General features: G+C 41.1%; 119 protein-coding genes, 1 tRNA gene, 2 pseudogenes, 1 riboswitch and 1 other annotated feature (2 of these 124 cut by a window edge). Of the genes and pseudogenes, 100 read left to right on the forward strand and 22 right to left on the reverse strand.

Annotated features, from left to right (window positions below):
• The 3 genes in view from yqeK to MKY20_RS09630 are tightly spaced (at most 4 nt apart) and all read left to right on the forward strand, a layout consistent with a single transcriptional unit that may run on beyond the window.
• On the forward strand, nt 1-119 hold the end of the coding sequence (yqeK, locus tag MKY20_RS09620; protein WP_009333034.1) for a bis(5'-nucleosyl)-tetraphosphatase (symmetrical) YqeK. The gene continues 448 nt to the left of window position 1, outside the view; only the last 119 of its 567 coding nucleotides appear in the window; its start codon lies off the left edge, out of view; it ends in the stop codon at nt 117-119.
• A 4-nt stretch (nt 120-123) separates the two neighbouring features.
• Complete coding sequence (rsfS, locus tag MKY20_RS09625) at nt 124-480, forward strand: ribosome silencing factor (protein ID WP_009333033.1); 357 nt, start codon at nt 124-126, stop codon at nt 478-480.
• Complete coding sequence (locus MKY20_RS09630; RefSeq protein ID WP_251266924.1) at nt 477-1,226, forward strand: class I SAM-dependent DNA methyltransferase; 750 nt, start codon at nt 477-479, stop codon at nt 1,224-1,226. Before rsfS ends, MKY20_RS09630 begins: the two co-directional genes overlap by 4 nt.
• An 82-nt stretch (nt 1,227-1,308) precedes the next feature.
• Here MKY20_RS09630 and comER read toward each other — a convergent pair whose 3' ends face one another.
• Nucleotides 1,309-2,133: a late competence protein ComER gene (gene comER / locus MKY20_RS09635; RefSeq protein ID WP_019382874.1), complete on the reverse strand. Its 825-nt coding sequence runs from the start codon at nt 2,131-2,133 to the stop codon at nt 1,309-1,311.
• Nucleotides 2,134-2,222: 89 nt separating this feature from the next.
• Here comER and MKY20_RS09640 point away from each other — a divergent pair, with 89 nt between their 5' ends.
• The 3 genes from MKY20_RS09640 (at nt 2,223) to MKY20_RS09650 (ending at nt 5,939) form a co-directional block, all read left to right on the forward strand.
• On the forward strand, nt 2,223-2,861 hold the full coding sequence (locus MKY20_RS09640) for a helix-hairpin-helix domain-containing protein (RefSeq protein WP_251266923.1): 639 nt from the start codon (nt 2,223-2,225) through the stop codon (nt 2,859-2,861).
• 116 nt (nt 2,862-2,977) lie between these two features.
• Nucleotides 2,978-3,541 carry a ComE operon protein 2 gene (locus tag MKY20_RS09645; protein ID WP_009333029.1) on the forward strand — a complete coding sequence of 188 codons (564 nt, stop codon included), beginning with the start codon at nt 2,978-2,980 and terminating at the stop codon, nt 3,539-3,541.
• A 67-nt stretch (nt 3,542-3,608) separates the two neighbouring features.
• A complete protein-coding gene (locus tag MKY20_RS09650) occupies nt 3,609-5,939 on the forward strand; it encodes a DNA internalization-related competence protein ComEC/Rec2 (protein ID WP_251266922.1) in 2,331 nt (776 codons plus the stop codon).
• 136 nt (nt 5,940-6,075) lie between these two features.
• Here the strand turns inward: MKY20_RS09650 and MKY20_RS09655 are convergent, their stop codons facing one another.
• The gene (locus MKY20_RS09655; protein WP_019382872.1) at nt 6,076-6,210 is read right to left on the reverse strand and encodes a YqzM family protein; all 135 of its coding nucleotides are present in this window, start codon (nt 6,208-6,210) and stop codon (nt 6,076-6,078) included.
• A gap of 357 nt (nt 6,211-6,567) precedes the next feature.
• Here MKY20_RS09655 and holA point away from each other — a divergent pair, with 357 nt between their 5' ends.
• Nucleotides 6,568-7,605 carry a DNA polymerase III subunit delta gene (holA, locus tag MKY20_RS09660; RefSeq protein ID WP_217025891.1) on the forward strand — a complete coding sequence of 346 codons (1,038 nt, stop codon included), beginning with the start codon at nt 6,568-6,570 and terminating at the stop codon, nt 7,603-7,605.
• Between the two features lie 141 nt (nt 7,606-7,746).
• Here holA and rpsT read toward each other — a convergent pair whose 3' ends face one another.
• Nucleotides 7,747-8,013, reverse strand: a complete 267-nt coding sequence (rpsT, locus tag MKY20_RS09665; RefSeq protein ID WP_341000880.1) for a 30S ribosomal protein S20 — start codon at nt 8,011-8,013, stop codon at nt 7,747-7,749.
• A gap of 236 nt (nt 8,014-8,249) precedes the next feature.
• Between rpsT and gpr the strand changes: the two genes are divergently transcribed.
• From gpr to deoC, 13 genes are all read left to right on the forward strand, one after another.
• Nucleotides 8,250-9,377 carry a GPR endopeptidase gene (gene gpr, locus MKY20_RS09670; RefSeq protein ID WP_019382870.1) on the forward strand — a complete coding sequence of 376 codons (1,128 nt, stop codon included), beginning with the start codon at nt 8,250-8,252 and terminating at the stop codon, nt 9,375-9,377.
• 69 nt (nt 9,378-9,446) lie between these two features.
• Complete coding sequence (gene spoIIP, locus MKY20_RS09675) at nt 9,447-10,652, forward strand: stage II sporulation protein P (protein WP_009333024.1); 1,206 nt, start codon at nt 9,447-9,449, stop codon at nt 10,650-10,652.
• A gap of 17 nt (nt 10,653-10,669) precedes the next feature.
• Nucleotides 10,670-11,014, forward strand: a complete 345-nt coding sequence (locus tag MKY20_RS09680) for a YqxA family protein (protein WP_009333023.1) — start codon at nt 10,670-10,672, stop codon at nt 11,012-11,014.
• 197 nt (nt 11,015-11,211) lie between these two features.
• Entirely contained in the window at nt 11,212-13,047 is a 1,836-nt protein-coding gene (gene lepA / locus MKY20_RS09685) for a translation elongation factor 4 (RefSeq protein WP_071156928.1), read from the forward strand.
• Nucleotides 13,048-13,423: 376 nt separating this feature from the next.
• A complete protein-coding gene (gene hemW / locus MKY20_RS09690) occupies nt 13,424-14,557 on the forward strand; it encodes a radical SAM family heme chaperone HemW (RefSeq protein ID WP_217025890.1) in 1,134 nt (377 codons plus the stop codon).
• A 122-nt stretch (nt 14,558-14,679) separates the two neighbouring features.
• Complete coding sequence (gene hrcA / locus MKY20_RS09695) at nt 14,680-15,711, forward strand: heat-inducible transcriptional repressor HrcA (RefSeq protein ID WP_071156932.1); 1,032 nt, start codon at nt 14,680-14,682, stop codon at nt 15,709-15,711.
• Between the two features lie 95 nt (nt 15,712-15,806).
• Nucleotides 15,807-16,418 (forward strand): nucleotide exchange factor GrpE, encoded by a 612-nt coding sequence (gene grpE, locus MKY20_RS09700; protein ID WP_251266920.1) that lies wholly within the window; start codon nt 15,807-15,809, stop codon nt 16,416-16,418.
• Nucleotides 16,419-16,443: 25 nt separating this feature from the next.
• Nucleotides 16,444-18,273: a molecular chaperone DnaK gene (gene dnaK, locus MKY20_RS09705; RefSeq protein ID WP_217025889.1), complete on the forward strand. Its 1,830-nt coding sequence runs from the start codon at nt 16,444-16,446 to the stop codon at nt 18,271-18,273.
• Nucleotides 18,274-18,564: 291 nt separating this feature from the next.
• A complete protein-coding gene (dnaJ, locus tag MKY20_RS09710) occupies nt 18,565-19,683 on the forward strand; it encodes a molecular chaperone DnaJ (protein ID WP_009333016.1) in 1,119 nt (372 codons plus the stop codon).
• Between the two features lie 19 nt (nt 19,684-19,702).
• Nucleotides 19,703-20,644 carry a 50S ribosomal protein L11 methyltransferase gene (prmA, locus tag MKY20_RS09715; RefSeq protein WP_009333015.1) on the forward strand — a complete coding sequence of 314 codons (942 nt, stop codon included), beginning with the start codon at nt 19,703-19,705 and terminating at the stop codon, nt 20,642-20,644.
• Nucleotides 20,645-20,723: 79 nt separating this feature from the next.
• Nucleotides 20,724-21,473, forward strand: a complete 750-nt coding sequence (locus tag MKY20_RS09720) for a 16S rRNA (uracil(1498)-N(3))-methyltransferase (RefSeq protein ID WP_071156940.1) — start codon at nt 20,724-20,726, stop codon at nt 21,471-21,473.
• Nucleotides 21,474-21,479: 6 nt separating this feature from the next.
• A complete protein-coding gene (gene mtaB, locus MKY20_RS09725) occupies nt 21,480-22,832 on the forward strand; it encodes a tRNA (N(6)-L-threonylcarbamoyladenosine(37)-C(2))-methylthiotransferase MtaB (protein ID WP_217025888.1) in 1,353 nt (450 codons plus the stop codon).
• A 421-nt stretch (nt 22,833-23,253) separates the two neighbouring features.
• The gene (gene deoC / locus MKY20_RS09730; RefSeq protein WP_009333011.1) at nt 23,254-23,925 is read left to right on the forward strand and encodes a deoxyribose-phosphate aldolase; all 672 of its coding nucleotides are present in this window, start codon (nt 23,254-23,256) and stop codon (nt 23,923-23,925) included.
• 129 nt (nt 23,926-24,054) lie between these two features.
• On the opposite strand, the gene MKY20_RS09735 is transcribed toward deoC, so the two are convergent.
• Complete coding sequence (locus MKY20_RS09735) at nt 24,055-24,975, reverse strand: Na/Pi symporter (protein WP_019382862.1); 921 nt, start codon at nt 24,973-24,975, stop codon at nt 24,055-24,057.
• 236 nt (nt 24,976-25,211) lie between these two features.
• Here MKY20_RS09735 and rpsU point away from each other — a divergent pair, with 236 nt between their 5' ends.
• The 27 genes from rpsU to MKY20_RS09870 all read left to right on the forward strand — a co-directional run bounded on the left by rpsU (nt 25,212) and on the right by MKY20_RS09870 (nt 51,180).
• Nucleotides 25,212-25,385, forward strand: coding sequence for a 30S ribosomal protein S21 (gene rpsU / locus MKY20_RS09740; protein ID WP_009333009.1), 174 nt, complete (start codon nt 25,212-25,214; stop codon nt 25,383-25,385).
• A 15-nt stretch (nt 25,386-25,400) separates the two neighbouring features.
• A complete protein-coding gene (locus MKY20_RS09745) occupies nt 25,401-25,844 on the forward strand; it encodes a GatB/YqeY domain-containing protein (protein ID WP_019382861.1) in 444 nt (147 codons plus the stop codon).
• A gap of 250 nt (nt 25,845-26,094) precedes the next feature.
• The gene (locus tag MKY20_RS09750; protein WP_217025886.1) at nt 26,095-27,426 is read left to right on the forward strand and encodes an NfeD family protein; all 1,332 of its coding nucleotides are present in this window, start codon (nt 26,095-26,097) and stop codon (nt 27,424-27,426) included.
• A gap of 20 nt (nt 27,427-27,446) precedes the next feature.
• Complete coding sequence (gene floA / locus MKY20_RS09755) at nt 27,447-28,445, forward strand: flotillin-like protein FloA (RefSeq protein WP_009333006.1); 999 nt, start codon at nt 27,447-27,449, stop codon at nt 28,443-28,445.
• 34 nt (nt 28,446-28,479) lie between these two features.
• Nucleotides 28,480-28,959 (forward strand): hypothetical protein, encoded by a 480-nt coding sequence (locus MKY20_RS09760; protein WP_009333005.1) that lies wholly within the window; start codon nt 28,480-28,482, stop codon nt 28,957-28,959.
• Nucleotides 28,960-29,244: 285 nt separating this feature from the next.
• On the forward strand, nt 29,245-29,535 hold the full coding sequence (gene yqfC, locus MKY20_RS09765; protein ID WP_009333004.1) for a sporulation protein YqfC: 291 nt from the start codon (nt 29,245-29,247) through the stop codon (nt 29,533-29,535).
• A gap of 18 nt (nt 29,536-29,553) precedes the next feature.
• Nucleotides 29,554-30,747, forward strand: a complete 1,194-nt coding sequence (yqfD, locus tag MKY20_RS09770) for a sporulation protein YqfD (RefSeq protein WP_009333003.1) — start codon at nt 29,554-29,556, stop codon at nt 30,745-30,747.
• A complete protein-coding gene (locus tag MKY20_RS09775) occupies nt 30,744-31,706 on the forward strand; it encodes a PhoH family protein (RefSeq protein ID WP_009333002.1) in 963 nt (320 codons plus the stop codon). Before yqfD ends, MKY20_RS09775 begins: the two co-directional genes overlap by 4 nt.
• 245 nt (nt 31,707-31,951) lie before the next feature.
• Nucleotides 31,952-34,144 carry an HD family phosphohydrolase gene (locus MKY20_RS09780; RefSeq protein WP_019382858.1) on the forward strand — a complete coding sequence of 731 codons (2,193 nt, stop codon included), beginning with the start codon at nt 31,952-31,954 and terminating at the stop codon, nt 34,142-34,144.
• A complete protein-coding gene (gene ybeY, locus MKY20_RS09785; protein WP_009333000.1) occupies nt 34,141-34,611 on the forward strand; it encodes an rRNA maturation RNase YbeY in 471 nt (156 codons plus the stop codon). The genes MKY20_RS09780 and ybeY overlap by 4 nt, the downstream gene beginning before the upstream one ends.
• The gene (locus tag MKY20_RS09790) at nt 34,589-34,981 is read left to right on the forward strand and encodes a diacylglycerol kinase family protein (protein ID WP_019382857.1); all 393 of its coding nucleotides are present in this window, start codon (nt 34,589-34,591) and stop codon (nt 34,979-34,981) included. Before ybeY ends, MKY20_RS09790 begins: the two co-directional genes overlap by 23 nt.
• A gap of 422 nt (nt 34,982-35,403) precedes the next feature.
• Nucleotides 35,404-35,802, forward strand: coding sequence for a cytidine deaminase (locus MKY20_RS09795; RefSeq protein WP_009332998.1), 399 nt, complete (start codon nt 35,404-35,406; stop codon nt 35,800-35,802).
• Nucleotides 35,795-36,715, forward strand: a complete 921-nt coding sequence (gene era, locus MKY20_RS09800; protein WP_009332997.1) for a GTPase Era — start codon at nt 35,795-35,797, stop codon at nt 36,713-36,715. The genes MKY20_RS09795 and era overlap by 8 nt, the downstream gene beginning before the upstream one ends.
• A 159-nt stretch (nt 36,716-36,874) precedes the next feature.
• Complete coding sequence (locus MKY20_RS09805) at nt 36,875-37,018, forward strand: YqzL family protein (protein WP_009332996.1); 144 nt, start codon at nt 36,875-36,877, stop codon at nt 37,016-37,018.
• 30 nt (nt 37,019-37,048) lie between these two features.
• Nucleotides 37,049-37,801, forward strand: coding sequence for a DNA repair protein RecO (gene recO / locus MKY20_RS09810; RefSeq protein WP_009332995.1), 753 nt, complete (start codon nt 37,049-37,051; stop codon nt 37,799-37,801).
• An 85-nt stretch (nt 37,802-37,886) separates the two neighbouring features.
• Nucleotides 37,887-38,072 (forward strand) — a binding site (T-box leader).
• A 106-nt stretch (nt 38,073-38,178) separates the two neighbouring features.
• The gene (gene glyQ / locus MKY20_RS09815; protein ID WP_019382855.1) at nt 38,179-39,069 is read left to right on the forward strand and encodes a glycine--tRNA ligase subunit alpha; all 891 of its coding nucleotides are present in this window, start codon (nt 38,179-38,181) and stop codon (nt 39,067-39,069) included.
• Entirely contained in the window at nt 39,062-41,134 is a 2,073-nt protein-coding gene (glyS, locus tag MKY20_RS09820; RefSeq protein ID WP_251175139.1) for a glycine--tRNA ligase subunit beta, read from the forward strand. The genes glyQ and glyS overlap by 8 nt, the downstream gene beginning before the upstream one ends.
• 255 nt (nt 41,135-41,389) lie before the next feature.
• Nucleotides 41,390-42,025, forward strand: a complete 636-nt coding sequence (locus tag MKY20_RS09825; protein WP_009332992.1) for a helix-turn-helix transcriptional regulator — start codon at nt 41,390-41,392, stop codon at nt 42,023-42,025.
• Between the two features lie 28 nt (nt 42,026-42,053).
• The gene (locus MKY20_RS09830) at nt 42,054-42,872 is read left to right on the forward strand and encodes a pyruvate, water dikinase regulatory protein (protein WP_009332991.1); all 819 of its coding nucleotides are present in this window, start codon (nt 42,054-42,056) and stop codon (nt 42,870-42,872) included.
• Between the two features lie 369 nt (nt 42,873-43,241).
• Nucleotides 43,242-43,709, forward strand: a complete 468-nt coding sequence (locus MKY20_RS09835) for a YaiI/YqxD family protein (protein ID WP_026041796.1) — start codon at nt 43,242-43,244, stop codon at nt 43,707-43,709.
• 39 nt (nt 43,710-43,748) lie between these two features.
• Nucleotides 43,749-45,566, forward strand: coding sequence for a DNA primase (dnaG, locus tag MKY20_RS09840; RefSeq protein ID WP_009332989.1), 1,818 nt, complete (start codon nt 43,749-43,751; stop codon nt 45,564-45,566).
• Nucleotides 45,567-45,678: 112 nt separating this feature from the next.
• On the forward strand, nt 45,679-46,803 hold the full coding sequence (rpoD, locus tag MKY20_RS09845) for an RNA polymerase sigma factor RpoD (RefSeq protein ID WP_009332988.1): 1,125 nt from the start codon (nt 45,679-45,681) through the stop codon (nt 46,801-46,803).
• A 65-nt stretch (nt 46,804-46,868) separates the two neighbouring features.
• Nucleotides 46,869-47,405, forward strand: a complete 537-nt coding sequence (locus tag MKY20_RS09850; RefSeq protein WP_251175140.1) for a hypothetical protein — start codon at nt 46,869-46,871, stop codon at nt 47,403-47,405.
• 104 nt (nt 47,406-47,509) lie between these two features.
• Nucleotides 47,510-48,649, forward strand: a complete 1,140-nt coding sequence (locus tag MKY20_RS09855; protein WP_251175141.1) for an acyl-CoA dehydrogenase — start codon at nt 47,510-47,512, stop codon at nt 48,647-48,649.
• Nucleotides 48,650-48,836: 187 nt separating this feature from the next.
• The gene (gene cccA / locus MKY20_RS09860; RefSeq protein WP_009332985.1) at nt 48,837-49,202 is read left to right on the forward strand and encodes a cytochrome c550; all 366 of its coding nucleotides are present in this window, start codon (nt 48,837-48,839) and stop codon (nt 49,200-49,202) included.
• Nucleotides 49,203-49,360: 158 nt separating this feature from the next.
• Nucleotides 49,361-50,068 carry a tRNA (adenine(22)-N(1))-methyltransferase gene (locus tag MKY20_RS09865; protein WP_217025882.1) on the forward strand — a complete coding sequence of 236 codons (708 nt, stop codon included), beginning with the start codon at nt 49,361-49,363 and terminating at the stop codon, nt 50,066-50,068.
• The gene (locus MKY20_RS09870; protein ID WP_019382854.1) at nt 50,065-51,180 is read left to right on the forward strand and encodes a Nif3-like dinuclear metal center hexameric protein; all 1,116 of its coding nucleotides are present in this window, start codon (nt 50,065-50,067) and stop codon (nt 51,178-51,180) included. Before MKY20_RS09865 ends, MKY20_RS09870 begins: the two co-directional genes overlap by 4 nt.
• A 42-nt stretch (nt 51,181-51,222) precedes the next feature.
• On the opposite strand, the gene MKY20_RS09875 is transcribed toward MKY20_RS09870, so the two are convergent.
• Together MKY20_RS09875 and vrrA are read right to left on the reverse strand one after the other, a co-directional pair.
• A complete protein-coding gene (locus MKY20_RS09875; protein ID WP_019382853.1) occupies nt 51,223-52,173 on the reverse strand; it encodes a 4-hydroxy-3-methylbut-2-enyl diphosphate reductase in 951 nt (316 codons plus the stop codon).
• Between the two features lie 169 nt (nt 52,174-52,342).
• The gene (vrrA, locus tag MKY20_RS09880; protein ID WP_019382852.1) at nt 52,343-52,912 is read right to left on the reverse strand and encodes a VrrA/YqfQ family protein; all 570 of its coding nucleotides are present in this window, start codon (nt 52,910-52,912) and stop codon (nt 52,343-52,345) included.
• A 318-nt stretch (nt 52,913-53,230) separates the two neighbouring features.
• Between vrrA and MKY20_RS09885 the strand changes: the two genes are divergently transcribed.
• Both MKY20_RS09885 and MKY20_RS09890 read left to right on the forward strand, forming a co-directional pair.
• Entirely contained in the window at nt 53,231-54,541 is a 1,311-nt protein-coding gene (locus MKY20_RS09885; protein ID WP_019382851.1) for a DEAD/DEAH box helicase, read from the forward strand.
• Nucleotides 54,542-54,801: 260 nt separating this feature from the next.
• Nucleotides 54,802-55,695 carry a deoxyribonuclease IV gene (locus tag MKY20_RS09890; protein WP_009332979.1) on the forward strand — a complete coding sequence of 298 codons (894 nt, stop codon included), beginning with the start codon at nt 54,802-54,804 and terminating at the stop codon, nt 55,693-55,695.
• A 70-nt stretch (nt 55,696-55,765) separates the two neighbouring features.
• Here the strand turns inward: MKY20_RS09890 and MKY20_RS09895 are convergent, their stop codons facing one another.
• The gene (locus tag MKY20_RS09895) at nt 55,766-56,020 is read right to left on the reverse strand and encodes a DUF2624 domain-containing protein (protein ID WP_019382849.1); all 255 of its coding nucleotides are present in this window, start codon (nt 56,018-56,020) and stop codon (nt 55,766-55,768) included.
• Between the two features lie 159 nt (nt 56,021-56,179).
• On the opposite strand from MKY20_RS09895, the gene MKY20_RS09900 reads away from it, so the two are divergent.
• The 3 genes from MKY20_RS09900 to MKY20_RS09910 are packed head-to-tail and all read left to right on the forward strand — an operon-like array spanning nt 56,180 to nt 58,285.
• Nucleotides 56,180-56,980 carry a metal ABC transporter ATP-binding protein gene (locus MKY20_RS09900; protein ID WP_019382848.1) on the forward strand — a complete coding sequence of 267 codons (801 nt, stop codon included), beginning with the start codon at nt 56,180-56,182 and terminating at the stop codon, nt 56,978-56,980.
• Nucleotides 56,977-57,819: a metal ABC transporter permease gene (locus MKY20_RS09905; protein WP_009332976.1), complete on the forward strand. Its 843-nt coding sequence runs from the start codon at nt 56,977-56,979 to the stop codon at nt 57,817-57,819. Before MKY20_RS09900 ends, MKY20_RS09905 begins: the two co-directional genes overlap by 4 nt.
• A gap of 52 nt (nt 57,820-57,871) precedes the next feature.
• Complete coding sequence (locus tag MKY20_RS09910) at nt 57,872-58,285, forward strand: Fur family transcriptional regulator (protein WP_019382847.1); 414 nt, start codon at nt 57,872-57,874, stop codon at nt 58,283-58,285.
• A 331-nt stretch (nt 58,286-58,616) separates the two neighbouring features.
• Here MKY20_RS09910 and MKY20_RS09915 read toward each other — a convergent pair whose 3' ends face one another.
• Nucleotides 58,617-59,192, reverse strand: coding sequence for a 5' nucleotidase, NT5C type (locus tag MKY20_RS09915; protein WP_019382846.1), 576 nt, complete (start codon nt 59,190-59,192; stop codon nt 58,617-58,619).
• Between the two features lie 386 nt (nt 59,193-59,578).
• On the opposite strand from MKY20_RS09915, the gene MKY20_RS09920 reads away from it, so the two are divergent.
• Nucleotides 59,579-59,938 (forward strand): hypothetical protein, encoded by a 360-nt coding sequence (locus tag MKY20_RS09920; protein WP_157380206.1) that lies wholly within the window; start codon nt 59,579-59,581, stop codon nt 59,936-59,938.
• Between the two features lie 75 nt (nt 59,939-60,013).
• Here the strand turns inward: MKY20_RS09920 and ispG are convergent, their stop codons facing one another.
• The 3 genes from ispG to MKY20_RS09935 form a co-directional block, all read right to left on the reverse strand.
• Nucleotides 60,014-61,126 carry a flavodoxin-dependent (E)-4-hydroxy-3-methylbut-2-enyl-diphosphate synthase gene (ispG, locus tag MKY20_RS09925; protein ID WP_251175152.1) on the reverse strand — a complete coding sequence of 371 codons (1,113 nt, stop codon included), beginning with the start codon at nt 61,124-61,126 and terminating at the stop codon, nt 60,014-60,016.
• Between the two features lie 118 nt (nt 61,127-61,244).
• A complete protein-coding gene (locus MKY20_RS09930; protein WP_217026192.1) occupies nt 61,245-61,571 on the reverse strand; it encodes a hypothetical protein in 327 nt (108 codons plus the stop codon).
• A 161-nt stretch (nt 61,572-61,732) separates the two neighbouring features.
• The gene (locus MKY20_RS09935; RefSeq protein WP_251175143.1) at nt 61,733-62,503 is read right to left on the reverse strand and encodes a DUF1189 domain-containing protein; all 771 of its coding nucleotides are present in this window, start codon (nt 62,501-62,503) and stop codon (nt 61,733-61,735) included.
• A 233-nt stretch (nt 62,504-62,736) separates the two neighbouring features.
• On the opposite strand from MKY20_RS09935, the gene MKY20_RS09940 reads away from it, so the two are divergent.
• The 10 genes and pseudogenes from MKY20_RS09940 to phoU all read left to right on the forward strand — a co-directional run bounded on the left by MKY20_RS09940 (nt 62,737) and on the right by phoU (nt 74,249).
• Entirely contained in the window at nt 62,737-64,368 is a 1,632-nt protein-coding gene (locus MKY20_RS09940; RefSeq protein WP_009332969.1) for a Na/Pi cotransporter family protein, read from the forward strand.
• 152 nt (nt 64,369-64,520) lie between these two features.
• Nucleotides 64,521-65,002: pseudogene (locus MKY20_RS09945) on the forward strand (DUF456 domain-containing protein).
• 210 nt (nt 65,003-65,212) lie between these two features.
• Entirely contained in the window at nt 65,213-65,821 is a 609-nt protein-coding gene (locus MKY20_RS09950; RefSeq protein WP_009332967.1) for a superoxide dismutase, read from the forward strand.
• A 141-nt stretch (nt 65,822-65,962) separates the two neighbouring features.
• Nucleotides 65,963-67,180 carry an MFS transporter gene (locus tag MKY20_RS09955; RefSeq protein WP_009332966.1) on the forward strand — a complete coding sequence of 406 codons (1,218 nt, stop codon included), beginning with the start codon at nt 65,963-65,965 and terminating at the stop codon, nt 67,178-67,180.
• A gap of 133 nt (nt 67,181-67,313) precedes the next feature.
• The gene (locus MKY20_RS09960) at nt 67,314-69,494 is read left to right on the forward strand and encodes a peptidoglycan D,D-transpeptidase FtsI family protein (RefSeq protein ID WP_019380399.1); all 2,181 of its coding nucleotides are present in this window, start codon (nt 67,314-67,316) and stop codon (nt 69,492-69,494) included.
• A 238-nt stretch (nt 69,495-69,732) separates the two neighbouring features.
• Complete coding sequence (locus tag MKY20_RS09965; RefSeq protein WP_009332964.1) at nt 69,733-70,701, forward strand: PstS family phosphate ABC transporter substrate-binding protein; 969 nt, start codon at nt 69,733-69,735, stop codon at nt 70,699-70,701.
• 133 nt (nt 70,702-70,834) lie between these two features.
• On the forward strand, nt 70,835-71,791 hold the full coding sequence (gene pstC, locus MKY20_RS09970; protein ID WP_009332963.1) for a phosphate ABC transporter permease subunit PstC: 957 nt from the start codon (nt 70,835-70,837) through the stop codon (nt 71,789-71,791).
• 1 nt (nt 71,792) lies between these two features.
• A complete protein-coding gene (gene pstA / locus MKY20_RS09975; protein WP_009332962.1) occupies nt 71,793-72,677 on the forward strand; it encodes a phosphate ABC transporter permease PstA in 885 nt (294 codons plus the stop codon).
• Between the two features lie 18 nt (nt 72,678-72,695).
• Complete coding sequence (pstB, locus tag MKY20_RS09980) at nt 72,696-73,523, forward strand: phosphate ABC transporter ATP-binding protein PstB (protein ID WP_009332961.1); 828 nt, start codon at nt 72,696-72,698, stop codon at nt 73,521-73,523.
• Nucleotides 73,524-73,589: 66 nt separating this feature from the next.
• A complete protein-coding gene (phoU, locus tag MKY20_RS09985; RefSeq protein ID WP_026041601.1) occupies nt 73,590-74,249 on the forward strand; it encodes a phosphate signaling complex protein PhoU in 660 nt (219 codons plus the stop codon).
• 69 nt (nt 74,250-74,318) lie between these two features.
• On the opposite strand, the gene MKY20_RS09990 is transcribed toward phoU, so the two are convergent.
• On the reverse strand, nt 74,319-74,804 hold the full coding sequence (locus tag MKY20_RS09990) for an endolytic transglycosylase MltG (protein WP_251175146.1): 486 nt from the start codon (nt 74,802-74,804) through the stop codon (nt 74,319-74,321).
• Nucleotides 74,797-75,189: a hypothetical protein gene (locus tag MKY20_RS09995; RefSeq protein WP_226280633.1), complete on the reverse strand. Its 393-nt coding sequence runs from the start codon at nt 75,187-75,189 to the stop codon at nt 74,797-74,799. The genes MKY20_RS09990 and MKY20_RS09995 overlap by 8 nt, the downstream gene beginning before the upstream one ends.
• A gap of 324 nt (nt 75,190-75,513) precedes the next feature.
• Between MKY20_RS09995 and MKY20_RS10000 the strand changes: the two genes are divergently transcribed.
• From MKY20_RS10000 to MKY20_RS10070, 15 genes and pseudogenes are all read left to right on the forward strand, one after another.
• Nucleotides 75,514-76,173, forward strand: coding sequence for a DUF4912 domain-containing protein (locus MKY20_RS10000; protein ID WP_251175147.1), 660 nt, complete (start codon nt 75,514-75,516; stop codon nt 76,171-76,173).
• Entirely contained in the window at nt 76,151-77,386 is a 1,236-nt protein-coding gene (locus tag MKY20_RS10005; protein WP_251175148.1) for a glycosyltransferase family 4 protein, read from the forward strand. The genes MKY20_RS10000 and MKY20_RS10005 overlap by 23 nt, the downstream gene beginning before the upstream one ends.
• A gap of 230 nt (nt 77,387-77,616) precedes the next feature.
• Nucleotides 77,617-78,258 (forward strand): hypothetical protein, encoded by a 642-nt coding sequence (locus tag MKY20_RS10010; RefSeq protein WP_009332955.1) that lies wholly within the window; start codon nt 77,617-77,619, stop codon nt 78,256-78,258.
• A 77-nt stretch (nt 78,259-78,335) separates the two neighbouring features.
• Nucleotides 78,336-78,485: a 50S ribosomal protein L33 gene (rpmG, locus tag MKY20_RS10015; RefSeq protein ID WP_009332954.1), complete on the forward strand. Its 150-nt coding sequence runs from the start codon at nt 78,336-78,338 to the stop codon at nt 78,483-78,485.
• Nucleotides 78,486-78,603: 118 nt separating this feature from the next.
• Nucleotides 78,604-79,179: a 5-formyltetrahydrofolate cyclo-ligase gene (locus MKY20_RS10020; protein WP_217026195.1), complete on the forward strand. Its 576-nt coding sequence runs from the start codon at nt 78,604-78,606 to the stop codon at nt 79,177-79,179.
• Entirely contained in the window at nt 79,172-79,960 is a 789-nt protein-coding gene (locus MKY20_RS10025; protein ID WP_251266919.1) for a DUF92 domain-containing protein, read from the forward strand. The genes MKY20_RS10020 and MKY20_RS10025 overlap by 8 nt, the downstream gene beginning before the upstream one ends.
• 50 nt (nt 79,961-80,010) lie before the next feature.
• Nucleotides 80,011-80,954: pseudogene (locus MKY20_RS10030) on the forward strand (L-lactate dehydrogenase).
• Between the two features lie 92 nt (nt 80,955-81,046).
• Nucleotides 81,047-81,247, forward strand: a complete 201-nt coding sequence (locus MKY20_RS10035) for a hypothetical protein (protein ID WP_009332950.1) — start codon at nt 81,047-81,049, stop codon at nt 81,245-81,247.
• Between the two features lie 226 nt (nt 81,248-81,473).
• Nucleotides 81,474-82,994, forward strand: a complete 1,521-nt coding sequence (locus MKY20_RS10040) for a rhomboid family protein (RefSeq protein WP_251175150.1) — start codon at nt 81,474-81,476, stop codon at nt 82,992-82,994.
• A gap of 173 nt (nt 82,995-83,167) precedes the next feature.
• Nucleotides 83,168-84,628 (forward strand): spore germination protein, encoded by a 1,461-nt coding sequence (locus MKY20_RS10045; protein WP_009332948.1) that lies wholly within the window; start codon nt 83,168-83,170, stop codon nt 84,626-84,628.
• A 160-nt stretch (nt 84,629-84,788) separates the two neighbouring features.
• Nucleotides 84,789-84,989, forward strand: coding sequence for a YqgQ family protein (locus MKY20_RS10050; RefSeq protein ID WP_009332947.1), 201 nt, complete (start codon nt 84,789-84,791; stop codon nt 84,987-84,989).
• A gap of 19 nt (nt 84,990-85,008) precedes the next feature.
• A complete protein-coding gene (locus MKY20_RS10055; RefSeq protein WP_019380408.1) occupies nt 85,009-85,971 on the forward strand; it encodes an ROK family glucokinase in 963 nt (320 codons plus the stop codon).
• A 143-nt stretch (nt 85,972-86,114) separates the two neighbouring features.
• Nucleotides 86,115-87,302, forward strand: coding sequence for a M14 family metallopeptidase (locus tag MKY20_RS10060; protein ID WP_019380409.1), 1,188 nt, complete (start codon nt 86,115-86,117; stop codon nt 87,300-87,302).
• A 224-nt stretch (nt 87,303-87,526) separates the two neighbouring features.
• Nucleotides 87,527-88,690 carry a YqgU-like beta propeller domain-containing protein gene (locus MKY20_RS10065; protein WP_251266918.1) on the forward strand — a complete coding sequence of 388 codons (1,164 nt, stop codon included), beginning with the start codon at nt 87,527-87,529 and terminating at the stop codon, nt 88,688-88,690.
• Nucleotides 88,691-88,706: 16 nt separating this feature from the next.
• Entirely contained in the window at nt 88,707-89,021 is a 315-nt protein-coding gene (locus tag MKY20_RS10070) for an MTH1187 family thiamine-binding protein (RefSeq protein ID WP_009332943.1), read from the forward strand.
• 98 nt (nt 89,022-89,119) lie between these two features.
• Here MKY20_RS10070 and MKY20_RS10075 read toward each other — a convergent pair whose 3' ends face one another.
• Nucleotides 89,120-89,293: a DUF2759 domain-containing protein gene (locus MKY20_RS10075; RefSeq protein WP_009332942.1), complete on the reverse strand. Its 174-nt coding sequence runs from the start codon at nt 89,291-89,293 to the stop codon at nt 89,120-89,122.
• 124 nt (nt 89,294-89,417) lie between these two features.
• Nucleotides 89,418-89,897: a hypothetical protein gene (locus MKY20_RS10080; RefSeq protein WP_009332941.1), complete on the reverse strand. Its 480-nt coding sequence runs from the start codon at nt 89,895-89,897 to the stop codon at nt 89,418-89,420.
• A gap of 88 nt (nt 89,898-89,985) precedes the next feature.
• Between MKY20_RS10080 and MKY20_RS10085 the strand changes: the two genes are divergently transcribed.
• A complete protein-coding gene (locus MKY20_RS10085) occupies nt 89,986-90,621 on the forward strand; it encodes an MBL fold metallo-hydrolase (RefSeq protein ID WP_251175081.1) in 636 nt (211 codons plus the stop codon).
• Between the two features lie 206 nt (nt 90,622-90,827).
• Complete coding sequence (locus tag MKY20_RS10090; RefSeq protein ID WP_251175082.1) at nt 90,828-91,889, forward strand: class I SAM-dependent methyltransferase; 1,062 nt, start codon at nt 90,828-90,830, stop codon at nt 91,887-91,889.
• Nucleotides 91,890-91,934: 45 nt separating this feature from the next.
• On the opposite strand, the gene MKY20_RS10095 is transcribed toward MKY20_RS10090, so the two are convergent.
• Nucleotides 91,935-92,180, reverse strand: coding sequence for a DUF2626 domain-containing protein (locus MKY20_RS10095; RefSeq protein ID WP_009332938.1), 246 nt, complete (start codon nt 92,178-92,180; stop codon nt 91,935-91,937).
• Between the two features lie 150 nt (nt 92,181-92,330).
• Nucleotides 92,331-93,029, reverse strand: a complete 699-nt coding sequence (locus MKY20_RS10100) for a helix-turn-helix transcriptional regulator (RefSeq protein WP_019380413.1) — start codon at nt 93,027-93,029, stop codon at nt 92,331-92,333.
• A 246-nt stretch (nt 93,030-93,275) separates the two neighbouring features.
• Between MKY20_RS10100 and MKY20_RS10105 the strand changes: the two genes are divergently transcribed.
• Nucleotides 93,276-93,629: a Spx/MgsR family RNA polymerase-binding regulatory protein gene (locus tag MKY20_RS10105; protein ID WP_019380414.1), complete on the forward strand. Its 354-nt coding sequence runs from the start codon at nt 93,276-93,278 to the stop codon at nt 93,627-93,629.
• A gap of 243 nt (nt 93,630-93,872) precedes the next feature.
• On the opposite strand, the gene MKY20_RS10110 is transcribed toward MKY20_RS10105, so the two are convergent.
• A tRNA-Gln gene (locus tag MKY20_RS10110) sits at nt 93,873-93,944 on the reverse strand.
• Nucleotides 93,945-94,091: 147 nt separating this feature from the next.
• On the opposite strand from MKY20_RS10110, the gene comGA reads away from it, so the two are divergent.
• The 9 genes from comGA to MKY20_RS10155 all read left to right on the forward strand — a co-directional run bounded on the left by comGA (nt 94,092) and on the right by MKY20_RS10155 (nt 98,829).
• Nucleotides 94,092-95,162, forward strand: a complete 1,071-nt coding sequence (gene comGA / locus MKY20_RS10115; RefSeq protein ID WP_009332934.1) for a competence type IV pilus ATPase ComGA — start codon at nt 94,092-94,094, stop codon at nt 95,160-95,162.
• Nucleotides 95,149-96,180, forward strand: a complete 1,032-nt coding sequence (gene comGB, locus MKY20_RS10120) for a competence type IV pilus assembly protein ComGB (RefSeq protein WP_019380174.1) — start codon at nt 95,149-95,151, stop codon at nt 96,178-96,180. The genes comGA and comGB overlap by 14 nt, the downstream gene beginning before the upstream one ends.
• Entirely contained in the window at nt 96,180-96,503 is a 324-nt protein-coding gene (gene comGC, locus MKY20_RS10125; RefSeq protein WP_019380175.1) for a competence type IV pilus major pilin ComGC, read from the forward strand. Before comGB ends, comGC begins: the two co-directional genes overlap by 1 nt.
• On the forward strand, nt 96,500-96,940 hold the full coding sequence (comGD, locus tag MKY20_RS10130) for a competence type IV pilus minor pilin ComGD (protein WP_019380176.1): 441 nt from the start codon (nt 96,500-96,502) through the stop codon (nt 96,938-96,940). Before comGC ends, comGD begins: the two co-directional genes overlap by 4 nt.
• Entirely contained in the window at nt 96,924-97,253 is a 330-nt protein-coding gene (locus tag MKY20_RS10135; RefSeq protein WP_009332930.1) for a hypothetical protein, read from the forward strand. The genes comGD and MKY20_RS10135 overlap by 17 nt, the downstream gene beginning before the upstream one ends.
• Entirely contained in the window at nt 97,204-97,683 is a 480-nt protein-coding gene (gene comGF / locus MKY20_RS10140; RefSeq protein ID WP_226280632.1) for a competence type IV pilus minor pilin ComGF, read from the forward strand. Before MKY20_RS10135 ends, comGF begins: the two co-directional genes overlap by 50 nt.
• Nucleotides 97,673-98,056 carry a competence type IV pilus minor pilin ComGG gene (gene comGG / locus MKY20_RS10145; protein ID WP_019380177.1) on the forward strand — a complete coding sequence of 128 codons (384 nt, stop codon included), beginning with the start codon at nt 97,673-97,675 and terminating at the stop codon, nt 98,054-98,056. Before comGF ends, comGG begins: the two co-directional genes overlap by 11 nt.
• A 12-nt stretch (nt 98,057-98,068) precedes the next feature.
• The gene (locus tag MKY20_RS10150; protein ID WP_009332927.1) at nt 98,069-98,566 is read left to right on the forward strand and encodes a shikimate kinase; all 498 of its coding nucleotides are present in this window, start codon (nt 98,069-98,071) and stop codon (nt 98,564-98,566) included.
• A 77-nt stretch (nt 98,567-98,643) separates the two neighbouring features.
• Nucleotides 98,644-98,829, forward strand: coding sequence for a YqzE family protein (locus MKY20_RS10155; RefSeq protein WP_009332926.1), 186 nt, complete (start codon nt 98,644-98,646; stop codon nt 98,827-98,829).
• 46 nt (nt 98,830-98,875) lie between these two features.
• Here MKY20_RS10155 and MKY20_RS10160 read toward each other — a convergent pair whose 3' ends face one another.
• Both MKY20_RS10160 and MKY20_RS10165 read right to left on the reverse strand, forming a co-directional pair.
• On the reverse strand, nt 98,876-99,670 hold the full coding sequence (locus tag MKY20_RS10160; RefSeq protein ID WP_009332925.1) for a YqhG family protein: 795 nt from the start codon (nt 99,668-99,670) through the stop codon (nt 98,876-98,878).
• The gene (locus tag MKY20_RS10165) at nt 99,648-101,336 is read right to left on the reverse strand and encodes a DEAD/DEAH box helicase (RefSeq protein ID WP_019380179.1); all 1,689 of its coding nucleotides are present in this window, start codon (nt 101,334-101,336) and stop codon (nt 99,648-99,650) included. Before MKY20_RS10165 ends, MKY20_RS10160 begins: the two co-directional genes overlap by 23 nt.
• 180 nt (nt 101,337-101,516) lie before the next feature.
• A riboswitch (glycine riboswitch) is annotated at nt 101,517-101,604 on the forward strand.
• Nucleotides 101,605-102,104: 500 nt separating this feature from the next.
• Here MKY20_RS10165 and gcvT point away from each other — a divergent pair.
• From gcvT to gcvPB, 3 genes are read left to right on the forward strand one after another with little or no spacing between them, the layout of a single operon-like run.
• Nucleotides 102,105-103,208 carry a glycine cleavage system aminomethyltransferase GcvT gene (gcvT, locus tag MKY20_RS10170; RefSeq protein WP_019380181.1) on the forward strand — a complete coding sequence of 368 codons (1,104 nt, stop codon included), beginning with the start codon at nt 102,105-102,107 and terminating at the stop codon, nt 103,206-103,208.
• A 16-nt stretch (nt 103,209-103,224) separates the two neighbouring features.
• Nucleotides 103,225-104,571 (forward strand): aminomethyl-transferring glycine dehydrogenase subunit GcvPA, encoded by a 1,347-nt coding sequence (gene gcvPA, locus MKY20_RS10175; RefSeq protein WP_019380182.1) that lies wholly within the window; start codon nt 103,225-103,227, stop codon nt 104,569-104,571.
• On the forward strand, nt 104,564-106,024 hold the full coding sequence (gcvPB, locus tag MKY20_RS10180) for an aminomethyl-transferring glycine dehydrogenase subunit GcvPB (protein ID WP_009332921.1): 1,461 nt from the start codon (nt 104,564-104,566) through the stop codon (nt 106,022-106,024). The genes gcvPA and gcvPB overlap by 8 nt, the downstream gene beginning before the upstream one ends.
• Nucleotides 106,025-106,277: 253 nt before the next feature.
• On the opposite strand, the gene MKY20_RS10185 is transcribed toward gcvPB, so the two are convergent.
• Nucleotides 106,278-106,661, reverse strand: coding sequence for a rhodanese-like domain-containing protein (locus MKY20_RS10185; protein ID WP_009332920.1), 384 nt, complete (start codon nt 106,659-106,661; stop codon nt 106,278-106,280).
• A 182-nt stretch (nt 106,662-106,843) separates the two neighbouring features.
• On the opposite strand from MKY20_RS10185, the gene MKY20_RS10190 reads away from it, so the two are divergent.
• The 4 genes from MKY20_RS10190 to MKY20_RS10205 all read left to right on the forward strand — a co-directional run bounded on the left by MKY20_RS10190 (nt 106,844) and on the right by MKY20_RS10205 (nt 112,749).
• Nucleotides 106,844-107,680 carry a lipoate--protein ligase family protein gene (locus tag MKY20_RS10190; RefSeq protein ID WP_019380183.1) on the forward strand — a complete coding sequence of 279 codons (837 nt, stop codon included), beginning with the start codon at nt 106,844-106,846 and terminating at the stop codon, nt 107,678-107,680.
• Nucleotides 107,681-108,024: 344 nt separating this feature from the next.
• Nucleotides 108,025-110,586: a vitamin B12-dependent ribonucleotide reductase gene (locus MKY20_RS10195; protein WP_009332918.1), complete on the forward strand. Its 2,562-nt coding sequence runs from the start codon at nt 108,025-108,027 to the stop codon at nt 110,584-110,586.
• A 147-nt stretch (nt 110,587-110,733) separates the two neighbouring features.
• The gene (gene splB / locus MKY20_RS10200) at nt 110,734-111,759 is read left to right on the forward strand and encodes a spore photoproduct lyase (protein WP_009332917.1); all 1,026 of its coding nucleotides are present in this window, start codon (nt 110,734-110,736) and stop codon (nt 111,757-111,759) included.
• 105 nt (nt 111,760-111,864) lie between these two features.
• Nucleotides 111,865-112,749, forward strand: coding sequence for a patatin-like phospholipase family protein (locus tag MKY20_RS10205; protein ID WP_009332916.1), 885 nt, complete (start codon nt 111,865-111,867; stop codon nt 112,747-112,749).
• 80 nt (nt 112,750-112,829) lie between these two features.
• Here MKY20_RS10205 and MKY20_RS10210 read toward each other — a convergent pair whose 3' ends face one another.
• Nucleotides 112,830-113,216, reverse strand: coding sequence for an SA1362 family protein (locus MKY20_RS10210; protein WP_372675453.1), 387 nt, complete (start codon nt 113,214-113,216; stop codon nt 112,830-112,832).
• Nucleotides 113,217-113,633: 417 nt separating this feature from the next.
• Between MKY20_RS10210 and MKY20_RS10215 the strand changes: the two genes are divergently transcribed.
• From MKY20_RS10215 to MKY20_RS10225, 3 genes are all read left to right on the forward strand, one after another.
• Nucleotides 113,634-114,164 (forward strand): YqhR family membrane protein, encoded by a 531-nt coding sequence (locus MKY20_RS10215; RefSeq protein ID WP_009332914.1) that lies wholly within the window; start codon nt 113,634-113,636, stop codon nt 114,162-114,164.
• A 210-nt stretch (nt 114,165-114,374) separates the two neighbouring features.
• A complete protein-coding gene (gene aroQ / locus MKY20_RS10220; RefSeq protein ID WP_009332913.1) occupies nt 114,375-114,821 on the forward strand; it encodes a type II 3-dehydroquinate dehydratase in 447 nt (148 codons plus the stop codon).
• 1 nt (nt 114,822) lies between these two features.
• Nucleotides 114,823-115,343, forward strand: the 5' portion of a protein-coding gene (locus tag MKY20_RS10225; RefSeq protein WP_009332912.1) for a M24 family metallopeptidase. 541 nt of this gene lie beyond the right edge of the window; 521 of the gene's 1,062 nt are visible here — the first part of the coding sequence; its start codon is at nt 114,823-114,825; its stop codon lies beyond the right edge, outside the window.

Consider the following 115,343-nt stretch of genomic DNA (forward strand, 5'->3'; position numbering starts at 1 on the left):
ACAAAGCCTTAATCAAGGCCGTCCAAAATACCATCATGTTTTTAATGAAAAAAGGGCAGCCGGTTTTTCCAGCGTCCTTTCAAACCTATAATGACCTTGTAATGAATAAGGAGGACTGATTAGATGAATGAAAATACATTGCTGATGACAGCAGTTAAAGCAGCAGACGATAAACGGGCAGAAGATATAACAGTACTTAATATGAAAGGCATTTCTCTGATTTCGGACTACTTTGTAATTTGCCACGGCAACTCAGATAAACAAGTGCAGGCCATTGCTCGGGAAATGAAAGAAAAATCTGAAGAACACGGGTTTGCTGTTAAAAGGATGGAAGGTTTTGATGAAGCAAGGTGGATTCTAGTCGATATGGGTGATATAGTTGCTCATATTTTCCATAAGGATGAAAGAAGCTACTATAATCTGGAAAGACTTTGGGGCGATGCACCGGTCGAGAACGTTCAGGGCATGCTTAACCAATGAGCTACGGAAAGTTCGCTTATCTCTATGACAGGCTAATGGAAGATGTTCCTTATGACAGCTGGATTAAATTGATCAATGAAAAGCATGCGGAATTTAATGTGCCCGGAAAAAAACTGCTGGACCTTGCCTGCGGCACAGGCCAGCTTTCTATAAGGCTAAGTAAACAGGGGTATGATGTTACTGGTGTGGACTTATCAGAGGATATGCTGGCTGTTGCACAGGCAAAGGCAGAACAGAACGGTCTGCAAATCCCCTTTTACCTGCAAAACATGGCTGAACTTGAAGGATTCAGTGAATTTGACATTATTGGCATTTTTTGTGATTCTTTAAATTATCTGAAGACGGAATCAGAGGTGAAGGACACCTTCATGAGGGCCCACGCCCATTTGAAAAGGGATGGTCTTTTTATATTTGATGTTCACTCCATTTATAAAATCATGCAGATATTTATGAACCAGACATTTGCTGAAAATGATGAGGAAATTTCATATATCTGGCACAGCTATCAGGGTGAATATCCTAATTCTGTGGAGCATGATCTTTCATTTTTTGTCCTGGAAGAAGAAACCGGAAAGTATGACCGCTATGACGAACTTCACTTCCAGCGTACGTATCCTATTGATCAATATGAAAATTGGCTTAGAGAATGCGGATTTGAACTGCTAGACATTTCAGCAGATTTTGAAGAGGGCCCTCCAGGCAGTCAGGCTGAACGAATCATTTTTATTGCAAAGAAAAGGAACTAATATATATTACAGCCGGACTGTGAAGCAATCCGGCTGTTTTTTTTTAGAAAAAAGAAGGATTATTTCCATTAACATCGAATAGCTAATGGAGAGAATACTGTTTCTTTACCTCAATAAGATCTTCGTCATACTTGGAATGTGTTGCCTGGAATAAGTGCTCAAATACTGTGCCAAGCTCGCTTTCAAGAATCTTAATTCCCTCTCCTGTAATTCCTCCTTTGACGCATACCTTCTCCTGTAATGTCGGCAATGTATAAAATCCCTTTTTCAGTAAATCCCCAAGTCCGATCAGCATCTCTCCTGCAAGCTTTGTGGCTGTTTCTTTATCAATCTCCGTTTCTGCAACTGCCGCGTTGATGAAGCGCTGTGTCAAATAGCTGAAAAAGGCAGGTCCGCAGCTGACAATATCTGAAGAAACCCGTGTAATATTTTCCTCGATAAAGACAGGTGTGGAGATGCTTTCAAAAAGCTTATGAAGTATCCCTTTCCAATGCTCGCTGCACTGTTCACCGAATGATAAAAGCGAAACCCCCGATAAGGCCCGATTTGTTATGCTTGGAATCGCCCTGGCTGCTGAACAGGGCAGAATAGATTCAAGCTGTTTTACACTAATAGGGCTGGTTATTGAAACTACACATTTATCTTTTGACAGGGACGGCAAAATATCCTGAACGACATTATACACATCATGAGGCTTTACACAAATGAAGATAAGTGAAGAACGATGTGCGGCCTCTCTTGCGTTATTTACCACTGTAATATCCGGATGAGTTTCCTTTATATCCATCGCTTTTGCCGCTGTCCGATTGGTAATTGTCATGGAGGATGGGGAAACGGTTCCGCCATCGAGGAAAGCCTCGGTCAGTATTCTCCCCATGTTACCTGTGCCAATTATACCGATTTTCATTGCTTTATCCCTCCTTCAAAAGCAAGCTCTCTCATATAACGATATGTATCAAAAACACATTTATTCCAAAAAGAAAGGATTGATCCTTAATGGCTCAATGGATAAAAACACATAAAATTTACGCTGCAGGAGCCGCCATTGCACTGGCTGCCTTCCTCTATTATTTTTTCATGCCTGTTCAAGAGGCTGAATTATTGCCTGAGATTGAACAGACAGTTCAATTAAATGAAAAGGAAGATGATGATAAAGAAATGGAAACAGAAGGTGATGAACAGGCGGAACAGATGCCACAGCCAATGAAGGCAGATATTAAAGGAGCTGTACAAAAGCCGGGAGTATACGAAGCGGCAGAAGGTGACAGGGTGATAGACCTTCTGGAAAAAGCAGGCGGACTGACAGATAAAGCAGATGGAACTAAAATCAATTTTGCCCTCAATATTACGGATGAAATGGTCATATATGTTCCAGAAAAGGGTGAAATTCTCGAGGAGGCCACGGTCGAAGATGGAAAGGCGAGAGGCCAGCAGGATAATGGAAAGATAAATTTAAACCAAGCCAATGAATCAGAACTGCAGATGCTGCCGGGAATCGGCCCATCTAAGGCCGCAGCCATAATTGAACACCGCGAGACAAATGGACCCTTTAAGGATGTTGCAGACTTGAAATTAATATCAGGGATAGGAGAGAAAACCTTTGAAAAACTCAAAGAACATATTAGTGTAAAATAATTTCATTCCATTGACCTTAGCGAGCATGAGGCTTACACTTATTTAGAGAAAAAGCTATGTTTTTGAATTAAGGGCATATACGCCTGTGCAAAAGACGGAAGGGGAGAGACTGCAAGATGGATCGGATTTCCTGGAACCAATATTTTATGGCGCAAAGCCATTTGCTTGCTTTGAGGAGCACTTGTACAAGGCTTGCGGTAGGCGCAACCATTGTAAGGGATAAGAGGATCATTGCCGGAGGCTATAATGGATCGATTGCGGGCGGTGAACATTGTATTGATGAAGGCTGCTATGTTATTGATAACCATTGTGTCAGAACCATTCATGCGGAAATGAATGCGATTTTGCAGTGTGCAAAATTCGGGGTACCTACAACTGATGCGGAAATATATGTAACTCATTTTCCATGCCTCCAATGCTGCAAAGCGATCATACAGGCGGGAATTAAAACTGTTTATTACGCACAGGATTATAAAAATCACCCATATGGAATTGAGCTCTTTGAAAAGGCTGGAGTGAAAACAGTACAGGTAATAGCAGAAAAAGTGTCCTTTGATGACAGCAAACAAGAAAAACATGATTTTATAGAAGAATTAATAAATGAGCTTGAAAAAAGCGGAAAAGATAGGGACTTGGTGAAAAGCTATAAAGAAACAAAGGACAAGCTTTTCGAGAAATAAAACATTCAAGGAGTAACACCTGAAATGAAGGTCTTACTCCTTCTAAAAAAATAAAGGAGCAAATGATATGAAAGGCAGATGGATCTATGCGGCTGCTGCCTCATTGCTGGGAATTTTGACATCTTTTTTTCATCCGGCTATTGCTATCGTTATTTTTCTTCTGACATTTTTCCTCTTAAAAAGAAATATTTTATCATCCTATAACGCTGCCATTATGATAGTGATTTTCCTTGCCTTTATCATGCGCAGTGAATTTGCATCCGAACACAATAGGACAAGCCTTTCCGGAAATGAGAGCGAGTTCGAAGTAACAATGAAAGAATCTGCAAAAATAGATGGAGATCTTCTTACAGTCTTCATTGAATTAGCAGATAAACAAGAAAAGCTGGCAGCCAGGTATAAAATTAAATCCGAAGCAGAAAAAAAGACCCTTACAGACAACCTGGGAACAGGTATGACATGCCGGGTAAATGGCACCTTACAGCCCCCTCCAACATCCACCAATCCTAATTCCTTCAGCTATCAGGAATATCTAAACCACAACAGCATCTTTTGGATACTCGAAATGGAACAGTTAAACCTCTCTGATTGCAGTTACCGTAAAAGCAGCCTTGTATTAACCATTTTAAAAATAAGAGAAACGGGAATTAATTATCTCCTGGACCATTTTCCTGAACAATCAGCTCCACTGGCTATTGCCCTTATATTCGGCGAACGTAATTTTATTGATCAGGCTACTATTGCTTCTTATCAGAAAATCGGAATTATCCATTTGCTTGCGATATCCGGCCTTCATGTAGGTATGCTTGCTGGGATGTTCTTTCTTGCTGGTGTACGTGCCGGAATCACCAGAGAAAAAATGACCAGCATCTTATTATTGGTTTTGCCTTTATATGCCATCCTGACAGGGGCAGCACCATCTGTTCTGCGGGCTGTGTTTATGATGCTTGTGGTTTTGCTCGCAAAGAAGCTGAAGGCACCTATTCAATTAGCTGATGTTATCTCTATTGTGTTTATTGGCTACCTTTTTATCTCTCCTTATATCATCTATAATGCCGGGTTTCAGCTGTCGTTTGCTGTCGCCCTATCGCTTATTCTCTCAGCTCCCATCATCCTCAAAAGATTTTCTGAATCATACGCTGCTATCCTGGCAGTTTCTTTTGTTTGCCAGATGGCTGCCATTCCGATCCTTCTGTGGCATTTTTATGAGGTGTCGATTATTTCCATAATTGCCAATCTGATTTTTGTGCCTTTATATTCTTCCATAATCCTTCCGGTGGTGTTGATTCTCTTCATTTTTGATTTATTAACAGGGGGGAAAGCAGTTTTATTGCTCAATGTATTTGAAAGACTTATCAGTTTTCTAAATTGGATTGCTGAATTGCTTTCGGCTATTCCTAACTCGACCCTTGTTCTTGGCAGGCCATCCCTGATTATGCTGATCGTCTATCTGCTCCTGATTCCCGCATTCTTTGCAGGCTGGGAAAGGTCAAAAAATAAAAAGGCTCTTATCAGGAGCGGTGTGCTTCCAATCCTTGCCATGCTAATTCAGTACTGGTCGAATGTGTTTACTCCTGCAGGTGAAATTACATTTATAGATGTTGGACAGGGTGACAGCATTCTGATAAAGCTTCCATATGGAAGAGGGAATTATCTGATAGATGCAGGAGGCACGCTTATGTTTGACACTGAGGATTGGAGGATGAGAAGTGATCCTTATGAAACAGGAAAGGATACGGTAGTGCCTTTTCTGAAAAGCAAAGGGATCAGTAAAATAGATAAGTTTTTTTTGACTCACGGGGATATGGATCATATTGGAGGAGCATCAGCTGTGATTAGGGAAATGAGGGTAAAGTCTGTTGTGTTTTCACAGGAAGCGGAAATTTCAGAGGCTGAAAAGGATTTGATTGTTCAGGCTAAATTTAAAAAAAGCAATATTGTATTCACTAAAGCTGGAGATAACTGGTCAAAAGGAGATTCCGTATTTCAAGTTTTGTCTCCATTTGGAGATCGGATGGGGGACGTGTATACAGGGAAAAATGATAGCTCTATTGTCCTTTTTGCCAAAGTGGGTGGCCTTAACTGGCTGTTTACCGGAGATTTGGAGGAAACGGGGGAAAGTGAGTTTATAAAAGCTTATCCCAATTTGAAAATTGATGTTTTAAAGATTGCACATCATGGAAGCAAAACCTCCACAACAGAATCATTTCTGGCTGCTGTTAAGCCGAGAATTGCCGTTATTTCTGCAGGCAGAAACAACAGGTATGGGCATCCTCATAATGATGTAATGGGCAGGCTTAAAGACATTAATGTGCATGTTCTGAGAACCGATAAGCAAGGGGCGGTTAACTATGTTTTTAAAGGAAATTCAGGAACCTTTTCCGTTCAGCTTCCATAGTATATGTTAGAAATGCTTCAGCTCCCTTTCCATACTCTCAATGCCTATTATCACTTACAGCCACAAAAAAAAAGAGACTGCTGAGGCAGCCTCGATGTGTCAGAGGTATGACACAATTACTTACTTTATGTAGCCATTAAGCTCCTAAAAATTTAATGACTGTTGCAATAACAAATAACGTTGCGAAGAAACCGAATGATACGATGAATCCTACTCCAGAGTCGATGGCATCATTACGTTTGCTTTGGACGTTCTTTTCAAATTCGTTCACAGTCTACCCCTCCTATTTCCTTATATAGTATAAGTCATTCAAATAAAAAAATCTAGAGTTCCCCTGCCCTTTTCCTGCAATAGCAGGAGTTGTCACAAATATGCCGGCACATCAAGGGGAAAATAATAGAACAAAGGTGCACCGCAGCTTCCTGAGTATCCCGGGCCTCAGGAGGCAGCGTTCTATATAGATTGGAAATTGGCGTTCTTCTGGGCGCCAATTTCTTATGTCTTGTCAAATTGGCATTGGTTCTTTAGGATATATAGTGAACATGCAATCAGCGGGATAGGGGCTTTATCCCTGCCCGTTAGACTGCAATAAAGTGAATATAATGTAAGGCGAACGGAGAGAAAGAAATTGGTTTTTGATATTTGGAAGCAGATAAAAGCAAAAAGTTTTGCTCCTATTTACTTATTATATGGAACAGAACCTTATCTTATAAACGAAACGAAGCAGCTTCTGATCAACAATGTGCTAAGCGAAGATGAAGCTGATTTTAATTTATCCTCTTATGACCTTGAGGAAACCCCAATCGATACAGCCCTTGAAGATGCGGAGACATTTCCGTTTATGGGGGAAAGAAGACTGATCTTTTTACATAACCCAGTTTTTTTAACATCAGAAAAATCGAAGGCTAAACAGGAGCATAATCTGTCAAAGCTGGAAGCCTATATGAAAGAGCCTGCCCCGTATTCAGTGGTGGTATTTTCCTCAACTGCAGAAAAGCTGGATGACCGGAAAAAAATAACTAAACAATTGAAAAAAACGGCTGCAATCCTTGAAGCAAAGAAACTAAATGAAGGAGAATTGAAAGCCTGGATCAGGGAACGCGCAGCACTTAATGGCGTGCAGATTGATGAATCGGCAGTTGAGCTAATATTGACATTGGCAGGCACCAACCTATTTATCTTGACAAACGAGATCGATAAATTAGCTTTATATGCGAATGACACGAAGCGAATCGATGAACAAATGGCAGAGAAAATGGTATCAAGGTCATTGGAGCAAAACATTTTTTCCCTTGTAGACAAAGTTGTTCACCGCAAAATAGAAGAAGCCCTGAGAATTTATTATGATTTATTAAAGCAAAATGAAGAACCCATTAAGATTTTATCTGTTATTACAGGGCAGTTCAGATTGATTTATCAGGTGAAGGAGCTTGCGAGAAGAGGCTACGGCCAGCAGCAGATTGCCGGCTACTTAAAGATTCATCCTTTCCGGGTGAAACTTGCAGCTGGACAGGCGCAGATGTTTGCAGACGAAGAACTTGCAGCGATTATAAGCTTGCTTGCTGATGCAGATTACCAAATGAAAACTGGAGGCATGAATAAAACCATGCTGATTGAAATGTTCCTGTTTCGTCTGCAAAGTCAGGCTCTCAGAAAAAATCCATAAAGAAATAACGTTTCTGCCTCCGGCACCTTGAGTGTTGAGACAAAATTAGTAATTCTGATTACGTAAAAAAGCGGTCCAACTGGACCGCTTTTTTACGTAAAATAAAAGGCTATCCCTTAAGATAGCCGATATCTTCAAACATTAAGCGTTTAAAGAGTTCATTTTTTTCATTAAACGAGACTTTTTACGGCCAGCAGCATTTTTGTGGATAAGACCTTTTGCAGCAGCTTTGTCTAGTTTACGAGCAGCATCAGCGAAAGATTCAGTTGCAGCAGCAGCATCGTTGTTTACGACTGCAGCATCAACCTTCTTTACAGCTGTACGCATTGCTGATTTAACTGTAGCGTTATGAGCGTTGCGAGCTTCGCTAGTTTTAACACGCTTAATAGCAGATTTAATGTTTGGCATTCCATTCACCTCCTGAAAAAGCATCGAGATTCTATAACTCGACATTCACATTCATTAACAATAATTAAGAACAAGTGATATTTTATCAAACACGGGGGCATAATGCAATACTCTGTAATCAAAATTGCTGGAGGCGATTCTGCATGTTTTTGGACTTTAAAGGCAATGATAGTATATATCCGAATTTTAGTATAATGTGTGTTATTTTCCAATAGCTGAGAATGTGAGGGATAAATATGAAGGAATCAATAGATTTAAGCCAATACTCAGTCCGAACGGACCTTGCCATTGAAGCCAGGGAAATGGTTATTTCCGACAGGCAGAAAGACAATATTCATCAGCAGGAGAATCTCTCCCAAATAGAAGGCGTAATAATTAAAGAAAGAGAAGAAAATGATATAAAAATTTCTTTTGTTGAAGTAACAAAAGAAGGTGCAGAGGCATTGGGGAAAAAAGAGGGAAAATATCTGACCCTTGAAGTGACGGGCATACGCCAGCAGGATACGGAGCTGCAGCACAAAGTAGAGTCTGTATTTGCGAGTGAGTTCTCCCAATTTATTAAGCAGCTGGGAATCAATGAAGATGCATCCTGTTTAATTGTCGGTCTGGGCAATTGGAATGTCACTCCCGATGCACTGGGTCCGCAAGTATGTGAAAACTTGCTTATTACAAGGCATCTCTATCAGCTGCAGCCTGAAAGTGTAGAAGAAGGCTATCGGCCAGTAAGTGCTATTTCCCCGGGAGTGATGGGCCTGACCGGGATAGAAACAAGTGACATTATTTATGGCATTGTTGACAAAACAAAGCCCGATTTTGTCATTGCAATCGATGCTCTTGCTTCCCGATCAATTGAAAGAGTGAATTCTACCATTCAAATTTCGGATACAGGGATTCACCCTGGTTCTGGTGTCGGGAATAAGCGAAAAGAAATCAGCAAAGAAACTTTAGGGATACCTGTCATAGCGATTGGCATCCCAACCGTTGTTGATGCTGTGTCCATTACAAGCGATACAATTGATTACATCCTCAAGCATTTCGGTAAGGAAATGAAAGAAGGCGGACGTCCATCGCGTGCCCTGGCTCCTGCAGGAATGACTTTTGGAGAGAAGAAGAAGCTGACAGATGAAGACCTGCCGGAAGAACATCATAGAAAAACCTTCCTTGGCATGATTGGAACCTTGCCTGAAGAGGAGAAGCGGAAGCTTATTTATGAAGTCCTGTCTCCTTTGGGCCACAACCTTATGGTGACTCCAAAGGAAGTGGATGTATTTATTGAAGATATGTCAAATTTAATTGCTAACGGTTTGAACGCAGCACTCCATCAAAAAGTGAATCAGGATAATGCCGGTTTTTATACCAGATAGGAAATAACATGTTCTATCTTTTCTAGCAAAGTCATAACATTTACTAGACTAGCAAGGAGAGGTGGAACAATGAAACCTTTTAAATCGAACGGACTTGTAGTAACCATTCAAGGGACAAGCTTGCTGAAAGCCATAGGCGGATTTTTGCTTTTTCTTTTTATGATATTTTCAATAAGCGGAGCATTAACTTCATTAAAGCCGGAATACAGAATCAGCTCCTCCTCAGTTAATTCTGCCGCGAACAGCCTGACAGGAGAAATGCTTTATCATTTTCTTGGATGGGAAAACCACTCATTTCTCCAGGGGGTTTCTGAAACCAGTTCTCCCCCGGGCATTGCCAATTTGGTTTTTAAGCTATCCACAAATGTCAATTTGGATGATCCCAGAAGCCTTTTGGGAAGGGAGCTTCCATTCTTCTCTATTTATGACAGTAAGATTCTTGTTGCTGGTGAAGGAACGGATTATACAAACATGCCTGTGGAATCTTCTCCTCCTATCGAAGTGCTGATGGCAGAACAGGAAGCAGCCCTGCAAAACACCGAAGGACTTGAGCCTGACGGTGATTCGAAACAATCGAAAACACCGCCGATGTCAACAGGTGATAAAAAACCGGTCTATATTTACTTTTCGCACAATACTGAATCCTATCTTCCTTATTTAAAGGGTGTAACCAATCCTGATGCAGCCTATCATTCCAAAATTAACGTTACTAAGATTGGTGATAAGCTTAAAGAAGAGATGGAGAGCAAAGGAATAGGGACCTTTGTCGACAAAACGGATATCCAGGGGAATTTAAGCAAGAAAGGATTAACGTATGGACGCTCCTATCAGGAATCCAGAGAAGTTGTTCAGGCTGCAATTACGTCCAACCGGGATTTGTCTTACTTAATCGATATTCACCGTGATTCAAAAAGAAAAAAAGATACAACGAAAGAAATAAACGGAGAGTCTTATGCCAAATTAGCTTTCATTATTGGCGGAAATAACCCGAACTATGAAAAGAACTTAAAATTTGCGAAAGAGCTGCATGATAGATTGAACGTTAAGTACAAAGGGTTAAGCAGGGGAATCATGAAAAAAGAAGGTGCAGGGACAAATGGCAACTTCAATCAGGATTTATCGGGAAATGCCATTCTCATTGAATTTGGCGGAGTTGATAATACGTTTGAAGAATTAAACCGTTCGGCAGAAGCAATCGCAGAAGTGTTCAGTGAATATTATTGGCAGGCCGAGGAAGTAAATTCATCAGCTGGCGGTGAATCTGAAAAGAAATAGTATTAGGATGATGCGGAATGAAAATATTTATGCTAAAAGCTCTTTTTCTGGCAGCCCTTATGTTTGTCTCAGTATTATTTGGAATGCAGCAGGCAAATGAAGGAATCCACAGAATGAAGGGTTTCCATGACGAAGATTTCAAAAGTGCCCTAACCTTAAATGAAACCAATGAAGGTGAAGTGCAGGCATCTGTCCTGGGGAATGATCTGTCCAGCCATGATCTTCAGCAGAAAAAAGAAAAGCTTGAAGAGATGAAGGCATATAACTTTTTTTCATCTCTGGGAAAAAGTATATCCGAAGGTTTATCAGAGCTGACAGAAAAATCGGTCGCATTCATTACAGACTTAATAACCGGAAAATAGGCTGCTCAAGAGGGCAGCCTTATTTTTTTTGGACGGTTAAAGACGTAAAGCTTAGCATTGAATCTTCACAAACGTACTGATATAATCAAAAATAGTGTATAAACTAAAAGGACTATTTAAAATTGAACACACTTGGCTCCAGGCGCCTGTCTTAAGGCGCTTGCGCTTTTCTTATAGTAGGAGTTGAATTATTTATAATGAACAGAGAAGAGAGACTAAAAAGGCAAGAGAAAATAAGGAATTTTTCGATCATTGCCCATATTGACCATGGCAAGTCGACTTTGGCGGATAGGATCCTTGAAAAAACCAATGCGCTGACATCGCGCGAAATGAAGGATCAGCTCCTTGATTCCATGGACCTCGAAAGAGAGCGCGGCATCACGATCAAGCTTAATTCCGTCCAGCTAAAATATAAAGCTAAAGATGGAGAGATATACACTTTTCACTTAATTGATACCCCGGGACACGTCGATTTTACATATGAAGTATCCCGAAGTCTGGCAGCCTGTGAAGGTGCAATCCTGGTTGTGGATGCGGCTCAGGGTATTGAAGCGCAGACCCTTGCAAATGTATATCTGGCCTTGGATAACGATCTTGAGATTCTTCCAATCATCAATAAAATTGACCTTCCAAGTGCGGATCCGGAACGGGTGCGCAATGAGATCGAAGAAGTCATCGGCCTCGATGCTTCTGAAGCGGTACTTGCTTCAGCAAAAGCAGGAATCGGCATTGAAGAAATCCTTGAACAGGTCGTTGAAAAAGTGCCCGCTCCAGTAGGTGATCCGGATGCCCCTTTAAAGGCGCTTATATTTGACTCCCTTTATGATGCCTACCGTGGAGTAGTAGCCTACATCCGTGTGGTGGAAGGTACGGTTAAAGTAGGGGATAAAATTAAAATGATGGCAACTGGCAAAGAGTTTGAAGTTACTGAGGTTGGTGTGTTCACTCCTAAATCCACTCCATTGCCTGAATTGTCAGTTGGAGACGTCGGCTTTTTGACTGCTGCAATCAAAAATGTTGGCGATACACGTGTAGGTGATACCATCACAAGTGCGAAAAATGGTGCAGCCGAAGCTCTTCCTGGGTACAGAAAGATGAATCCGATGGTTTATTGCGGACTTTATCCAATAGACAGCGCCAAGTTCAATGATTTGCGTGAAGCACTTGAAAAACTGGAACTGAACGATTCTGCCCTGCAGTTTGAGCCTGAAACGTCACAAGCGCTTGGCTTTGGATTCCGCTGCGGTTTCCTTGGATTGCTTCACATGGAAATTATTCAGGAGCGCATTGAGCGCGAATTCAAAATTGATTTGATTACAACAGCACCAAGTGTTATTTATGATGTCATCCTGACTGATGGCACAGAGGTTAAAGTGGATAACCCATCCAATATGCCTGATCCGCAAAAGATTGACCGTGTCGAAGAGCCTTATGTAAAAGCTACAATGATGGCGCCGAATGATTATGTGGGAGCCATAATGGAACTTTGCCAGCAAAAACGCGGCATCTTTATTGATATGCAATACATGGATGAAACAAGAGTTAACATTATATATGAAATTCCTTTATCGGAAATTGTTTATGATTTCTTTGATCAGCTGAAATCCAATACAAAAGGATATGCTTCTTTTGATTATGAATTAATTGGGTACAAGCCATCAAAACTTGTTAAAATGGATATCTTGTTAAATGCAGAAAAAGTAGACGCATTAAGCTTCATCGTTCATAAGGATTTTGCTTATGAAAGAGGAAAAGTAATCGTTGAGAAGTTAAAAGAGCTAATTCCCCGTCAGCAGTTTGAGGTTCCTATTCAAGCGGCGATCGGCCAGAAAATTGTAGCCCGCTCAACCATTAAAGCCATCCGCAAAAATGTATTGGCGAAATGTTATGGCGGAGACATCTCCCGTAAGCGTAAATTATTGGAGAAGCAGAAAGAAGGTAAAAAGCGGATGAAACAGGTCGGTTCTGTTGAAGTTCCGCAGGAAGCCTTCATGGCAGTCTTGAAGATGGATGATAACAGCCCTAAAAAGTAAAATATTTGCTTTGTTTTAAGAGGTTAGATATGCTGTCATAATAATAACAGCACTAACCTCTTTTTTATTGAATGTGTTTTAAAACTTGTTGCTTTCCAGTGGCTAAATCATTAAAACATTAAGTTGATTGGAGCAAAAGGCCCGAGATTCTCGAAAATGCTGCCGCATTTTCTTCGTGCGGTGCTGATTCAAGGAAGCTTATTCATCGTCCTGCGGGAGCAGCGTGCCTGGGGAGACCCCAAAGACGCAGAGCGTCGAGGAGCTTCGGGAGCCCCGTGGGAAAGCTTGAGTGCCTGCAGCGGAAATCAACGGGTGAAATTCAAAAAGCTATATAAATTAAGTGGAAAGCGATTGAATGATGAAAGTAGTGAAATAAATGATTAAAGCAGCTTATATACACATCCCATTTTGTGAACATATCTGTCATTACTGTGATTTTAATAAAGTGTTCTTGAAGAACCAGCCAGTTGGAGAATATCTGGACTCTCTTGACAAAGAGATGAATCTTGCTTTGAAAGAAGTACCTGCATCCCGCCTTGATTCCATCTTTGTAGGAGGCGGTACGCCAACTGCGCTGAACGGGAAACAGCTTGAAAAGCTTTGCGGCACTATCAAAGGGCAGCTTCCCTATGACTCTTTCACGGAATATACATTCGAAGCTAACCCGGGAGATCTCACTGAGGAAAAACTTCAAATATTGCATGATGCAGGAGTCAACCGGCTCAGCTTTGGCGTTCAGACCTTTAATGATGAACTCTTAAAAAAAATTGGAAGGTCACACAGAGCAAGAGACGTTTTTCAGTCAATTGAAGCTGCAAAAAAAGTCGGGTTTGATAACATCAGTATCGATCTTATATATAGTCTTCCTGGCCAGACACTTCAGGATTTTAAGGATACACTCGAAACATCATTTACACTGGATATTGCCCACTATTCCGGCTATTCGCTGATCATTGAACCCAAGACGGTATTCTATAATCTGATGAGGAAGGGAAAACTGCCAACTCCTGGAGAAGATGTGGAAGCTGAGATGTATGAATTATTAATGGAACAAATGGGCAAACACGGCTTTGCGCAATATGAAATCAGCAATTTTGCAAAACCAGGCTATGAAAGCCGGCATAACATCACTTATTGGGATAATGAATGGTACTTTGGCTTTGGGGCTGGCGCACATGGCTATGTAAAAGGGCTTCGCCGTTCAAACCACGGACCCCTGAAAAAATATATGGAGCCTATTGAAAACGGCCGGCTTCCGATCCTGGAAGAGCATAAGGTACCCCTGGAAGAACAGATGGAAGAGGAAATGTTTCTTGGACTGAGAAAAACGGAAGGTGTCTCAATAAGTCGCTTTAAAGAGAAATTTGGCAAAGATCCGCTGGAGCTGTTTAAAGTACAAATTAAACAGCATGCTGAAAAAGAATTAATTATTGCAGAGGAAGAGCATATTAAATTGACAAGGCGAGGACGCTTCCTTGGAAATGAAGTATTTCAGTCCTTTATAGGGTAATCAGGCATGGGGATTGCGTCGGGAAAAAAGAAAGCCAAATTATTGACACTGCACGTTTGATTTGATAATTTATTAGTAGAATTAGCACTCAGGAACAAAGAGTGCTAACAGAGGTGATAACTGTGTTAACAGATCGTCAATTATTAATTTTTCAAGTAATTGTTGATGATTTTATTCAAACTGCACAGCCTGTCGGGTCGAGAACCTTGTCGAAAAAAGAAGAAATTTCTTTTAGTTCCGCGACGATCAGAAATGAGATGGCTGATTTAGAGGAACTTGGGTTTATTGAAAAAACACACACCTCATCGGGGAGGATTCCATCTGAAAAAGGGTACCGCTACTACGTGGATCACCTTTTATCCCCGCAAAAATTAAATCAGCATGATATCCACAAAGTGCAATCTATCTTTGCGGAAAGAATCTATGAGCTCGAGAAAATCGTTCAAAGATCGGCAAAAATTCTATCTGAGCTGACAAATTATACATCCATTGTCCTCGGGCCTGCAGTAAGGGATAACAAGCTGAAGAGAATTCAGATCGTTCCCTTGAATAAAGAAACAGCGATAGCAATTATTGTCACAGATACTGGCCATGTGGAGAACAGGATGTTCCACTTGCCGGAAAACATTGATGCCGGTGATTTGGAGAAGGTTGTCAATATCCTTAATGACCGGCTTGCCGGTGCACCATTGGAAAGTCTGAACAATAAGTTATATAAAGAAGTTGCCGTTCTTTTAAGGCATCATATCAATAATTACGATCTAATGCTGAATTCAATTGCCGATACAATCAAGATACCGGCCTATGATAAGCTTTTCTTCGGCGGTAAAACAAATATGCTCAGCCAGCCCGAGTTTCATGATATTGAAAAGGTTAAAAACCTCATGAATATGATCGAGCAGGAAGAAGGCATATATGATTTAATCCGTAAAAATAAGTCAGGGATCAATATAAAAATCGGCCGGGAAAATAATAATTCAGCAATGGAAAACTGCAGTCTGATAACAGCAAGCTATTCGATCGGCACCGAACAGCTCGGTACCATTGCCATTCTGGGGCCGACCAGAATGGAATATTCAAGAGTCATAAGCTTATTGAACTATATCAGTGCAGACCTATCAGCTGTTTTATCTAAACTGTATCAAAACAGGTGATGGTGGAGATATTGATTAAGGGTGGAAAAACCTTTCCACTCCTTTCCTTATGGTTTTTATTTCGAAGAAACACCCATTCTTTAAGGGAGGTGAACATGTTGGCAGAAGAGAAAGACACACTAAACCAAGAATTAAATGAACAAACCAACGAACCTGAAGGAACCGAAAATGAGGCTCTTATTGAAGAGGTATTTGCGGAGGCAGAAGCAGAAGCTGGTACTGATGAGGGAAGCACTGATGCAGAGCTTACAGCAGCGAAAGCGAAAATAGCTGAACTGGAAGGCAAGCTGGAAAAGGAAGAGAATCGCATCTACCGCCTTCAGGCTGATTTTGAAAATTCCCGGCGCCGTGCAAGGCTTGACCTTGAAGCGTCTGAAAAATATAGAGCACAGAGCTTAATCTCCGATTTGCTGCCTGCAATTGACAATTTTGAGAGGGCTCTTCAGATGGAAGCTGAAAATGAACAGGCTAAATCTATCCTTCAAGGGATGGAAATGGTTTACCGCAGCTTGCTGGAGGCTATTAAAAAAGAAGGCGCAGAACAGATTGAAGCAGTTGGGAAAGAATTCGATCCTCATTTACACCAGGCTGTGATGCAGGTGGAAGATGAGAATTTTGATTCCAATATCGTGGTCGAAGAATTTCAAAAAGGCTACAAGTTAAAGGATAGAGTCATTCGTCCATCAATGGTTAAAGTAAATCAATAACTACATATTTGGGGAGGTAAAGAACATGAGCAAAATTATCGGAATCGATTTAGGTACAACAAACTCATGTGTCGCTGTCCTTGAAGGCGGCGAACCAAAAGTAATTCCAAATCCGGAAGGCAACCGTACAACACCTTCAGTTGTTGCGTTTAAGAACGGCGAGCGCCAGGTCGGAGAGGTCGCAAAGCGCCAGTCTATTACAAACCCGAACACAATCATTTCCATTAAACGCCACATGGGAACTGATCATAAAACTGAAATCGAAGGAAAAGAATACTCGCCTCAAGAGGTTTCTGCTATTATTCTTCAATATTTGAAATCTTATGCAGAAGACTATCTTGGCGAGAATGTTACTAAAGCAGTAATCACAGTTCCTGCATATTTCAACGATGCTGAGCGTCAGGCTACAAAAGATGCAGGCAGAATTGCCGGCCTGGAAGTTGAACGAATCATCAACGAACCTACTGCTGCAGCGTTGGCTTATGGTCTTGATAAAATGGATGAAGACCAGACAATTCTTGTTTATGACCTTGGCGGCGGTACTTTTGACGTGTCTATCCTTGAACTTGGCGATGGAGTATTTGAGGTAAAATCCACTGCCGGAGATAACCGTCTTGGCGGAGACGATTTTGACCAAGTAATTATTGACTACCTGGTTGATCAATTCAAAAAAGAGAATGGCATTGACCTTGCCAAAGATAAGATGGCTCTTCAGCGTTTAAAAGATGCCGCTGAAAAAGCGAAAAAAGATCTTTCAGGTGTGACTTCAACGCAAATCTCGCTTCCGTTTATCACGGCTGGGGAAGCAGGACCTTTACACCTTGAAGTTACACTTTCAAGAGCTAAATTTGAAGAACTGTCTGCAGACCTTGTAGAACGCACAATGGGACCTACACGCCAGGCGTTAAAGGATGCTGGATTGACTCCTTCAGAACTTGATAAAGTTATCCTTGTCGGCGGTTCAACTCGTATTCCTGCCGTACAGGAAGCAATCAAGAAAGAAACAGGAAAAGAACCGCATAGAGGAGTTAACCCTGATGAAGTTGTTGCAATGGGTGCAGCCATTCAGGGCGGTGTAATAACAGGTGACGTCAAGGATGTTGTCCTATTGGACGTAACTCCTTTGTCACTTGGAATTGAAACAATGGGTGGAGTGTTCACTAAGCTGATTGAACGCAATACAACCATCCCAACATCAAAATCCCAAGTGTTCTCAACTGCTGCTGATAACCAGTCAGCTGTTGATATCCATGTGCTTCAAGGGGAACGTCCGATGGCTGCAGATAATAAAACACTGGGCCGCTTCCAGCTTGGCGATATTCCTCCTGCTCCTCGTGGAGTGCCTCAAATCGAAGTATCTTTCGATATCGACAAAAATGGTATCGTGAACGTACGCGCTAAAGACTTGGGCACAAATAAAGAGCAGGCCATTACGATTAAATCTTCAACAGGATTATCTGATGAAGAAATCGAAAAAATGGTAAGAGAAGCTGAAGAAAATGCTGAAGCAGATAAGAAGCGCAAAGAAGAAGTTGAACTTCGCAATGAAGCGGATCAGCTGGTATTCACTACCGAAAAGACTCTAAAAGATCTTGAAGGCAAAGTGGATGAAGCTGAAGTGAACAAAGCAAATGAAGCAAAAGATGCCCTAAAGGCTGCAATTGAAAAGAACGATTTGGATGAAATCCGTGAGAAGAAAGATGCCCTGCAGGAGGTTGTCCAGGCGTTAACAATGAAACTTTATGAGCAGGCTCAAGCTGCTCAGGGTGCACAGGATGCAGAAGGCACTGAAAGCAAAAGTGACGACGATAATGTCGTCGATGCTGAGTTCGAAGAAGTTAAAGACGATAAATAAATCATCAATTAAATGATGGTGTGATCTACACACCAGCTACAGGTTCACATCAAAAGTCAAAGTCAGGTTTTTCTTGGCTTTGGCTTTTATTTCTGTTTGAAGCAATCCATTAAATATGCATAAAAGTGTTTTTTGCCCCTTGCCCTATGAGTGGACCGGGGTCCTTTCTTTGGGGAAGCGGCAAATGCCAATGCATAATTCTCTGCATTAGAAGTGTGTATTGCGGTTGCGGAATATAATTAGAGAATGATACAATAACCTTTATGTGAAATGAATCGGGGAGTGGTAATCATGAGTAAAAGGGATTACTATGAAGTTCTTGGAATCAGCAAAGGTGCATCCAAGGATGAAATTAAGAAGGCTTATCGAAAGCTTTCAAAAAAATATCATCCTGATATTAATAAAGAGCCTGATGCAGACGAGAAGTTCAAGGAAGTTAAAGAAGCATATGAAGTCCTCAGCGACGACCAGAAAAAGGCCCACTATGATCAATTTGGGCATACGGACCCTAATCAGGGCTTTGGCGGAGGCGGATTTGAAGGGTTTGGCGGATTTGAAGACATCTTCAGCACCTTCTTCGGAGGAGGCTCCCGCCGGCGTGATCCAAATGCCCCAAGACAGGGTGCAGACTTGCAGTACACCATGTCCTTATCCTTTGAGGAAGCAGTATTTGGCAAAGAGACGGATATTGAAATTCCGCGTGAAGAAACGTGTGAGACATGCAGCGGATCAGGCGCGAAGCCAGGAACGAAGCCGGAAACATGCCGTCACTGTCATGGATCAGGTCAGCTGAATGTAGAACAAAATACGCCATTTGGCAAGATAGTAAATAGAAGGGTTTGCCACTATTGTAACGGCACCGGCAAAGAAATTAAAGAGAAGTGCACTACTTGCCGAGGAACTGGTAAAGTACAAAAACGCAGGAAGATACATGTGAAAATTCCTGCAGGCATTGATGATGGCCAGCAGCTTCGAGTGGCTGGTCAAGGGGAACCCGGTGTAAATGGAGGCCCTCCTGGCGATCTTTATGTCGTATTCCATGTTCGTTCACATGAATTCTTTGAGCGTGATGGCGATGATGTATATTGTGAGATGCCTATTACGTTTGTGCAGGCAGCCCTTGGCGATGAGATCGAAGTGCCTACACTGCATGGAAAAGTAAAGCTGAAAGTCCCATCAGGCACACAAACAGGAACAAAATTCCGTCTAAAAGGAAAAGGTGTCCCTAATGTCAGAGGATATGGAACAGGGGATCAGCATATTATTGTCCGTATTATTACTCCGACAAAGCTGACAGAAAAACAGAAGCAGCTTTTAAGCGAATTTGCTGAAATCAGCGGAACAGTTCCTCAGGGAGAACAGGAAGAAAGCTTTTTTTCGAAAGTAAAACGAGCCTTTAAAGGTGAATAAAGGAATGGAGTTGGTAGTAGTGAAATGGTCAGAAATCAGTATTCATACTGCAAATGAAGCTGTTGAACCGATTTCGAATATTTTGCATGAAGCCGGAGCAAGCGGAGTTGTAATTGAGGATCCTTTAGAACTTGTAAAAGAAAGAAAGGACCAATTCGGTGAAATCTACCAGCTCAATCCGCAGGATTATCCTGAAGAAGGCGTAATTGTAAAAGCGTATCTGCCAGTAAATAGTTTTCTCGGTGAAACTGTCGATGAAATAAAAGAAGCCATCAATAACCTGATATTATTTAACATTGACATCGGGGCAAATAAAGTCAGCATCAGTGAAGTAAATGAAGAAGAATGGGCTACTGCCTGGAAAAAATACTATAATCCTGTAAAAATTTCAGAACGTTTTACAATTGTCCCAACCTGGGAGGATTACACACCTGTCAGCAGTGATGAACTTATCATAGAGCTTGACCCTGGAATGGCCTTTGGAACGGGAACACACCCTACAACGGTGATGTGTATACAAGCACTTGAAAGAACAGTAAAACAGGGTGATAAAGTTGTAGATGTAGGAACAGGATCGGGAGTTTTAAGCATTGCAGCAGCTATGCTCGGTGCTGAGAAGGTGAAAGCACTTGATCTTGATGAAGTGGCAGTAAATTCAGCTAAATTAAATATTAAGCTGAATAAAGTGCAGGATATAGTTGAGGTTTCACAAGGAAACCTGCTCGACGGTGTCAGTCAGGGAGCTGATGTGGTCGTTGCAAACATCCTGGCAGAAGTGATTCTCAGATTTACTGATGATGTTGCATCTGTCGTAAAGGAAGGCGGGCACTTTATCGCTTCAGGCATTATCCAGCAGAAGAAACAGGAAGTAAGAGATGCTATTTCCGCAGCGGGATTTGAAGTTGAAGAAACCATTCAAATGGAAGATTGGGTTGCTATTGTGGCAAGGAGAAAGCAATAATGTAAAAAAGGGGGTAATGAACTTACCCCCCTTTTACAGTTGAAAGAATTCTGGACAGGCAAGAAAGAGGGTGCAGGTTGTGCAGCGGTATTTCACAGAGAGTGCTGTAAAGGAAAATGTCTTTCTAATTAAAGGGGAAGACCGCCATCATATTGTAAAAGTAATGCGCATGAAAGAAGGCGATCAGATTATCTGTGTTGATCAATCCCAAAATAGTGCACTTTGCGCAATTGCAGAAATTACCGATGAACATGTGGCTGCAGAAGTTGTACAATGGATTGAAGGGTCTTCTGAGCTGCCTGCCAATATTACGATTGTGAGCGGACTGCCTAAAGGGGATAAGCTTGAGTGGATCATTCAAAAAGGCACTGAGCTGGGAGCACACCGTTTTATCCCTTTTACTTCAGCCCGTTCAGTAGTAAAATGGGATGCGAAGAAATCTGTGAAAAAAGCAGAGAGATGGCAGAAGATTGCTAAAGAAGCTGCTGAACAGTCACACAGGACCATGGTGCCTGAAGTGTTTGCACCTCTTGATTTGAAGTCATTGCTGAAATTATCTGGAGATTATTCATATAAATTGATTGCCTTTGAGGAAGAAGCGAAGCAGGGAGAGGACTCTGTGCTCTATAAAACACTTACTTCTATGAATAAAGGACAATCGCTTATGGTTGTATTCGGGCCTGAAGGCGGTCTTTCTGACAATGAAGTTTCATTGCTGCAGGAAGCAGGCTTTGTTGCCTGCGGATTGGGGCCGCGTATTTTAAGAACAGAGACAGCACCTCTCTATTTGCTGTCAGCTGTTTCCTATCATTTTGAATTAATGGGGTGAAATTAGATGCCTGCAGTTGCATTTCATACACTTGGCTGCAAAGTCAATCATTACGAAACAGAAGCCATTTGGCAGCTGTTCAAAGAAGCTGGCTATGAACGGACAGACTTTGAATCCGTTTCAGATGTATATGTAATTAATACATGTACGGTTACAAATACTGGTGATAAGAAAAGCCGACAGGTAATCAGAAGGGCAATCAGGAAAAACCCTGATGCGGTTATCTGTGTAACGGGCTGTTATGCACAAACCTCACCGGCTGAAATTATGGCGATTCCTGGTGTGGATATCGTTGTTGGCACCCAGGATCGAGTAAAGATGCTTGAATATATCGAGCAGTATAAACAAGAACGGCAGCCGATTAATGGTGTTGGAAACATCATGAAGAATCGTGTCTACGAAGAGCTTGATGTTCCGGCATTTACCGATAGGACACGTGCTTCCCTTAAAATTCAGGAAGGCTGCAATAACTTCTGTACTTTCTGCATTATCCCCTGGGCGCGCGGTTTAATGAGATCCAGGGATCCGAAAGAAGTAATCCGCCAGGCGCAGCAGCTGGTTGATGCCGGCTATAAAGAAATTGTTCTGACTGGAATCCATACAGGCGGGTATGGCGAAGACATGAAAGATTATAATCTGGCTATGCTTCTTAGGGATCTGGAGGCTCAGGTAAAAGGTCTTAAACGTTTAAGAATTTCTTCAATTGAAGCCAGCCAGATTACCGATGAAGTTATTGAAGTTATGGATCAGTCCAAGGTTGTTGTAAGACACTTGCACATTCCTCTTCAGTCTGGCTCAAATACTGTCCTTAAGAGAATGCGCCGCAAGTATACCATGGAGTTCTTTGCTGAGCGTCTTGAGCGCTTGAAAGAAGCTCTCCCAGGTTTGGCTGTTACATCAGATGTTATCGTTGGCTTCCCGGGAGAAACAGAAGAAGAATTTATGGAAACCTACAACTTTATTAAAGAACATAAATTTTCCGAGCTTCATGTATTTCCTTATTCAAAGCGTACAGGAACACCTGCAGCGAGAATGGACGACCAGATTGATGAAGAAATTAAAAATGAGCGTGTCCATCGCCTGATTGCATTATCAGATCAGCTTGCAAAAGAATACGCATCTCAGTATGAAGGCGAAGTTCTTGAAGTGATTCCGGAGGAAAGCTTTAAGGAAAGCAGTGACAGCAGTTTATTTGTCGGCTACACTGACAATTACTTGAAAGTCGTCTTCCCGGCGGCAGAAGAAATGGTCGGCCAGATTGTAAAAGTTAAGATTACAAAAGCTGGCTACCCTTACAATGAAGGTCAATTTGTTAGAGTCCTTGATGAATTGAATGAAACAGAAGAGGCTGCAGTTTAGTGGAATTACCCAAGGGTAATTCCTTTTTTTATTAAGCTGTTATTGTTTAGTTTATTGCTCTTAAAATAACTAAGTTACGGAGTTGATTGGAGTGGAGGGCACTTGATCCTCGAAAATGCTGAAGCATTTCCTTCGTGCGGTGCTCATTCCGGGAAGCTTAATCAATGTCCTGGGTGAGGAGGCTCCCGTTGCTCCCCGCGTAAGGCAGGTGCCCCGTGCTGAAATCAAAGGGGATGAATTCCTAAGCAAAAACATCAATCTACGAGAAAAGTGATTTTGATTAATTTATTAATATCTTTTGGGAAAAACTACTTTCGAAAACGATTACAAAAAACATAAATAGTGCTCGATATTTTATTATCTAAGTGATATTATGTAAGAGGTACGTACAACTAACTGTTTTTTAAAAGGAGTAGTTACAATGACAAATAACGTAGCAAAAATGATCGATCATACATTACTTAAAGCCGATGCAACAAAAGACCAAATTGAGAAAATCTGTGCCGAGGCTAAAGAATACAATTTCGCATCAGTTTGTGTAAACCCGGCATGGGTCAAACTTTCAAGCGACTTGCTTAACGGGACTGAAGTGAAAGTCTGCACGGTAATCGGCTTCCCGCTGGGAGCTTCCACACCTGAAACAAAAGCATATGAAACAAAGAATGCCATCGAAAACGGTGCAACAGAAGTAGATATGGTCATTAACATTGGCGCTTTAAAAGGCGGAGACAATGAGCTAGTGGAGAGAGATATCCGTGCGGTTGTTGATGCTGCCAAAGGAAAGGCACTAACAAAGGTTATTATCGAAACCTGTCTTCTTACTGAAGAAGAAAAAGTTCGTGCATGTGAACTTTCTGTAAAAGCAGGGGCTGACTTTGTTAAAACATCTACAGGATTTTCAACAGGCGGAGCAACTGCAGAAGATATCGCCCTGATGAGAAAAACTGTCGGCCCGGAAATCGGTGTTAAAGCTTCAGGCGGTGTCAGAAGCGCTGAAGATGCACAGAAAATGATTGATGCAGGTGCAACGAGAATTGGGGCAAGCTCTGGGGCTGCTATTGTCAACGGTTTAACAAGCGATTCGGATTACTAAGAAAAGCGGAAGGTGCCCGTTTATCGGCTTAGACCTGTGAGCCGATGGCACCTGTAGACAGTTGTCGAAATTTAAAATTTTATATTTGTTGAAAAAAATGCCGGGATTTACCGGCATTTTTTTATTGTTCTATCGGTCATGAAGCCTGATGACAAACCTTCCAAACTGATTTGCAACTGGAAGAACAAGCAGTGAAGATATTACATTAAATAAAACACTGATGTGTGCAAGCTGCACATCCGGAGAACCTGCTGCACTTTGTCCAAAAACAGCAAGGGCATGAATAAAAGGATAAAAGGCTGCGACACCTAGGCAGTTGAGCCAGATATGGGCAAAGGCAGTCAGCTTTGCTTCTTTTCCAGAACCAATGGATGCCAAATAAGCGTCTACGCATGTTCCGATATTAGATCCAAGCATTATGGCAATGCCGGTATCCAAATCCATTGCTCCTGCAGTTAAAAACCCCATTATAATGCCAGTTGTTGCGGTGCTTGATTGGATAATCGCAGTAAGGACAATCCCAGCCGCTACTGCGAACATATAATTCCCATCCAAGGTAAGCAGCCAATGATTGACCATATCATTATTTTTAACTGAACTGGCAAGATATTCAAACCCGCGCATGGCTGCAAAAACCGCTGATAAACCCAGCAATGCCAGACCGGTGCTTCGCATGCTGTTTTTCTTCAATACAGCCAGGATGCTTCCGGCAGCAGCAAGCGGAATAATATAAGATTCTATATTAAAAGTGATTAATTCTGTCGTAAATGTTGTCCCGATGTTGGTTCCTAAAATGATGCCGATTGTCTGGGGAAAAGTAAGCATCCGTGCAGCTACCATTCCAATTGTAATGATCATTACCGCTGAGCTGCTCTGCAGGACAGCTGTGACGATTGTGCCAATAACAAGGCCTTTCCAGGGTGAATTTGTCATCACTGCCAGCCATTTTTTTAATGAATCGGCAGATAAATTAAATAGACCTGACCTTAAAAGTGTCATACCATAAATAAATAACCCGATTAGCAGAAAAAATAATAACAGCTGGACCAAGCATTCACCCCCTACAATTAATACTATGGGACAGTATGCTGGGACATGCTTAAGTGCGAAAATTTGTTTCGTTTGTGATGAACGGGGTATTAAACAATCACAATCAAATAAAAACTCATCTCATAGCAGGCTAATTACTGTTGACCTTGATAAGCTGTTATATTATAATTGCAAGGTACATGGAATAAACCATGTTGTTGATGTAAGTGTGTTGTGCTCGGAGGGAGGGAAAGAGAATGTCTAAAACCGTCGTTCGTAAAAACGAATCGCTTGAAGATGCTCTTCGTCGCTTCAAACGTTCAGTATCAAAAACTGGTACTTTGCAGGAAGCAAGAAAGCGCGAATTCTACGAAAAACCTAGTATTAAACGTAAGAAAAAGTCTGAGGCTGCTAGAAAGCGTAAGTGGTAAGAGAGGGTGTATGTAATGAGTCTTCTCGAGCGTTTAAATGAAGATATGAAACAAGCGATGAGGAATAAAGAAAAAGAAAAGCTTACTGTCATTCGTATGATTAAAGCTTCGCTTCAAAACGAAGCAATCAAGCTTGGTAAAGATCTTAACGAAGAACAGGAGCTGACTGTCCTTTCTCGCGAAGTTAAACAACGCAAGGATTCCCTCCATGAATTTGAAAAAGCAGGTCGTGAAGATCTTGTTGAAAAAATTCGTACTGAACTTCAGTATGTCGAATTATATATGCCAAAACAGCTCTCTGAAGATGAAGTTTCAAAAATTGTTGCAGAAACGGTTGCTGAAACTGGTGCTTCATCAAAAGCTGATATGGGAAAAGTGATGGCTGCTATTATGCCTAAGGTAAAAGGCAAAGCAGATGGTTCACTTGTAAATAAACTTGTACAACAACACCTTTCATAAAACTATGCAATAAAAGACCGAAAGCCATTGGCTGACGGTCTTTTTTATTTTGCGCTGACTTATTTTATGCATATCCTTAGGGCTATGTGACTAAATACTGCTGGCATGATTTACATTCATTTCTAGGTTATACTAATAATACAGCCGCTTTGTAAATACTAATCAAAGGGAAAAATAAAAAATGAAACTTTTTAATAATTGAATCGTAAATACAAATAGAATCAATTTTGCGGTTAAAGGGGGGAAAGATTTGATTGCCAGAAGAGCAATAACCGCCTTTTCATTGTTTTTTGCTCTGCTGCTTTTAGGAAGCCCTTTTCAAGGAAAAGCCGATAATGAAAAAATACTGATTGTTCCTATTGAAGAAACTGTGGAAAAAGGGCTTTATGCATTTTTAAACAGAGCGGTCCAAACAGCTGAAGAAGAAAATGCCTCAGCCATTATATTTGAAATAAATACACCCGGAGGCGCAGTGGATGCAGCCGGGCAAATCGGAAGGCTGTTAACCTCGACAAATATAAAAACAATATCTTTTGTCAATAAGCAGGCCTTATCTGCAGGTGCCTATATAGCTTTGAATACGGATGAAATATACATGGTCCCGGGTTCAACAATGGGTTCTGCAGCAATTATTGATCAGCAGGGAAATACGGCTGGCAAAAAAGCTGAATCATACTGGTTTGCGGCTATGCAGAGTGCTGCCGCACAAACGGACAGAGATCCTGTTTATGCCCTTGCTATGGCAGATGAGTCGGTTGATCTGCCAGATTTGGGGGCGCCGAAAGGGAAGCTTCTTACCCTTACAGCGGAACAGGCTAAAGAGGTAGGGTATTCGGAAGGCACAGTAGATTCAAGGGCGGAATTACTGAAAGTGCTCGGCTTTGAGGGAGCTGATATACAGACAATTGATGAAAGCTTTGCAGAAAAGGTGGCCCGTTTTATTACCCATCCTGTCGTTATACCAATTCTATTGTCCATCGGAAGCCTCGGACTTGTTCTTGAGCTGTATTCACCGGGCTTCGGCATCCCTGGCCTCATGGGGTTATCGGCTCTGCTCCTTTTCTTTTATGGCCATATGGTGGCCGGTCTGGCAGGATATGAAACTTTAATTCTGTTTGTAATTGGCATAGGTTTAATAATAGCTGAGTTTTTCCTTCCTGGAGGAATTGCAGGAATAGCTGGAATAGCAGCAGTATTGGGCAGCCTGTTCCTGGCTGCTGACAATGCAGCCCATATGGGGATGTCTATTTTAATTGCTATGGGAGTTTCAATATTGGCATCTATATTAATGATAAAGGTGTTTGGTAAAAAGATGAAATTCTTTAAAAAAATTATATTAACCGATAGCACAAATACAGAAAAAGGCTATATCTCAAATAAAAGCAGACTTGAATTGCTTGGCCTTGAGGGTTATGCACTTACAGCTCTAAGGCCATCTGGTACAGTCGTCATCGGGGATGAGCGGATTGACGTTGTCAGTGAGGGAGGCTTTATCCTTAAAGGGGCAAAAATAAAAGTTGTTAAAGCAGAAGGCTCACGTATTGTTGTAAGGGAAGTATCTAATCTTGATTTAGATAAATAAAATCATCAGGAGGTAGGAATATGTTAGAAGCAGGGACAGTATTTGTTCTGGTTGCCGTTGTACTTGGTGTCATTTTACTTGGGATATTATTCACCTTTGTACCGGTAATGCTATGGATTTCAGCATTGGCAGCAGGTGTCAGAGTCAGTATCTTTACATTAATTGGGATGAGGCTTCGCCGGGTTATCCCAAGCCGTGTTATTAACCCGCTTATTAAGGCACACAAAGCAGGGCTGAATGTATCAACAAACCAACTGGAAAGCCATTATTTGGCCGGAGGTAATGTTGACAGGGTTGTGAATGCATTGATTGCAGCCCATCGTGCAAATATCGATTTAAGTTTTGAGAGAAGTGCCGCTATTGATTTGGCAGGCCGAGATGTTTTGGAAGCAGTACAGATGAGCGTTAACCCTAAAGTAATTGAAACACCTTTTATTGCAGGGGTGGCGATGGATGGTATTGAGGTTAAAGCAAAGGCCAGAATTACTGTAAGAGCCAATATTGACCGCCTTGTCGGGGGAGCTGGAGAGGAAACAATCGTAGCACGTGTCGGGGAAGGGATCGTATCTACAATCGGTTCATCTGATAATCATAAAAAGGTCTTGGAGAATCCAGATATGATTTCTCAGACCGTTCTCTCAAAAGGTCTGGACGCAGGCACCGCTTTTGAAATCCTTTCGATTGATATTGCAGATGTCGATATCGGCAAAAACATTGGTGCGGAACTTCAGACTGAACAGGCTGAAGCAGATAAGAAGATTGCCCAAGCTAAAGCGGAAGAAAGACGTGCAATGGCAGTAGCGCAAGAACAGGAAATGAAAGCCCGCGTTGAGGAAATGCGAGCGAAGGTTGTGGAAGCAGAGGCTCAGGTGCCGCTTGCCATGTCAGAAGCGCTCCGTTCTGGAAATATTGGTGTAATGGACTATATGAATATCCAAAACATCTCGGCTGATACCGAAATGAGGGACTCAATCGGCAATATGAGTGATGATGGCAAAAATGGCCGCAAAAATGACTAAATGATCCCATATTGGGAGAAGGGAGGAAACTCTCTTGGAATTCTTATTGGAGAATCCTTTTATTCTTATTGCCTTAATAGCTTTCATTTCCTCCTTCTTCAAAAAAAAGAAGGAGGAAAAGCCTGTTAAACAGACTCCCCGTTCAGTACAGCAAGAGCAGAGGGCACAGGCAGAAAGAACTTCGGCAGATTCTGCATTGGCCGAAACGCTAAAAGAAGAATACAGGCAGCAGGAAGAGAAAGCCAAAAGAATAGAAGAAGAATACAGGCAGCGTAAACAGCAGGCTGAAGAAAGCATGAAGGCTCTTCAGAATCAGCGGAGAGCTGCAGAAAGAAAAGCAAGTAAAATAGCGAAAACAGCTTCCAATACAAACGCAGAGCATCGAAAAGAACCATCTGGAGCAGGAAGTTTTGAGTTTAGGAAACAATCGCTTGCTGACGGAATAATCTGGTCTGAAATCCTTGGGCCACCAAGATCAAAAAATCCTCACCGATCCCTGAACAGGAAGCAATAAGAAAAGTGGAAGCTCCTTGCCCGCGAAGGAACGCAGACTAAGATCGCTGCGTCCTGTGGCAGCGTCTGCATGACCCGCATCCTCCCAAAAGCTGTCGCTTCGTGCGATGTTTATGCTGACGAAGCCTTCCTTATCCTGCGGGCCCAAGCACAAGACGAGTCTCACCAAAAGGCGTTATTTGCCTTTTTGGGAGGGTTGGCATTGATACATTCTATTCTTATCAAAAATAAGTGCTAGAACCTCCGTTCATTTCATAAATATGAGATGAAAGGGGGTTCTTTTTTTATGGCAAAAAAGTGGGGACAATTCGTCCGCGGCTGGATGACTAAAAATATGGAGCTTCCTCAAGATGTCATGATGGATCTGCCCCGCATCACAATGATTGGACAAATCCATATCTATATAGAGAACCACAGGGGATTATTGGCTTTTTCAGATAAGGAATTAAGACTGCTTTTGAAGCAGGGGCAGCTTTTAATTAGAGGGAAAGCTTTCGTCATAAAAACGATACTGCCAGAAGAAATACTGCTGGAGGGGAAAATTGACTCAGTAACTTATATTTCAGACACTGATTAAGAATTCAGGGGGAAGGAAATGAAGAACCAGTGGATCGAATTTTACAGGGGGCTTGTAACAGTTAAAGCAAGCGGGAAGGGAATAGAAAGGTTTATTAATGCGCTTACCCGCAGCGGAATCAATATCTGGAATGTAAAAAACCATGGAACGCAATCAGTCACCTTCAAAATGAAATTGGAAGATGCCAAAAAAATAAGGAGCCACGCCAGGAACAGCGATTGCAGAATCGAGTTCCTGCAGCGGGCAGGAGCTCCATTCCTTGTGAAAAGGCTGCTGAAAAACAGCGGATTTGCTGCTGGTGCCCTCGCATTTTTTGCAGTCATTCTCCTTTTATCCAATATGGTTTGGGGAATAGAGATTAAGGGTGCAAATCCTGCTACTGAATATCAGATTATCAAAGAATTGGACAAGATGGGGGTTAAAAAAGGAAAGCTGCAGTTCTTTGTTGATAACGTGGAGTCTATTCAGCGTCAACTTTCAAACAACATTGAAGCCATTACTTGGGTAGGTGTGGAGTTAAAAGGGACAACCTACCATCTACAGGTCGTAGAGAAAAATGAGCCTAAGAAGCCTGAGTATTTAAGTCCGCGCCATTTGGTAGCGAAGAAAAAAGCCGTCATTGTAGATATGTTTGTCGAAGAAGGGCGTCCAGTCGTTGATATACACGATCATGTTCAGCCAGGACAGCTTTTGGTCTCAGGGATAATCGGGAAAGAAGGTCAAACAGAGACTGTTCCTTCGAAGGGGGAGATTTTCGGGGAAACATGGTATAAATCTGAGGTCATTCTTCCGCTTAAGAGCACTTTCAAAGTATTCAGCGGCAATGAAAAAGTCAAGCATGCACTTACGATCGGAAATCTTGAGATCCCAATATGGGGGTTTGGGAGCCCGGAGTTTGAAGAATATGAATTAGAGGAAAATGAAAAAAGCGTAAAATTCCTGAAATGGGAGCTTCCTATTTCATATGTGAATAAAACGTTCCGTGAAAGGGAGCAAGTCACAAGAATTTATTCGAATAAAGAGGCATTTGAAGCTGCGAAAGATTTGGCAAGAAAAAAAATAAAAAGCAGCTTAGATGAAAATGCTAAAGTTATGGGAGAAAAAGTTTTGCACCAATCAATTGACAATGGTAAAGTAACTATAGCAATACATTTCCAAATTATTGAGAATATTGCAGAAGGACAACCAATTATTCAAGGAGATTCGGAATGACAGAAGACTTGAAAACAATGAACCTGCAGCTAGAAGACCCAAACGAAGCAATTGCCCTATTGGGGAATTCGGATGCAAACCTAAAAGTTATTGAGCAAGAACTGAATGTTTCCATTGTAACCAGGGGAGAATCTGTTTATGTGTCTGGAGAAATGGACAAGGTAGAACTCGTTGGAAAGGTTCTGGATAAACTGCTTTATGTAATCCGGAAAGGAATAAATATAAGCCAGAGAGACGTTATGTATGCTCTTCAAATGGCTCATAAGGGTACACTTGAGTATTTCAGTGATTTATATGAAGAAGAAATCACAAAAAATGCAAAAGGCAAGTCCATTCGCGTTAAGACACTGGGCCAGCGTCAATATATTCATGCAATCCGCGGGAATGACCTGGTTTTTGGCATAGGTCCAGCAGGAACGGGAAAAACATATTTGGCTGTTGTCATGGCTGTAAATGCTTTGAAAAATGGGAATGTGAAAAGGATTATCCTTACCCGTCCTGCAGTCGAAGCAGGCGAGAGCCTTGGTTTTCTGCCGGGGGATCTGAAGGAAAAAGTCGATCCTTACTTAAGGCCATTGTATGATGCTTTGCATGATATATTAGGTGCAGAGCATACACAAAGAATGATTGAAAGAGGCACGATTGAAATTGCACCGCTTGCGTACATGCGCGGAAGAACTTTAGATGATGCCTTTGTCATTCTGGATGAAGCGCAAAATACAACTCAAGCCCAAATGAAGATGTTTCTAACCCGGCTTGGCTTCGGCTCAAAAATGATTATTACTGGAGACAGAACACAAGTTGACCTTCCAAAAGGAGTAAAATCGGGCCTCATAGTGGCTGAAGATATACTAAAGGGTGTAAGTGGGCTATCATTCGTTCATTTGGAACAAAGTGACGTTGTTCGGCATCCGCTTGTGGCCAGGATTATCCAGGCATACGAAAAGGAAGATAACTAGTGAACCGTTAAACCGCCGACTTTGGCGGTTTTTTCGTTAAGTAAAAAATCCCACCGGTATGAATGATAGCAGGATTTATCATGGAATTATTTGCTATTAATGAAATGTTTAGGTAACCTGTTAATAGATAGGCCATTTTTTCTTGGTGAAAACCATCAGAAAAGCTGTTATGATTTTACATAATTAATACTGAAATGCTTTTTAAAGTTATTGGAATTTTTTTACCCAGGACAGGAGGGGTAAATGTGCCAAACCTTCAGCAGAGTATGTCAACAATCAGAAATTTGCTTAATATGACCTTTTTTCGTGTTCTCTTATTTATTCTCTTGGGGATTGTTATGTATTTTTCCATGTATAGCAATGTTAAGCCTGAAAAACTGGATTTAAGTCTGTTCTCTGTTGCTGAACAGACTATAAGGTCTCCAATAACAATAGAGGATAAAGCTAGCACAGAAAGAAAGAGAAAAGAAGCAGAAAATAATGTTAAGGATATTTACGTTGTAAAAAAAGAGATTGCACAAAACAGAGTTGACCTGGTTACCTCCATTTTCGGATCTGTATCGGAAGTGAACGATGAAGTAAAAGAAGAGATGGAAGAGAAAAAGAAAGCTGCTCAAACTGAGGCCGATAATAATGTTGAGGCACCGGACCCAGAAGCCACCCGTCCTGAAGATAAATTGGCTATGGTTAAGGAAAAGCTCACTGATGACGTAACACGTGAGGTATCAGATGGCGTTTTCCTTTCTTTGCTGCAGGCAAAGGAGGGGGAGCTGAGCATTGCAAAAGACCTTACGGTAACGGCCATCAATAAAATTATGAATAATGAGATTCCGGCTGAACAGGTGGAGAACGCGAAAAAGCGGGTTGAAGAAGAATTGAAGTTCACCAGCTTGAATTCAGATTTAAAAAAAGCTGCAATAGAACTGGGACGTTATGCTATATATCAAAATCAATTTTATGATCCTGCTGCCACGGAAGAATTACGACAGCAGACTGTTGAGAGTGTCGAGCCGGTTAAGATCCTGCAGGGACAGATAATCGTAGAGGAAAATCAGCTTATCAGCCGGGACATATACAGGCAGCTGGAACTTGCAGGACTTCTTGACAGTGTTAATTCGATTCAGCCTTTTATAGGGCTATCGCTGATAATCGTCATTGTCTTATCAGCCCTATATTATTATTTCCATGAAATGAACGTGCAGCGGGAAACAAAGCAAAGTTATCTTTTGCTGTTTAGCCTAATTTTTATCTTATCCATATTGCTGATGAAGGTCATCAGTCTATTCCAATATGCTGATTATTCAGAGATAGGATACATTTACCCTGCAGCCATGGGAGCTATGCTAATCAAAATACTGATTGATGAAAAGCTTGCCATGTACTATACGATCATTATGGCTATTGCAGGAAGCGTAATTTTTAATGAAGGCGTTACTGGCACATTTCAGCTGACATCAGCCATTTATATCCTCTGCAGCGGCTTGGCTGCTATATTGTTTTTGAGCAAGCAGAATCGCCGCTCCAAAATCTTGCAGGCTGGTTTATTTGTATCCGCAGTAAACATACTTGTTATCTTTTCAATGCTTTTCTTAAGAAACGGCCACTATGATACGATTGAATATGGCTTTTACTTTGTTATTGCTCTGATTTCAGGTATTTCGTCTGCAGTGCTGGCAATTGGCCTGCTGCCGTATTTCGAGGCAGGTTTTGGAATTTTGTCTACTATGAGGCTGATAGAACTATCTAATCCTAATCATCCTCTGCTGAGAAAGATACTGACCGAGTCTCCCGGAACTTATCATCATAGTGTAATGGTTGCCAATCTTTCCGAGTCAGCGTGTGAAGCTATTGGGGCGAATGGCCTTCTGGCAAGGGTGGGATGCTATTATCACGATATCGGTAAAACAAAGCGGCCTCAGTTTTTTATCGAGAATCAGGTTAATATTGAGAATCCGCATGATCGCCTCCCTCCGCATACCAGCAAGAATATAATAATCGCCCATGCTGCCGATGGGGCTGAAATGCTGAGGAAGCATAAGATGCCGAAGGAGATAGTAGATATTGCCGAACAGCATCATGGAACAACATTGCTTAAATATTTTTACTACAAAGCAAAACAGAATGGGCTGGAAGTAAAGGAAGAGGACTATCGCTATCCGGGACCAAAACCGCAATCAAAAGAGTCGGCAGTAATTGGCATTGCTGATAGTGTGGAAGCTGCAGTCCGTTCCATGGCGCATCCTACAACAGAACAAATAGAGGAACTGGTCAAAAAGATAATCGCAGACAGACTTCAGGATGGACAGCTGAATGAATGTGATTTAACCTTAAAAGAACTGGAAACCGTTTCACACTCGTTCTGCGAAACGTTAAACGGGATTTTCCATTCACGTATCGAGTATCCTGAAATGACAAAACAGAAGGTGAAACAGGCATGAATTTAAATATTGATTTTTTGGACGAAACAAATGAGCTTCAGGAAAATGATATAGCCAAAATTGAAGAGCTAATTAATTTTGCTGCCTCTAAAGAATCTGTGGAGCCGGAAAGCGAAGTATCCATCACATTTGTGACCAATGAACGCATCCGGGAAATTAACAGGGAGTATCGGGATAAAGATCGGCCGACAGATGTTATTTCTTTTGCAATGGAAGAGCTGGGTGAAGGTGAAATCGAACTGATTGGTGCCGATATGCCCAGAGTCCTGGGGGATATCATTATCTCAGTTGCAAAGGCCAAGGAGCAGGCTGAGGAGTACGGTCACTCTTTTATAAGGGAGCTTGGTTTTTTGGCGGTCCATGGCTTCCTTCATCTTCTTGGATATGATCATGAAAATCCAGAAGATGAGAAAAAAATGTTTTCCCGCCAAAAGGATATATTAGATGAATTCGGGCTCACAAGATAGAAAGGTCCGAAAACACAGTGTCCTAAAATCCTTTTCGTTTGCTTTTTCCGGCATTAGGGCAGCATTATTGAATGAAAGGAATCTGCAAATACATTTGGCAGTGTCGATAGCTGTTATTATGTTTGGGGTATTCTTTGGCATTTCCAGCCTTGAATGGATAATCATTCTCCTGGCCATAGGGGGCATGCTCTCACTCGAACTGCTGAACACTGCCATTGAAAGGGTTGTGGATCTGGCGACAGAAGAGTATCATCCCCTTGCAAAGCAAGCAAAGGATATTGCTGCTGGAGCAGTATTGGTGTATGCAATTGTAAGTGTAATTATAGGCGGAGTTATATTCCTTCCTAAAATTCTCATATTTTTGCAGTAATGTGAAGCTGTCCGGATGGGCAGCTTTGCTTTTTGGTATTTCTATATAAACAGCAAAGTCTGAAGTATGGTGAAAAAATTTAGAGCATGGGTTTGAAAACGCTCACTGAATCCGCTAAAATGACAGAACAGCAGTAAATATTGCATGCTGGGGAGATGTTTGTGGAATCTCATTCAGAACAGGGACCTGGTTCAAAATTAAATCAGCCTATGTATTTTTAGAAAATTCAATTTTTTTGTTACGTTTTTGCTACAAACGATGAAAATCACAGTAAAATGTTGTAAAATAAAAGAGAAGCGGCTGCTTCTTACCGAAGAAGCTATTGAGCGCATTGCTTAATTTCACAAGGCCCATTGCAGGTCCAAACCTTGGGTTTATTGGCTTGGGGAGCAACTCGCTTTACAGGAAAGGAAGAATTATTTGTGAACAGCGATCAACTAATAAAAGAAGCAATGATTGCAAGAGATAGAGCATATGTGCCATATTCAAAATTTAAAGTAGGAGCGGCACTATTAAGCAGTGACGGGCAGGTCTTTCATGGCTGCAACATCGAAAATGCTGCATACAGCATGTGTAATTGTGCTGAGAGGACTGCGCTTTTTAAAGCGTATTCTGATGGCGTAAAAAGTTTTTCAGCCATAGCTGTAGTTGCTGACACAGACCGTCCAGTTCCCCCATGCGGTGCATGCAGACAGGTAATAGCCGAATTATGTCCGCCTGAAATGAAAGTGGTTTTAACCAACTTAAAAGGGGATATTAAGGAATTAACAGTTGAAGAATTACTGCCAGGAGCATTTTCACCGGAGGATTTACATGAATAACACTACTACACCAAAAGGACACAAATCAGGGTTTATTTCCATAATCGGCAGACCGAACGTAGGGAAGTCAACGTTCTTAAATCGCGTAATCGGGCAGAAGATTGCGATTATGAGTGATAAACCGCAAACAACGCGCAACAAAGTTCAAGGTGTCCTGACTACCAATGACGCACAATTTATATTTATTGATACGCCAGGAATCCATAAGCCAAAGCATAAACTGGGAGACTTTATGATGAAAGTTGCCCAAAATACACTTAAAGAAGTGGATGTCATCCTGTTTATGGTAAATGCCCAGGAAGGCTTTGGACGCGGTGAAGAATTCATACTTGAGAAATTTCAGTCAGTCCGTACACCGATTTTCCTTGTAATCAATAAGATTGACCAGGTACATCCTGATGAACTTCTTAAAATTATTGAGTCTTACAAGGAAAAGTACGAGTTCAGCGAAATTATCCCCATTTCTGCTTTAGAAGGCAATAATGTAGAGACGCTGTTAGGACAGATTAAAGAATATATTCCGGAAGGGCCGCAGTTTTATCCAGCTGATCAAGTAACGGACCACCCAGAGAGATTTATCGTTTCCGAACTGATCAGGGAAAAAGCACTGCATTTAACAAGAGAAGAAATACCGCACTCGCTTGCTGTAACCATTGATAAAATGGAACGCCGCGAAGATAAGGATGTCATTCATGTCATGGCTACAATCATTGTGGAGCGTGACTCCCAAAAAGGCATTGTGATTGGAAAGCAAGGGAAAATGCTCAAGGAAATCGGAAAAAGAGCAAGAGTTGATATTGAGAATCTTCTTGGATCAAAGGTTTTCCTGGAGCTATGGGTCAAAGTCCAAAAAGACTGGCGCAATAAAATGTCACAGCTCCGCGACTTTGGCTTCCGTGAAGATGAGTACTAAACCCAGCCCTAATTAAAGTATTATTCATTTCTGATTTATATGCATGCAGGTGATTGACAATATTTTCGTCTCATGATTTTACAAAGACAGGCTATGATATAGATAAATGTATTGGGATAAAGAAATTGCTAGTTGAATAACTGAAAGGTGGGGTTTTCGATGATGGATTTTACCTGGAGAGTGTTTTCCCAGACAGGAAATATTGACACATATCTTCTCTTCAAGGAGCTAGAAAAGGAAACTCAGGATATACCCGGCAGCAATGATGAAGAGCTAGCAGAAGCTGATTTTCCCATCTCATAGGTTTGTCGAAAGACAGGGATGGTGTCACGGTTGCTTGATAAATGTGAAGGCATCGTCATCAGGACAACTAATTATAGTGAAACAAATAAGATTGTTACTTTATATACCCGTGAATGGGGAAAAGTTGGTGTGATGGCACGAGGAGCGAAAAAGCCGAACAGCAGACTTGCTGCTGTCACCCAGCTTTTTACATACGGGAATTTCTTAGTTCAGCGTGGAAGCGGTTTGGGTACCCTGCAGCAGGGGGACATGATTTCATCTATGCGGTCCATTAAAGAAGATATTTTTCTGACTGCATATGCAAGCTATATTGTCGATTTGACTGATAAAAGCATTGAGGATAAGAAGCCCAACCCATTTTTGTTCGAATTGCTGTATCAAACCCTAAATTTAATAAACGAAGGATATGACCCGGAAATTCTTACAAACATTTATGAAATGAAAATGCTGAATGCTCTGGGTTTATATCCAGTACTTGATCAATGTTCTGTCTGCGGAAGCACTGACGGGCATTTTGCATTTTCTATCCGCGAAAACGGGCTTATTTGTCACCGCTGCCTTGATAAGGATCCTTATCATTATAAAGTGTCCCAGGCGACAATTAAGCTTCTTCGCCTGTTTTACTTTTTTGACTTGTCCCGGCTCGGCAATATCTCTGTCAAACCAGAAACCAAAGCTGAATTGAAAAAGATTATTTCTGCCTATTATGAAGAGTATTCAGGCTTAAACTTGAAGACAAAGAAGTTTCTGAATCAAATGGCTAAGTTTAATGATTTAATGTAATGCGTTTCTTTATAGGCGAAGCGCATTGGCTTTTGTTATTATTGACAATTTAAATCCATTCCGCTATGATTCAAAGTAATAAAATATAATTGCTGTGAAGGAGAAGAGTACTTAACCTTTTCTAATTAAAGCGAACCCGGGATAGTGGGAGCCGGGCATGGATGGTTAAGGAAGGGCGCTCCAGAGCAATATTGTCTATCGACAACTAAAGAGGCTGTGGTCAAAATCGCAGCAAATAGGGTGGAACCGCGGGTAAACTCTCGTCCCTATGCCATTGGGCATAGAGACGGGAGTTTTTTATGTTCACAGAAAAGCGGTGGGTAGACAGCTGTTAAGTTCATAAAGCTATAATTTATACAATAAGAAAGAGGTGTCCTATGAATATTCAAAGCATGATATTAACACTTCAAAAACATTGGTCTGAACAGGGTTGTATCTTGATGCAGGCATATGATACTGAAAAAGGGGCCGGAACAATGAGCCCGTATACTTTTTTAAGAGCGATTGGACCAGAGCCGTGGAATGTTGCTTATGTGGAGCCTTCACGCCGTCCTGCCGATGGGCGTTTTGGTGAGAATCCAAACCGGCTTTATCAGCATCATCAATTTCAGGTGATCATGAAGCCGTCGCCGGATAATATTCAGGAGCTGTATCTTGATTCATTAAAAGCATTGGGCATTGATCCGCTTGAACATGATATCCGGTTTGTAGAAGATAACTGGGAAAATCCTTCTCTGGGCTGTGCAGGCTTAGGATGGGAAGTTTGGCTTGATGGTATGGAAATAACGCAGTTCACATATTTCCAGCAGGTAGGCGGATTGGAATGTAAGCCTGTGTCAGTTGAGATTACCTACGGAATAGAAAGGCTTGCATCCTACATTCAGGACAAGGAAAATGTCTTTGACCTTGAATGGACTGACGGGTTTACGGTTAGAGATATCTTCCTGCAGCCTGAGTTCGAGCATTCGAAATACACATTTGAAACATCAGATCAGGAAATGCTCTTCAATTTGTTCAATATTTATGAAAAAGAAGCACATAGACAAATGGATGAAGGCCTAGTACACCCGGCATATGACTATGTATTAAAATGTTCTCATACCTTTAATTTGCTTGATGCAAGGGGAGCGATCTCTGTTACAGAAAGAACCGGCTATATCGCCCGATGCCGAAATCTGGCCAGAAAAGTAGCCAAAACTTTTTATGAAGAGAGAGAAAAACTCGGTTTCCCAATATTAAAGGATAAGGAGGAAGAATCTCATGAATAAGAAAGATCTTCTGCTGGAAATTGGACTTGAAGAAATGCCTGCCAGATTTGTCACTAATTCAATGAATCAGCTTTCAGATAAAGTGAACTCATGGCTTTTGGAAAAGAAAATATCTTTTGACGAGATCAGCGCTTTCTCTTCTCCACGCCGTTTGGCTGTTCTTGTAACGGGAGTAGATACCGCCCAGGAGGACATAAATGAGGAAGCGAAAGGACCTGCAAAAAAAATTGCCTTAACCGAGGATGGAGAATGGTCAAAAGCTGCGGTTGGATTCAGCCGGGGCCAGGGAGCTTCTGTTGAAGATATATTCTTTAAAGAAATTAATGGGGTTGAATATGCCCATGTCAGCAAATTTATAAAAGGAAAGGAAACAGCAGCACTGCTGCCGGAACTCCAGCAGATTGTCACCTCGTTATCATTCCCGAAAAATATGCGCTGGGCAAACCAGGAGCTGCGCTTTATCAGGCCGATCAAATGGCTTATGGCATTATTCGGAAATGAAGTCATTCCTTTTGCAATTACAAACGTTCATACTTCTAACCTTACAAGGGGCCACCGCTTTCTGGGCGAAGAGATTGAAATTAACAATCCTTCTGATTATGAAAAGTCCCTGCTGGCGCAATATGTGATAACTAATCCGCAGGAAAGAAAAAGTGCAATTCTATCACAATTGCAAAAAATAGAAGAAGAAAATGACTGGGTGATCCCTGTAGATGAAGATTTATTGGAAGAAGTAAATAACCTGGTTGAGTATCCAACAGCATTATATGGCCAGTTTGAAGAAGAATACCTGGAGCTTCCGGAAGAGGTTTTAATTACATCGATGAAGGAGCATCAGCGTTATTTTCCGGTAAAGTCCAAAGAGGGCAGGCTGCTTCCTTACTTTGTTACTGTCCGAAATGGATCCCATGAACATTTGGAGAAAGTGGCTAAAGGAAATGAGAAAGTATTGCGGGCAAGACTTTCTGATGCAGCTTTCTTCTACAGGGAGGACCAAAAAACGGATATCGCGGCATCACTGGAAAAACTTAAGAACATTGTTTATCATGAAGAAATTGGAACTCTTGCTGAAAAGGTGGAACGTGTTCGCCAGCTGGCAGCTAATTTGAGTGAAAATCTTCATTTCAGCGATGAGGCAAAGGCAGTGACAGACCGGGCTGCTGAAATCAGCAAGTTCGACCTTGTTTCGCACATGGTTTATGAATTTCCAGAGCTGCAAGGCTTTATGGGTGAAAAATATGCCCTGCAAAAAGGTGAAAAGGAAGCTGTGGCGCGTGCAATTAATGAACATTATATGCCGCGCAATTCAGAGGACCAGACGCCTGCAAGTGATGCTGGTGCAGTGCTGTCCATTGCTGAAAAGCTCGACACAATTGTGTCTTCCTTTGCAATAGGGATTATTCCAAGCGGCTCCCAGGATCCATATGCCTTAAGAAGACAGGCAACGGGTGTTATCCAGACTTTACTGGCAAAAAATTGGGATTTAAAACTCGAAGAATTAATTGCATTATCTTCTGAGACTGTTCTTAATTCGAAGATTGGAAAGAAATCAAAGGGTGAATTGATGCAGGAACTGGTTTCATTCTTTAAATTAAGAATCAAATATATGCTGCAGGAGAAGACAGTTCGTTATGACTTAATTGAAGCCGTTTTGGGCAGTGAAATCGGTTCAGTGCCTTCACTTGTAAAAAGAGCTGAAGTATTGGAGTCCCATAAGGATGCTGCAGGTTTCAAGGAAAGCATTGAAGCTCTTAGCCGAGTTATCAACATTGCTTCTAAAGCAGAGGATAAAGGGGATATAGACAGCAGCTTATTTGAAAATGTTTACGAAAAATCTCTTTTCAACAAATATTTATCAGTGAACGAGGAATTAAGAAAAGAGGTAGCAGAAGAAGTTGCCTTTAACCTGCTAATTAGCCTGAAACCAGAAATTGATCAATACTTCGAGCATACTATGGTTATGGATGAAAAGCAGGAAATTCGCAGCAATAGGCTGCACCAGATGGCAAATTTGGCTGATTTGATTAAGAAGTTTGCAAATATGAACGAAATTATTGTTAAATAACGAGCTTAAATTTTGCGTTTTTTGCTGGAATAGGATTAAATTTTAAGAAAGAAGACAGCAGCTTTAGCTGTCAGGAAAGAGCCTGTTATATTGCTGACGGGCTCTTTCATATTTTGGACATATTGGGCGAAGTAAAGAGAACTATATAGGAAACACATCTTTTCATTTATGACAAATAGTATATAATAATTATATAAAAGTATAACATTATTATAATGGGAAATGAGTGCCATTAGCATACCCTGTTCAGAATAGGTGGTGAGGAAGATCGAATTAAATAAAAGGCAGGAAAAGATCATAGAAATCGTAAAGGAAAACGGACCGATCACTGGTGAGAGTATAGCGGAACAGCTTAACTTAACCAGGGCAACACTAAGGCCGGATCTGGCTATATTAACGATGGCAGGCTATTTGGATGCCCGTCCGCGTGTAGGATATTTTTATACAGGAAAAACCGGGGCACAGCTGTTGACAGAAAACCTTCAGAAGCTTTATGTAAGAGATTATCAATCCATTCCTGTAGTCGTTAATGAGAATGTATCGGTATATGATGCAATTGTGACTATGTTTCTGGAAGATGTCGGCACGCTATTTGTAGTGGACCAGAGTTCACTGCTTGTAGGGGTTTTGTCAAGGAAGGATTTGCTTAGGGCTAGTATTGGCAAGCAGGAGCTTAATTCTATCCCTGTTAATATCATTATGACAAGAATGCCTAATATTACGATGTGTGAAAAAGATGATTTGCTCATAGAAGTTGCTAAAAAGCTGATTGAAAAGCAAATCGATGCCCTTCCTGTTGTAAAAAAGACAGAGAAAGGGTTCGAAGTAAACGGCCGGATAACCAAAACAAACCTGACAAAAGCATTCTTGGCCCTGGCCGGCGAAAAGTAGCAAAGTAAGAAGGAGATGGTGTTGAAGAATGGAAAAATTGCCGATCATCTACGTCGTTTCGGACTCAGTGGGAGAAACGGCCGAACTTGTAACAAAAGCTGCCACAAGCCAGTTTAATGGCAGTGATATATCTATTAAGCGCTTCCCATATGTTGAAGAAAAAATACATATTGATGAAGTCATTTCGCTGGCAAAACTGGATAATGGCATGATAGCCTATACAATGGTTAAGCCGGATATGAGGAAGTATATTAACCAGAGGTCTGCAGAAGAAGGAATATATGCTTTTGATATCGTTGGCCCTTTAATGGATCAAATCCAAAGAGCCTGCGGCATTACCCCTCTTTTTGAACCTGGACTGGTCAGAAAGCTTGATGAGGATTATTTTAAAAAGATTGAGGCTATCGAGTTCGCTGTTAAATATGATGATGGCCGAGACCCTCGTGGGATATTAAAAGCGGATATAGTGTTAATAGGCGTTTCAAGGACATCAAAAACACCTCTTTCTCAATATCTGGCACATAAGCGCCTTAAAGTGGCTAACGTTCCCCTTGTTCCTGAAGTCGATCCTCCAGAAGAGCTGTTTCTTGTCCCGCCTGATAAGTGCTTCGGCCTGAAAATCAGTCCTGAGAAATTAAACTTTATCCGGAGAGAACGTCTAATATCGCTAGGTTTAAGCGATAATGCCAGCTATGCTAATATAGAGAGAATCAAAGAAGAAATAGGTTACTTTGAAAAGATTGTATCTAAAATTAAATGCCCGGTTATAGATGTCACGAATAAGGCAGTAGAAGAAACAGCCAATATGATTCTAAATCAATACCGTAAAAGCTTTCCGAAAAGCTAGCACATAAATTTTTATGTGCCTTTTCTTTTTTATACTAGGCATTTAGGCTGTTTAGCTTAGGGTAGAATAGGGAGCGGGAGACTCCTCTGGAACCCCGAAATAAAGCTCCATTCTAAGGATGGCTTTTTTCAGGGGAAAACCTGTAAATTAAATTATATTCATCCCAGATAAATTAATGGCAAAATAGAGATTAATGTACTATAATAAAAAATTGTGATAAAAATGTCCCTGAATAGGTTTAGAGTTCATTGCGAAGGAATAAACTATTTATTGTGGCATGTCAAGTTTTCGACCAAGAAAAAATTCGACATATCTCACAATGCAAAAGTTATTCATGCAAAGAAGGATTATGCGGAGTGATGTAGAATTATTAGAACATCAGGCAAACCGAACATTATAGTAGATGCTGATTCCTGTCCCGTTAAAGAAGAAATTGTCGAAATAGCCAATTCCTTTACGTTGGACGCAGTATTTGTTGCTTCTTATGCCCATATGAAAAATGACCTAAATGGGGCTGTCTGGAAATTCGTTGACAGCAGTAAGGAAGCTGCTGATTTATTCATAATGAATTATGTGAAATCAGGAGATGTAGTTGTAACTCAAGATATTGGATTGGCATCAACTCTTTTGCTCAATGGTGTTTATGTCCTTTCTCCCAGGGGAATTTTATTTGAGGAAAATGAAATTCGGACCGCGCTTGAAATGAGGCACCTTTCAGCGAAAGCGCGAAGAAGAGGAGTTTATGGGAAAGGCCCAAAACCATACAGCCGAGAGGACAGATCCAGGTTTGTGCAGCAATTGACAAAAATTTTGTCGAATCTTGAAGGAATTCAGTAACGTTTATCGAATACCTGAGTAAGTAATGGAGTTGTTCATATGGCAGAACGGATCGCCGAGGAGAAAGTAAATGAGATTCGGCAAGCTGTAGATATTGTTGATGTCATTGGCGACTATATTCAATTAAACAAGCAAGGACGCAACTATTTTGGGCTTTGTCCTTTTCATGGCGAAAATACTCCTTCCTTTTCTGTATCGCCCGAAAAGCAAATCTATCATTGCTTTGGATGCGGAGCGGGAGGCAATGCCTTTTCTTTCTTAATGGAATTAGAAGGATATTCCTTTCAGGAAGCAGCCTTGAAACTCGCTGAAAAAGGAAATGTCAAGCTTGAAATTGATGCGGCATCTGCAGCATCAGCAAAATCAATGCCTGTAGATTTACAGCAGATGATGGAAGCTCATGAGCTTCTACGTAAATTTTATCACCATCTGCTCGTAAACACAAAAGATGGTCAGCATGCACTTGAATATTTGCTTAATAGAGGCTTTACAATGGAATCGATTGAGAAATTTCAAATCGGCTATTCATTGAAGTCCTGGGATTTTGTTTTCAAGTTCCTTACTAAAAGAAAATTCCCGGCAGATGTTATGGAAAGGGCAGGACTGATTATCAAAAGGGAGAAAGATGGGAACTATTTTGACCGCTTCAGAGATAGAATCATGTTCCCGATTTTTGACCGCAGCGGAAATACGATTGCTTTTTCGGGAAGATCACTTGGGGACGATGAGCCCAAATATTTAAATAGCCCTGAAACTGTAATCTTCAATAAAAGCAAAACTTTATATAATTTTCATTTGGCGAGACCACAGATTAAAAAATTGCAGAGGGCCGTTCTTTTTGAAGGGTTTGCAGATGTAATCGCTGCTGATCGTGCTGGTGTCGGCAATGGCGTTGGTACGATGGGCACCGCTTTAACTGAAGAACATGTTGCTTCTTTAAGAAGAAATGTTCAATCAATCACGATCTGTTATGATTCCGATAATGCAGGTATTGAAGCCGCATACCGGGCTGCAAATCTGCTAATGGAAGCAGGATGCCAGATCAGAGTGGCGCTCATGCCTGACGGATATGATCCGGATGATTATATTAATGAGTTCGGAGAAGAAAAATTTCGTCATGATGTAATCGAGTCCAGCATAACCTTTATGGCATTTAAGATGCTTTATCTCCGCAGGGGGAAAAGGCTTCAAAATGAAGGAGATCGTCTCCTTTATATCGAAGAGGTATTAAAGGAGATCAGCCAGCTGGATAAAGCGGTCGAAAGAGATCATTATCTGCGCCAGCTTGCGAATGAATTCTCACTTTCTCTGGAAGCCTTGAAAGAGCAGCAAAAACAGGTCTATTATACGGAGAAGCGAAGGAACACCCATAAAGGGAAAGGTGCTTTCGAACCTCAAAAAAGGCTTCAAACACCAAAAAGGGCTGACAGTCTTAAACCCGCCTACCATACAGCGGAGAGAAGGCTAATCGCCCACATGCTCAGGAATAGTGACATAGCATTTAAAGTTCAAGATATGCTTCAGGGAAATACATTTAACATCGATGAACACCAGGCAATTATTACCTATCTTTTAGGTTTCTACGAAAAAGGCCATACGCCTGATCCGAGTGCATTTATAAATTTTATAAAAGATGAAAAGCTTAAGCGAATTGTGGTGGATATAGAAATGATGTCCATTAACGATGAAATAAGCGAACAGGAATTATCAGATTATCTTAAACAGGTGTTGAATTATCAAAAGATGTTAAAAATAAAGGAAAAACTAAATGAAGAAAAAGAAGCAGAACGACAAAAGGATTATGCTAAAGCGGCTTTAATCGCAATGGAGATCCTTCATTTGCGAAAGTCACTATAAGAAGGCCTTGTGCCTCAAATAAATGTTTCTGGGGATTAGGCGTCTCCTAAGGAATAGTCCCATTTGCAAGATGTATTAAGAATGTGTTTGATTTTTGGAAGGAGGGGGACATATGGCTGAAAAGTCGGCCCGTTCAAAAGAGGTTGATACAGAGTTGACCCTTGAACAAGTGAAAGATCAATTAGTTGAAATAGGAAAAAAGACAGGTGTCCTTGCCTATGATGATATAGCAGAAAGATTGTCTCAATTTGAAGTCGATTCCCACCAGATGGATGAATTCTATGAATTCCTCGGAGATCAGGGTGTTGAATTAGTCGGAGACAATGAAAATGAAGATCCAAATGTTCAGGAGCTTGCAAAAAATGAAGAGGAATTTGACCTTAATGATTTAAGTGTCCCTCCGGGTGTGAAAATTAATGATCCTGTCCGTATGTACCTAAAAGAGATTGGGCGTGTTGATTTACTCTCTGCAGAGGAAGAAATCGCACTTGCCAATCGAATTGAGGAAGGCGATGAAGAAGCAAAAAGACGTCTCGCAGAAGCTAACCTCCGATTGGTTGTAAGTATTGCTAAAAGGTATGTGGGACGCGGAATGCTATTCCTTGACCTTATTCAGGAAGGAAATATGGGACTGATAAAAGCGGTTGAAAAATTCGACTACCGCAAAGGATTTAAGTTCAGTACGTATGCAACATGGTGGATCCGCCAGGCCATCACAAGAGCAATTGCTGACCAGGCCCGTACAATTCGTATTCCTGTCCATATGGTTGAAACCATCAATAAGTTGATCCGTGTCCAGCGTCAGCTTCTTCAGGATCTTGGCCGCGAACCAACACCAGAAGAAATTGCTGAAGATATGGATTTAACTCCAGATAAAGTAAGAGAAATTCTTAAGATTGCACAGGAACCTGTTTCATTAGAAACACCTATTGGTGAGGAGGATGACTCTCACTTAGGTGACTTTATTGAAGATCAGGATGCCACTTCTCCATCAGAGCATGCGGCATATGAACTCCTTAAGGAACAGCTTGAAGATGTTCTTGACACACTTACTGACCGGGAAGAAAATGTTCTTCGTCTTCGATTCGGACTGGACGACGGCCGAACCAGGACTTTAGAAGAAGTTGGCAAGGTATTTGGCGTTACCCGGGAGCGTATACGTCAAATTGAAGCCAAAGCCTTAAGAAAACTGCGTCATCCCAGCAGAAGCAAGCGTTTAAAAGACTTCTTAGAATAAAAAAGAATTGCCAGTGGATAGTTTACTTCTTAAAATGGAAGTAAACTATTTTTTTTTGACTGGATGTGCTTTGGTTGGATGAAAACAGAAAAAAGGTCATTGTTAACGAACTTCTGTATTGGAAGAAAAGCCGAATGCTCCCTGATCGATATTGTGACTACCTGCTGGCTCTTTATACGGAAGGAAGTCAGCCGAAGGAAATAAAAAAGCATAAAAGTGTAATGGGTCTGTATCTGGCCAATCTTATTTTCTTGCTGCTTATTCCAATTTCTGCTTTATTAATTTATTTTACTGAATTGTCTATTATTTTGCAAACTGCCATTTTGTTTCTTTTTATTTTCACGTGTATATTCTTTGTTTTTTATTTTTTCAGGAAAGCAAAATTAATGCATATTCCCATCATATCAGCAGCATTGAATTTACTGATGGGATCTGTTGCACTAGTATCGGAGGTATATCGCGAAAACCAGAAAGCTCTCTATGCTGCCCTAGTAATTAATTGTGTTCTTTGGCTGTTTGCGGGTTTGAAATTGAAGTTTCAATATTTATGGATTTCCGGGGCGCTAGGATGCTTTTTAATAGTTATTTCTATATTCGTATAATAAAATATTTTAAAAAGTTTTTAAATGTTGAGAAAACTCTTGCATCCCTTATATAATAGTAATGAAAGCGTATACAACAACTTTTGTGTTTAAGGGGGATGTAAATGAATTTTGATTTGACGGCCGAACAGAATATGATCTATAAAACCATAAGGGAATTTGCTCAGGAAGAAGTGGCACCGGGGGCTTTGGAAAGAGACCGTACAAAAGAATTCCCGATAGAAGTTTTTAAAAAAATGGCGGATCTTGGTTTAATGGGACTTCCTTTCCCTGAAGAATATGGTGGGGCAGGGGCAGATACTGTAAGTTTCGCTATTGTAACAGAAGAATTGAGCAGAGCGTGCGCTTCTACCGGAATCACTTACTCAGCGCATATTTCTCTTGGCGGAGCACCGCTTTATTTATTTGGAACTGAAGAGCAGAAGCGAAAATATCTGGTGCCAATTTGTACAGGTGAGTCGTTTGGAGCTTTCGGTCTGACAGAACCAAATGCAGGCTCTGATGCAGGCGGTACGAGAACAACAGCCGTAGAAAAAGATGGAGAATATATCATTAACGGAAATAAGTGTTTCATTACAAATGCAAGCTATGCTAAGCATTTAGCATTGACTGCTGTCACCGGTGAAAAGGATGGCAAAAAAGAAATAAGCGCAATTATTGTTCCAACGGATGCAGAAGGATTTACTGTGATCGATAATTACGAAAAGATGGGACTCAATTCATCAAATACTACTGAACTTGTCCTTGAAGACGTACGCGTTCCGACTGAGCACTTGCTCGGCAAAAAAGGAGAGGGCTTTAAACAATTTTTAATTACTTTGGATGGAGGGCGTATTGGAATTGGAGCTATGGCTCTGGGAATAGCGCAGGCTGCCTATGACAAGGCACTCCAGTATGCAAAGGAACGCAAGCAGTTTGGCCGTTCATTATCAGATTTTCAGGCTATTCAATTTAAACTTGCAGATATGGCAATGAAAATTGAACTGGCAAGGAATATGGTTTACAAAGCTGCATGGCTGAAAGACCAGGGCAGACCTTTCGCAAAAGAAGCATCCATGTGCAAGCTCTATGCTTCTGAAATCTGTATGGAAATCGCTGATCAGGCCGTCCAAATCCACGGAGGATACGGCTATATGAAAGACTACCATGTAGAACGCTACATGAGAGACGGAAAGCTCACAGAAATAGGTGAAGGTACCTCAGAAGTACAAAGAATGGTCATTGCACGCCTTATTGGGTGCTAAATTTATTATGAATCCAATAATAGGAAGGACAAAAACTCCACCCTCAGGATGGAGTTTTTGTCCATTTTATGAACAAGATTTGACAAAGTTTACAATAGGGCTTTTCCTTCTGACTTTTTTAAAGTAAAATAGAGATTGTTTGTATACTTACTTAAACTGAATGTGCTTACATAAGGGAGGTTAAATCATGAATCGCAATCCAATCATTCCATTTGTGTTAATTATGGTTTTTGGTGTGGTAGCAATGTTCCTTGTTTCTTTTAAAGGTCTTGGCGATATGGAAGAGCTTGCTAAAGAACAGGAAGGCGGCGGTGCTGAAACTGAAGAAACTGCAGCTGCAACCCCTGAAGAAATTTATCAGAAGAGCTGTATCGGATGTCACGGTGACCAGTATCAAGGTGGAGTTGGTCCTGCTCTAACAGGTGTAGGCGATCGTTTATCACAAGATGATATCGCAAATATCGTAGTAAACGGTAAAGGCTCAATGCCTCCAGGATTAGTGCCTCAAGACAAAGCTGCCGAAATGGCTGAATGGTTAGCAGGCCTTAAGTAATACCTATAATGAAAGTCCTTTGCATATGTAAAGGACTTTTTTTATACTATAAGAAAGGCTATCGCAAATTACGATAGCTTTTTTTAGCTTTTCTCTCAGGAGGAGCAGATAGGCAGGCGCTCTGCGCTTGTTACAATACATATATAAGTGGTGACAGAATGAATACAGAGAAATTATCAAATCGGCTTGAAGCTGTAACAAATTATATCCCCCCTGGTTCACGAGTGGCTGATATAGGCTCAGACCATGCGTATTTGCCCTGCTACGCAGTAAAGAAAGGCATTGTCCCTTTTGCTATTGCTGGTGAAGTGGTGGAAGGGCCGTTTCAATCAGCCAAAAAACAGGTGAAAATGGAAGGGCTCGAAAATCAGATTTCTGTAAGAAAAGGCAGCGGCCTTGAAGTAATTGGGCCAGGCGAAGTAGACTGTATAACCATTGCGGGCATGGGAGGCGCTTTAATTGCGAGCATTCTTGAAGATGGGAAGAGCAAGCTTGCTGCTATAAAGAGGCTTATCCTCCAGCCGAATTTAAGTGCCATCTCGATTAGAACCTGGCTGATTGCTAACGGCTGGGAGCTAATCGCTGAAGAAATTCTCGAAGAAGACGGAAAGATTTATGAAATCCTTGCAGCTGAAAAAGGAGAGCCTTTGAAACCATACAAGAATAAAGAACAAGGTTTGCTGATGGGCCCTTTTCTAATGGAGCAAAAATCCGAAGTTTTTCGAAACAAGTGGATTGGTGAAAGGAAAAATTGGGAGAGAATCCTTTTGCAGCTCGATAAGGCTGCATACTCCAGCGAAACAGAAAAGAGAAAACAGGAGCTGAAGGAGAAAATCAAAATGGCAGAGGAGGTACTAAAACAGTGAAAAAAATAAATGGACATGAGATTATCCAATTATTTGAGCAGTTCTCCCCAAAAGGATATGCGATGGAAGGAGACAAAATCGGCCTCCAGATCGGCAGGCTTAACACCCCCGTTGAAAATGTCATGATTGCCCTTGATGTGCTGGAAGAAGTCGTTGATGAGGCAATTGAAAAGAAGGTACAGCTGATTATTGCTCATCATCCGTTAATCTACAGGCCGCTGCAAAAAATTTCAACGGATACTCCATCCGGAAGAATTATTGAAAAGCTTATCAAACATGATATAGCCGTATATGCAGCACATACCAATTTGGATATCGCCAAAGGCGGGGTCAATGATATGCTTGCTGATGCACTGAAGCTGACCAATACAGAAGTTTTATATCCAACATATGAAACTGAATTGAAAAAGCTCGCTGTGTTTGTACCTGAAGAAAATGCTGAATCACTAAGGCAAGCGCTTGGTAACTCAGGGGCAGGTTCAATTGGCAATTACAGTCATTGTTCGTTCGCCTCCCGTGGAACAGGGCGGTTTAAGCCTAATGGGGAGGCCAATCCGCATATCGGCCAGCAGGGTAAGCTTGAGACTGTTGAAGAAGTCTGCATTGAGACCATTTATCCTGAACATATAGAAAAGAAAGTGCTGTCGGCCATGTTCAAAAACCATCCTTATGAAGAAGTTGCTTATGATATTTATAAGCTTGAAAACAAGGGGGAAGTTCTTGGGCTTGGAAAAATTGGAGAAATCAGCGAGATGACTCTAAAGGAATTTGCAGAGCATGTAAAACATACACTTGAAGTGGATGGAGTCCGGGTAGTAGGTGACCTCTCATCCAAAATCAGGAAAGTTGCTGTCCTGGGCGGAGATGGAAATAAATACTTCATGTCAGCAAAGATGAAGGGGGCTGATGTATATGTTACAGGTGACATGTATTATCATGTGGCACATGATGCCATGATGATGGGCCTCAATATTGTTGATCCGGGACATAATGTGGAAAAAATAATGAAAAAGGGAGTTGCCCAAAAATTAGTACAGATGTGTTCTGGAAAAGGGTATAGCGTATCCATTTTTCCTTCTGAAATTCATACGGATCCATTTAAGTTTGTTTGACTAAAAAAGAACCGGTCTCCTATAGGGACCGGTCTTTTTGATTTATAGCTTTGCAGACTTCTTCACTTTAGGAAGTATCTTATTTAATGGCACTTTTTTCTCGCGTGACCATGTGGATTCATCAATGGGATTAAATTGTTCCAGGAACGTGATGACTTCCTTTGTGATCGGTGTCGGTGTAGAGGCTCCTGCTGTGACTGCAACTGTCGTTGCATCTTTTAGCCAATTCACATCCAGTTCAGTTATATCAGCAATGCGGTAGGCTTTTGTACCGGCAATTTCTTCTGATACCTGTGCAAGACGATTGGAGTTATTGCTCTTTGGGTCCCCCACGACGATTAAAACGTCAGCCTGGCCAGCTTGTTCCGCAACAGCTTCCTGGCGCACCTGGGTAGCCATGCAGATTTCTTTGTGGAACTCTGCGTGAGGATATTTTTCCTTTATCTGATCCATAACATGTACGACATCCCATTGGCTCATTGTAGTCTGATTAGTCACCAGTATTTTATCAGCCTGTATGCTAAGTTCATTTACATCCTCAATGGTCTGTACTAAATGGACTGCTTGAGGAGCTACACCTACTGCACCTTCAGGTTCTGGATGGCCTTTTTTGCCAATGTAAATGATTTGAAAACCTTCCTTTTCCTTCTCTCTGATTAAATCATGTGTTCTTGTTACGTCAGGGCACGTAGCATCGATTGTCACAAGGCCTTTTTGTTTGGCTGCTTCACGCACTTCAGGTGAGATGCCATGTGCTGTAAAAATGACAGTGCCTTTATCGACTTTATCTAAGATTTCTTTGCGGTCTTTCCCATCAAGTGTAATAATGCCTTCCTCTTCGAAAGCATCTGTTACATGTTTGTTATGAACGATCATACCCAAAATATAGATGGGTCTTGGCAATGACGGATCAAGTGCAGCGTTTCTGGCAATAACCATTGCATCCACCACACCGTAACAATACCCCCGAGGAGAGATTTTTATGACATTCATCTGCTTATCCTCCCTAATGAAAGCTTATATCTGAATTGAAGTGAGTTCTATTTCTAATGCGGAAAAATCCCATATTGCATTTCTATTATATAAGAGATAAACCGATATTACAAAAGGAGTAATTCTTCTTAATAAAAAGCAAAAAAAGAATGCCTCAGCATCCTTTTCTTTAAATATATAATTTAGGTTTGGAAATACCTTCTGCTGAAGATGATTTAACGGCTGGCTTTTCAGAGACAGGTGCCTTTTTGGTTTTTTTGCTCTGGGAATCTGGTTTCTTTTTTTCTGCTTTCGTCTGATTGGATTCCTCTTTAGGTTCAGAAGCGGTCTCATCAGCTTCAGGGGCATCTTTCAAACCTCTATAAAGTTTCCACATAGCAGGAAGATTCCTGACCAGCGGACCATACTGCTGAACCATTGGTCCAATTTGCTGTGCGGTATTTAGAACCTTTTGAGTGTTTGTTAAAAAGCCGTTTATGGAAGAAGGGTTGCTTATTGCCTGCAATATGCCTCCACCTGCGGGGGAGCCTCCTGCTGCTCTTGCTCCCCCCATTCCGGCTGCAGGCTGTGCATTGCCTTTTCCCAATATTTTTGAAAGCAATCCTCCCCTGCCTCCACCGCGTTTCATTCCCGGAGGACCGCTCATCATTGGCCCCATAGGAGGTCTTCCCTGCATCGGTGTCATAAAAGGATGGGGAGGCATTCCTCCGCGCATAGGGGGTCTTGATCCTGGCATCATATCTATTGGCCTCCTTTCTTTGCACATTTCTGCTTCTTAATAAAATTTCATATAATAAAGTATGCGTTTATCCCATTTTGGTTTAGGCATAAAGCAGAAGAAACCAATTTATTTATTAAAATCGCCCAAAAAGCTTATCATAAAAATATAAATGCCTGTATGAGTGGTTATTTGCAGGAAACTTTATTATAATAACAGGATGTAGGAAAAGCTCGGAACCAGCAAGTTGCAGTTGATACTAGTAGATCTTACTTCACTAATATATGTTTCGGATGCTGCCTGAACTGAGGCGAATCTGAATAATTGAGGAGTTTTTATATGAACGAAACGAAATTTGACCGATTTAATTTGAAGCCTTTTATTATAGAAGCGGTTAAGGATTTTGGCTTTTTCGAGCCGACAGAAATTCAGGAAAGAATGATTCCTGCAGTACTGAAGGGTGAAAGCGCCATTGGCCAGTCGCAGACAGGTACAGGAAAAACTCATTCATACGTACTGCCTATTCTTCAAAAAGTTGATCCATCCCGCCAGGAGGTTCAGGCCATTATTACTGCACCGACACGTGAGCTGGCCAACCAGATTTATCATGAAATTCTTAAAGTAACAGAGCATTGTCCAGAAGGAGAAGAGATAACTGCCCGCTGCTATATCGGCGGAACAGATAAGCAGAGAACGATTGAAAAACTGAAAAGACAGCCTCATGTGGTTGTAGGGACTCCTGGAAGAATTAATGACCTTGTAAAGGAACAGGCGCTATTTGTGCATACTGCAGAAATTCTTATTGTGGATGAAGCTGATTTAATGCTTGATATGGGATTTATAGAGGATGTTGATCAGATTGCAGCAAGGATGCCGGAAAAGCTTCAGATGCTTGTGTTCTCAGCTACCATTCCGGAGAAGCTAAAGCCTTTCCTGAAGAAATATATGGAAAATCCGAAATATGTTCACGTTGAGCCTAAGCAGGCAGCAGCAGCTAATATTGAGCACTGGCTTTTGCCGTCCAGACATCGAAACAAAGTGGAACTTGTCTACCAAGCATTGACTTCGCTTAATCCTTACTTAGCCATTGTTTTTACCAACACCAAGAAAAAGGCAGATGAAGTGGCAGACGGATTAATCAGCAAAGGTCTAAAAGTCGGGCGGATTCACGGAGACCTTAACCCTCGTGAGCGAAAGAAAATGATGAAGCAGATTCTCGACCTTGAGTTTCAATATATTGTGGCAACAGACCTGGCAGCCCGGGGCATTGACATACAGGGAATCAGCCATGTAATCAACTATGAACTTCCGACAGATCTTGATTTTTATATACACCGGGTTGGCCGGACAGCGCGTGCAGGATTCTCGGGAATTGCTGTGACGGTGTATGAGACTTCCGATGAAGATGCATTAAACAGACTTGAAAAAATGGGATTGGAATTCCAGCACAAAGATCTGCAAAAAGGTGAATGGACAGACCTGGATAATCGCAATAAGCGAAAAACAAGACAGAAACAAACAGATGACATTGATAAAAAAGCTGCATCACTAGTGAAAAAACCAAAAAAAGTAAAACCAGGATATAAAAAGAAAATGAAATGGGAAATGGATAAAATTAAAAAACGCGAAAGAAGAATAAAGCGCAAATAAATTTTTGCAAGACTTTTGACCTGCTAACTCGTCTTAACCACTGAGTTGGTTGGGAGCTGATGGGATTTGATTCTTGAAAAGTTAATTCAAGGAAGCTTAGTCAAAGTCCTGCGGGAGGAGAGGGAGTGAGAGACCCTGCAGTCGAATCCGAGAAGGCTCTCATTCCTCCGGAAATCAAAATGCACGCAGTGGAAATCAACGGGCATGGTTTATAAGTAAAACAAATTTTTAAAAGAAATATTAAAGGGAGAGGTATCGTCATGCTGAAAATTGGATCACATGTGTCCATGAGCGGAAAAAAAATGCTTTTAGCAGCAAGTGAAGAAGCTGTTTCATATGGCTCCAATACATTTATGATCTATACAGGAGCCCCGCAAAACACAAGAAGAAAAAAAATCGAAGATCTGAACATTGAGGCCGGGCTGAAGCATATGGCAGAGCACGGGATTGCTGATATCGTTGTACATGCTCCTTATATTATCAATATCGGGAATACTTCAAACCCTTCAACATTTGAATTAGGCGTTAATTTCCTTCGCTCTGAAATCGACCGCACCGAAGCGATTGGTGCTAAGCAGATTGTTCTTCATCCAGGTGCACATGTAGGAGCTGGAACAGAGGCCGGCATCAAACAAATCGTGGAGGGCTTGAATGAAGTCTTAAATGGCGAAGAAAATGTGCAGATCGCACTAGAAACCATGGCCGGAAAAGGTTCGGAGTGCGGGAAATCCTTTGAAGAGCTGGCTATGATTATAGAGGGAGTCAATTATAACAACCATTTATCTGTATGCTTTGATACTTGTCATACGCATGATGCAGGATATGATATTGTAAATGATTTCGATGGTGTATTGGAAGAATTCGATAAGATTATTGGGCTTGACCGCCTGAAAGTGCTCCATATTAATGACAGTAAGAATGAGCGCGGAATGCGTAAAGACCGTCATGCGAATATCGGATTTGGCCACATTGGCTTCAGTGCGTTAAACTACATTGTTCATCATCCTCAATTACAGGATATCCCTAAAATTCTGGAGACTCCTTATGTTGGCGAAGATAAAAACAATAAAAAAGCGCCTTATAAGCAAGAAATTAATATGCTGCGCAGCCAGGAATTCAATGAAAATCTACTAGAAGCCATTACGGCTGGATAACTATAATAAAAAGCTGTGCCCGAGAATGCACAGCTTTTTGCATGAGTAATTAAGTATTATAAGCCAAGTCCTATTTTGTAAATTGCAAAAACAGCCTGTTTACTTCCCTTGCAGTTTCCGGACCCGCAATCCTGGCAATTTCTTTTATTATTTTTGTCCGTTCCCGATCATCAAAGATGTTTACTTGCTTTCCTCTCAAATGGTCTGCAATTTTCTGAGCCTGCGCTTTAGTAATTCTGATGTTGAACTGCTCTCCATATTTTAATAATTCATCTGCTGTAATATTGCTTAGTTTGTGATTAATGATGTTTTCGAATATTTTCATGTTCATCACTCCTCCTCAGTACTTTATGAGTTAAGAATATGAATAGTGACAATAAGTTTTGAAATTCCAATAAATAAGCATGTACCTTTACTTTGAATGCAGGTTCCTGTATACTGTGTTAGTAAATCGTAATGATTCTTAATATGTAAGGTGATAAAAATGGCACAGCCAATTATTGAAATAGATCATGTTTCTTATAGATATGAGAAAGAAAATGTCCTGGAGGATATTAATCTGACCATTAATTCAGGAGATTTCCTTGGAATCGTCGGGCCAAATGGTTCGGGAAAATCAACCCTGCTAAAGCTTATCCTGAATTTGCTTAAAGTGCAGAAGGGGAGCGTTAAACTGTTTGGCAATGAAATAAGCCGCTTTAAGGATTGGCAGAACATTGGGTTTGTTTCTCAAAAGGCAAATTCATTTAACACAGGATTCCCGGCAACGGTCTTTGAAGTCGTTTCAAGCGGCCTTACAAAGAAGCTGGGGCTTTTTAAATTTATGGGCAAGGCCGATCAGGCAAAAGTTCTGCATGCTATTGAATCTGTTGGCATGCAAGAGTTTGCCGGACGCAATATAGGCGAGCTTTCAGGCGGGCAGCAGCAGCGGGTTTTCATTGCCCGGGCATTGGTAAGCGATCCAAAATTGCTAATATTGGATGAACCCACAGTAGGTGTAGATGTAAAAAATGTCCAGTCTTTCTACGAGATGCTTGATGATTTAAATAAGAAGCTTGGTATAACTCTATTGCTGGTTACACATGACATTGGCACAATTTCTGATAAAGTCACTCATGTGGCTTGCCTGAATAAGAATTTGCATTTCCATGGAAATACAGCAGAATTTGAAAGCTTAAATATCAATGAAATGTCAGAAATCTACGGGCATGATGTACATGTTCTGACACATAATCATGACCATCATCATGACCATCATCACCACGATAAAGGAGCAGGCAGATGATTGCAGGAATCCTTCAATATGAATTTTTACAAAATGCTTTTTTAACGGGAATCATCATCGGAATCATTGCTCCTCTACTGGGTGTGTTCATTGTTGTCAGGAGGCTGTCTTTAATTGCCGATGCTTTAAGTCATGTGACACTTGCTGGGATCGCTGCAAGCTTGCTGCTTGAAAAGAAATTTATCGGATTGAGCGGGTTGAATCCGTTATATATGGGGATGGCTTTTTCCGTAGCAGGGTCATTGTTTATTGAAAAACTGAGGGCTGTTTATAAACATTATCAGGAGCTTGCTATTCCTATTATTTTATCTGGAGGCATTGGGCTTGGAGTAATATTTATTTCACTCGCTGACGGGTTCAATACTGATTTATTCAGTTATCTCTTTGGCAGTGTCAGTGCGGTCAGCCGGCTGGATTTATGGACGATTTTAATCATCAGCGTGTTTGTTATTGCACTTGTGGTGCTGCTCTATAAAGAATTGTTTCTGCTGTCATTTGATGAAGAGCATGCCAAGGCATCTGGAATAGCTGCTAAAAGTGTCCACTTCATATTTATTGTCATGGTAGCTTTGGTCATAGCTGCTTCCATGAGAATAGTGGGTATTTTATTGGTTTCATCACTTATGACTTTGCCGGTTGCTGCCAGCATCAGAATCGCAAAAGGATTCAAACAGACGATTTTCCTGTCCATGCTTTTCGGTGAAATTTCAGTTTTAGGCGGGCTGACGATTTCCTACTATATAGATTTAGCTCCAGGCGGAACAATCGTCATGATTGCCGTGTTAATACTGATTGTGACAATCTTGTTTAAAAAAATTGCAGGCCTGAGGCCGGCATAATATAAAGGAATTCTATCCGAAGTTATTTCAGAGCAAACAATGAGGTGAAAGTATGAATGTTGATGAAGCCATGCAGCTTTTAAAGGATAAAGGCTATAAGCATACAGGGAAGAGGGAAGAAATGCTTCAGCTATTTGCTGATAGCGATAAATATTTAACGGCAAAAGATGTTCTGGAAAAAATGAAGGATAATTACCCTGGACTCAGCTTTGATACAATCTACAGAAACTTATCATTATTCGTGGACCTGGATATTTTTGAGATGACAGAGCTATCAGGGGAAAAACACTTCCGCTTTACTTGCTCACATGAACATCATCATCATCACTTTATATGTCTGGATTGCGGCAAAACGAAGGAAATCGAAGTCTGTCCCATGAAGCAGGTACAGGAAAATCTCAAGGGATATGATGTTTCTGGACATAAGTTCGAAATATATGGGAAGTGCCCGGAATGTTTTCAATAAGGAAATAAAAAAGAGGCATGGAGCTATTTATTATAGTCCCATGCTTCTTTTTGTAATCTAGGAAATAAAAAAATATAAAGATGTGAACTTTGTGGAGAAATAATAATCTGCATCCAGCTACAGCGCCTAGCCTCTTGGTTCATAAGCCAAATTACTCCAGAAACCAGGAACAAGAAATGCTTCGGCAGCGATACATCGCCCGACCAAAGTAGCTTTGGGAGGTTTCCTGCGTGATTCGTCTTATGCCTGCCGGACTTGCACAGGATGTGCTGGCTTCAACGTTCGCCACATGAGGTGGCGGTTTTTAGTTTGAGTTCATCTGATCAAGGCGCTACCGCTTTTGTTCCTGCAGCCAGTCTTCCACCCATGCATATGCTTCCTTCCAGCTTCTTACTCTAATGACGCCATTGGGAAGGGGTTCCTGGTTATAGGGTGTATCGAATAAGATGACAGGAATTCCACATGCCTCATGAATCATAACTGCATTATCATGTTTGTCTTCAAAAAATATATCCACTTCATATTTTTTTGCTGCTTCGATTTTATCATGGCTCCCGATCAGTTCAATATGATCGAACTCCAATGTGTTCTCTAGAAACCATTCCTCTGTTATTTGCTGAAGGTGAGAACCCCTGGCACTTATAAAATACAATTCATGCTTGCGTTTCCAGTTGGTCAAAGCTTCCTTTGCGCCTTTTGCAATGGGTGATTCTTTGTATATAATGGGCTCATTTTCATAAAACCAATCTGCAAATTGTTCTTCTGAAATCGTCACCAAAGGTGTTAAATCATATTGCTTAATATCATTTAAAGTAATATTCAGATTAAATGCTTCATTTAAATACGGAACCATGGCTTCAGGGCGCGTAACCGTTCCGTCTATATCAATGCCAAAACGCTTCTTCATCATTATGATCTCCTTTAATGCATATATCCCTTATCTTAACAAAAGTCCCGGCCTTGAAAAAGAGTGTTGCCTGAACAGGTATGAAAGTTAAACATTTACATCTTAAAAAGGGCTTATATCGCAAACACTATAAATGCTCCATTAAGCAATACTTTTTAGTAACACAGCAAAGGAAGCGAGGGATCATGATGGCAGACCAAGAGCGCAGTAATGAAGAGTATGACCTTCGATACAGTGAGCGGATTGGCGAAGCAGATCCAGATTATTCTGAAGAAGCTGCTGCAGAAATAGCAGCTCCAGGTATCTACGGCAGATCGCTGGATCGGGATGAGGAAAACGAAACAGCTGCAGTCCATGAAGATTATTCTGAAGAAGCTGCTGCAGAAATAGCAGCTCCAGGTGTCTACGGCAGATCGCTGGATCGGGATGAGGAAAACGAAACAGCTGCAATTCATGCAGATTATTCTGAGGAAACCTCTGCCGAAATAGCAGCGCCTGGTGTCTATAATAGATCAGCGAACAGGGATGAAGAAAATGAAACAGTTGCAGCCGGCAGAGGAGTCGGATATGCTGCCCTGGCACTTTCCATTTTATCTTTGTTTGTGCTGCCGGTTCTTTTTGGAGCAACAGGAATTGTCCTTGGTTTTATCGCACGCCGCAGGGGTTCAGAAAGCCTTGGGGGCTGGGCGATTGCAATAGGGGCTATATCCATTATTGTCGGTATGTTTATTCTGCCGTTTTTTTAGAAAAAGAAAAAAAGCCTGGCTCCCAAAATTATTTGGTGCCAGGCTTTTTCTATTTCGGAAAGGGACAATATTGCCTTACGGCAGCAGGCTTTCTGCCTGTGCTTTTTCCTCTTCCTGTTTGGCAAAATACTCTGCAGCGATTTTGTCGATTTCAATCTTAAGTTCTTCAACCATTGTCTCTTCTGGAACTTTCCTTACAATCTGGCCTTTACGGAAAAGAAGCCCTTCACCGCGGGCACCTGCAATGCCGATATCAGCTTCCCTGGCTTCACCAGGCCCGTTAACGGCACAGCCCAATACAGCAACTTTAATTGGCGCTTTAATTTTTTGAATATAGTCTTCCACTTCATTTGCAATGCTGATTAAGTCAATCTCGATCCTTCCGCATGTTGGACAGGAAATTAAAGTTGCTGCATTGGAGGATAATCCAAACACTTTAAGAAGTTCACGGGCAACCTTTACTTCTTCCACGGGATCTGCGCTAAGTGAAATTCTTAACGTATTTCCAATTCCTTTGCTTAAGATTGCACCAAGTCCAGCGGCACTTTTTACAGTACCTGCAAAAAGTGTGCCTGATTCTGTTATACCTAAATGGAGAGGGTAGTCAAATGCTTGTGCTGCTTTCTCATAAGCCTCAATGGCCAAATTAACATCGGATGCTTTCATAGAAACGATGATGTCATGGAAATCAAGGTCTTCTAAAATTTTGATATGATGCAGGGCGCTTTCAACCATACCATCTGCAGTAGGATATCCATATTTCTCAAGGATTCTTTTTTCAAGAGAACCTGCATTTACACCAATGCGGATAGGGATGCCTTTTTCTTTTGCAGCCTTGACCACTGCTTCCACTTTTTCACGTTTACCAATATTTCCAGGATTAATTCGGATTTTATCTGCTCCGCCTTCGATTGCCTTCAATGCTAGCTTGTAGTCAAAGTGGATATCAACAACAAGCGGTATGTTAATTTGTCTTTTAATATCTGCTATGGCATTTGCAGCTCTTTCATCCGGGCAGGCAACACGCACGATTTGACATCCTGCTTCTTCCAGCCTTTTAATTTCAGCTACAGTCGCTTCAACGTCATGTGTTTTCGTAGTGGTCATACTCTGGATGAACAGCTCATTGCTTCCGCCAATTGTTAATGGCCCAACTTTAACAGGCCTTGTTTTAGTGCGATGTATAATTTCACTCAATGGAGATTCGCTCCTTTTTATCTTTTCATATAACAGCTGAGATGTATGCTGTTAGAGAAGGTTCCACTTTATTGTATCAATGAACCGCTGAAATTGACAAGAATGATGATTAGTTGTCCTGAGTATATTTTGGAAATTTATAGGTCGTCCCTGATTTAATGTCTTCAGGCTGCATTCCATTGTTTAATTCCGAGAAGTCTGACACAACCTGGTCTATGGCTACAGGAATGGGACCATCAAGGTTTAGTTCTATAATTGATAGAACTGTTTCTCCAGGATTGACCTTTTTTTCAAAATAGGGTTCACCTGTTTCTGTGGGGAGGGAACTTGCCTCCAATGCTTGCTTTTGTCCAGCGGGCAGTGTGCCATGATTAAGGTCATAAAAGATTACATATATAACTAGGATTGAAAGCAATACTCCCCCAAGCTTCTTCATACTGGCCAAACCCCCTTGTTTACCCAATATGTATGCTTGTCCAAATATGATTAGACCAAAAAAAGTCCTCAATTTGTATTATTCTGCATTAATAACTGCTTTATTTATAAAATTACTCCTCTTTTTAATTGCAAAAATAAAAACGCGCCATTGGCACGTTTTTATTTAGAGTTATGAGATGGGACTTCCTTTATGGACAAGAGGAGGATGATAAGAGAAACAAACCAGTTAATAATCGCTCCGTTTTGCACTGCTGTCTGCAGGGCTGTCATGATAGTAAAGAAAATGGCTGGCAAAGTAATGCTGTAAGCAGACATGCGCCATAAATGACGATACTCCAATTTCTTGGCAAGAGCTTTTTTAATAAGCAGACCTGCAAGTGCTAACAGGGAGATCTCGATAAATCGAATGCCCGCTGCAAAAATATAAATGACAATCGCTATTAAGGGAATAATAATCGGCATAAGGGATTCTGCAGATGCAAGGAAGTCTGATAAGTCATTTTTTGTTAGTGTGCCGCTTGTCAGTAATGTATATGGATATGTCTGTTCCTGTCCTTCAGCAAGTATGTAGACTTCATTTTTTAATAAGGCAATCGTATTGCCGCTTTCGGATAAAACAGAAGGGTCTACTGCTCCTGTCGAATCAACAATGATTGTAAAGTTATTTTTATTGAGGGTTACAGGTACTTCCTCCTCTGTGTGAAGCTGTCCTTCTGCAATTTCAAAATCCGGTAAATTACTGTCAATTGTTTCATCAATAGCATTTAAACCATTAATGATTGCCGAACCGGAATAAAACAAGGTTGGCAGTGCTGATAGCAGGGTAAGGAAAAACACATACAAAATAGTCTTTCCTATGCCCTGACGACGAAATAAAGCGATATCTTTAGGAGAAAACAAGCTTTTATAAAACTGAAGAAAAATATTCATTTGGACACACCCTTTTTGAGATTCACTATTATATTTTAGCCAAATATCCAGATGTTACAAGTAAACGCGTTTGCAAGGCTTTTTGGAGTTTGTAACAAAAATGTAATATAAGCATGTAATGTTAAGGAATTGTAAATTTAGTCCGCAACAGGTTTACATTTCTATAGGTTTCCATTAATAATTGTATGGGGTTTGATGAATCATGTCGAATAAACAGTTATAGGGGTTGGATAATGGTGGAACTTAATGTTCAGCAAATGCTTTTTGAGTTTTTGGGCGGGCTTGGTATTTTCCTTTATGGAATCAAGTTCATGGGTGATGGGCTCCAAAAATCAGCTGGTGACCGGCTGAGGGATTTATTAGATCGCTTTACTACAAATCCAATCATGGGTGTATTGGCGGGTGTTCTTGTCACCATTCTTATACAGAGCAGCTCTGCAACCACTGTTATTACAGTTGGATTAGTATCTGCCGGATTCATGACATTGCGCCAGGCAATAGGTGTTATTATGGGAGCAAATATCGGGACAACGGTAACTGCTTTCATCATCGGAATAGATATCGGGGAATACGCTTTGCCGATCATTGCTTTAGGCTCTATTCTATTGTTTTTCTTTAAAAGCAAAAAAGTTCACAATGCCGGTCAGATTGTATTTGGCTTTGGTGCATTATTCTATGGACTTGAATTAATGAGCGGGGGAATGAAGCCTCTTCGTACATTGGAAGCTTTTCATGACTTGACCGTAAGCATGAGTTCAAATCCAATTCTAGGTGTGGTTGTCGGAACAGTGTTTACTGTTATTGTTCAGAGCTCAAGTGCCACAATCGGTATTCTCCAAGGGCTGTTTTCTGAAGAGCTGATAAACCTGGATGCAGCATTGCCTGTTCTGTTTGGAGACAATATTGGAACGACCATCACAGCTGTTTTAGCCGCTATTGGAGCATCTGTTGCTGCAAGAAGAGCTGCAGCCGTGCATGTATTGTTTAACTTAATTGGTACTACTATCTTCTTGATTTTATTAAAGCCGTTTACATTATTGATTGAAACACTGCAGGGGAAAATGGATTTAAATCCTGAAATGACCATTGCCTTTGCGCATGGAATTTTTAATAGTACTAATACACTTATTCAACTGCCATTTGTAGCCGTGCTGGCATGGATTGTAACGAAGCTTATTCCGGGAGAAGATGCGGTTGCTGAATATAAAGCAAAACATTTGGATCCTGTTTTTATAGAACAATCCCCTTCGATTGCTCTTGGACAAGCTAAAGAGGAAGTGCTTCGCATGGGGGCATTCTCTTTACGGGGACTTGAAGAAACGGTTCAATATTTGAAAACCGGCAATCAAAAACATTCCGAAAGTGCATACCAGTTAGAGGACGCGATCAATAATCTTGACCGCAAAATTACGGATTATCTGATTAAGTTATCTACAAGCTCACTTTCAGCACATGAGTCGAACGAGCATACCGTGCTGATGGATACAGTAAGAGATATTGAGCGTATCGGTGATCATTTCGAAAATGTAATAGAATTGATTGATTATAAACAGGCAAATAAAGTGTCCATTACCGATTCAGCTATGGCTGATTTAGAACAAATGTTCAAATTGACCATTTCTACTGTAAAAGAAGCTCTTCAGGCACTGGACCACAATGATAAAATTGCTGCAGAGCATGTTGTAAAAAAAGAAGAAGAGATAGACAAGATGGAACGAAAGCTTCGCAAACAGCATATTCTTCGCCTGAATGAAGGAGTCTGCTCTGGCCAGGCGGGCATTGTATATGTAGACATTGTCAGCAACCTTGAGCGTATCGGCGATCACGCGGTGAATATTGCTGAAGCTGTTTTAGGAGAAGAATAAATGGTAAAATAAGCAAGGGGAAATCCCTTGCTTATTTATTTTAAAATAAATAATGTAGAAATTTTGAAGTTAGAAAAATGTCTAGCGCAAGCAGCCTGCCCCCTCGAGGTGTGGGCAATGCGCTTTCATGTTTTCTAGAAAGGGTGCTGATCATGGAGATAATTTATTGGACGCTGATCATTCTGTTATTTATTATCGCTTTTGCGGGCTTGGTTTTTCCGATTATTCCAAGTGTGCTGTTTTTGCTTGGCGGTTTTATCCTGTATGGAATTCTTTTTTCTTTCGAACCTTTTAACTGGCTATTCTGGACGATTCAGGTGCTTTTTGTCCTGCTGCTATTTGGTGCAGACTACGTAGCAAATATGATTGGGGTAAAAAAGTATGGCGGATCAAAAGCGGGTGTCTGGGAAGTACAATCGGCCTGCTGGCAGGTCCATTTGTCATCCCTGTATTAGGAATTTTAATTGGGCCTTTTTTGGGAGCGGTCATTGCTGAACTCGCAGTAAATAAGGCCAGCTTCAATGATGCATTGAAGATCGGTTTCGGATCTGTAATCGGTTTTGTCAGCAGTGCAGCAGCCAAAGCGGTGATACAAGGGGTAATGATTACTTATTTTCTAATTGTGGTCCTTTGATGACCCGCTCGGGTGATTTGAATTTAATGGAATAATAAAAACAAATTAGGATATTGTATATATGTAGTAAAGCATTTTGTTTGAAACAAAAAACCAACTTTGGTAATCTTAAACTAAAGACCTTAGAAATATTCTAAAATCAGAATTTTATAAATGATTGGAGTGTTTCAGGGGGCTTAATAAAACAGATACATAGGGAGGAATTTTATTATGGCATTCGAATTACCGCAATTACCTTACGCTTATGATGCATTGGAGCCAAACATCGACAAAGAAACGATGAATATTCATCATACAAAGCATCACAATACTTATGTAACAAACCTTAACAATGCTTTAGAAGGAAACGAAGAGCTTCTTTCTAAAACTGTTGAAGAAGTAGTTTCTAACCTGGATGCCGTACCTGAAGCTGTTCGCACTGCAGTACGCAACAACGGCGGCGGCCATGCAAACCATTCTCTATTCTGGCAGATCATTTCTCCAAATGGCGGCGGTGAGCCTACAGGTGAATTAGCAGACGCTATCAGCAGCAAATTCGGAAGCTATGACAGCTTCAAAGAAGAATTTGCTAAAGCAGCAACAACTCGCTTCGGTTCTGGCTGGGCTTGGCTGGCAGTAAACAATGGCGAATTGGAAGTTACAAGCACCCCTAACCAGGATTCTCCTTTAATGGAAGGTAAGACACCAATCCTTGGGCTTGATGTTTGGGAGCATGCTTATTACTTAAAATATCAAAACCGCCGTCCTGAATACATCAATTCTTTCTGGAATGTTGTTAACTGGGATGAGGTTTCTAAGCGTTACAGCGCTGCAAAGTAATAAATGAAACAGCACGGCAGATTACATCTGCCGTGTTTTTTTGCTCCAAATTCCGGAGGCTTTCCCCTAATTTCTAAATCATTGCATAACCGCACTGTCTTTGTAGGAGACTACCCTTAGAACCAAAGGGGAGTTTTTTTTATGAGCAGATTTAAAAAACTGATCGGTGATGTCGATTTAACCAAAGACTTAACATTGCTTTTATTTATAGGGGGGCTTTATTCTTTAAGTGCTGCCCTTTCAAACACATTTGTTAATATTTATCTCTGGAAGCAGTCTGGTGAGTTCAGCGATCTGGCTTTATATAACCTGGCCATAGTGGTGCTTCAGCCTTTGACGTTTATCCTGGCAGGGAGATGGGCGAAAAAAATTGACCGTGTCATTGTGCTGAGAATCGGCGTGATTTTTTTGGCTCTATTTTATCTGACAGTGCTTTTCATTGGAACGAATGCCTCTAAATTTCTATTGCTTCTCGGGGCTCTGCTGGGAGTCGGGTATGGGTTCTACTGGCTTGCATTCAATGTACTCACTTTTGAAATTACTGAGCCGGAGAATCGCGATTTCTTTAATGGATTCCTTGGAATACTAACATCCGTTGGGGGTATGATTGGACCGATAGCAGCGGGTTTCATTATTTCAAGGATGGAAAAGTTCACGGGCTATTCCGTTATCTTCGGCATCTCCCTGACACTTTTTTCAATAGCGGTATTTTTAAGCTTTTTTCTAAAAAGGCGGCCAGCTGACGGAAGGTATTTATTTGGAAGAATCCTTGCAGAACGAAAAAACAGCATGAACTGGCGTATGATTACAAATGCCCACTTTTTCCAGGGGCTCAGAGAGGGAACCTTTATCTTTGTCATATCAGTATATGTTTTTATTTCAACTGGCAGTGAACTGGCTCTTGGTACATACGGATTGGTCAACTCAAGTATATCTTTTTTGGGGTATTTTCTTGTATCAAGACTTTTAAAGAAGGAATATCGCAAAAGGGCCATTCTTATTGGCGGGTTATTACTGTATGGTGCCATCTTCTTTATCGTTTTTGAGGTTACGTATCAAAAGCTGCTGATGTATGCAGCCACTATTGCTATAGCGTATCCTCTCCTGCTTGTGCCATATATCTCATTAACATATGATGTCATTGGCAGAGGCTGGAAGGCTGCAGAGATGAGAATTGAGTATATCGTAGTAAGGGAAATCTTCTTAAATGCAGGACGTATAGTATCCATTTTAGGTTTTTTAGCTGCCGTATCTTTTTTCAATGAAGAAAAAAGCATCCCTATTCTTCTCTTAATCATTGGGGCCGGGCATTCGGTCATATATTTATTCGTCAGGAAAATACAATTTCAGTCTGCATGAGAGAGAGGAAAATTCTCTCTCTTTTTTTTACCAGTAAAAATATCTCTGTCGAAAAAGGGTTCTTTATAGTATTTATTGTTATTTTCTTTTAGAATGGGGTTATGAGAATTTTTTAAAGGAAGTGTGCGTAATTTTGAATAGGAAGAAAAAGAAGAAGACCCATGTTCCTTTCCGTCTGAATATGCTCTTCTTTGCTGTGTTCTTATTGTTTTCCATGCTGATCCTCAGGCTTGGAATGGTTCAGATAGTTTATGGTGATGATTATAAGCGGGAGATTGAAAGAACGGAAGATGTTACAGTCAACAGCCCGGTGCCGAGAGGAAAGATGTTTGACAGAAATGGCCAGGTGATTGTTGATAATACGCCGCAAAATGCCATCACATTTACTAATAATGGATACAAGCAGGACGAAATGCTTGAGGTGGCAGAAAGGCTGGCCAAGCTAATACACAAAGATACTGAAAAAGTTCAGGAACGAGATAAGAAGGATTACTGGATTATGAAAAATCCTGAAGAGGCTGAAAAAAAGATCTCTAAAAAAGACAAAGAGAAGCTTGAAAAAAAGTATGAAGGCGACCAGAAAGAATTGGACAAAGCCATCTATCAGCTCACATTGGATCGAATTACAGAAGATGAATTAAGCGAATTGACAAAAGATGACCTTGAAGTACTTGCCATCTACAGAGAGTTTACAAGCGGATATGCATTAACACCGCAAATTGTCAAAAATAAAGAAGTCACTCCTGAGGAATTCGCGGTTGTCAGCGAAAATCTTCAAATACTTCAGGGAGTTGATACAACAACCGACTGGGAAAGGTATTATGCCTTCGGAGATACATTAAAATCAGTGCTGGGTAATGTGACAAGCTCTGATGAAGGGCTGCCGGCTGAACAGCTTGAATACTATATGGCCCGTGATTACAGCCGTAACGACCGTGTAGGAAAGAGTTATATTGAGATGCAATACGAAGAAGTGCTTCACGGCCAAAAGGCAAAAGTGAAAAATGTTACAGATAAAGCCGGCAATGTCCTTGAAACGGTACCCATCACTGATGGACAAAGAGGAAAGGACCTTGTGCTTAGCATTGATATGGATCTTCAGAAGGAAGTAGAGAAAATCATTGAAGAGGAACTGCGTGAAGCTAAGGCATCAGCAGGGACAGGATTATTGGACAGAGCATACGTTGTGCTGATGGATCCTCATACCGGAGAGGTTCTTTCAATGGCCGGCAAAAAGATTGTGAAGGATAAAGAGACAGGAAAATCTGTCATGCAGGACGATGCATTGGGCAACATCACTACTACTTATAATGTAGGTTCTGCTGTGAAGGGTGCTACAATTCTTACCGGATATAAGACGGGCGCCATTAACCCCGGAACCGTTTTTTACGACCGGCCTTTAAAAATTAAAGGAACACCTGTAAAAAAATCCTGGAGAAATTTTGGTGCTTTGAATGATATTAATGCGCTGAAATTTTCTTCCAACGTTTATATGTTTGAAACTGTCATCAATATAGGCGGCGGGAAATATGAGTATGAGCAGCCATTGCGGATAAATGAAAAAGCTTTTAGCACTGTAAGGGATTCCTTCGCTCAATTCGGACTTGGGGTCCGGACAGGAATTGATCTGCCGAATGAGCAAACAGGCTTTAAAGGGATGAGTACATTGCCTGGTTTCATGCTTGACCTTTCGATTGGCCAGTATGATACTTATTCCAATATGCAGCTTGCCCAATATGTTTCGGTCATTGCCAATGGCGGAAATAGGATGGAGCCTCATATAGTAAAGGAAATCCGCGAGCCATTGATGGAAAATAATGAACTTGGACCTATTGTCCAGGAAATGGAGCCGAAAGTCCTTAATCGGGTAGAGCTTGAAGCTGGCTGGATGGACCGTGTCCAGGAAGGCTTCCGCAGAGTCATGCAGGAAAAAGGCGGAACAGCTTACGGTTTGTTTGGCAGTAAGGACTATAAGCCGGCCGGAAAAACCGGAACTGCCGAGGCATTTTATGATGGACCGGAACGCAGCAAGTTTGGCAAAGAGCCGCCTGAAGTCATGAACCTAAGTCTTGTAAGCTATGCTCCGTCTGAAAATCCTGAGGTAGCTATGGCGGTATTAGTTCCATGGGCTTACCAGGGAAGCGTGGATCACGGAGCCAATAAAGAAATTGGAGAGCGTGTCCTTGATGCTTATTTTGATCTTAAAAAGGAACGGCATAAAAAGGGCGATGATAGTGAAGAATCTGTTCAAAAAGTGGAAAATATAGATGAAGTACTTGAAGGGCAGGAAGATGCCCGCAAAGAAGATGAATGAGTTTTGATAAACTGTCTCCTTATAAAAAGGGAGGCAGTTTTTCTTTTTCCTGAATATGAATTGCAAGCAGGCAATGACGGAAAGATAAATTAATGTTATACCTCTTATTCGACATATTTACACAAGAATCGTCCACATTTACAAAAGCTTTACAATCAGTTAAAACCGCGTTAACAGTAAACCCTTATTCTAATACTCGTAGGACAAAACAACCAATTTTCTTAGGGGGAATTCAGGAATGAAACGTCTTAAAAAAATGAGCCTTTTACTAATGCTGGCGGCTGTAATGGCATTCACTGCAGCTTGCGGAGGCGGAGATACAAATGAAGGTGCAAGCGGAAATGGCGAAAAAAGTGAAGAGCTGGAAGGCAGTGTAGTAATAGATGGTTCTGGGACTGTTTATCCATTTATGGCACGCATGGCTGAAAACTATATGGGAGAACAGGAAAATGTCTCTGTAGAAGTTAGCCGCTCCGGAACTTCAGCTGGCTTCAAGAAATTCCTTGCAGAAGACGGAACAGATTTTAACGATGCTTCCCGCCAAATTAAAGATGAAGAGAAAGCTTCTGCTGAAGATCTTGGCATTGATGTACAGGAAATGAAGGTTGCTTTGGATGGCATCACGATTGTCATCAATAAGGAAAATGACTGGGCTACAGAACTTACACAGCAAGAAGTTGTTGATATCTTCCTTGCAAGTGCAGGAAAGAAAAAATGGTCAGATGTTCGCCCTGAATTCCCGGATGAAGAAATTCAGACATATGGCCCAAATGAAAACCACGGCACTTACGAATTTATGTTTGAGAATATTCTCGAAGAACAGGATCTTCCTGAAAATATCAACTTGCAGCAGGACTACTCAACTTTAGTGGATCTTGTCTCTAAAGATAAAAATGCCATCGGATTCTTTGGCTATGGTTACTATGACAGCAACAAAGATAAATTGACTGCAGTAAAAGTAGACTTTGGAAGCGGACCTGTTGAACCATCATTAGATACAATCAAAGAAGACGGAGATTATGCTCCATTTACACGCCCGGTATTCACATACTTGAATACAAATATGGCTAAAGAAAAACCGCAAGTGCTTGATTATGCTATTTATACAATGGAAAATGCACAGGATGTTGCAGCAGAAACTGGATTTGCTCCATTATCAGATGAAGATATCCAGGCTTCTCTAGATGCTTTGAACGGATTGAAGTAAGTGATTGAAAGTATTGTCATGGGAAGATGAGAAGTTTGCCTTCTCATCTTCTTGTGATGTTACTAGTTTTTTCCTTTGTAGTATGAGCTAAAGAGTACTTCTTTGGATGAGAAGGCTGAAAGGGGTTTTACACTTGGCAAAAAGTGCTGTTCAACACGATAACAAAAAGCTGAATGTACGTGAAATCATTCAGCAAAAGAAAAAATCACGAAGTGTTAATAATTACACTGAAAAATTAATACCAAAGATCTTATTTGGCATAGCCGCAATCTCGGTTTTTACGACTATTGGAATTGTACTTACCTTAATTACGGAAACAATCGCCTTTTTTAAAGACGTTCCTTTTATAGATTTCTTTACAGGCACTGAATTAAAGCCTTTAGGAGAAAATGCTGTCTTTGGTGTTCTTCCCTTACTGACGGGAACAATCATTTCCACACTAATCGCCATGCTTGTTGCGATTCCAGTGGGACTGATGACAGCGATATTTTTAAGTGAATACGCATCTGAAAAAACAAGAAAGGCATTAAAGCCTCTTCTTGAAATCCTGGCAGGTATCCCTACTATTGTCTATGGATTTTTTGCTTTTACATTTGTAACACCTTTACTGAGATCCTTTATTCCAGGACTTGAACCTACGAATATTTTGAGTCCAGGGATTGTAATGGGAATTATGATTATTCCGATGGTAGCATCACTTTCAGAAGATGCGATGAGTTCTGTGCCAAATGCAATGAGGGAAGGTGCCCTTGCATTAGGTGCTACTAAGCTTGAAGTAACCTGGAAAGTAGTTGTTCCGGCAGCTATTTCAGGTATCATTGCTTCTTTTGTGCTCGGTATATCAAGAGCAATCGGGGAAACAATGATCGTAACGATTGCAAGCGGAAGTTCAAAGAACTTTACATTTGACGTAACACAGTCCATGCAGACCATGACTGCTTATATCGTGGAAGTTACAGGAGGGGAAGCGGCAGCTGGAACAACATTATATTATAGTCTTTATGCTGTTGCTATGACATTGTTTGTGTTTACGCTGATTATGAACCTGCTCGCTCAGTATATCTCTCGCAAGTTCAGGGAGGAATATTAATATGAAATATGTGGATTCAGAACAAGTGCATAAAAAGATGGGCAGCCGCCTGCTAGCCAATAACCTTGCTAAAACACTCTTCTTTATGGCCACTTTATTTGGCCTTGTCGTATTAATTGTTTTGATCTATCGGGTTCTTGCTGATGGTTTAGGCTGGATCAACATGGATTTTCTGATGAATCGTTTATCGACGGATCCTGAAAGAGCCGGTATCTGGGGAGCAATAACAGGAACACTATGGCTGATGCTTGTTGTTGCACCTGTCACGATGATTTTAGGAGTAGGCACAGCAATTTATCTTGAAGAATATGCAGCCAAGGGACGCATTTCTTCATTTATTAAAACGAATATCTCCAACCTGGCGGGCGTTCCGTCAGTTGTTTTTGGAATCCTTGGTTTAACTGTTTTTGCAAGAGCATTGGATTTAGGTTCTGTAGTTCTCGCAGGAGGTCTTACGATGGCACTGCTGGTTCTTCCTGTTGTAGTAGTTGCCAGCCAGGAAGCTATTCGTGCAGTTCCTCAATTCTTAAGAGAAGCCTCTTATGGTATGGGAGCGACAAAGTGGCAGACTATTAAAAATGTGGTCCTTCCCGCAGCTCTGCCGGGAATTCTTACGGGTGTCATTCTTGCACTGTCCCGGGCAATCGGGGAAACTGCGCCATTGGTTGTTATCGGTATTCCGGCATTGTTAATTCCCGTTCCTGATGGAATTTTTGATAAATTTACGATTTTGCCGGTTCAGATTTACTATTGGACAATTGACTCTGCCCTTGTAGCGGAATATGCCAACCTGGCAGCTGCAACTATCGTTATATTATTGATTGTATTGTTTGCGATGAATTCAATCGCTATTTTGATCCGCAATAAATTCCAAAAAAGATTTTAGTCCGGGAGGTTTAATAAAATGCCTGTAGTTACAGAAAAAGCCAATCTGAATACTAAAACAGCTAATCTAAGCCAAAAAGCAAAAGAGAATAAAAAAGTTGTTTATCATACAAAAGATCTTAACCTTTGGTACGGGGAAGGCCATGCGTTAAAAAATATAAATCTGGCCATTAATGAAAATGAAGTAACGGCCATTATCGGTCCATCCGGATGTGGAAAGTCCACATATATCAAAACCCTGAACCGCATGGTCGAGCTTGTTCCTTCTGTGAAGATTTCCGGTGAAATTTTATACCGCGAGCGCAATATTCTTGATAAATCATTTAAAGTGGAGGATTTAAGAACAAGTGTAGGAATGGTTTTCCAAAAGCCTAATCCATTTCCAAAGTCCATTTATGAAAATGTGGCATATGGACCGAAAATACACGGAATCCGTGATAAAAAAATCCTGGATGAAATTGTTGAAAAAAGCTTAAGGGGAGCTGCAATCTGGGATGAAGTAAAAGATCGCCTGAACCAGAATGCGTACGGCTTATCAGGCGGGCAGCAGCAGCGTCTTTGCATTGCACGCTGTCTTGCAATTGAACCGGATGTCATTTTAATGGATGAGCCTACTTCTGCACTTGACCCCATTTCCACTTTAAAGGTAGAGGAGCTAGTGCAGGAGCTTAAGGAAGAATTCAGCATCATTATTGTTACGCATAATATGCAGCAGGCAGCCCGTATTTCTGATAAAACAGCCTTCTTTTTAAATGGTGAAGTAATCGAGTTTGCCGAAACTGATAAGATTTTCTCCACTCCTTCAGATAAGCGGACTGAAGATTATATCACAGGAAGATTCGGCTAATTATTGTGTGCAGGTTTAATGAAAGAATATAATCCATACTTGAATGGATGAAGGGGGATTACCATGATGGCAGTACGTGAAAGGTTTGAATATGATCTGCAGGAGCTTCAAAAGAAACTGATTGAAATTGGCAATTTTGCAGTAGAGGCCCTGCATAGATCGGTTGAAGCGCTTGAAACACAAAATATAGAATTGGCTCTTGAAATCATTGATGACGATAATCAGGCTGATATTTTATATGAGGAAATAAATGATTTAGCCATTCTGCTAATTGCCAAACAGCAGCCTGTGGCCATTGACCTTCGCCGCATCATTGTCGCTATAAAAATCGCAACAGACATTGAACGGATTGCTGACTTTGGAGTGAATATAGCGAAGTCTACCATACGCATTGGGTCAGAACCTCTTATTAAGCCGATTGAACATATAAAAGAAATGTACGAAATCTCTACAGAAATGCTGCGTCTATCCCTGGAGGCTTTCACTGAAGAAGATATTGCAAAGGCAAAAAAAGTTGCCGATATGGATGATCAGGTAGATGACCTATATGGTGAAACAATTAAAGAGCTGCTGCAGATCAACCTGCAGAAACCGGAATATCTCCCTCAGATCACTCAGCTTTCTTTTGTTTGCCGATATTTAGAAAGAGCAGCTGATCATGTAACCAATATCTCAGAACATATTTTTTACCTGGTTAAAGGACGTCAATATGATTTGAATAATTAAATTAGGAAAGCTTAAGCGCCTTGCACGCTAATGCTGGACAGTAAAAAAGCTAAAAGGATTCAGCTCCTTTTAGCTTTTTGTTATGATTTTTGCGATTTCTTTATAGCTCATATCAGCGGTCAGTTTAAATGTGCCCAGCTGTATTTTTTTGCTGAACCCGTATTCTTCAAGGTAAATGCCGAAATTTGCTGCCTGATCGATTACATTCGCCTCTTCAAGCTGTGCTGCGATTTCCCCAGGCGTCATGCCGCTCTCAATTGTAAGCTGATAGACTTCCTGTGAACCTTCTTGCGGCTCGGTATCTTTCTCAGCAGGTTCTTCTTTATCTTCCGTATTCTTATTTGCTGGATCCTCGGATTTAGTCTGCTGCAATAGAGTATATTCTTCCTCTGTTAAAACAGTATAGCCGTTTGCCTGAAGAAATTCTTTCGCACTGCTTACATCAATTTTTCTATTTTCAGACTGATTCGGCTTTATGAAAAAATAGGGTGTACTGAAGGCTATGACAGCTGTAAGGATGCCAAATGCAAATGCCCGGGTATTTCTTTTATTCATAGCCATGACCTCTAAATTTCATTTCTGTTTGAATGGTTCTTACTTCATCAGGAGAGAGTGATGATTGTCTTGCAATTTGCTCTACTGACAATCCTTGCCTGGTAAGCAGCATCACCTGATTTTTTATAATTTCATGAACTTCCCTTTTCACTAAGGAATGAGCAGAGGACTCTGCAGGGACTTGCTGAATAAATGGTTCTTCACCCACCAGCAGTTCTTCTTCCAATACTTTTAATTTCTTTTTAATCTGATACATTTCCTGAATCTGCTGCATGGACATTTGGTCCATTTCTTCGCGCAGCTCTTTATAAGGATCTTTCAAGAACACTGAAAGAATAAATAGCCCTATAGACAAGATCAATAATGCCAGCATGATTGATTCCAAAAAAAGTCACCTCATATTCATTGAACAGAAATATTTTACCATCAAAAATGACAAATTTCGATATGCAATCCATAAACAGGTGAAAATTAAAGATTTTTGTCGCTGGAACTCTGTCGAAATAGCTTCCCGGCATACTTTAGAAATTTTTTTCTTATTCATTTTCAAGCAGGCATGTGCATTCGCAGGAAGCGACAATTTCCGTTCATTGTAGGCTATCCATATCAGTGATAACATTGGGTTATATAAATAGTCATAAAATTTTGCCTTTCGTCATATATATTCCTTTTTTATTTGCTTATGAAAAAAATCCAAGAGGTGCCGGGTATGATCGATGAAATTATTAAGCTTCGCCGCAGAGGGCTTTCATTTCGCAAAATTGCCAGTGAGCTTGATACAACTGTAGGAAAAGTGCAATATCAGTGGACCAAACTTATCCAAAATAAAGCAAAACGCGACAGCGAGGAATCTGCCGTGAATAATATGACAGCTGAAGAAAATGACGTTCCTAAACAAACGAAAGATCAATTGATATTAACACGCTTAACATTTGATAAGGTAAAAGTATTATGGAAATTATCTAATCATAAAGAGGAAATGGCTTCACTTTACTTGGAAGAGCCTGTCTCTTCCAGGAGAAAATCTTTAAGAATATATGATGTTACCGGGATTTATTTTGATGGGGCCAATGCGGTCGCTGATCATGAAGTAATCCTGTCCCATCAATCAGAATGGATCTTCAAAGGGCTCAAACCTGGCAAGGTGTATTGTGTAGAGCTGGGCATAAAATTGACGGAAACTCATTTTTTCCCATTGCTTCGCTCAGAAGCAATTCATACTTCTGAGGAAATGCCTTATCAAACATCGGGAATAGGCGAAGCTGAGAGGCAGCCTGCTGAATGGACTGTGAATGTGAGTACATACACTTATTATGAATCAATGAGTGAAGGGGAGAAGGTAAAGAATGATGGAAACGGTAACTGCTGAGCGAAATAAAAATACCTGCCATAAAGGTATGCCTAAGATCCTTCTTCTTTCGTGGGAATATCCTCCACATGTTGTAGGCGGCTTATCAAGACATGTGCATGGACTTGCAGGAGGCTTGAAACAGGATTATGAGGTCCATGTTCTGACAGCTAATCCGGGCGATCTTTCCAGCTCTGAACTTAAAGATGGTATCTATATACACCGAGTCAAACCCCTTAATGAAAAAGATCCTAACTTTTTGCATTGGATATTAGGATTGAATTTGGCGATGGAGCAAAAAGCCAATGAACTGACATCTTTCCACCACTTCGAGCTCATCCACGCACATGACTGGCTTGTAGGTGCATGCGGCCTGTCACTAAAGGAAAGGTTACAGTGTCCTTTAATCACGACCATACATGCAACCGAATATGGAAGGAATAATGGGATTTACACAGAATTGCAGAAGTTTATCCATAGAAAAGAAGAGCAGCTGATACTAGGGTCAGATCAGGTTATTGTCTGCAGTGAATATATGAAGGAAGAAGTACTTCAGCAATTTGCTGTCGAAAGCGAGAAAATGTCTGTTATCGCAAATGGAATCAGCAAGGAACCCCAGCTTGATGACCCTGATTCTTTATTGGAGGGGCTGCAGGTGAAAAAAGGAGGCAGGCTGATATTTTCCATTGGGAGGATGGTCAGGGAAAAAGGGTTTGATACCTTGATCGAGGCAGCGCCTATTATTAAAGAAAAGTACCCGGAAACTTATATGATTATAGCCGGCAAAGGTCCTATGCTTGAAGCCCACAGAAAAAAAGCGAAAGAACTGAATGTTGACGATGTAATTCGTTTTCCGGGATTTATTAATGATATGCAAAGAGTAGCCCTCTTTCTAAAGTGCGAGTTCGCTGTTTTTCCAAGTCATTATGAGCCATTTGGCATTGTTGCCCTTGAAGCAATGATTGCAGGAAAACCGGCGATAGTATCTAATACTGGCGGGCTAAAGGGAATAGTAAAACATGGATTTTCCGGCTTGTTTATGACCCCTGGAGATCCTGGCAGTTTCGCAGAGCAGGCGTCCGCTCTCCTTGAAGATCCAAAAGCAGCCCTTACAATTGGCAGACAAGGTCAAAAGGTCGCAGAAAGCCTATTCAGCTGGGGACGCATTTCGGAGGAAACAAAAAGAGTATTCCAAGAAACCCTAATCAGCCAGAAGCTTGAAGACCTTGTTTAAAGCTTTTGCAGTATTAGCAGGCTGAAAATTTTTAAGCACTGAGTTGATTGTAGCGGAGGGCACTTGACTCCTGCTCAGAGGAGAGGGAGCGGGAGACCCCGCAGGCGAAGCCGAGCAGGCTCTCGTTCCTCCCCGCGGAAAGCATGTGACTGTAGCGGAAATCAACGGGTAAAATATGACAAACCTTTTATTAAAATTCTTAAAAAATATAAAGAAAAAGGTGCATGAAGATGAATACATTAAATTGGATTCAATCTGATGTTTATGAAGAAATGGAGAAAGCGCCGATCGGGAAATTGAAAATGATTCCGGGTTTATGGATAGACGGGAAAACTTACTGGATGGAGAATGGCAGTAATGAGATATTTCCTGATGAAAATATTTCTGTTCAAATTAAGACAGAAAAAATACATTCTAAAATTTCATATTTTAAAAGCTATATCACTAACCATGTGGACGAGCCCAGAAAGATTAAGCTCTTATTGCAGCACAGACATGAGTATTCTTCCCGTGAACATCTCTCCTTCATTTCTCCCGCAGAAAATGTCATCTTTCATTTGGCTGATTCCAAGCTGTTTTTGGTCAATGGCCAGCTAAACGGCAAAAAAATGAAAGAGTGTACGATTCAGCCTTACTGGAACGTATACAGTGACCAAATTTGGAACTGCAGAAAGAAAGGGACTTTAAAGTATCATCCTATGGTCCAGGGAAATGCAATAAGCGTCTTCTCGCTTAATGCAGTATTCAATGGCAGAGGGACAATAGAAGGGGAATCATGGATTATTAACGGGGTCAGCAAATCAGAAATCCTTCGGTATAACAACCTGCTGATAGGCAGGGTTAAAGAGGGCACTTTTAAAAAAACGTACTAGCATTTCGAATTAAAAAGTGATATTATAGAAAAGTCGTATGAACGAACTAGTTTGAACATAGTTTGGAGGGAAATTACATGCGTGTAAACATTACGTTAGCTTGCACAGAATGTGGAGATCGTAACTATATTTCTAAAAAAAATAAACGAAATAATCCAGATCGTCTTGAGCTTAAAAAATATTGCCCAAGAGATAAGCGTTCGACTACACATCGTGAAACAAAATAAGCGGTAGGATCATTCCTACTGCTTTTTTTGTTGACTTTTTTTATGGGTATACTTCCCTTTTCTGGATAAATCATTGAGGGGATTTGCAGATGTCATCTTCTGTTGGAGGGGGTTTGGTATGGAAATGGATAAAAAAGCGCTTAGAAAGCAAATGCTGGATAGAATGAAGGAATTGAGTAAGCCTGAGTATGAACAGCTATCATATGAAATTGCCCGCAGCCTTTACAGCAGTCCTTTATGGCTTCAGGCTAAAACGATAGGTATAACGGTTTCAAAGCCGCCTGAGGCGGATACGTGGCAGATTATCAGAAAAGCATGGGAAGATGGAAAAAGGGTTGCTGTCCCGAAGTGCATTCCCCAAGCAAAGCAAATGGTGTTTCGTGAACTGAAAAGCTTCATGGAATTGGAGTCTGTGTACTATGGATTATGGGAGCCAAGTCCAGAAAAGACAGAAGAAGTTCTCAGTGAGGAAATCGAAACTTTAATCGTACCTGGGCTGGCATACATGAAAAACGGCTTCCGCCTGGGGTTTGGGGGAGGCTATTATGATCGTTTTCTCGAGCAATATAAAGGAAGAGCCGTTTCACTGGCTTTTGAACTGCAGGTCATAAACGATTTTCCAGTGGAAAACCATGACAAGCCGGTGGAAATGATTATTACCGATCAGCGGGTCTGGGCATCCGGAAATGCTTGAATCTATTGTTATTTTTATTATTATATTAATCACGGCGCTTGCTGGATATTTTTTTCGATTACTGACCCTTTCAGGCAGTATAGCTGCATTCATTGTAGGTGCGGCAACAGGATGGGGATTTGGCTTTCACGGTCTCCTTGTGCTGGGGTTCTTTTTTGCGAGTTCCAGCTTTTGGTCAAAATTTAAAAGCCATAGAAAAGAGACATTCGAAAAAAAGCATGCAAAAGGGTCAAGAAGGGATTGGCAGCAGGTGGCAGCAAATGGAGGAATTGCAGCTATTGCCAGCATAATCCATCTCCTGATACCATCACCGGTTTGGCTGATAGCATTTCTAATTGGCCTGGCCGCAGCGAACTCGGACACCTGGGCATCAGAAATTGGCTCATTAAGTCAAAAACCTCCCATTTCGTTGAGGACCTGGAAGCCAGCAGAGACGGGAACTTCAGGTGCTGTCAGCATTCTGGGCACAATTGCAGCTTTGTCAGGTTCTTTTACAATAGCACTTCTTTCATTCATGCTGTTCAGCGTTTCACTTTATGAGGTTATGCTGATTGGGATCTTTGGATTTGCGGGAAATCTGATTGATTCCATATTGGGGGCCTTTTTTCAGGCTGAATACAAGTGCCTGGTGTGCAATGAAAGTGTTGAAAAAACCGAACATTGCGGGCAGCCGGCCTCATTGGTAAAAGGCAGGCGTTTTGCAGATAATGACTTTGTTAATTTTTGTTCAGGTTTAGCTTCTGCCTCGGTGGGAATTCTTCTATATATTCTATTGACATAGAGGGACTGAGATGCTGCTGTTCCTTACCTTAAGTGAAAAGGGGAGTTGTTATGAAAAATCGGGTGAACAGAGTCGTGCTGATTGGAACTGGCTTTGTAGGCTCAAGCTATGCCTTTGCACTATTAAATCAAGGTGTTACAGAGGAATTGGTTCTGATTGATTTAAATAAGGATAAATCTGAAGGAGATGCGATGGACTTGAATCATGGCATGCCATTTGCTCCTTCCCCAACATCGATCTGGTTTGGAGATTATTCAGATTGCAAAGAGGCTGATTTGGTTGTCATAACTGCTGGAGCAAATCAAAAGCCTGGAGAGACACGTCTGGATCTAGTGGAAAAAAATTCAAAAATCTTTAAAGGCATTGTGAATCATGTTATGGATAGCGGTTTTGATGGCATTTTCCTGGTTGCGACAAATCCAGTAGATATTCTGACCTATGCAGTCTGGAAATTCTCCGGACTGCCAAAGGAAAGAGTAATCGGATCCGGAACGATATTGGATACAGCCAGATTCAGGTTTCTGCTGGGGGAGTATTTCAAAGTCGATACGCGCAATGTTCATGCATATATTATAGGTGAACACGGGGATACTGAATTGCCTGTATGGAGCCATGCTGATATTGCAGGGAAAAACATTGATGATTGGATAGGGAAAGAAGAGAATTTTAGAAAGGAAGATCTTAATTCGATATTCCTTAATGTCAGAGATGCAGCTTATCAGATTATTGAGCGAAAAGGGGCGACTTATTAGCCATGGGCCTGGTCAGACTGACGAAAGCCATCCTTCAGAACGAGAATTCGGTCCTTACGGTGTCAGCTTACTTAGATGGAAAGTATGGTCATGATGATGTTTACATTGGGGTACCTGCTATAGTCAATAGAAACGGCATTCGCGACATTATTGAACTTGACTTAAACAGCGAAGAGATTGATCAGTTTACCCAATCAGTAAATGTTCTCAAGAAAACGCTGGAACCAATAAGGAAGGATTAGCCAGCTTGCATGGGCGGCGGATTTTATTTTGTTCTGAAGCATGGATAAAAATTATTTCCTCTTCTCACAATAAGGAAGAGGAGGGATTTTTAATGTCTCGATTACTATCCATATTTATGATAGGGCTTGGTACTTATTTTGCCTATCATAACCGTTATCGATTGATTAATGTTATTTTTGGGAACGTCTTTTTGCGGAAACTGCTAGTCACTTCAGTAATGAGTTTTCCGCTTGTCCGCGACAGGATGATGAGCTCTGTTTTCTCTTCTGGGCAATCGGAAGGGCAGCAATAATGTAAAGAAAAGCTGCAGCGCCTCCCCCCGACACCTCAAGGGGGGAGGCGCTGCAGCTAGACAGTTGTCAACATTCAGGATTTTATTTTTTTAGTAATTAGACCGTAATGGTCTTTTTATTTTGGATAAATATTTAGGTGCTTTTTCTTTTACAAAAGGTTTCTTTTTTGCCTATAGTTAAATAAAGTATTGTAATCATTGCAACATATAGAGAGTGGGGGAAGAATTGGCCGTTCAAGAGGATTATTTATTTTGGAAACTTGCGGATTATTTCATATCTGATCAGGGGTACAGGATGATTCAGCTATCTGGTGATCAGGATGAATTATGGCTTGAAAAGATGGAGCATAAAACGATTAAGGCAATCAGGCTCTTAAAATATAATCTTGACTGGAGCAATTGGCTGCAGCGGGATATCGAAGTTACTGCCCAAAAAGCAGAATCTGTCAGGAAGCAGCTTGGCAAAAGGGAGATGCCGGTATTAAATATCTATGTCACTAAGTACCTGCCTGTAGATGACTATGAATTCCGCATCACAGTCCCCTTCATGCCTGAAAATGCGAAAACCTCTGTCCAAACCCTAATCATTGAGTCCGGCAAACCGGATAGCCTTAGTGCGGTTGAGGCCATTTTTGAAAAACCGTTAACGTTTCTGTCCGGAAATTATACGGAAATGGATGTTGATGCACTGAAACATGCCGCTCTTTCTAAAGCAGTAAAAACAGCGAAGAAAGAAAAGGAAATGTTTAATTTTGGGAAGCCCTTCTTTACGTATATATTCATTTTTATTCAAGTTGCTGTTTTTTTAGTTTTGGAAGCAATGGGCGGGAGCACAGATACATCGACTTTAATCAAGTATGGAGCTAAATTCAACCCATTAATTCTTGATGGAGAATGGTGGAGATTTTTGACCCCGATTGTTCTCCATATTGGGCTGCTGCATTTATTAATGAATACACTTGCCTTATTTTATCTAGGTTCGGCAGTAGAACGCGTGTATGGAAATTTAAGGTTCCTATTCATCTATTTGGCTGCAGGTTTTGGCGGGACATTAGCCAGTTTCATTTTTAGTCCTACCCTTTCAGCTGGGGCAAGCGGAGCTATTTTTGGCTGCTTCGGTGCACTTTTATATTTTGGGCTCATTTATCCAAGTCTTTTCTTCCGTACAATAGGATTTAATATAATTGTCGTATTGGGGATCAACCTTGCATTTGGGTTTACCATTCCAGGAATTGATAACGCAGGCCATATCGGCGGGCTGATTGGCGGATTTCTTGCTACTGGCATTGTGCATTTTCCCAAGAAGAAACGGCCATTGCTCCAGTTCCTGTTTTTAGCAGCATCATTCTGTCTGGCGGCTGGATTGTTGAAATATGGTTTCAATGAACCAGGAAGGCTTTTAAATGAACAGACTGCAATGGTGATGGCCCAGGAGCATATTAATGCTGAAGAGTATGAAAAGGCTCGTTCAATGCTTGCTGATTTTGTTAAGGAAGGGAATGCCTCTCCAGAAGCTTATTTTCTGTTATCATATGCGGAAATAAAAGCGGGACAACTGGAAGAAGCAAAAGTGCATCTTCTCCATGTCGTTAAGGAAGAAGCCTCTTTCCACGAAGCACATTATAATCTGGCACTGATCTATTTAGAAGAAGATAACACGGAAAAAGCAAGGCATCATGCTCAAAAAGCCGCTGGTCTTAAATCGGAACACGAAGAGTATCAAAAGCTATTAAACCAAATAGAATAAAAAAACAGCTGATATTTTACTGAATTTTCAGCTTACTACCCGGGAAATAATATCTTCATTTCCGGTGAATTTTCATGAATCATGCCAATCATTGGTATGATTTTTTTTTTGCATGTCTATGATGTTGAATAGTATGCAAGGAAAAGAATGGAACAGAATGCTGAGGTGGGATTTTGGAGAAAGTCAGAAGAGAGCCTGTAAAGGTTTCGCTGAAAGAAAATATAGAATATCTTAGAGATGCACTTGGAGTTGAAAAAAGCTTTGATGTGATTCAGCTGGATGTTGAATATGCAGAAAGGGAAATGGCCCTATATCTTGTAGATGGCTTTGTAAAAGATGATATATTGCACTATCTGATGAAAATGCTTGCAGGATTGGATGCTGGTCAGCTGGAAGGGGATACGCTTTCCAGGTTAATAAAAACGTATATACCCTATGTTGAGGTTGAAACCACTGATGATCTGAATAAAGTTGTGGATATGGTGCTGGCTGGTCCAACTGCATTAGTCGTGGATGGTGTCGATGAAGTGATTCTCATTGATGCCCGTACATACCCTGTAAGAGGCCCACAGGAGCCTGATATCGAACGTGTTGTCCGCGGTTCAAGGGATGGTTTTGTCGAAACACTCGTCTTTAATACAGCCTTAACGAGGAGAAGAATTAGAGACCGGACACTCCGCATGGAATATATGCAGGTGGGCAGGCGGTCTAAAACAGATGTTGTTGTCAGTTATATTGAAGACATTGCAGATCCTGAAATGGTCCAAAAAGTTAAGGATTCTATTTCTAAGATTGACACTGATGGGTTGCCAATGGCTGAAAAATCAATAGAGGAATTCATTTCTGGCCGGCATTGGAATCCATATCCGATGGTAAGATATACCGAGAGGCCTGATACAGCAGCAACCCATCTTTATGAAGGGCATGTCTGCATCATCGTCGATGGTTCGCCCAGTGTGATCATTACACCGACAACCTTCTGGCATCACCTGCAGCACGCTGAGGAATACCGGAATAAGCCCCTTGTAGGTGCATATTTGCGATTTGTCCGCTTTTTGGCTGTCTGGGCGTCCATTTTTCTTTTGCCTTTATGGTACTTATTTGCTATAGAGCCACAGCTGCTGCCTGATGCATTATCATATATCGGGCCGAATGAAACAGGACAGCTGCCATTAGTCATTCAGTTCCTTATGATAGAGCTCGGTTTGGATATGCTGAGGATGGCTGCAATCCATACTCCATCCGCACTGGCCACTGCACTCGGACTGGTGGCTGCCCTGATGATTGGCCAAGTAGCTGTTGAAGTTGGATTGTTCATTAATGAAGTAATTCTTTATTTAGCAATAGCAGCAATTGGAACTTTTTCAACACCAAGCTATGAAATGAGCCTGGCCAACAGGCTGATAAGAATCGCCCTGCTGATTGCAACAAGTATTTTCCATACTTATGGATATGTAGCTGGCATCATGCTGCTGATAATCATGCTGGCGAGAATGAAATCTTTTGGAGTGCCATACCTGTGGCCATTCATCCCTTTCAATCTGAGAGCATTCAGGGATGTATTGCTCAGATCGCCAATACCATTGAAGAACAGGCGGCCGCGTTTCCTGCATCCCAAAGATCCAGATCGCTAAATGTAAAAAAATCCCTTACTGGCTGCTGTGCCAGGAAGGGATTTTTTACGTTAGTCCAGGAATCTTATTTATTTCCGGGAGCTTGTCCATCTTGAGAAGGATGGACATTTAGATTATACTTTATTGTGGTATAAACTTATCGATAAAGCAGAGGTACAGAATGAAAACCATTTATGATATACAGCAATTCCTGAAGAAATATGGGACAATTATCTACATAGGGAATCGTGAAGCTGACTTGGAGCTTATGGCTGCGGAATTAAAAGAGCTATATGATTCTCAGCTTATTGATGTGAAAGATTACCAGAGCAGCATCTTGATTTTACGGACTGAAATTCAGAATCTTAAAGAGAAAAAATAGACAGAAAAGGTGATGGAGTTTGGCAGAGAAATGGCTGGTTGGGGTAGATTTAGGCGGAACAACTACAAAACTTGCTTTTATCAACTATTATGGGGAAATCATTCATAAATGGGAAATTCCCACTGACAATAGTGAAGAAGGAAAAAATATTACGATAAATATAGCTAAAGCCATCGATCATAAATTGGAGGAACTGGATATAAGCAAGGATAAAATCATCGGCATTGGCATGGGGGCTCCAGGTCCTGTAAATCTTGCAACAGGTGTTGTATATAACACTGTTAATTTAGGCTGGAAAGATAATTACCCGCTGAAGGATTTGCTTGAAGTGGAAACATCGCTTCCAGTCATCATTGATAATGATGCTAACTGCGCTGCTCTGGGCGAAATGTGGAAGGGAGCCGGAAATGGCGCTAAAGATCTTGTATGTGTAACACTTGGCACAGGTGTCGGCGGCGGAGTAATTGCCAACGGAGATATTGTGCAGGGAGTCAGCGGAGCTGCAGGTGAAATTGGCCACATTACTTCCGTTCCTTTTGGCGGTGCTCAGTGCAATTGCGGAAAAGCGGGCTGCCTTGAAACAATAGCATCAGCTACAGGCATTGTCCGACAGGCTCTTGAAAACCTAAAATCGGGTGGAGAAGGGGTTCTTTCCAATTTATATAGGGAGAATGGGTTTATCACAGCAAAAGATGTTTTCGATTCAGCAAGGAATGGGGATGAAGCATCTCTTCTGGTAGTCAATGAAACAGCTATGCACCTGGGACTGGCATTGGCAAATATAGCAAATACCTTGAATCCGGAAAAAATAGTATTAGGCGGAGGAGTATCCAAAGCAGGTGATGTCCTGCTGAAGCCTGTTATTGAAAACTTCGCTAAATTTGCGTTTCCAGGAGTGAAGGAATCCACCGTCATAGATATTGCCACATTGGGCAATGATGCCGGCGTAATTGGAGCAGCCTGGCTTGCTAAAAATAAATAAATAAATTGAAAAAAGCGCCTGATTGCGTGCAGGTGCTTTTTTCTTTGCCCACTTTCGACACTGCGGATTCAAATTAACACAGGTAAACAGTCATCTTTTTTTCTTTTTCTCATAAAATTGAAATGATGGAAAGGGGGAGAAAGATGAAAGTCAAAGTCCGGTCCGGAGACTCCATCTGGTATTACAGTCAGCTCTTTATGGTGCCAATCAATCTCATTGCTGATTCCAATCCCGGCGTAAATCCTGCATTGCTGCAGATAGGCCAGGAAATTAATATTCCCGGCTTTACACTGCAAAATTATACGGTAAGACCAGGAGACACCTTTTGGAAGCTGAGTACTTCCAGAAACCTCTCTGTAGATGCTCTTCTCCTGGTTAATCAATCCCTTAATCCAAACAGTCTGGCCCCCGGTACAGCCATAAAGCTGCCAAGGCGGGTAATAACTCCAATTGTATCAGGCAGGAGAAGTTATGCTTACAAAGCTTTAACAGCCGATATTACCATGCTGTCGGATATTTATCCGTTCATAAAGGTAAAATCAATTGGCCAAAGTGTCCTTGGAAAGCCAATTCAGGAGATACGTCTGGGAAAAGGGAATAAGAAAGTGCAAATTAATGCATCCTTTCATGCAAATGAATGGATTACAACCCCTATATTAATGGCTTTGCTGAACAGCTTTCTCTTATCCATAACAAATGTCCGGCCGATAAGAGGCGTGTCAACAATGCCTTTATATAATTCCGTTGACCTTTCCATAGTGCCGATGGTGAATCCTGATGGAGTAGATCTTGTCTTAAATGGGCCACCTCCAGAACTCAGGGAAGAAGTGATTGCCATAAATAGGGGAAGCACTGATTTCACAGGCTGGAAGGCCAATATTAGGGGTGTAGATTTAAATAATCAGTATCCTGCCAAATGGGATTTTGAAAAAGAGAGAAGTGAACAAAATGCTCCGGCACCAAGAGATTATCTTGGGGAAGCCCCGTTAACAGAACCAGAAGCCATAGCAATGGCGGAACTGGCAAAAGATAATCAATTCGATCGAATGCTTGCCTTCCATACACAAGGAGCAGAATTTTATTGGGGATTCGAGGGATTGGAGCCGCCGGAATCACAGGTACTCGCGCTAGAGTTCGAGCGTGTCAGCGGGTATAAAGCAGTTCAATACATTGATAGTTTTGCGGGTTATAAGGATTGGTTCATACAGGAGTTCCGGAGACCGGGATTCACAATTGAACTTGGAAGAGGCATCAATCCCCTGCCCCTGTCACAATTTGATGATATTTATGAAGAAGTGCTGGGCATTTTTCTTGCATCGCTTTATATGTGAAAAATTAACCTTGAAAATGTTTCTTTATTGTATTTTAGTGAAACAGACATTAAAATAACTATCATACTAACTTCACAAGCCAATAGTTCTATGGTAACCGGCCGCTTTTCCAAATCGAAGACGGAAAAACGGCTTTTTCCTATTAAATACATTAATTCTATTATTTTTGAAACATTTTCATGCCGTTTACGTACTTATATTTAGGGAGATAAGGAGGTGCGGATTTGTTGGACACTCAATCTACATATCAAGGGAAGCTTCTTTTTTTATTTTTTGTTATGATGGTTTCCCTATTTTTAATAACCGGCTGTGAACAGCCGGAAAAAGCAGAGATGCAGCAAAAAAAGAATCAAGAAACAGAAGCCTCTGAACCGTCCGCACCACCTGATAATGCTGAAAATAGGAACGTTAAGCCTATCCGGATTAAAGAAGGGGAATTTCAGGGAGCAAATGGCTGGCTCAGCGATGATAAAATTGTTTACACTGTAAGTGAGGGAACAGCTTCCAGGGTTTTTTCTTATAACCTCTTTTCTGGCGATCAAAATCTTCTCTATGAAAGTTCACATCCGATTGCGTCCGTAACGGTCAGCCCGGCTGGCAAATACATTCTGATTCGAACATCACCAGGAACCTATGAAGGAACTTTAACCGCGATAAAAGCAAATGGGAAAGTTGTTTGGGAGAAAAATATATCTGGCTTTGACTTTGCTGTTGAGTGGAACCCTTATCATGAAGAATCATTATTAATTTCTTCATTTACTGAAGACTGGGACTTTACTTCCTACCATATCGACATTGCAAAAGGTACATCAGAAGAATTAAACCTAAGGGAGCCTTTTGCCAAATGGGGGGATTCAAATCTTCTTTTTTTCCTTGATTGGGGCAATGAAAACCCGTCACTTTTTGCACCGCTGGTTAAACAATCTATTGATGGAAATAATGAAACCAAGGTTTTGGCAGACATTTTTCAATTCGATGCTGCCAAAGACAGGCTAATGACCATCACTGTGCCGGCAGATCAGTCAGATCAGGCTATGTATACTTTTATGGATAATGACTTCAGGAAGTTATCTTCAATCTCAGTACCTCATTTGACAAGGTTTTCGGATTGGCTGGTACCGTATTATGACTGGACTCCTCAGGGCATCATAACTTTTCAGCCATTGTATAGCGCTGAAAGTGATATGTATGCAGGGGGATTTCAGCTTATATCCGTTGACAGTGAAACAGGAGATAAGGAAGTGCTTCTGGAAGACATGGAAAATGCGCCGCTCAGCTGCTCACCTAATGGGACAGCCTGTTTAGCGGGTTTTTATCTCGAAGAATTAATAATGCCTGACAAAAGAGAAATCTTTCGGTTAGTAGAACATAACGATAAATCAAGTTAGATAGAGGGGTAAAGATATGGCTATTGCAGACGTTACTGTTATTCCAATTGGAACGGAAACACCAAGTGTCAGCAGTTATGTGGCAGACATTCAGCGTGTATTAAAAAAGTATGAAGAAAGCGGTAAAATCCGATTTCAGCTGACACCCATGAATACCATTATTGAAGGGGAACTTACTGATTTGTTTGAGGTCATCCAGGCAATGCATGAAGTCCCTTTTGAAAAAGGCCTAATGAGGGTGGCAACTAATATCCGCATTGATGACAGACGTGATGTCAAAAGGAAAATGGAAGAGAAGGTCCGAAGGGTTGAAAGTCAGTTAAATGGCTAAAATAAAAGGGCTCCCCATTGAGGGAAGCCCTTTTATTTTTTTAAAAGTCAAGCATCAGACGCCATCTGCTAATGCTTAGCAGGCTGGTTGCGCTTTTCTTAGTGAACAGCAGGATATCCACTGTTAATTATGGTCATTACAGAGAACCATCCGAAAACAGCAAGTGTTCCTACAGCAAAAACCAAGCCAAGGAAGTTCTTGTTTTTCAGTGCGCTAAACGCACCAAAAGCTGCAAGAACTGCGACTAATGCAAAAATGATTGGTAGTCCCATTAAAACAGCCCCCTTTATTTCGTGATCAGCAGGCAAAAGCCATATCAAAATCATTCTTCAGGTTATATACCCATTATGTAAAACCAAAGTATTACATTCGTCCTTTATTTTATATTTTTTTCTTCTATTTGTCGAGGTCTAAAAATGACACTTGTATGTCATATGCTTCAGCAATGCCGATTATTAAATCCTTTAAGTGAAGTTCTGAAAAATAAACCAATGGCACTTCTTCTTCTTTTGCGGTAAAGACTAAATGCTCCTGAAATTGATAGACAGCCATCCGGACATCTTCTGCACTGCCCCCGGTTATAGTAAAGGCGCTAAGGAGCTCGGTGAACAAGCAGAACCCGCTGTCTGTTTCTATGGCAAAGTCATCAAAAGTTTCTCCCTTTACACCAGATTTTATGTACCAGAGATTAAAAAATTCTTCGAATAGCCCGGCTTCGACAAGTACACTTCTTGTGAATTCGGCATGAGCCATCTGCTCAAACAGAAACGTGCTCTGCTGAAAATCGAACAGTTCAGTCTCTTTTTTTATTAGATCCATGAATTCGGGCACATCTTGAATAATATAGCTGGCTTCAACACCAAATAGGATTTTCATCTTATTCTCCTTTTGCAGATATAAGGCATTCCATTCTGATATAGTGTAAAATAATAAACAATTAAACCAACACTGGGAGGTGTAAGCAATGGAATGGAATCAGATCCCTCTTGGCCCATTGCAAACAAACTGTTATGTTCTTTCGAATGAAACCAAAGATTGTTTAATCTTCGATCCGGGTGAAGAGAGCGGAAAACTAAGCGGTATTATTGAACAGAAAGGACTAAAACCTCTAGCTGTAATTCTTACTCATGCTCACTTTGATCATATTGGCGCTGTAGACGAAATAAGAGATGCATTTTCTATTCCTGTATACATACATGAAAAAGAAGCAGCATGGCTTTCAGATCCAGCCTTAAACGGATCTCACCTTTTTAAAATAGGCAAGCTGATAAAAGCAAGGCCCGCCGACCATATTATAACAGGGGAACAAGAGTTGAGCATAGGTGAATTTAACTTGAAAATTCTAGAGACACCAGGCCATTCTCCGGGCAGTATTTCACTATATTTTGAAGATGCAGATCTCGTGGTTGCCGGGGATGCTTTATTCAGCGGGAGCATTGGACGCACAGACCTTCCTGGCGGCAATCATCAGCAGCTTCTTGAAAGTATACATAATAAGCTTTTAACATTGCCTGAAGAAACAGAAGTACTCCCTGGACATGGACCGGTAACGACAATTGGGCAGGAAATGGATTCAAACCCCTTCCTGAATGGGTTCTGAATGTAAAATAGAAAAGCCCTTCTCCAATGAGAAGGGCTTTTCTGGGGGATGTTTTATTCATATAAAAAATGGGAGGGGATATAGTTAAGCTACTACATTAACAATATAACAGAGAAAACACTATGTCAATAGTGAAAAAAAGTGATCAAAACAAGATTGCATGGCTGTTTCCAATAAGCTAGAATTTTTTAAAAAAGGGAGTTCTTATGCGGAATTTTTTAATGAATTTTATAGAAAATACTCCTCAGCAAATGATCAGCTATGCTGAATATATCCAGCAGGCCCTGTATCATTCCGAATATGGTTATTATATGAAAAACACACCAAAAATTGGGCCGGCAGGAGATTATATAACAAGCAGCAATATTTCTGATATATATGGAAGGACGATTTCAAAGTGGTTTTTTCAGATGGCAAAGGAGTATAAGCTGCCTTTTCAGGTCTGCGAAATAGGGGGCGGAAATGGGCGTTTCGCCCGAGCTTTTATTGATGAATGGAAGCTTATTGCTGATGAAGAGATTCATTACTGCATTTTTGAAACAAGTCCCTATCACAGAAAGCTGCAGGAGGAACAGATTGTATTTTCTGAAAGTATAAGACAAATAGATAGCTGGAATGAAATCACCCCATTTTGCGGCATGATTTTTTCAAATGAGCTGTTTGATGCCTTGCCCGTACATGTGGTTGAAAAAAGGAAGGATCAATTGCATGAAATTATGGTTACCGTAAAAGAAGGGGAGCTTGCAGAGATAGCTGTGCCATTAACAAATGGAGATATTTACTTATTTCTTGAAGAAAGCGGTCTGTCACCTAGCAATGGCCAAAGAATTGAAATTCCTCTGCAAATGGAACAGATGATCAAGAGCTTGTCTGCTGCTCTGGATAAAGGCATTGTACTGACTGCCGATTATGGGTATACAGATGAGGAATGGCAAGAGCCGATGAGAAGGGATGGAAGTCTTAGAGGCTATTACAAGCATTCTTTAATGAATAATGTACTCGAGCACCCTGGAAAGATGGATATAACCAGCCATATCCATTTCGATTCCCTGATCCGCATTGGAGAAAAGGAAGGGCTGAACTTCCATTTTAAAATGAGACAGGACGAATTCTTGCTGTCTGCAGGCATACTACAGGAACTTGAAGATCATTATGATTCTAACCCGTTTTCTCCTATCAGCAAAAGAAACAGGGCAATCAGAAGTCTGATTATGCCTTCAGGTATGAGTTCAGCATTTCACCTGGTTCTTCAGGCTAAGAAAATATGAGAAAAATAAAAAAGCGATGGTTTCATCGCTTTTTTATATCGGCAATTAGTGGCCGCCCGCGCCTGGTGTCATCATAAATGTTGACCAATAAGTGAAGCCTACGAAGAAAACAGTCAAGTATGCTCCAAAAACATAAATATACATACGTTCGGAAAGCTTTAAGTAGCTTAAAAGCAGGAAAAATCCTGTTTGGCCGAAGAAAATCAGGGACGTTGTATACATGTCGCCAAGGTAAAACATAACTGCGAAAATTCCCGTCCAGAAGCCTAATACTCTGTACATACGATCCATATGTATCCCTCCTTTTACCCTTACAAGTCCATCACTACAATATTATAAAGTAAATGCTTAATAAAAGTAAATAATGGTTTCAAAATAGTCCAGAAAAGAGCAGGAAAAACGATATGCTTGTTAAGCTGGTTTTTTCCTGGATCTGTTTTTTTAGTTTCCAACAAATGCCTGATAGGAGCATGCATCACAGCCAGTCAGCATATTTTGCTTTTCCACCAGCTGAATAGAATGAAACAAACTTTCGAACATACCCTTCAAATATTCATTATGCATATTGCACACAGGCTCTCTGTGGCGGGCTGCAACTTCTTTAAATGGGCAATTATAAATTTGGAAATAGACAATAGTCTTTTCGGCGTTTACATCAAATTCAGGATGAAAACCTGACATATCGGCAGCATGCTTTAGGATGTTTAATTTCTGGTCAAAGGTAAGTTTTTCTGTTCCTGCAAATCTTTTAAGCTCTTGCTGGATCAGTTCTCTGCCAAATTTCTTTCCTGTCGAATACAGTGCCTTTCTGCCTTCTTCACCTAACTCCAGCATTGTCTCCATGGTTATTTTTGCAAGCAGCTGATAATCCCTGTAAGGAAAATGCAGCTGAATCACGTCATCAGATAACCGATATAAGCGGCTTGGCCTTCCGCCTTTGCCTGTTTTTTTTGTTTCAGATACAAGCATATTGACATCTTCGAGCTTGGATAAATGCAATCTTGCAACATTGGGATGAATGCTGAAATTATCTGCAATCTCCTGTACGGTCACATCTTTATGTCTTTTCGTAATGTATTGATAAATATAATAGCGGGTTGGATCGGATAACACATTAGTTATTTTTAATGTTTGCTCCATTTATTGTCACCTCAAAAGGGTAATTTATTCCCGAGGTCATCAGCTGTCACTTATATGAATGAGCTGGCGCCTTCCTGGCATGCTTCCATTATAATACAGTCGATTTAGGTTAACACTGTAATCACTATAAGTTTAGAAAATGTTCACAAATGAAGTTTAATTACGTATACAAATGTGTATACGTTTATTGTACAAATGATGTACAATTTAAGTAAAATAATATTGAAGTTTGTGAGGAGAAGAGTTATGAGCCAATTGACATTTTTCACATATCCCAGCTGTACTTCCTGCAGAAAGACGAAAAAATGGCTGACAGCCCATTCAATTGATTTTGAAGAAAGGCATCTCTTCAGGGAGACTCCATCATCAAGAGAATTACTAAAAATACTTTCCTTAACAACAAGCGGCCTTGACGAACTGCTCGCTACCCGCAGCCAGACCTATAAAAAACTGGAACAGAACCTTGAGGAATTATCTTTATCAGAAGTGGTGCAAATAGTAATTAAGGAGCCAAAACTGCTGCGGAGGCCCATACTGACAAATGGAGATAAAATTGTCATAGGCTATAATCCGGATGCATTTAAGAATATTGCCAAATAGATTTTATCGCAGTCTAACGGGCAGTAAAATTCCCGTTACAAGAATCAGAGGAATCAATTGAGGATAAGTGGTGGGCAAAATGCCCGTATAGGCCCGATTGGTTCAACTAACAATCAGTGGGTTATAAAAAAAACCACTGATTGAAATTTGAAATTTCACTTTATGGGAAATGCGTATAGATTGCGCATTTCCTTTTTTTTGTAGTAAAAAAAGGAAGGAACACCTGGTGTCCTTCCATAATTACTGGGCTAGCAGGATTCGAACCTGCGCATGACGGAGTCAAAGTCCGGTGCCTTACCGCTTGGCTATAGCCCATCAATTCATTTGGTACACTTTTATTATGAAAAGAAAAAAATAATTTATTCACAAATTCGTCAAAAAGATTTGCCGAAATATGGAGGTTATACTCGGGATTAGGCGAATTATTATCTATAACAATTAATAAAGGTGGTGCATAATTAGTTGAGTGTAATTGAAAGAATGGCAGAACGAATTATCAAAGACGCCGTCAGGAGCCATGCTTCCGACATCCACATTATTCCCCGAAGAAAAGACACTCTAATTCAGCTCAGGTTCGGCAGCCAATTGACCCCCAGGCTTTATCTTCCTAAAGAAGAGTGCGACAGACTGATTTCTCATTTTAAATTTACCGCTTCGATGGACATTGGTGAAAAGAGACGGCCGCAAAGCGGTGCCTATTCTCTTGAAGTAGATGGACAAATGATTGGACTGCGTTTTTCAACCCTCCCATCAAGCCACAGCGAAAGCCTCGTTATCAGAATTCTGCCCCAGCAGGAACAAATTCCTTTTTTTCAAATCAGCCTTTTTCCAGACATGACCAGAAAAATGCTGGCATTGCTGAAACATGCTCATGGATTAATTATTTTCACAGGACCAACTGGAAGCGGAAAAACCACAACATTGTATTCTCTGCTGAATGAAACCTCTCATATGTTCCATCGCAATGTGATTACCCTGGAAGATCCGATTGAAAAAGAGAATGACTTGGTCCTTCAAGTTCAAGTCAATGAGAAAGCGGGCGTATCTTATTCCGCAGGCTTGAAAGCAATCCTTCGCCATGACCCCGATATCATTATGGTGGGTGAAATCAGGGATGCGGAAACTGCGAAGATTGCTGTTAGAGCAGCACTTACAGGTCACCTTGTCTTAAGCACGATGCATACTCGGGATGCTCAGGGGGCTGTATATCGTTTAGCTGAGTTTGGGGTGAATATGATGGAAATTGAGCAGACACTAGTGGCTGTCACGGCTCAGCGCCTTGTCGAATTGAATTGCCCTTATTGTGAAGGGGAATGTTCTCCATTCTGCTATGGATACGGCAGGTGGAAAAGGGCAAGTGTGTTTGAGCTTCTTGCAGGAAGAGCGCTTAATGCCTCCATAAAGAAGGCGAGAGGCGAAAGAAGCCTTGTTAAGTATCGCACACTTAAAGAGGTAATAACTAAAGGGATTGCTCTTGGATATATAAAGGAAACTGAGTACAGCAGGTGGGTGCACGATAATGCGGAAACATAAATGGACCATTCAAGAACAGGGCTTGTTTCTGAAAAATACTGGTGAACTGCTGTCCAGAGGGTACCCCTTATCTGAGGCACTGGAATCAATGATGCATCAGCTGCCGCCAAAACGAAAACATGAAATTAGTCAGTGCCTCTCTCAATTGAAAGAAGGATTTCCTTTTTATCAAATCCTTGCAAACATGAACTTTAATAATAATCTGATCGGCTATGTGTTTTTTGCCGAACAGCATGGCGGCCTTGCTTCTGCATTTCTTGAAGGAAGCGAAATGGTGCTGAGAAAAGGAAGGGACATTCAAAAATTGCAAAAACTGATGACCTATCCTATTTTCCTGATGTTCATTACCGCATTCCTATTTGTTTTCGTTGATAAAGTCCTGCTGCCCCGTTTCTCTTCCTTATTCGTTTCCATGCACCTTAAGCCTAATTTCTTCACAAAAGCCGTTTATTTGTTTGGGGACCTTCTCCCATTATTCATTCTGATTGTACTCTTCGGTTTAGTCACTTTACTTATATACTATTTTTTTAGATTCAGAAACCTTTCCCCTATCCAGCAAAAGATGGTCATAGTAAAAATTCCTGCTGGAGGCCATTTTCTTCGTCTTTACTACACCCATTTCTTTGCTGTACAGCTCAGTCACCTCTTAAACGGCGGCCTATCCACACATGAGGCGCTTAGTCTTTTTGAAAAAAATGATAAGCAGCCTTTTTACAGCGCCCTTGGTGAAGCCGTGAAAATCAAACTCCGTGAGGGGAATAAGCTTGAGGATATACTAATTAGTTATCCTTTTTTTGAAAGGGAGCTGGCCAATATTATCAGACATGGTCAAAAAAATGGCAGGCTGGACCAGGAATTATCTTTTTTCAGCAGGCATTGCCTAAATAAATTGGAGGAAAAGACAGAAAAACTTCTTAAAATGATTCAGCCTGTTTTATACATGTTTATCGGTTTTTTAATAGTGTCAATGTATTTGGCAGTTCTGCTGCCTATGTTTCATCTATTGGAGGGATTTTAATGAAATGGCGTACAGTAAATAATGACAAAGGGTTCACGCTCATTGAAATGATGATTGTTTTATTGGTGATTTCCGTACTCTTAATCATCACCATTCCGAATGTAACGAAACACAATTCAAAAATAAACAGCAAGGGATGCGATGCGTTTGTTAAAATGGTGCAGGCCCAGGTTCAGGCATATGAAATTGACAATAAAGAGCTTCCTTCAGGTATACAGGATTTAGTGGATGCCGATTACCTCAATGCTGAAACCACGACTTGTCCAAATGGAGATGCCATTAAGATTTCTGCAGAGGGGAAGGTTGAATCTTCAGGGTTATGATAAAGAACAAAGAGGGCTTTACATTAATAGAAACTCTTTTCGTTTTCAGTATTTTCCTTATAATTGCCACGATTACCTCTATTCTTCTTAAACCGCAATTCCTCTATCTTGAAAAGAGAATGTTCTTTTCCCAATTAAAGTCTGACCTGCTTTATGCCCAGAATTATGCCATCACCCATCAGACAGATGTAGCTATTCAAATTGTTCCCGAGGAGAAAAGGTATTACGCCCAGGTAAAGTTTGCAGCTGATCCTATCTTCAGCAGAGAATATCCTGGAATCATTGAGATTAAGGAGGGTACCATGCCATTGTATTTTCAATACGGGCCAGGGGGAATTACAAATAAATTTGGTACTTTCTATGTCAAAACAGACAATGAGCAATACAAAATTACCTTTTTAATCGGAAGAGGGAGATTTTATGTGGAGAAGGAATGACGGCTTCTTTTTGGCTGAGCTCCTTCTGTCTTTATCGGGGATGCTGCTTGCAGCGGGTGTAATGTTTCCTCTTGTCATTAAGGCTATTGAGCATTCTGAAGAGGTAAAACAGGATTACGAAAGCACACAGCTGCTTTATGAGAGTCTCCAGGAAGCCGCCTCGGAAGGGAGTTATCCTGTGGGGAAGACTATTATAAAAAATCAAACCGTCTATGAAATAGTCCCTATGGAAAACCAAGGATTTATGGAGGTTTGCATAAGATATGAAAACGTACGGGATAGATCGAAAGAAAAGTGTGAAGTATTCCAATAATAAAGGATTTACCATGCTGGAAATGCTGTTTGCGTTTGCAATATTCTTAATGATTGCTTCCTTTTTGCCTGTCAGCATTAATTTCCTCTTTCAGGACTGGAAAATGGAAGCCAGGACACAAAGACTTGAGTGGCATGTATTTATCAATCAGCTGAAAAAAGAGATTAGGCTTGCTGATGCTGCAGAAATATCACCTGTTTCCATTGTATTAACCATAGACGGGAAAAGTGTGATTTATGAAAAATATGGTTCCAATTTGAGGAGGAGAGTGGATATGAAAGGCCACGAAGTTGTCCTGCAAAAACTTGATAGAATAACATTCAGTTCCATTAATGGCGGAGTTGAAATAAATGTATCAGATAGTTTTGATCAGGAGCATTCGGCCTGTCTTTATTACCTGATGAATATGGAGGATATTGATGTACCGTAATCAGGATGGATTTTCTTACCCTCTTACTTTAACAATCATTCTGGCTGCACTCTTTCTCCTTACGATTCAATTAGATCAGTTTATTTCTGAGAAAAGGATAGTGAATCAGGCGGAAACCGTCATAATGCAGGAGTATTACTTACTATGTTCCTTTAAAAAAACTGAAAAAATGCTGAGCGAAAATATAGACCCTGATAAATCAGGAATTTTTTCGTTTAAAAATGGATCTGTTTCATATGAAATCTCCCCAGTGGCAACAAGCTTAATTCAAATTACCTTCAAAACGAAAATTGGCTCTGATAAGGAAATTTCCGGATATGCTTACTATGACACGGATCTGCAAAAAATGATAAAATGGATTGAAAAAAACTGAGTGGGGATAAAGATGAAGCCAATTTACTTAATCGGATTCATGGGTGCCGGCAAAACAACAATTGGAAAAGAGCTTGCATCCTGCTTAAACCAAGAAGTAATCGATACAGATGAAGAAATAGTTATGCGGGAGAAGAAAAATATTAATGATATTTTTGAAGAGCATGGAGAGGAATACTTCAGAAATCTTGAAACGCTTATATTAAATGAGTTTGACAATAGAGCGGGAATTGTTACTACTGGCGGGGGAATTGTAGTTAAGCCTGAAAACAGAAAAAAGCTGAATGAAAAAGGAATCGTTTTCTTCCTTTATGCTTCGCCGGAAGAAATATTTAAACGGATTGAAAATGATCATTCCAGACCCCTGCTGAAAGGCGATAAAAAAAAGCTGATTCAGGAACTTTATGAAAAAAGGATGCCGCTTTATAAAGAAACCGCCCATGTAGTCATTGATACCACCAATAAAGATAAAGCAGAAATAATTCAGGAAATAATAGATTGTTTAGGGTAAAAACTCGTTGGACATACTTGTAAATATAAATAGCAGGTTGTAATTGCAATATGTGCAGAAAAAGGCAGGTATGACAAATGAAATCCAACGATTATGTAAAGTATCTTACCCAGACAGTAGTAAAATATATAGATCAGCCCAAAGATGAGCGAAAACGGCATAGAATAGAGAAAAAGGACATGAAAGAGCCATTTTTATTCAGGTGGTTTGGCATGTTTTCATATGTTTTCTATTTGGGCATGAGAAGAAAAAAACATAAGTAGATTTCACGCAAAAAACCGGCAATTTCTGCCGGTTTTTTGTGTGCTTTCATACTGCGCTGTCTGTCAGATAGAAGAGGCCTCCATTTATTATAGAGATATTAATCTTTGGCTCATATTGCTCTTGAAGGGCTGCTTTCTCGTTTTCATAGCTTTCGCCCTTTTCTTCTGCATCTTCATAAAAATGTTCAAGAAGGCTGAGATCCTTTTGCCAGCGCTTGCGGGCTTCATCAGCCCATAAATGTTCTTCCTGTTCAATTACGGACTTTATGAAATTAGCTACCCTGAATACACCGCTTCCCGGCATAATGAGCGGTGACAGAGTGAAAGAGTAGTCGGGAATCTTTGGTGTAAGGCTCATGCCAAGCAATCTGTCATGAAAGCTTTCAACCATTTGCCCATTTATTAATTGGAGGCCGATGGATTTAAAGACATCTCTTTTTCGGTCGCATTGATAAGATACACGGACGTTCATTCCCAGCCATGGCCTTAATGGAACCTGCATGCCTGGTGCCTCCCGGTGGTTTTCATACAATCGTATATAGCCTGCCAGGTTCCGGGCAGAATGAAAGATCTGGTGAAGTCTTGGGGAGCCAAAATGAATGACTTCCCCCTTAATATGTGCAGGGGCGAGCTGCTGGTTTGTAATAAGTGTAAGCTGCATTGGGTTAGGAACTCCGCCTGTTTTTTCGAGATAATGCCAGTAAAAGGGGCGATTCATTAATTCCTTATCCAGATCAATCGTCAGCTGTACGGTCATATACCCCGGGCCTTTATCAATTATTTCGCATCCATTTGCGTGAAAATACCTTTCAAGGAATTTATGAATTTCCTGTTGCTGCATTCAGTCCACCTTCTTTCATATCCTCAGCAAATTGAATCATGCTCGTAAGGTTCTCCATTTTGATTCTCATTTCACCTTCAGAAGCAGATCTTCCGAAAATGTCAACAAGGTGATCGTCAATACTGCCAAATTCAAGTTTTGTTAAAATATCATCCAAATCACCTATGACTTTTTCAAAAAGATGTATTTTCTCATATAAAAGCTTCATTACATGTTCTTCGACTGTATCTTTAGTGGCAAAATTATAAATCATGACATCCTTTTCCTGGCCGAGACGATGGATACGTCCTATCCTTTGTTCGAGACGCATTGGATTCCAGGGGAGATCAAAATTAATGATATGATTGCAGAATTGCAGGTTTATCCCTTCTCCTCCTGCTTCTGTTGCAATCAGGACTTGAGCATTCTTTTGGAAAAGCTCCCTCATCCAGTCCTTCTTGCCTCTTTTAAATCCTCCCCTGAACGGCACAGATGTAATCCCATATTGTTTTAAAAACCACTGAAGATACATTTGTGTTGCTCTGTATTCAGTAAAGATTATGACCTTGTCATTTATGTTTTGTATTAATTCCAGAGCTTTTTGAGCTTTGGAATTTTGCTGGACAGCTTCCACTTTTTTAATAAGGTATTGAATTTGTTCCTGAAAAGCTATTGAGGGCTGTTCCTGTCTTTTTAGCATATTCTGAAGGGTGAAATAGACAGCTTCCCTGCTGCTGCACGCCTCTCTTTGCAGGGTCATCACAGAAAATTGGCTCGAACTGACCCAGTCACCTTCACCCCGCAGCTCTGTTACAGCTTCATAAAGCTCGCGCTCAGCCTGCGAGAATTCAATCGGTATTGTTTCCACCTGTCTTTTGGTCCATTCAATTCCTGTATCTGCCCTGCGGTTGCGGATCATTACTTTGTTTACGAGTTCTTTTAGATGTGCATCATCGTTTAAAGAACGCGAGTCCTTTTTATAATTCTCATAAAAGGCTGATTCATTGCCCAGATGGCCTGGTTTGAGCAAAGACACAAGGTTGAATATCTCACTTATGCGATTCTGAATAGGTGTCGCTGTTAAAAGGAGGCAAAACTTCTTTTTCAGGTTTTGCACAAACTCATAGTTTTTGGTTTTATTATTTTTAAGCTTATGAGCTTCATCTATAATGATCAGATCATAATCAAGGCTGTAGATAATATCCCGATGGGGATTTCGTTTGGCTGTATCAATGGATGATACCACTACATCGCATTGTTCCCATACATAGCTTTTCCGCTGTGCCACAGCCGGAATAAAAAATTTGCTGTTGAGCTCCATGGCCCATTGTGAAACGAGGGAAGCAGGAACGAGTATAAGGACTTTTTTTACGAGTCCCCTGATCATATATTCCTTTAATATCAAACCAGCTTCAATCGTTTTGCCGAGACCGACCTCATCAGCAAGGATCGCTTTGCCGTTCATGCTTTCAACAACCTGCTTGGCTACTTCCAGCTGATGGGGAAGGGGAGTAAGATTCGGCAGATGCTTTGGAGCCTGCAGGCCTTCAAAATCAGGAATAGTCGTGTGGTTTTCAACCTCAACAGCCAATTTATAAAGCTCCCAATTTCCCCATGGGCCGTCGTCATCAATTCTTTTTAAGAATTCATCCTGCCAGGCAGAATCAAAGCCAATTTGCACTGTCATAAAAACAGCTCCTTTTATCTATATAAAGATATTGCCCAAACCTCGTTAAGGTGGTACGATGTTAATAGCTTTGAAAGTTTTGAAAGTTAACACATTACATTTAGTTAACCGAAATAATGGATTTTTTATTTTTTCTGTTTGGTATAAGTATGACCAACTTGGAAAATTTTATAAATGCGAATGACAACAAGGGGAGAGACTACTTTGTAGCGCCGAAGGAGCAAGCAAAATCTGTGAATCTCTCAGGCAAAAGAACTCTTGTTTGACGCAGCTCTGGAGAGTGCTTTTTAATAAGCCACCCAAGGGGAAAGCCGATTTCGGTAAACTTTCAGGTGCAAGGACAGAGATCTTCTCATATTTGAGGGGATACTCTGTCCTTTTTTATGTTCAACAAGAAATTTTTGAACTTCGAGAACTGTCTAGCTCCATCGCCTACTCCCTCGAGGTCACAAGCTTGTCTTGTTTCGGCTTCTAGGGACTCGGGGTCATAAGCCGTTTCCTTTCAGAAGGAAAAACGCCTTCTTACAGGAACCGTCTTATGCCTGAGGCCCCCAGGATGAGGGTCATGCAGACGTTGCCACAGGACGTGGCGCTCTCAGTCTGCGTTCCTTGAAAGGACAATCGCCTCCACATTTCGAGCAATCCTCCCAAAAAGGCAAAGAACGCCTTTCCGTGAGGCTTGTCTTGTGCTTGTCGGGGGTGGGCAAGGCGCTTCCGCTTTTCTTATGTTCCTGCAACAACTTCAAAAGATTTAAGGGGGACGAGTAAATGTCACAGTTAAAACGCACGCCTTTATTTGAGGTGTACAAAGATTACGGAGCAAAAACCATTGATTTCGGGGGCTGGGACCTTCCTGTTCAATTTTCAAGCATTAAAGAAGAACATGAAGCAGTCCGTACAAAAGCCGGGCTTTTTGATGTATCCCATATGGGTGAAATCGAAGTGAAGGGGACGGATAGCCTTAAATACCTTCAAAAAATGATGACGAACGATATTTCCAAATTAAAGAACTCAGGTGCTCAATATACAGCCATGTGTTATGAGAATGGCGGAACTGTTGATGATTTACTTGTCTATAAAATAGAGGATGATCATTATTTGCTGGTTGTAAATGCTTCCAATATTGAAAAGGACTTCAACTGGCTTCAGGACCATGCTGAAGGGAATGTGGAATTGAAAAACCTTTCTGAAGATATGGCACAGCTTGCGATTCAGGGACCGCTTGCAGAAAAAGTGCTCCAAAAGCTTGCTGGCACGAACCTGTCGGATATCGGATTTTTCAAATTCCAGCAGGATGTAGATCTGAATGGAAAGAAAGCGCTAGTCTCCAGAACAGGTTATACAGGAGAAGACGGATTTGAAGTTTATTGTGATGCCCAGGATGCAGTCGCATTATGGATTGAAATCCTTGAAGCAGGCAAAGAAGAAGGCGTGCTGCCATGCGGGCTTGGCGCAAGGGATACTCTTCGTTTTGAAGCCAACCTGGCACTCTATGGGCAGGAGCTCTCGCCTGAAATCACACCTCTTGAGGCAGGAATCGGCTTTGCTGTAAAAGTCAATAAAGAAGCTGATTTTATCGGCAAAGAAGTGCTTAAGAATCAAAAAGAAAATGGGGTTCCCCGCAAGCTGGCTGGAATTGAAATGATTGACCGCGGCATTCCGCGCCATGGCTATCCTGTATATAAAGGGGAAGAACTGATCGGGGAAGTGACAACAGGAACTCAATCTCCGACATTAAAAAAGAATATTGGCCTTGTTCTTATCAAGAAAGAGCATGCGGAGCCGGGAACTGATTTGGAAGTGGAAATCCGCGGCAAACGACTGAAGGCTAAGATTGCAGCAACACCTTTTTATAAAAGAGAAAAGAACTAACCGGGGGGAGAAAATGATGAAACATCGCTATTTACCGATGACAGAGTCTGACCAGAAAGCAATGCTTGAAAAAATCGGCGTCAGTTCTGTGGAAGAACTATTCAGTGATATTCCCGAAAGTGTAAGATTTAAGGGTGAATATAAAATCAAGCCGGCAAAATCTGAGACAGCCTTACTGAAAGAGCTTACTAAAATGGCTCAGAAAAATGCTGATCTTCGTACAAATACATCTTTCCTTGGTGCGGGTGTTTATGATCATTACATGCCAATCATTGTTGATCATGTGTTATCCCGTTCAGAGTTTTATACTGCCTATACTCCTTACCAGCCAGAAATCTCCCAGGGAGAGCTCCAGGCAATTTTTGAATTCCAGACCATGATCTGTGAGTTAACAGGAATGGATGTTGCCAACTCATCTATGTATGATGGCGGAACAGCACTTGCTGAAGCAGCCATGCTAAGCGCAGGCAGCACACGCCGCAAGAAAATTCTTATCTCAAGCGCCGTTCATCCTGAATCTAAAGAAGTAGTAAAGACATATGCAAAGGGCCAATATATTGAAGTGATTGAAATTCCTCATAAGGACGGCATCACAGATCTTGAAGCTCTAAATGGAATGATTGGCGATGATATCGCAGCTGTCATTGTACAGTATCCTAACTTTTTTGGCAGAGTCGAGCCTTTACAAGAGCTTGAGGAGATTATCCATGCCCATAAATCCATGTTTGTTGTTTCAAGCAACCCGCTTGCTCTTGGCGCACTGACACCTCCTGGTAAATTCGGAGCAGACATTGTAGCAGGAGATGCCCAGGTTTTCGGAATTCCTACAGCTTTCGGAGGCCCGCATTGCGGATATTTTGCCGTTACAACCAAGCTAATGAGAAAAGTGCCGGGCCGTCTTGTCGGACAAACGGTAGACGATCAGGGGCGCCGCGGCTTCGTGCTTACTCTTCAGGCGCGTGAACAGCATATCCGACGCGATAAGGCAACCTCAAATATTTGTTCCAATCAGGCTCTAAACGCACTTGCGGCATCTGTAGCGATGACTGCTCTTGGCAAGAAGGGCGTAAAGGAAATGGCTGCTGCCAATATGCAAAAAGCCCATTATGCGAAACAGCAATTTAAGGCTGCCGGTTTTGAAGTTCCATTCGAAGGCCCTTCATTTAATGAATTTGTCATCAAATTGAATAAGCCTGTTAAAGAAGTAAATCAAAAGCTTCTTGATAAGGGCATTATTGGCGGCTACGATTTGGGCAGAGATTATGCTGACCTGAAAAATCATATGCTTGTTGCTGTAACAGAATTGAGAACGAAGAATGAAATTGATGCATTCGTTAAAGAAATGGGGGATTACCATGCATAAGGAAGATCAGCCACTCATCTTTGAATTAAGCACAGAAGGCCGTATCGGCTACAGCCTGCCTGAAATGGATATTCCAGAAATTGACCTGGGCGAACTTCTTCCCGAAGGCTACCTGCGAGAGGAAGAGCCTGAGCTGCCGGAAGTGTCTGAACTTGATATCATGCGTCATTATACTGCACTTTCAAAACGCAATCATGGCGTTGATTCAGGGTTTTATCCACTGGGCTCCTGCACAATGAAATACAACCCTAAAATCAATGAGAATGTAGCGCGCTTCAATGGTTTTGCCCACTTGCACCCGCTGCAGGATGAAAGCTCTGTTCAAGGTGCTCTGGAACTGATGTATGATCTGCAGGAGCATCTGATTGAAATTACGGGAATGGATGAGGTTACACTTCAGCCAGCTGCAGGAGCACATGGAGAATGGACTGGATTAATGATGATCCGTTCTTATCATGAAGCAAATGGCGATACAAAGCGCACTAAAGTAGTCGTTCCTGACTCTGCCCACGGAACAAATCCTGCATCCGCGACAGTCGCAGGCTTTGAAACAGTAACTGTTAAATCTGATGAAAATGGGCTGGTGGATTTAGAGGATCTAAGAAGAGTGGTTGGCGAGGATACTGCTGCCCTTATGCTGACTAACCCGAATACTTTAGGTTTGTTTGAAGAAAACATTCTTGAAATGGCTGAGATTGTTCACGGCGCCGGCGGGAAGCTATATTATGATGGAGCTAACCTGAATGCTGTACTTTCAAAAGCACGCCCTGGAGATATGGGATTTGACGTGGTTCACCTTAATCTTCATAAAACCTTTACAGGACCGCATGGCGGCGGCGGACCGGGATCAGGGCCAGTCGGGGTAAAAGCGGATCTGATTCCTTTCCTTCCAAAGCCTGTTTTGGTAAAGAACGGTGACCAATATGAATTTGATTATGACCGCCCGCAATCAATCGGCCGTGTAAAGCCATATTACGGAAACTTTGGAATCAATGTCCGGGCTTATACTTATATCCGTACTATGGGGCCAGATGGACTGAAGGCTGTTACGGAAAATGCGGTATTAAACGCAAACTATATGATGAGAAGGCTTGCGCCATTCTTTGACCTGCCATTTGACAGACATTGCAAGCATGAATTCGTTTTAAGCGGCAAGCGCCAAAAGAAACTTGGCGTGCGTACATTGGATATTGCCAAGCGTCTTCTTGACTTTGGCTACCATCCGCCAACCATCTACTTCCCGCTTAACGTGGAAGAGTGTATTATGATTGAGCCGACAGAAACAGAATCAAAAGAAACGCTGGACGCTTTTGTCGACGCCATGATTCAAATAGCTAAAGAAGCTGAGGAAAACCCTGAGATTGTTCAGGAAGCACCTCACACAACAGTAATTGGCCGTCTTGATGAAACAATGGCTGCAAGAAAGCCGGTTCTTCGCTATCAAAAGCAATAAAACGAAAAAGGGTGTCCCTAAGAGGGCACTCTTTTTTTGCGTCTTATAGACTACTTGTGAACTCTGGGAAGGAATAGGGAAATTTGGGAATTTGCAGCGATTCCGGGGAATGGAATCGAAAACCTGGGCATGAAACAAGCTAAATGAGAAAAGAACAGCGGTTTTGGCGAATAGATTATATGATTGAACTTAGAAGAGGGGTTTCCAATCAATAGACCCCGTTAAAATAACGGGGTCTTTTTAAATATTGCTATTATTTTTTCGCTTTCACTTTTCCTGTCCATTTTTTAAATCCGCCCTGCAGGTGTGAAAGGTCTTTGTAGCCTTTACGATGCAAAAACTGGGCAGCTCTCGCACTTCTCATGCCGCTTTGGCAATATAAGTAGACTGGCTTGTCCGGACGCAATTCCTTCATGCGCATTTTCATTTGTGAAAGCGGTATATTGCGGGCACCTAAAATATGGCCGTTTTCAAATTCATTTGGTTCACGTACATCGATTAATTGGGCTTTTCTGTAGCCTTCTCTGAACTGGTCTTCCGTAAGCGTTTTAACAATTCGGCGCTGATAAAACCAGGTTATCACGGAATAGGTAATGATTGCACCCAAAATGATAAGAATGAAATAAAGTGTTTCCAATATGTCTTTCTCCTTTCACACATAGGTAAGCCAACTAATATTATATAAGCCTTTCCTAATAGGAGTAAAGGAAATCTGTTAAATTTGTTATGGAAATTCAACTTGCTTTAAATTTCACTGGAATTTTGGTAGACTATTAACCGCAAATGACTAGTTAAAGAATCTGAAAATGAGGGCTACATATGACTAAAGAGGTTTGGCGTTTTATCGATTCAAAAGAGGGGTCACCTTCTTTTAATATGGCTTTGGATGAGGCGTTGCTTGACTGGAACAGTGAGGGCAAAATGCCTCCTGTAATCCGTTTTTACGGCTGGAATCCGGCGACTCTTTCAATCGGCTATTTCCAAAAGGTTGAAAAAGAAATAGATATGGAAGCTGTGAAGCAGCATGGATTGGGATTTGTCCGAAGGCCTACAGGCGGAAGAGGCGTACTTCATGAACATGAACTCACATACAGTGTGATCGTACCTGAAGCCCACCCCGAAATGCCGAATACAGTAACTGAAGCATACAGAGTTATTTCGGAAGGGATTTTAAAAGGTTTTCACGGACTTGGGATGGAAGCTTATTTTGCAGTGCCGAAGACAGCTGAAGAAAGGGACTCTCTGAAAAATCCAAGATCTGCTGTTTGTTTTGATGCCCCCAGCTGGTATGAACTTGTTGTAGAAGGCCGTAAAGTGGCTGGGAGTGCACAAACAAGGCAAAAAGGGGTAATCCTTCAGCATGGTTCCATTTTGCTTGATTTGGATGAAGACAAGCTGTTCAGCTTGTTCAAATATCCGAATGACAGAGTCAAAGAGAGAATGCAAAAAGCTTTTAAGAATAAAGCTGTTGCTATAAATGAGCTGACAACTGAAAAAATTACCCTGGATCAAGCAAAAGCAGCTTTCAAAAAGGGATTTGAAGAAGGCTTGAATATTGAACTTGAACCTTACAAGCTTACAGATGAAGAAATGGCATATGTACAAAAAATCGCAAAAGAGCGATATGAAAGTGATGACTGGAACTATAAGAGATAAAAGCGGCAAAGTCGCTTTTTCTCTTTTTTTAATGAATAATTTTCCAATTGTTGCCCTGGAAAAGTGCAAGCTTCAAAATATGTTAAAATTTATCGTTAATTGTCGGAAATCGGCTATTAACTCTGTTTTTCTTTAAATTTTGGTATATTTTAAGTTTGACAAAATCACTTTTAGTTGAACTAGACACAATATGTAGTGGTGTCGAAAATATTTAGGACACTATATATTGATTTTGGGGTTTGAGGTATGATAACTTTAGGGTACTCTTTTAAAACAGATAGATTTACCCTATCTGCCAGAATACTTACACAAATTGATAATTGAATTTAGAAGGAGTTGTAACAATGTCTGTTGCTCTAGGACAAAAAATGAAATTGAACATTGATCGTTTAAACAAGGATATCCGTCTTTTTCCTCAGGTTCACCCTGTAACCCCAGATATGAAAATGACCCACAAAGGTGTTTCCCGCTTAGTTATGCTAGATCGTTACACCTTCAAAGACACCGAGAAAGTGACACTCACAAACGGTGACTTCGTCGTCCTCACAATCAAGGAAGATCCAAAATTTCCGGCACGAGGCTTAGGATTCATCCAGGATATTGACTGGGAAAACAAGACAGCCAAGGTTTTAGTCGAGGAAGACTACAGAGGAGTACTGGATGATCCGGAAGAATCGAGAACAGGCATTATTACAAAGCCTCTTGATGTAATCGAGAAACCCCTTGAAATCTTCTATGAGCAAATCGCCAAGCGTAACGCAACAGGCCTGGCATCTGTTGAGAAAACCGAAGAAAAAAGAAAAGAATGGTTTGAAAAGTTCTATCAGGAATTGAAAAACTTGAATTTCATTCCGGCTGGCCGCGTATTGTATGGAGCGGGTGCCGACACAGATGTTACGTATTTCAATTGCTACGTAATGCCATTCGTACAGGACTCCCGTGAAGGAATTTCCGAGCACCGAAAGCAGGTAATGGAAATCATGAGCCGAGGCGGAGGAGTTGGGACAAACGGTTCAACCCTAAGGCCGCGCAACACACTGGCTAAAGGAGTAAACGGCAAGTCATCGGGTTCAGTATCCTGGCTTGATGATATTGCGAAGCTTACACACCTTGTGGAGCAGGGAGGTTCCCGCAGAGGCGCTCAGATGATTATGCTGGCAGATTGGCACCCGGACATCATCGAATTCATCATCTCGAAAATGCAAAACCCAAGAATTTTACGATTCCTTCTTGAAAATACAAATGATGATACAATAAAAAAATATGCTAAAGAAAAATTAAAATTCACTCCATTTACTGAACAGGAAATAGCCATGTACCAGGGTATTATCAATTACAAGAGCATTCCCGGCTATGGCGGTTTCAGCGATAAAATCATACAGGATGCTGAAGAAAAACTGGCGACTGGCGGTACTTACAGTGTTCATAATTCTGAATTCCTGACCGGGGCAAACATTTCAGTCTGCCTGACAAAAGAATTTATGGATGCAGTTGAAAATGATGCAGAATATGAGCTTCGCTTCCCGGATGTTGAATCATATGATGCTGATACCATGAAAACCTACAACGAAGAATGGCATAAAGTCGGTGACGTCAGAGAATGGGGAAAACTTGGCTATAAAGTCCGTGTTCACCGCAAAATCAAAGCGAAAGAACTTTGGAACCTGATTAATATCTGTGCAACATACTCGGCAGAGCCAGGTATTTTCTTTATTGATAATGCCAATGACATGACCAATGCACAGGCTTACGGACAAAAGGTTGTAGCAACAAATCCGTGTGGCGAACAGCCTCTTGCACCATATTCAGTCTGCAACCTTGCAGCAGTGAACCTTGCAGAAATGGCAGATAAGGAAAATAAGACCGTTAATTTTGAAAAGCTGAAGCGTACTGTTGAAGTGGGAGTACGTATGCAGGACAATGTAATAGATGCTACACCATACTTCCTTGAAGAAAACAAAAAACAGGCATTAGGCGAGCGCCGTGTTGGTCTTGGCGTTATGGGGCTTCATGACCTGCTGATCTATTGTGAAACAGAATATGGTTCTGAGGAAGGCAATGTGCTGATTGACAAAGTCTTCGAAACCATTGCAGCCACAGCTTACAGAGCTTCTGTAGAGCTTGCGGAGGAAAAAGGGAGCTTCCCATTCTTAACAGGTGAAAATGCTGAAGAAACAAATCGCCTGCGCAAAGCTTTTACAGAAACAGGCTTCATGCAGAAAATGCCTGAGGATATCCGTGAATCCATTTTACAAAGCGGAATCCGTAATTCACATCTTCTGACTGTTGCACCTACTGGATCCACAGGTACCATGGTTGGAGTATCTACAGGTCTTGAACCATATTTCTCCTTCTCATACTTCAGGAGCGGCCGCTTAGGCAAGTTCATTGAAGTAAAGGCAGATATTGTTCAGGAATATTTAGACCGCAATCCGGATGCAGATCCTAATAATCTGCCTGAATGGTTTGTGGCAGCAATGGATCTGGCTCCTGAAGCCCACGCAGATGTTCAATGTGTTATACAGCGCTGGATCGACAGCTCGATCAGTAAAACAGTAAATGCACCGAAGGGCTACAGTGTTGAACAGGTTGAGCAAGTGTATGAACGCTTATACCGCGGCGGTGCAAAGGGCGGCACTGTCTATGTAGACGGCTCACGCGATTCTCAAGTATTGACGCTGAAAGCTGAAGAGAACAGCTTTGAAGATACAGATACAGTCAAAAAAGAAAAATCAAAGCAGCATGTAGTTCTGGTTGATACAATCAGCGACCTGCGTTCAACCGATGTAACAATCGGTTCGGAAGTCGGCAATACATGTCCAGTATGCCGTAAAGGAAAAGTCAAAGAAATCGGCGGCTGCAATACTTGCACAAACTGTAATGCCCAGCTGAAATGCGGTTTATAAAAGAATAATTTAAACGAACCAAGAAGATGGAAATAATTGTTCCATCTTCTTTTTTTGCTGTTGGATTAATTGGTTCATACTACAGACATAGGGTTCTGCTGACATTTTTCCGCTGGCAGGACAAATTGATAAAGTGAGGTATGCCTAATGAAGCCATTTATCCCTCAGCTAGTTTATATAGAACCTCAAGCTCTCGAATATCCCCTAGGAAGAGAGCTAAAGGAAAAATTTGAAAAAATGAACTTGGAAATTAGGGAAACAACATCACATAACCAGGTGAGAAATATTCCCGGTGATAACGAATTGCAAAAGTACCGCAATGCGAAATCCACTTTGGTGGTAGGCATCAGACGAACTCTGAAATTTGATACATCCAAGCCTTCGGCAGAATATGCCATTCCGCTTGCTACAGGCTGCATGGGCCACTGCCACTATTGCTATCTGCAAACCACACTTGGAAGCAAGCCATATATTCGCACGTATGTAAACCTTGAAGAAATCTTTGAGCAGGCCTCTAAATATATGGAGGAGAGAAAGCCGGAGCTTACACGATTTGAAGCTGCATGTACATCCGATATCGTAGGGATTGATCATTTGACCCATTCTCTGAAAAAAACAATTGAATTTATTGGCCAGACGGAGTATGGCCAGCTCCGCTTTGTCACTAAGTATCATCATGTCGACCATCTGCTTGATGCTAAACATAATGGGAAAACCCGATTTCGATTTAGTGTTAATTCGCGGTTTGTAATAAAAAACTTTGAACCGGGCACTTCCTCTTTCGACGATCGGCTTGAAGCTGCCCGCAAAGTAGCTAATGCCGGCTACCCGCTTGGCTTTATCGTAGCGCCTATTTACATGCATGATGATTGGCGTGAAGGCTATCATGAACTTTTTCAAAGGTTAAGCAAATCGCTCGAAGGCATCAATCTGGAAGGATTAACTTTCGAGTTAATCCAGCACAGATTTACAAAACCAGCCAAAAAGGTAATTGAAAAACGCTACCCGAAAACAAAGCTGGAAATGGATGAAGAAAAACGCAAATACAAGTGGGGAAGATATGGAATAGGCAAGTATGTTTATCCGACTGATGAAGCAAAGGATCTTGAAAATACGATTAGGGGGTATATTCACTCTTATTTTCCAGAAGCAGAAGTGCAATATTTCACCTAAACCTGAGTTTTTGCTTGTCAGCCGTACTATTTTAAAAAGCTCCTGATTAAAGATGTATAAGTAAGAGTTCCTCTATGGGCAAGTACATCGACAGGAGTGGCTTACATGTATATAGATGGGGTTTTTTCAGGAGGAGGCATCAAGGGGTTTGCGTTAATCGGTGCTTATGAGGAAGTTCACAAAAGAGGCTTTCGATTTAAGCGGGTTGCAGGGACAAGTGCTGGTTCCATCGTTGCTGCTTTAATTGCTGCCAATTATACAAGTGATGAAATATATCAGCTCGTCGATCAGTTTGATGTAAAAAAGCTTCTTGATGAAAGAAAAACCTTTATTCCCTTCGCAGTAGGAAAATGGCTTAACCTTTATTGGCGGCTGGGATTATATAAAGGATCCGAGCTGGAAACCTGGATTGCTCAAAAGCTGGCTGACAGGGGGATTAGAACCTTTTCAGACCTTCCTCCGCAATCGCTGAGAGTCATAGCTTCTGACCTGACAAACGGAAGACTGGTAGTACTGCCCGATGATCTTATAAATTATGGGATTGACCCCGCTTCGTTTTCGGTAGCAAAGGCGATAAGGATGAGCTGCAGTCTCCCGTATTTTTTTGAGCCGGTTAAGCTGAACGCATACAGCAGCTCGAGTGTCATTGTGGATGGCGGGGTTCTAAGCAATTTTCCCATGTGGCTTTTTGATAAGGAAAACGTGAAAAAGACAAGGCCTGTCCTCGGGATAAAGTTAAGCCATAATTTAAGCGAACGGCCGCCGAATAAAATTGACAACGCCATCCAAATGTATGCTGCGCTTTTTGAAACGATGAAGGATGCACATGATGCCAGATACATCTCCAGAAAACATGCACAAAACATTATTTTCATTCCAACGGATGGCGTGCTGACTGCTGAATTTAATATAACCGAGCAAAAGAAAAAAGATCTTCTGGAGCACGGCAGGCAATGTGCGGAGCAATTTTTTTCATCATGGAGCTATTAAAGAGAAAAGCCAGAGCCCGATTCTTGAAGGTTCCCCAGAATTCAGGACTTATCATATAAAAGTAAAAAATCGAGCCCGAGTTAAAGGGAGGCTCGATTTTTCTTTTTGCCTTTTTTGCCTTCTATGACTGTCAAGTGTGGAGAAGATTTTTTCTTAGCCTTTTTAATTGAAGTAAGGGAACCTACAGAAGCCTTTCTTCCATTGGCTGAGCCCGTTTCTTTATTGTTAAAGCGCCTTTTTGATTTTTTGGCTGCCTTTATAAAAGCTCGCTGTTCCCGCTTTGAGGGATTAAATCTGTTAAAGCGCTGAAAAAGAAAGTATACAACAGCACCAATGATGACAATGACAGCTATTCTCTGCAAAAAACCGGCAGGATTTGAGATCAGGCTGACGGCAACTCCGATAACAGCTAGCAAAATGAGCCCGGAGACAATATAAAATGTAAATGGTTTTTTCAAGAAAGCCACCTCCCTAAAAGCATGATGAGCAATTTTATAAGCTTTTAAACTATATAAGCTAAAGTTTATCGAAATAATTAATGAAAGTTGTCTTCATATTTTTCTTTTCCTATTTCTTTACAATTTAAACAGCGGAATATATCTTTTAATAAGTATCGGGAATAGCTGGATGCTGCCTATACTTAAATTTATGCTATGCACACAAGTCCCGGAACACACATTACCTCAAATAAGCACAAAATCAAAGGACTGTATCATTAATTATTTTATTCGACCTAAAATCTCATAAAACCTCTATACAACAGGAAATTATATAAAAAATATGGACGATCTTTGCAGGATAGTTAATCCAATCTGCATTTATTTTAAATCTGGTGCAATGGAATAAATGCGTGTGGACATAATAGGAAAAGGAGGTGGCGCAAAGTGGCAGAAGAAAAGGAGCGCTTGGAACAGGATCAAAGGGAAAAACCAATGTCTTTTATGGCAATGGTGGTCATTACCGGACTGGTTGGAGGCATTCTTTGGAGCGGCCTGGCCTATCTGGCATACGTGTTTAATTTTACCGAAATTCGCCCTAATGTCATTCTCGAACCCTGGACGATTGGTGCCTGGAAAGAGGGCTGGCTGGGAACATTGATCTCAATTCTCTTTATTGGAGGAATATCAATTGTGGCGGCCTTAATTTATTATGCAGCGCTGCGGAAATTTCAAAGTATTTTCGTGGGGGCTGGCTATGGAGTTGCCCTTTTTTTACTGGTATTTTTTATACTCAACCCAATCTTTCCTGGAATCAGCCCGTTTTGGGATCTTGAGCGGAATACAATTATCACATCGATCTGTTTCTATATATTATTTGGCGTTTTCGTAGGGTATTCCATTTCATATGAAGCCCAAGAAATCAGAGGCAAGACTGAAGATGAAAAAAAGACCCGCACAGATCCGGATTTAACTTGATGAACAAAGCATAATGACGAATGTTTTATCTTTGTGCATGATTGCTGTTAAGTGATGAAAAATTATGCGAAAAGCGCTATACATCAGAACTGTATGAAATTTTGCTTTATGATAGAATGTTCTTAATGGGCATTCTTTTTCGATGCTGTCAGGGAAATGACTTGAATAGAAAGAGAAGCCCGTCAGCAACTATGTTAAAGGGGGTTGAACATGGGGAAAATACTCCTGTTAAATGGGCCGAATTTAAATCTGCTCGGCAAAAGGGAACCAGGTGTTTATGGAAAAGAAACGCTTGATCAGCTGGAGCAAAATATGAAAGCATTGGGTGCTTCGTTTGAGACAGAAGTGTCCTGTTTTCAGTCAAATCATGAAGGGGAACTCATTGACAAGCTTCACTCCGCCAATGAAGATGGCACACAGGGTATTATTTTCAATCCCGGGGCATTTACCCATTATAGTTATGCGATCAGGGATGCTGTTGCAGGAATCCAGGTTCCTTTGATCGAAGTACATATTTCTAATGTTCATGCCAGAGAAGAATTCAGGCATACTTCTGTCATTGCACCTGCTGCAATAGGGCAAATAGTTGGCCTGGGCTTTAAAGGATATGAACTTGCTTTTCATGCATTATTGGATATTCAAAAGGGGAGAGGATAAGATGGAGAAAATACAAAAATTACGCGAACGCTTTACAGAGTCTGGGATAGATGGAATGCTGATTACCAGCAGTTACAATCGCCGCTATATGACTGGCTTTACCGGTTCAGCCGGCGTCGTATTAATCAGTGCGGATAAAGCAATCTTCATAACCGATTTCCGCTACACGGAACAGGCAGCTAAACAGTGTGAAGGGTATGAAATTGTAAAGCATACTGGTGCAATTCCTGAAGAAGTTGCCAAACAGGCTGAACAGCTTGGGATCAAAAAGCTTGGCTTTGAAGAGAATCATCTAACTTTTTCTTCCTATAAGGCTTATGAAAAAGCTGTTAACGCTGAACTTGTCCCTGTTTCTGACACAATTGAAAAGTTACGCTTGATAAAGACCGAATCAGAGATTAAGATAATAAAGGTGGCAGCTGACATTGCAGATGCTGCGTTTAAACATATTCTTGATGTCATTCGGCCGGGAATTACTGAACTGGAAGTTTCGAATGAATTAGAATTTTTTATGAGAAAAGC

Source organism: Cytobacillus sp. FSL W8-0315 (assembly GCF_038002905.1).
In the GTDB taxonomy this organism is placed as follows: domain Bacteria; phylum Bacillota; class Bacilli; order Bacillales; family Cytobacillaceae; genus Cytobacillus; species Cytobacillus pseudoceanisediminis.

Coding starts and splice junctions, on each gene's coding strand:
- MKY20_RS09745 (WP_019382861.1), top strand. CDS start 25,401: ATGAGTCTTCTCGAGCGTTTAAATGAAGATATGAAACAAGCGATGAGG.
- MKY20_RS10080 (WP_009332941.1), bottom strand. CDS start 89,897: ATGAAAATCCTATTTGGTGTTGAAGCCAGCTATATTATTCAAGATGTG.
- MKY20_RS10100 (WP_019380413.1), bottom strand. CDS start 93,029: ATGGAGCAAACATTAAAAATAACTAATGTGTTATCCGATCCAACCCGC.
- gpr (WP_019382870.1), top strand. CDS start 8,250: ATGAAGGAATCAATAGATTTAAGCCAATACTCAGTCCGAACGGACCTT.
- hemW (WP_217025890.1), top strand. CDS start 13,424: ATGATTAAAGCAGCTTATATACACATCCCATTTTGTGAACATATCTGT.
- gcvPA (WP_019380182.1), top strand. CDS start 103,225: ATGAAACATCGCTATTTACCGATGACAGAGTCTGACCAGAAAGCAATG.
- MKY20_RS10000 (WP_251175147.1), top strand. CDS start 75,514: ATGATCGATGAAATTATTAAGCTTCGCCGCAGAGGGCTTTCATTTCGC.
- MKY20_RS09645 (WP_009333029.1), top strand. CDS start 2,978: ATGGATCGGATTTCCTGGAACCAATATTTTATGGCGCAAAGCCATTTG.
- gcvPB (WP_009332921.1), top strand. CDS start 104,564: ATGCATAAGGAAGATCAGCCACTCATCTTTGAATTAAGCACAGAAGGC.
- era (WP_009332997.1), top strand. CDS start 35,795: ATGAATAACACTACTACACCAAAAGGACACAAATCAGGGTTTATTTCC.
- MKY20_RS09830 (WP_009332991.1), top strand. CDS start 42,054: ATGGAAAAATTGCCGATCATCTACGTCGTTTCGGACTCAGTGGGAGAA.
- MKY20_RS09885 (WP_019382851.1), top strand. CDS start 53,231: ATGAACGAAACGAAATTTGACCGATTTAATTTGAAGCCTTTTATTATA.
- rpsU (WP_009333009.1), top strand. CDS start 25,212: ATGTCTAAAACCGTCGTTCGTAAAAACGAATCGCTTGAAGATGCTCTT.
- MKY20_RS10205 (WP_009332916.1), top strand. CDS start 111,865: ATGTATATAGATGGGGTTTTTTCAGGAGGAGGCATCAAGGGGTTTGCG.
- MKY20_RS10060 (WP_019380409.1), top strand. CDS start 86,115: ATGAAAGTCAAAGTCCGGTCCGGAGACTCCATCTGGTATTACAGTCAG.
- MKY20_RS09630 (WP_251266924.1), top strand. CDS start 477: ATGAGCTACGGAAAGTTCGCTTATCTCTATGACAGGCTAATGGAAGAT.
- MKY20_RS10165 (WP_019380179.1), bottom strand. CDS start 101,336: ATGACAGTGCAAATTGGCTTTGATTCTGCCTGGCAGGATGAATTCTTA.
- MKY20_RS09950 (WP_009332967.1), top strand. CDS start 65,213: ATGGCATTCGAATTACCGCAATTACCTTACGCTTATGATGCATTGGAG.
- lepA (WP_071156928.1), top strand. CDS start 11,212: ATGAACAGAGAAGAGAGACTAAAAAGGCAAGAGAAAATAAGGAATTTT.
- MKY20_RS10005 (WP_251175148.1), top strand. CDS start 76,151: ATGATGGAAACGGTAACTGCTGAGCGAAATAAAAATACCTGCCATAAA.
- MKY20_RS09940 (WP_009332969.1), top strand. CDS start 62,737: ATGGTGGAACTTAATGTTCAGCAAATGCTTTTTGAGTTTTTGGGCGGG.
- dnaG (WP_009332989.1), top strand. CDS start 43,749: ATGGCAGAACGGATCGCCGAGGAGAAAGTAAATGAGATTCGGCAAGCT.
- MKY20_RS10105 (WP_019380414.1), top strand. CDS start 93,276: ATGAGCCAATTGACATTTTTCACATATCCCAGCTGTACTTCCTGCAGA.
- MKY20_RS09990 (WP_251175146.1), bottom strand. CDS start 74,804: ATGAATAAAAGAAATACCCGGGCATTTGCATTTGGCATCCTTACAGCT.
- comGD (WP_019380176.1), top strand. CDS start 96,500: ATGATAAAGAACAAAGAGGGCTTTACATTAATAGAAACTCTTTTCGTT.
- yqfD (WP_009333003.1), top strand. CDS start 29,554: ATGAAGAACCAGTGGATCGAATTTTACAGGGGGCTTGTAACAGTTAAA.
- comGC (WP_019380175.1), top strand. CDS start 96,180: ATGAAATGGCGTACAGTAAATAATGACAAAGGGTTCACGCTCATTGAA.
- MKY20_RS10035 (WP_009332950.1), top strand. CDS start 81,047: ATGTCTCGATTACTATCCATATTTATGATAGGGCTTGGTACTTATTTT.
- MKY20_RS09965 (WP_009332964.1), top strand. CDS start 69,733: ATGAAACGTCTTAAAAAAATGAGCCTTTTACTAATGCTGGCGGCTGTA.
- vrrA (WP_019382852.1), bottom strand. CDS start 52,912: ATGATGCCAGGATCAAGACCCCCTATGCGCGGAGGAATGCCTCCCCAT.
- spoIIP (WP_009333024.1), top strand. CDS start 9,447: ATGAAACCTTTTAAATCGAACGGACTTGTAGTAACCATTCAAGGGACA.
- cccA (WP_009332985.1), top strand. CDS start 48,837: ATGAATCGCAATCCAATCATTCCATTTGTGTTAATTATGGTTTTTGGT.
- MKY20_RS09900 (WP_019382848.1), top strand. CDS start 56,180: ATGGCACAGCCAATTATTGAAATAGATCATGTTTCTTATAGATATGAG.
- MKY20_RS09650 (WP_251266922.1), top strand. CDS start 3,609: ATGAAAGGCAGATGGATCTATGCGGCTGCTGCCTCATTGCTGGGAATT.
- rpsT (WP_341000880.1), bottom strand. CDS start 8,013: ATGCCAAACATTAAATCTGCTATTAAGCGTGTTAAAACTAGCGAAGCT.
- MKY20_RS09865 (WP_217025882.1), top strand. CDS start 49,361: ATGAATACAGAGAAATTATCAAATCGGCTTGAAGCTGTAACAAATTAT.
- rpmG (WP_009332954.1), top strand. CDS start 78,336: ATGCGTGTAAACATTACGTTAGCTTGCACAGAATGTGGAGATCGTAAC.
- yqfC (WP_009333004.1), top strand. CDS start 29,245: ATGGCAAAAAAGTGGGGACAATTCGTCCGCGGCTGGATGACTAAAAAT.
- MKY20_RS10090 (WP_251175082.1), top strand. CDS start 90,828: ATGCGGAATTTTTTAATGAATTTTATAGAAAATACTCCTCAGCAAATG.
- gcvT (WP_019380181.1), top strand. CDS start 102,105: ATGTCACAGTTAAAACGCACGCCTTTATTTGAGGTGTACAAAGATTAC.
- MKY20_RS09910 (WP_019382847.1), top strand. CDS start 57,872: ATGAATGTTGATGAAGCCATGCAGCTTTTAAAGGATAAAGGCTATAAG.
- MKY20_RS10050 (WP_009332947.1), top strand. CDS start 84,789: ATGAAAACCATTTATGATATACAGCAATTCCTGAAGAAATATGGGACA.
- comGG (WP_019380177.1), top strand. CDS start 97,673: ATGTACCGTAATCAGGATGGATTTTCTTACCCTCTTACTTTAACAATC.
- dnaJ (WP_009333016.1), top strand. CDS start 18,565: ATGAGTAAAAGGGATTACTATGAAGTTCTTGGAATCAGCAAAGGTGCA.
- dnaK (WP_217025889.1), top strand. CDS start 16,444: ATGAGCAAAATTATCGGAATCGATTTAGGTACAACAAACTCATGTGTC.
- comER (WP_019382874.1), bottom strand. CDS start 2,133: ATGAAAATCGGTATAATTGGCACAGGTAACATGGGGAGAATACTGACC.
- MKY20_RS09930 (WP_217026192.1), bottom strand. CDS start 61,571: ATGAAGAAGCTTGGGGGAGTATTGCTTTCAATCCTAGTTATATATGTA.
- aroQ (WP_009332913.1), top strand. CDS start 114,375: ATGGGGAAAATACTCCTGTTAAATGGGCCGAATTTAAATCTGCTCGGC.
- MKY20_RS10155 (WP_009332926.1), top strand. CDS start 98,644: ATGAAATCCAACGATTATGTAAAGTATCTTACCCAGACAGTAGTAAAA.
- MKY20_RS10070 (WP_009332943.1), top strand. CDS start 88,707: ATGGCTATTGCAGACGTTACTGTTATTCCAATTGGAACGGAAACACCA.
- rsfS (WP_009333033.1), top strand. CDS start 124: ATGAATGAAAATACATTGCTGATGACAGCAGTTAAAGCAGCAGACGAT.
- MKY20_RS10150 (WP_009332927.1), top strand. CDS start 98,069: ATGAAGCCAATTTACTTAATCGGATTCATGGGTGCCGGCAAAACAACA.
- MKY20_RS10020 (WP_217026195.1), top strand. CDS start 78,604: ATGGAAATGGATAAAAAAGCGCTTAGAAAGCAAATGCTGGATAGAATG.
- splB (WP_009332917.1), top strand. CDS start 110,734: ATGAAGCCATTTATCCCTCAGCTAGTTTATATAGAACCTCAAGCTCTC.
- floA (WP_009333006.1), top strand. CDS start 27,447: ATGTTAGAAGCAGGGACAGTATTTGTTCTGGTTGCCGTTGTACTTGGT.
- MKY20_RS10085 (WP_251175081.1), top strand. CDS start 89,986: ATGGAATGGAATCAGATCCCTCTTGGCCCATTGCAAACAAACTGTTAT.
- MKY20_RS10190 (WP_019380183.1), top strand. CDS start 106,844: ATGACTAAAGAGGTTTGGCGTTTTATCGATTCAAAAGAGGGGTCACCT.
- phoU (WP_026041601.1), top strand. CDS start 73,590: ATGGCAGTACGTGAAAGGTTTGAATATGATCTGCAGGAGCTTCAAAAG.
- glyS (WP_251175139.1), top strand. CDS start 39,062: ATGAATAAGAAAGATCTTCTGCTGGAAATTGGACTTGAAGAAATGCCT.
- deoC (WP_009333011.1), top strand. CDS start 23,254: ATGACAAATAACGTAGCAAAAATGATCGATCATACATTACTTAAAGCC.
- MKY20_RS09680 (WP_009333023.1), top strand. CDS start 10,670: ATGAAAATATTTATGCTAAAAGCTCTTTTTCTGGCAGCCCTTATGTTT.
- pstB (WP_009332961.1), top strand. CDS start 72,696: ATGCCTGTAGTTACAGAAAAAGCCAATCTGAATACTAAAACAGCTAAT.
- rpoD (WP_009332988.1), top strand. CDS start 45,679: ATGGCTGAAAAGTCGGCCCGTTCAAAAGAGGTTGATACAGAGTTGACC.
- comGF (WP_226280632.1), top strand. CDS start 97,204: ATGAAAACGTACGGGATAGATCGAAAGAAAAGTGTGAAGTATTCCAAT.
- MKY20_RS09805 (WP_009332996.1), top strand. CDS start 36,875: ATGATGGATTTTACCTGGAGAGTGTTTTCCCAGACAGGAAATATTGAC.
- mtaB (WP_217025888.1), top strand. CDS start 21,480: ATGCCTGCAGTTGCATTTCATACACTTGGCTGCAAAGTCAATCATTAC.
- MKY20_RS09855 (WP_251175141.1), top strand. CDS start 47,510: ATGAATTTTGATTTGACGGCCGAACAGAATATGATCTATAAAACCATA.
- ybeY (WP_009333000.1), top strand. CDS start 34,141: ATGAATTTAAATATTGATTTTTTGGACGAAACAAATGAGCTTCAGGAA.
- MKY20_RS10160 (WP_009332925.1), bottom strand. CDS start 99,670: ATGCAGCAACAGGAAATTCATAAATTCCTTGAAAGGTATTTTCACGCA.
- MKY20_RS10025 (WP_251266919.1), top strand. CDS start 79,172: ATGCTTGAATCTATTGTTATTTTTATTATTATATTAATCACGGCGCTT.
- MKY20_RS09875 (WP_019382853.1), bottom strand. CDS start 52,173: ATGAATGTCATAAAAATCTCTCCTCGGGGGTATTGTTACGGTGTGGTG.
- MKY20_RS10095 (WP_009332938.1), bottom strand. CDS start 92,180: ATGGATCGTATGTACAGAGTATTAGGCTTCTGGACGGGAATTTTCGCA.
- MKY20_RS09955 (WP_009332966.1), top strand. CDS start 65,963: ATGAGCAGATTTAAAAAACTGATCGGTGATGTCGATTTAACCAAAGAC.
- MKY20_RS09905 (WP_009332976.1), top strand. CDS start 56,977: ATGATTGCAGGAATCCTTCAATATGAATTTTTACAAAATGCTTTTTTA.
- MKY20_RS10075 (WP_009332942.1), bottom strand. CDS start 89,293: ATGGGACTACCAATCATTTTTGCATTAGTCGCAGTTCTTGCAGCTTTT.
- MKY20_RS09775 (WP_009333002.1), top strand. CDS start 30,744: ATGACAGAAGACTTGAAAACAATGAACCTGCAGCTAGAAGACCCAAAC.
- MKY20_RS10195 (WP_009332918.1), top strand. CDS start 108,025: ATGTCTGTTGCTCTAGGACAAAAAATGAAATTGAACATTGATCGTTTA.
- MKY20_RS09890 (WP_009332979.1), top strand. CDS start 54,802: ATGCTGAAAATTGGATCACATGTGTCCATGAGCGGAAAAAAAATGCTT.
- MKY20_RS09640 (WP_251266923.1), top strand. CDS start 2,223: ATGGCTCAATGGATAAAAACACATAAAATTTACGCTGCAGGAGCCGCC.
- grpE (WP_251266920.1), top strand. CDS start 15,807: ATGTTGGCAGAAGAGAAAGACACACTAAACCAAGAATTAAATGAACAA.
- MKY20_RS09790 (WP_019382857.1), top strand. CDS start 34,589: ATGAATTCGGGCTCACAAGATAGAAAGGTCCGAAAACACAGTGTCCTA.
- pstA (WP_009332962.1), top strand. CDS start 71,793: ATGAAATATGTGGATTCAGAACAAGTGCATAAAAAGATGGGCAGCCGC.
- glyQ (WP_019382855.1), top strand. CDS start 38,179: ATGAATATTCAAAGCATGATATTAACACTTCAAAAACATTGGTCTGAA.
- MKY20_RS10010 (WP_009332955.1), top strand. CDS start 77,617: ATGAATACATTAAATTGGATTCAATCTGATGTTTATGAAGAAATGGAG.
- MKY20_RS09915 (WP_019382846.1), bottom strand. CDS start 59,192: ATGAAGAAGCGTTTTGGCATTGATATAGACGGAACGGTTACGCGCCCT.
- MKY20_RS09895 (WP_019382849.1), bottom strand. CDS start 56,020: ATGAAAATATTCGAAAACATCATTAATCACAAACTAAGCAATATTACA.
- MKY20_RS09935 (WP_251175143.1), bottom strand. CDS start 62,503: ATGAATATTTTTCTTCAGTTTTATAAAAGCTTGTTTTCTCCTAAAGAT.
- comGB (WP_019380174.1), top strand. CDS start 95,149: ATGCGGAAACATAAATGGACCATTCAAGAACAGGGCTTGTTTCTGAAA.
- MKY20_RS10135 (WP_009332930.1), top strand. CDS start 96,924: ATGTGGAGAAGGAATGACGGCTTCTTTTTGGCTGAGCTCCTTCTGTCT.